98 protein-coding genes (2 of these 98 only partly in view) are annotated in these 115343 nt (G+C 31.7%); 56 read left to right on the top strand and 42 right to left on the bottom strand.

The genetic code is table 11. The features are described 5' to 3' along the window. The 4 genes from VCM48_RS01715 to VCM48_RS01700 form a co-directional block, all read right to left on the bottom strand. Positions 1-226, bottom strand: partial view of an SCO family protein gene (locus VCM48_RS01715; RefSeq protein ID WP_440066546.1) — the 5' portion only. Its footprint begins 494 nt before the window's first position; the window shows 226 of its 720 coding nt (coding positions 1-226); it begins with the start codon at positions 224-226; the stop codon falls past the left edge of the window. Then, a complete protein-coding gene (locus tag VCM48_RS01710) occupies positions 223-999 on the bottom strand; it encodes a formylglycine-generating enzyme family protein (protein ID WP_482271387.1) in 777 nt (258 codons plus the stop codon). The genes VCM48_RS01715 and VCM48_RS01710 overlap by 4 nt, the downstream gene beginning before the upstream one ends. 30 nt (positions 1000-1029) lie before the next feature. Beyond that, complete coding sequence (gene nirK / locus VCM48_RS01705; protein WP_274639799.1) at positions 1030-2484, bottom strand: copper-containing nitrite reductase; 1455 nt, start codon at positions 2482-2484, stop codon at positions 1030-1032. A 143-nt stretch (positions 2485-2627) separates the two neighbouring features. Further along, on the bottom strand, positions 2628-4058 hold the full coding sequence (locus tag VCM48_RS01700) for a pyridoxal phosphate-dependent decarboxylase family protein (RefSeq protein ID WP_482271386.1): 1431 nt from the start codon (positions 4056-4058) through the stop codon (positions 2628-2630). A 138-nt stretch (positions 4059-4196) separates the two neighbouring features. Here VCM48_RS01700 and VCM48_RS01695 point away from each other — a divergent pair, with 138 nt between their 5' ends. Together VCM48_RS01695 and VCM48_RS01690 are read left to right on the top strand one after the other, a co-directional pair. Beyond that, positions 4197-5837, top strand: coding sequence for an OstA-like protein (locus VCM48_RS01695; protein ID WP_482271385.1), 1641 nt, complete (start codon positions 4197-4199; stop codon positions 5835-5837). A 5-nt stretch (positions 5838-5842) separates the two neighbouring features. After that, positions 5843-7021 (top strand): aspartate aminotransferase family protein, encoded by a 1179-nt coding sequence (locus VCM48_RS01690; protein ID WP_482271384.1) that lies wholly within the window; start codon positions 5843-5845, stop codon positions 7019-7021. Between the two features lie 11 nt (positions 7022-7032). Here VCM48_RS01690 and VCM48_RS01685 read toward each other — a convergent pair whose 3' ends face one another. Continuing rightward, complete coding sequence (locus tag VCM48_RS01685) at positions 7033-7857, bottom strand: class I SAM-dependent methyltransferase (RefSeq protein ID WP_482271383.1); 825 nt, start codon at positions 7855-7857, stop codon at positions 7033-7035. A gap of 371 nt (positions 7858-8228) precedes the next feature. Between VCM48_RS01685 and VCM48_RS01680 the strand changes: the two genes are divergently transcribed. Both VCM48_RS01680 and VCM48_RS01675 read left to right on the top strand, forming a co-directional pair. Beyond that, complete coding sequence (locus tag VCM48_RS01680) at positions 8229-10655, top strand: PAAR domain-containing protein (RefSeq protein WP_482271382.1); 2427 nt, start codon at positions 8229-8231, stop codon at positions 10653-10655. Beyond that, positions 10615-11661: a hypothetical protein gene (locus VCM48_RS01675; protein WP_482271381.1), complete on the top strand. Its 1047-nt coding sequence runs from the start codon at positions 10615-10617 to the stop codon at positions 11659-11661. The genes VCM48_RS01680 and VCM48_RS01675 overlap by 41 nt, the downstream gene beginning before the upstream one ends. Before the next feature lie 796 nt (positions 11662-12457). Here VCM48_RS01675 and VCM48_RS01670 read toward each other — a convergent pair. Continuing rightward, positions 12458-13369, bottom strand: coding sequence for a helix-turn-helix domain-containing protein (locus VCM48_RS01670; protein ID WP_482271380.1), 912 nt, complete (start codon positions 13367-13369; stop codon positions 12458-12460). 6 nt (positions 13370-13375) lie between these two features. Further along, the gene (locus VCM48_RS01665; protein ID WP_482271379.1) at positions 13376-14278 is read right to left on the bottom strand and encodes an oxidoreductase; all 903 of its coding nucleotides are present in this window, start codon (positions 14276-14278) and stop codon (positions 13376-13378) included. 916 nt (positions 14279-15194) lie between these two features. On the opposite strand from VCM48_RS01665, the gene thrA reads away from it, so the two are divergent. The 4 genes from thrA to thrC are packed head-to-tail and all read left to right on the top strand — an operon-like array spanning position 15195 to position 20486. After that, positions 15195-17636, top strand: a complete 2442-nt coding sequence (gene thrA / locus VCM48_RS01660; protein WP_482271378.1) for a bifunctional aspartate kinase/homoserine dehydrogenase I — start codon at positions 15195-15197, stop codon at positions 17634-17636. A 3-nt stretch (positions 17637-17639) separates the two neighbouring features. Next, complete coding sequence (locus tag VCM48_RS01655) at positions 17640-18269, top strand: class I SAM-dependent methyltransferase (protein ID WP_482271377.1); 630 nt, start codon at positions 17640-17642, stop codon at positions 18267-18269. Further along, positions 18266-19195, top strand: coding sequence for a homoserine kinase (locus tag VCM48_RS01650; RefSeq protein ID WP_482271376.1), 930 nt, complete (start codon positions 18266-18268; stop codon positions 19193-19195). The genes VCM48_RS01655 and VCM48_RS01650 overlap by 4 nt, the downstream gene beginning before the upstream one ends. Positions 19196-19205: 10 nt before the next feature. After that, complete coding sequence (gene thrC, locus VCM48_RS01645) at positions 19206-20486, top strand: threonine synthase (RefSeq protein ID WP_482271375.1); 1281 nt, start codon at positions 19206-19208, stop codon at positions 20484-20486. Between the two features lie 50 nt (positions 20487-20536). On the opposite strand, the gene VCM48_RS01640 is transcribed toward thrC, so the two are convergent. The 3 genes from VCM48_RS01640 to VCM48_RS01630 form a co-directional block, all read right to left on the bottom strand. After that, entirely contained in the window at positions 20537-21661 is a 1125-nt protein-coding gene (locus tag VCM48_RS01640; protein ID WP_482271374.1) for an alpha/beta hydrolase-fold protein, read from the bottom strand. A gap of 85 nt (positions 21662-21746) precedes the next feature. Continuing rightward, positions 21747-25304, bottom strand: a complete 3558-nt coding sequence (locus tag VCM48_RS01635) for an ABC transporter permease/M1 family aminopeptidase (RefSeq protein WP_482271373.1) — start codon at positions 25302-25304, stop codon at positions 21747-21749. A 3-nt stretch (positions 25305-25307) separates the two neighbouring features. Continuing rightward, on the bottom strand, positions 25308-26189 hold the full coding sequence (locus VCM48_RS01630; RefSeq protein WP_482271372.1) for an ABC transporter ATP-binding protein: 882 nt from the start codon (positions 26187-26189) through the stop codon (positions 25308-25310). A gap of 206 nt (positions 26190-26395) precedes the next feature. On the opposite strand from VCM48_RS01630, the gene VCM48_RS01625 reads away from it, so the two are divergent. The 5 genes from VCM48_RS01625 to VCM48_RS01605 all read left to right on the top strand — a co-directional run bounded on the left by VCM48_RS01625 (position 26396) and on the right by VCM48_RS01605 (position 33569). After that, positions 26396-27526, top strand: coding sequence for a sensor histidine kinase (locus VCM48_RS01625; RefSeq protein ID WP_482271371.1), 1131 nt, complete (start codon positions 26396-26398; stop codon positions 27524-27526). Then, a complete protein-coding gene (locus VCM48_RS01620; protein ID WP_482271370.1) occupies positions 27519-28220 on the top strand; it encodes a LytR/AlgR family response regulator transcription factor in 702 nt (233 codons plus the stop codon). The genes VCM48_RS01625 and VCM48_RS01620 overlap by 8 nt, the downstream gene beginning before the upstream one ends. Positions 28221-28286: 66 nt before the next feature. Beyond that, entirely contained in the window at positions 28287-30059 is a 1773-nt protein-coding gene (locus tag VCM48_RS01615; RefSeq protein ID WP_482271369.1) for an AMP-dependent synthetase/ligase, read from the top strand. Positions 30060-30131: 72 nt separating this feature from the next. Beyond that, on the top strand, positions 30132-31904 hold the full coding sequence (locus VCM48_RS01610; protein WP_482271368.1) for an AMP-dependent synthetase/ligase: 1773 nt from the start codon (positions 30132-30134) through the stop codon (positions 31902-31904). 42 nt (positions 31905-31946) lie between these two features. Continuing rightward, a complete protein-coding gene (locus VCM48_RS01605; protein WP_482271367.1) occupies positions 31947-33569 on the top strand; it encodes an RluA family pseudouridine synthase in 1623 nt (540 codons plus the stop codon). An 83-nt stretch (positions 33570-33652) separates the two neighbouring features. Here the strand turns inward: VCM48_RS01605 and VCM48_RS01600 are convergent, their stop codons facing one another. Beyond that, entirely contained in the window at positions 33653-34948 is a 1296-nt protein-coding gene (locus VCM48_RS01600) for an MFS transporter (RefSeq protein ID WP_099214508.1), read from the bottom strand. A gap of 68 nt (positions 34949-35016) precedes the next feature. After that, on the bottom strand, positions 35017-35826 hold the full coding sequence (locus VCM48_RS01595) for a M48 family metallopeptidase (RefSeq protein ID WP_482271366.1): 810 nt from the start codon (positions 35824-35826) through the stop codon (positions 35017-35019). Between the two features lie 132 nt (positions 35827-35958). Between VCM48_RS01595 and VCM48_RS01590 the strand changes: the two genes are divergently transcribed. From VCM48_RS01590 to VCM48_RS01565, 6 genes are all read left to right on the top strand, one after another. Next, positions 35959-36831 carry an alpha/beta hydrolase gene (locus VCM48_RS01590; protein WP_482271365.1) on the top strand — a complete coding sequence of 291 codons (873 nt, stop codon included), beginning with the start codon at positions 35959-35961 and terminating at the stop codon, positions 36829-36831. After that, complete coding sequence (gene msrB, locus VCM48_RS01585) at positions 36828-37295, top strand: peptide-methionine (R)-S-oxide reductase MsrB (RefSeq protein ID WP_482271364.1); 468 nt, start codon at positions 36828-36830, stop codon at positions 37293-37295. The genes VCM48_RS01590 and msrB overlap by 4 nt, the downstream gene beginning before the upstream one ends. 53 nt (positions 37296-37348) lie before the next feature. Beyond that, on the top strand, positions 37349-37903 hold the full coding sequence (locus VCM48_RS01580) for a DUF1572 family protein (RefSeq protein WP_124588475.1): 555 nt from the start codon (positions 37349-37351) through the stop codon (positions 37901-37903). A gap of 171 nt (positions 37904-38074) precedes the next feature. Continuing rightward, entirely contained in the window at positions 38075-39403 is a 1329-nt protein-coding gene (gene ffh / locus VCM48_RS01575) for a signal recognition particle protein (protein ID WP_274639775.1), read from the top strand. A 77-nt stretch (positions 39404-39480) separates the two neighbouring features. Next, positions 39481-40365, top strand: a complete 885-nt coding sequence (folD, locus tag VCM48_RS01570; protein WP_099214514.1) for a bifunctional methylenetetrahydrofolate dehydrogenase/methenyltetrahydrofolate cyclohydrolase FolD — start codon at positions 39481-39483, stop codon at positions 40363-40365. A gap of 162 nt (positions 40366-40527) precedes the next feature. Continuing rightward, positions 40528-41157, top strand: coding sequence for a cation efflux transmembrane domain-containing protein (locus VCM48_RS01565; protein ID WP_482271363.1), 630 nt, complete (start codon positions 40528-40530; stop codon positions 41155-41157). A 168-nt stretch (positions 41158-41325) separates the two neighbouring features. Here the strand turns inward: VCM48_RS01565 and pepE are convergent, their stop codons facing one another. After that, positions 41326-42033: a dipeptidase PepE gene (pepE, locus tag VCM48_RS01560; protein WP_482271362.1), complete on the bottom strand. Its 708-nt coding sequence runs from the start codon at positions 42031-42033 to the stop codon at positions 41326-41328. Between the two features lie 213 nt (positions 42034-42246). On the opposite strand from pepE, the gene VCM48_RS01555 reads away from it, so the two are divergent. From VCM48_RS01555 to VCM48_RS01525, 7 genes are all read left to right on the top strand, one after another. Beyond that, positions 42247-42777, top strand: coding sequence for a hypothetical protein (locus tag VCM48_RS01555; protein ID WP_482271361.1), 531 nt, complete (start codon positions 42247-42249; stop codon positions 42775-42777). 217 nt (positions 42778-42994) lie between these two features. Then, on the top strand, positions 42995-43687 hold the full coding sequence (locus VCM48_RS01550) for a carboxypeptidase-like regulatory domain-containing protein (protein WP_482271360.1): 693 nt from the start codon (positions 42995-42997) through the stop codon (positions 43685-43687). Between the two features lie 4 nt (positions 43688-43691). Next, a complete protein-coding gene (locus VCM48_RS01545; protein WP_482271359.1) occupies positions 43692-44507 on the top strand; it encodes a carboxypeptidase-like regulatory domain-containing protein in 816 nt (271 codons plus the stop codon). A gap of 4 nt (positions 44508-44511) precedes the next feature. Beyond that, complete coding sequence (locus VCM48_RS01540; RefSeq protein ID WP_274639767.1) at positions 44512-45312, top strand: carboxypeptidase-like regulatory domain-containing protein; 801 nt, start codon at positions 44512-44514, stop codon at positions 45310-45312. 91 nt (positions 45313-45403) lie between these two features. Continuing rightward, positions 45404-46201, top strand: a complete 798-nt coding sequence (locus VCM48_RS01535; RefSeq protein WP_482271358.1) for a carboxypeptidase-like regulatory domain-containing protein — start codon at positions 45404-45406, stop codon at positions 46199-46201. 30 nt (positions 46202-46231) lie between these two features. Next, positions 46232-46726 (top strand): DUF6702 family protein, encoded by a 495-nt coding sequence (locus VCM48_RS01530; protein WP_482271357.1) that lies wholly within the window; start codon positions 46232-46234, stop codon positions 46724-46726. 71 nt (positions 46727-46797) lie between these two features. After that, complete coding sequence (locus tag VCM48_RS01525) at positions 46798-49026, top strand: M1 family metallopeptidase (protein ID WP_482271356.1); 2229 nt, start codon at positions 46798-46800, stop codon at positions 49024-49026. A 73-nt stretch (positions 49027-49099) separates the two neighbouring features. Here VCM48_RS01525 and VCM48_RS01520 read toward each other — a convergent pair whose 3' ends face one another. Next, positions 49100-49534 (bottom strand): hypothetical protein, encoded by a 435-nt coding sequence (locus tag VCM48_RS01520; protein ID WP_099214525.1) that lies wholly within the window; start codon positions 49532-49534, stop codon positions 49100-49102. Positions 49535-49930: 396 nt separating this feature from the next. On the opposite strand from VCM48_RS01520, the gene VCM48_RS01515 reads away from it, so the two are divergent. Beyond that, positions 49931-51526 (top strand): helix-turn-helix domain-containing protein, encoded by a 1596-nt coding sequence (locus VCM48_RS01515; protein WP_482271355.1) that lies wholly within the window; start codon positions 49931-49933, stop codon positions 51524-51526. Positions 51527-51539: 13 nt separating this feature from the next. Here the strand turns inward: VCM48_RS01515 and VCM48_RS01510 are convergent, their stop codons facing one another. Next, positions 51540-51746: a hypothetical protein gene (locus VCM48_RS01510; protein WP_482271354.1), complete on the bottom strand. Its 207-nt coding sequence runs from the start codon at positions 51744-51746 to the stop codon at positions 51540-51542. A 280-nt stretch (positions 51747-52026) separates the two neighbouring features. Here VCM48_RS01510 and VCM48_RS01505 point away from each other — a divergent pair, with 280 nt between their 5' ends. Genes VCM48_RS01505 through VCM48_RS01495 form a run of 3 tightly spaced genes read left to right on the top strand, consistent with a single transcriptional unit; the run spans position 52027 to position 52601 of the window. After that, a complete protein-coding gene (locus VCM48_RS01505; RefSeq protein WP_164723413.1) occupies positions 52027-52197 on the top strand; it encodes a hypothetical protein in 171 nt (56 codons plus the stop codon). A gap of 26 nt (positions 52198-52223) precedes the next feature. After that, positions 52224-52394, top strand: a complete 171-nt coding sequence (locus tag VCM48_RS01500; RefSeq protein ID WP_274639761.1) for a hypothetical protein — start codon at positions 52224-52226, stop codon at positions 52392-52394. A 27-nt stretch (positions 52395-52421) separates the two neighbouring features. Beyond that, positions 52422-52601: a hypothetical protein gene (locus VCM48_RS01495; protein ID WP_124588444.1), complete on the top strand. Its 180-nt coding sequence runs from the start codon at positions 52422-52424 to the stop codon at positions 52599-52601. Positions 52602-52662: 61 nt separating this feature from the next. Here the strand turns inward: VCM48_RS01495 and lon are convergent, their stop codons facing one another. Further along, on the bottom strand, positions 52663-55119 hold the full coding sequence (lon, locus tag VCM48_RS01490) for an endopeptidase La (protein ID WP_274639760.1): 2457 nt from the start codon (positions 55117-55119) through the stop codon (positions 52663-52665). A 230-nt stretch (positions 55120-55349) separates the two neighbouring features. Between lon and VCM48_RS01485 the strand changes: the two genes are divergently transcribed. The 3 genes from VCM48_RS01485 to VCM48_RS01475 are packed head-to-tail and all read left to right on the top strand — an operon-like array spanning position 55350 to position 57068. Beyond that, the gene (locus VCM48_RS01485; protein WP_482271353.1) at positions 55350-56036 is read left to right on the top strand and encodes a tetratricopeptide repeat protein; all 687 of its coding nucleotides are present in this window, start codon (positions 55350-55352) and stop codon (positions 56034-56036) included. Next, a complete protein-coding gene (locus VCM48_RS01480; protein WP_482271352.1) occupies positions 56036-56581 on the top strand; it encodes a YfiT family bacillithiol transferase in 546 nt (181 codons plus the stop codon). The genes VCM48_RS01485 and VCM48_RS01480 overlap by 1 nt, the downstream gene beginning before the upstream one ends. Then, positions 56574-57068 (top strand): hypothetical protein, encoded by a 495-nt coding sequence (locus VCM48_RS01475; RefSeq protein ID WP_482271351.1) that lies wholly within the window; start codon positions 56574-56576, stop codon positions 57066-57068. Before VCM48_RS01480 ends, VCM48_RS01475 begins: the two co-directional genes overlap by 8 nt. A 2-nt stretch (positions 57069-57070) precedes the next feature. On the opposite strand, the gene VCM48_RS01470 is transcribed toward VCM48_RS01475, so the two are convergent. From VCM48_RS01470 to pheT, 3 genes are all read right to left on the bottom strand, one after another. After that, complete coding sequence (locus tag VCM48_RS01470; protein ID WP_482271350.1) at positions 57071-57685, bottom strand: LysE family translocator; 615 nt, start codon at positions 57683-57685, stop codon at positions 57071-57073. A gap of 3 nt (positions 57686-57688) precedes the next feature. Next, entirely contained in the window at positions 57689-58723 is a 1035-nt protein-coding gene (locus VCM48_RS01465) for a quinone-dependent dihydroorotate dehydrogenase (protein WP_482271349.1), read from the bottom strand. 64 nt (positions 58724-58787) lie between these two features. Further along, the gene (pheT, locus tag VCM48_RS01460; RefSeq protein WP_482271348.1) at positions 58788-61214 is read right to left on the bottom strand and encodes a phenylalanine--tRNA ligase subunit beta; all 2427 of its coding nucleotides are present in this window, start codon (positions 61212-61214) and stop codon (positions 58788-58790) included. A gap of 172 nt (positions 61215-61386) precedes the next feature. Between pheT and VCM48_RS01455 the strand changes: the two genes are divergently transcribed. Then, entirely contained in the window at positions 61387-63957 is a 2571-nt protein-coding gene (locus tag VCM48_RS01455; protein ID WP_482271347.1) for an endonuclease, read from the top strand. 70 nt (positions 63958-64027) lie between these two features. On the opposite strand, the gene VCM48_RS01450 is transcribed toward VCM48_RS01455, so the two are convergent. Then, positions 64028-64321 carry a hypothetical protein gene (locus VCM48_RS01450; protein ID WP_047789548.1) on the bottom strand — a complete coding sequence of 98 codons (294 nt, stop codon included), beginning with the start codon at positions 64319-64321 and terminating at the stop codon, positions 64028-64030. Between the two features lie 103 nt (positions 64322-64424). Here VCM48_RS01450 and VCM48_RS01445 point away from each other — a divergent pair, with 103 nt between their 5' ends. The 6 genes from VCM48_RS01445 (at position 64425) to VCM48_RS01420 (ending at position 69987) form a co-directional block, all read left to right on the top strand. Next, positions 64425-65051: an NUDIX hydrolase gene (locus VCM48_RS01445; RefSeq protein WP_121146719.1), complete on the top strand. Its 627-nt coding sequence runs from the start codon at positions 64425-64427 to the stop codon at positions 65049-65051. A 60-nt stretch (positions 65052-65111) separates the two neighbouring features. Beyond that, complete coding sequence (locus VCM48_RS01440) at positions 65112-65948, top strand: lysophospholipid acyltransferase family protein (protein ID WP_047789545.1); 837 nt, start codon at positions 65112-65114, stop codon at positions 65946-65948. Positions 65949-65973: 25 nt separating this feature from the next. Further along, positions 65974-67062, top strand: a complete 1089-nt coding sequence (locus VCM48_RS01435) for a M42 family metallopeptidase (RefSeq protein ID WP_274639748.1) — start codon at positions 65974-65976, stop codon at positions 67060-67062. A gap of 57 nt (positions 67063-67119) precedes the next feature. After that, positions 67120-67668: an NUDIX hydrolase gene (locus VCM48_RS01430; protein WP_482271346.1), complete on the top strand. Its 549-nt coding sequence runs from the start codon at positions 67120-67122 to the stop codon at positions 67666-67668. A gap of 18 nt (positions 67669-67686) precedes the next feature. Continuing rightward, entirely contained in the window at positions 67687-68307 is a 621-nt protein-coding gene (locus VCM48_RS01425) for a hypothetical protein (RefSeq protein ID WP_482271345.1), read from the top strand. Positions 68308-68376: 69 nt separating this feature from the next. Further along, the gene (locus tag VCM48_RS01420) at positions 68377-69987 is read left to right on the top strand and encodes a class I SAM-dependent methyltransferase (protein ID WP_482271344.1); all 1611 of its coding nucleotides are present in this window, start codon (positions 68377-68379) and stop codon (positions 69985-69987) included. Between the two features lie 3 nt (positions 69988-69990). On the opposite strand, the gene VCM48_RS01415 is transcribed toward VCM48_RS01420, so the two are convergent. From VCM48_RS01415 to VCM48_RS01395, 5 genes are all read right to left on the bottom strand, one after another. Further along, positions 69991-70341, bottom strand: a complete 351-nt coding sequence (locus tag VCM48_RS01415) for a DUF6624 domain-containing protein (RefSeq protein ID WP_482271343.1) — start codon at positions 70339-70341, stop codon at positions 69991-69993. Next, complete coding sequence (locus VCM48_RS01410) at positions 70331-70663, bottom strand: hypothetical protein (protein ID WP_482271342.1); 333 nt, start codon at positions 70661-70663, stop codon at positions 70331-70333. The genes VCM48_RS01415 and VCM48_RS01410 overlap by 11 nt, the downstream gene beginning before the upstream one ends. Then, a complete protein-coding gene (locus VCM48_RS01405; protein ID WP_482271341.1) occupies positions 70653-73154 on the bottom strand; it encodes a PIG-L family deacetylase in 2502 nt (833 codons plus the stop codon). Before VCM48_RS01405 ends, VCM48_RS01410 begins: the two co-directional genes overlap by 11 nt. Positions 73155-73303: 149 nt before the next feature. Further along, the gene (locus VCM48_RS01400) at positions 73304-74152 is read right to left on the bottom strand and encodes a hypothetical protein (RefSeq protein ID WP_482271340.1); all 849 of its coding nucleotides are present in this window, start codon (positions 74150-74152) and stop codon (positions 73304-73306) included. Positions 74153-74187: 35 nt separating this feature from the next. Further along, positions 74188-75615: an ATP-dependent DNA helicase gene (locus tag VCM48_RS01395; RefSeq protein WP_482271339.1), complete on the bottom strand. Its 1428-nt coding sequence runs from the start codon at positions 75613-75615 to the stop codon at positions 74188-74190. Positions 75616-75718: 103 nt separating this feature from the next. On the opposite strand from VCM48_RS01395, the gene VCM48_RS01390 reads away from it, so the two are divergent. Genes VCM48_RS01390 through VCM48_RS01380 form a run of 3 tightly spaced genes read left to right on the top strand, consistent with a single transcriptional unit; the run spans position 75719 to position 77815 of the window. Then, complete coding sequence (locus VCM48_RS01390) at positions 75719-76453, top strand: hypothetical protein (RefSeq protein WP_274639739.1); 735 nt, start codon at positions 75719-75721, stop codon at positions 76451-76453. Further along, the gene (locus tag VCM48_RS01385; RefSeq protein WP_482271338.1) at positions 76428-77258 is read left to right on the top strand and encodes a DUF3822 family protein; all 831 of its coding nucleotides are present in this window, start codon (positions 76428-76430) and stop codon (positions 77256-77258) included. Before VCM48_RS01390 ends, VCM48_RS01385 begins: the two co-directional genes overlap by 26 nt. Then, a complete protein-coding gene (locus tag VCM48_RS01380; RefSeq protein WP_274639737.1) occupies positions 77258-77815 on the top strand; it encodes an RsmD family RNA methyltransferase in 558 nt (185 codons plus the stop codon). The genes VCM48_RS01385 and VCM48_RS01380 overlap by 1 nt, the downstream gene beginning before the upstream one ends. A 71-nt stretch (positions 77816-77886) precedes the next feature. Here VCM48_RS01380 and VCM48_RS01375 read toward each other — a convergent pair whose 3' ends face one another. Then, entirely contained in the window at positions 77887-78726 is an 840-nt protein-coding gene (locus tag VCM48_RS01375; protein WP_440121415.1) for a hypothetical protein, read from the bottom strand. Between the two features lie 222 nt (positions 78727-78948). Next, a complete protein-coding gene (locus VCM48_RS01370) occupies positions 78949-81771 on the bottom strand; it encodes a PKD domain-containing protein (protein ID WP_482271337.1) in 2823 nt (940 codons plus the stop codon). A gap of 242 nt (positions 81772-82013) precedes the next feature. Between VCM48_RS01370 and VCM48_RS01365 the strand changes: the two genes are divergently transcribed. After that, positions 82014-84137, top strand: coding sequence for a hybrid sensor histidine kinase/response regulator transcription factor (locus VCM48_RS01365; RefSeq protein ID WP_482271336.1), 2124 nt, complete (start codon positions 82014-82016; stop codon positions 84135-84137). Between the two features lie 25 nt (positions 84138-84162). Here VCM48_RS01365 and VCM48_RS01360 read toward each other — a convergent pair whose 3' ends face one another. Then, positions 84163-85785: an ABC-F family ATP-binding cassette domain-containing protein gene (locus tag VCM48_RS01360; RefSeq protein WP_274639733.1), complete on the bottom strand. Its 1623-nt coding sequence runs from the start codon at positions 85783-85785 to the stop codon at positions 84163-84165. 177 nt (positions 85786-85962) lie between these two features. On the opposite strand from VCM48_RS01360, the gene VCM48_RS01355 reads away from it, so the two are divergent. Both VCM48_RS01355 and VCM48_RS01350 read left to right on the top strand, forming a co-directional pair. Next, on the top strand, positions 85963-87321 hold the full coding sequence (locus tag VCM48_RS01355; RefSeq protein ID WP_482271335.1) for a TlpA family protein disulfide reductase: 1359 nt from the start codon (positions 85963-85965) through the stop codon (positions 87319-87321). A gap of 125 nt (positions 87322-87446) precedes the next feature. Next, a complete protein-coding gene (locus VCM48_RS01350) occupies positions 87447-89240 on the top strand; it encodes a DEAD/DEAH box helicase (RefSeq protein WP_482271334.1) in 1794 nt (597 codons plus the stop codon). A gap of 67 nt (positions 89241-89307) precedes the next feature. Here VCM48_RS01350 and VCM48_RS01345 read toward each other — a convergent pair whose 3' ends face one another. From VCM48_RS01345 to VCM48_RS01300, 10 genes are all read right to left on the bottom strand, one after another. Beyond that, entirely contained in the window at positions 89308-89841 is a 534-nt protein-coding gene (locus tag VCM48_RS01345) for a GNAT family N-acetyltransferase (RefSeq protein ID WP_482271333.1), read from the bottom strand. 18 nt (positions 89842-89859) lie between these two features. After that, positions 89860-90690 (bottom strand): prohibitin family protein, encoded by an 831-nt coding sequence (locus VCM48_RS01340; RefSeq protein ID WP_482271332.1) that lies wholly within the window; start codon positions 90688-90690, stop codon positions 89860-89862. Between the two features lie 36 nt (positions 90691-90726). Continuing rightward, entirely contained in the window at positions 90727-91629 is a 903-nt protein-coding gene (locus VCM48_RS01335; RefSeq protein ID WP_482271331.1) for a cation diffusion facilitator family transporter, read from the bottom strand. 87 nt (positions 91630-91716) lie between these two features. After that, positions 91717-92910: an efflux RND transporter periplasmic adaptor subunit gene (locus VCM48_RS01330; RefSeq protein ID WP_482271330.1), complete on the bottom strand. Its 1194-nt coding sequence runs from the start codon at positions 92908-92910 to the stop codon at positions 91717-91719. Between the two features lie 10 nt (positions 92911-92920). After that, positions 92921-97231 carry a CusA/CzcA family heavy metal efflux RND transporter gene (locus VCM48_RS01325; RefSeq protein WP_482271329.1) on the bottom strand — a complete coding sequence of 1437 codons (4311 nt, stop codon included), beginning with the start codon at positions 97229-97231 and terminating at the stop codon, positions 92921-92923. Positions 97232-97352: 121 nt separating this feature from the next. Further along, complete coding sequence (locus VCM48_RS01320) at positions 97353-97691, bottom strand: hypothetical protein (RefSeq protein ID WP_482271328.1); 339 nt, start codon at positions 97689-97691, stop codon at positions 97353-97355. A 33-nt stretch (positions 97692-97724) separates the two neighbouring features. Next, on the bottom strand, positions 97725-98123 hold the full coding sequence (locus tag VCM48_RS01315; RefSeq protein WP_099214563.1) for an acyl-CoA thioesterase: 399 nt from the start codon (positions 98121-98123) through the stop codon (positions 97725-97727). A gap of 5 nt (positions 98124-98128) precedes the next feature. Beyond that, positions 98129-98308, bottom strand: coding sequence for a CPXCG motif-containing cysteine-rich protein (locus tag VCM48_RS01310; protein ID WP_047790511.1), 180 nt, complete (start codon positions 98306-98308; stop codon positions 98129-98131). 24 nt (positions 98309-98332) lie between these two features. Next, positions 98333-98524 carry a hypothetical protein gene (locus VCM48_RS01305; protein ID WP_482271327.1) on the bottom strand — a complete coding sequence of 64 codons (192 nt, stop codon included), beginning with the start codon at positions 98522-98524 and terminating at the stop codon, positions 98333-98335. 5 nt (positions 98525-98529) lie between these two features. After that, positions 98530-100548 (bottom strand): VWA domain-containing protein, encoded by a 2019-nt coding sequence (locus VCM48_RS01300; protein ID WP_482271326.1) that lies wholly within the window; start codon positions 100546-100548, stop codon positions 98530-98532. A 129-nt stretch (positions 100549-100677) separates the two neighbouring features. Between VCM48_RS01300 and VCM48_RS01295 the strand changes: the two genes are divergently transcribed. After that, a complete protein-coding gene (locus VCM48_RS01295) occupies positions 100678-101016 on the top strand; it encodes a hypothetical protein (RefSeq protein WP_253680696.1) in 339 nt (112 codons plus the stop codon). Here VCM48_RS01295 and VCM48_RS01290 read toward each other — a convergent pair. After that, the gene (locus tag VCM48_RS01290; RefSeq protein ID WP_125067730.1) at positions 101006-101419 is read right to left on the bottom strand and encodes a group III truncated hemoglobin; all 414 of its coding nucleotides are present in this window, start codon (positions 101417-101419) and stop codon (positions 101006-101008) included. The two genes, VCM48_RS01295 and VCM48_RS01290, sit on opposite strands and share 11 nt — an antisense overlap. A 71-nt stretch (positions 101420-101490) precedes the next feature. On the opposite strand from VCM48_RS01290, the gene VCM48_RS01285 reads away from it, so the two are divergent. From VCM48_RS01285 to VCM48_RS01275, 3 genes are all read left to right on the top strand, one after another. After that, positions 101491-102087 (top strand): Crp/Fnr family transcriptional regulator, encoded by a 597-nt coding sequence (locus VCM48_RS01285; protein WP_482271325.1) that lies wholly within the window; start codon positions 101491-101493, stop codon positions 102085-102087. Between the two features lie 305 nt (positions 102088-102392). Beyond that, positions 102393-104144, top strand: a complete 1752-nt coding sequence (locus VCM48_RS01280; RefSeq protein WP_482271324.1) for a hypothetical protein — start codon at positions 102393-102395, stop codon at positions 104142-104144. A gap of 162 nt (positions 104145-104306) precedes the next feature. Next, complete coding sequence (locus VCM48_RS01275) at positions 104307-105362, top strand: hypothetical protein (protein WP_482271323.1); 1056 nt, start codon at positions 104307-104309, stop codon at positions 105360-105362. A 95-nt stretch (positions 105363-105457) separates the two neighbouring features. Here the strand turns inward: VCM48_RS01275 and VCM48_RS01270 are convergent, their stop codons facing one another. Beyond that, the gene (locus VCM48_RS01270; protein WP_482271322.1) at positions 105458-106057 is read right to left on the bottom strand and encodes a hypothetical protein; all 600 of its coding nucleotides are present in this window, start codon (positions 106055-106057) and stop codon (positions 105458-105460) included. 182 nt (positions 106058-106239) lie between these two features. Between VCM48_RS01270 and purB the strand changes: the two genes are divergently transcribed. From purB to VCM48_RS01245, 5 genes are all read left to right on the top strand, one after another. Beyond that, on the top strand, positions 106240-107583 hold the full coding sequence (purB, locus tag VCM48_RS01265) for an adenylosuccinate lyase (RefSeq protein WP_482271321.1): 1344 nt from the start codon (positions 106240-106242) through the stop codon (positions 107581-107583). Further along, positions 107583-107999 carry a hypothetical protein gene (locus VCM48_RS01260; protein WP_274641399.1) on the top strand — a complete coding sequence of 139 codons (417 nt, stop codon included), beginning with the start codon at positions 107583-107585 and terminating at the stop codon, positions 107997-107999. Before purB ends, VCM48_RS01260 begins: the two co-directional genes overlap by 1 nt. A gap of 3 nt (positions 108000-108002) precedes the next feature. Continuing rightward, positions 108003-108782, top strand: coding sequence for a TerC family protein (locus VCM48_RS01255; RefSeq protein WP_440121390.1), 780 nt, complete (start codon positions 108003-108005; stop codon positions 108780-108782). A gap of 76 nt (positions 108783-108858) precedes the next feature. Continuing rightward, positions 108859-109182 (top strand): hypothetical protein, encoded by a 324-nt coding sequence (locus tag VCM48_RS01250; protein WP_482271320.1) that lies wholly within the window; start codon positions 108859-108861, stop codon positions 109180-109182. A 51-nt stretch (positions 109183-109233) separates the two neighbouring features. After that, complete coding sequence (locus VCM48_RS01245) at positions 109234-111495, top strand: TonB-dependent receptor (RefSeq protein ID WP_482271319.1); 2262 nt, start codon at positions 109234-109236, stop codon at positions 111493-111495. Positions 111496-111564: 69 nt separating this feature from the next. On the opposite strand, the gene msrA is transcribed toward VCM48_RS01245, so the two are convergent. Further along, positions 111565-112224 carry a peptide-methionine (S)-S-oxide reductase MsrA gene (gene msrA, locus VCM48_RS01240; protein ID WP_482271318.1) on the bottom strand — a complete coding sequence of 220 codons (660 nt, stop codon included), beginning with the start codon at positions 112222-112224 and terminating at the stop codon, positions 111565-111567. A gap of 144 nt (positions 112225-112368) precedes the next feature. Between msrA and dnaX the strand changes: the two genes are divergently transcribed. Then, complete coding sequence (gene dnaX / locus VCM48_RS01235) at positions 112369-114069, top strand: DNA polymerase III subunit gamma/tau (RefSeq protein WP_482271317.1); 1701 nt, start codon at positions 112369-112371, stop codon at positions 114067-114069. Here the strand turns inward: dnaX and VCM48_RS01230 are convergent. Next, on the bottom strand, positions 114058-115343 hold the 3' portion of the coding sequence (locus VCM48_RS01230) for a cation:proton antiporter (RefSeq protein WP_482271316.1). Its footprint extends 538 nt past the window's final position; only the last 1286 of its 1824 coding nucleotides appear in the window; the start codon falls outside the window, past its right edge — the gene reads right to left on this strand; the stop codon is at positions 114058-114060. The genes dnaX and VCM48_RS01230 overlap by 12 nt on opposite strands.

Below are 115343 nucleotides of genomic sequence, written 5' to 3'. Positions count from 1 at the left end.
AAATATCAGTGGCTAAAGCTATTTCTTTAGCCTCTTTTTGATCTTTTTGTGTTAAATCCATTTTACAAACTGGACAAACTCCTTCTTCAGTATACGTTTTATCTCCCTCACATAACATTGGGCATTCATATACTGTTGCTAAACTCATATTATTCTTTTCTTTTTTACATGAACTCAATAAAGTAATTGAGAAAAGAAGTATCGTTATATATTTTACTACTTTCATTGTGCTGTATCTTTATTTTTTACACATCTAAAACCCAAGTTTCGCATTGTGTATTTAGCTTTTAAGCTTCCACGAGTAGCATAACGCATAAAAGCTGCATAATTCATTAAATCTGTCGATCCTATTGCTGCACTTCCGCAAAACAAATTACTATCGTTATCAACGTCTTTTCTAGACTCTCCCGATACCAATACTGAATTAAAATTGGAAGTCCATTCCCAAACCAACCCGTGCATATCATAAACTCCCCAATAATTCTTAAATGTTGACCCTATAACATTATCGAAAGTTCTTGGTTTTTCATACCATCCTAAAATGTATTCATTATACATTTTTAAAGTTCTTGCATCGGGTAATTTCTGATTAGCCATTCCCACATATTCCCATTCATCCACAGTAGGTAATCTTTTTCCTTTACTTTCACAGTAACATTTAGCTGCAAACCATGAAACATTGGTTACCGGTGATTTTAAACTAAGCTTCTCTCCTATTTCTGTATCACTTTTCCAATTAATAAGATAACTTTTATCAGCAAACAGCTTAATTACTTTAGATTTTCTCCACTTCGGATTTTCTTTTACAAACTGTAAAAAATCTTCATTAGTTACAGGGTACACATCCATTAAAAAATCTTGAATCATAACTCTTGCTGAATCTCTACCGTACAAAGGAATATAACTTCCTCCTTTAATAGGAACCATTTTAGATTGACAATTCATATGGGAAATGCCTAAGAAAAATATACAAATTGTCAATCTTAAAATAGTTTTCATTTCTTTTAATTTTAAAGTTTAACTACGTTTTTAGTGGGCACTTTTTACTTCCATTACAGTATTTACACTAACATTGGTTTTATTATTGCCCCATGAGTTGTAAACATAAGTCAGTACATCTGCCACTTCTTGATCATTCAACGCTTGTTTAGTCATTACACTATTATATTTTTGACCATTTACGGTTATTTCTCCTGTTTTACCATGTAAAACAATATCGATAGCCCTCTTAACATCATCATTTAAGTAATCTGATTTTGCTAAAGGAGGAAATGCATTTGGAATTCCTTCTCCATTCGCTTGGTGACAAGCAAAACATGTTTTTGTATAAATTTGTTTACCATCAGCTATTTTTTGTGCTAATGATTTTTCTTGCTTAGAAGCAACAGCCTTTTCTTCTTTACCATTTGGCATTTCTTGAATTGTACCTCCTTCTGGGTTATAAATACCTTCTTGTTTTACTCCTGAATAAATCTTTTTACTCTCTTCTCCTTTTACCTTTAACATTCCTAAAGCACCTTTGTTAAAAGCTCTAAAAATAGCGTGATCTACTAAAATAAAAGTACCAGGAACGTCTACTTTAAAATCAACAATTGCTGCCCCACCTGCTGGTATTGAAGTTGTTTGAACATTTTTATTAATTACATCTCCTCCTTCTATATGCACATTGTCAAAAATTTCACCAATAACATGGAAAGATGATGTTAAATTAGGACCTCCATTACCTACAAATAAGCGTACTGTTTCTCCAACATTAGCAGTAATTGCATTATCTCCCGTTAAGGCTCCTACACTTCCATTAAACACTACATAATCCGCATCTTCGTCTACTGCTTTTCTCATATCAAAAGCTTGTAAACCCGGTTCTCCATTTTCTCCTTTTGTATAGAAGTCTCCTTGCATAATGTAATATTCCTTATCAACCTTTGGTAAACCTCCTTCTGGCTCTACTAAAATTAGTCCATACATTCCGTTAGCAATATGCATTCCCACAGGCGCAGTAGCACAGTGATATACATATAATCCAGGGTTTAATGTTTTAAATGAAAATGTTTTTTCATGACCTGGAGCTACAAATGATGACGTTGCTCCCCCACCTGGTCCAGTAACTGCATGTAAATCGATATTATGAGGTAACCTATTATCTGGATGATTTGATAGTGTAAACTCTACTTCATCTCCTACTCTAGTTCTTATAAAGCTTCCTGGAACAGAACCTCCAAACGTCCAATAAACATATTCTACACCATCAGTCATCGTCCCTTCTTTTTCAAGGATTTCCATATTAACCAGTAACTTTTTTGCGGATCTATTACCAACAGGCGCTGGAACATGAGGAGGAGCTGTTAATTCTGCTTCTATCGTTCCTTTAACTGCTATATCTGAAGCGCTCTTCATAGCTATACTTTCAGACTTTTCATTTTTACAACTAGCCATTAAAAACATAGCTGCTAAAATCATTGAAATTGTTTTCACTTGTTTCATCTCTCTTCTATTGATGTAGTTATTAATAATTTTACATAAAAGACTTTTTTATCTTTTATATAAGCAAAACTACTAAGAGAAAGGCTTTTGAAATATGACTTTTGTCATAAAAACAAAAAAAGGAGCTTTAAGCTCCTTTTAATTTATTTTTCTTTTAAAATTTCTTCTCCAAACTGATGACACAACTCTAGAGTTTCTTTAATATCGTCCATCGTTGTTTTTGGATTTATTAAACACATTCTCAATACTACTTGCTTATTTAAAATAGTAGTTACTAAAAATGCTTCTCTAGATTCCATTATCTTTTGAGAAATTTTCTGATTTAATTCATCAATCTCTTTTTCTGATAAGTTTAACCCGATAGGATTATATCTAAAATTAATTACTGCCAACGTAGCTGGTGAAATAATTTCCCAATTTCTACTTTTTCGTAACATTTTCTCTACATCATCTGCCAATTGGATATTGTAAGTAACAGCTTCTTTGAAAGCATCTAATCCATAGGTTTTGATGGACATATAAAATTTCAATGCTCTAAAACGTCTTGTTAATTGAATTCCATAATCGTAAAAGTTAATTTCAGATTCATTCCCTTCTATATCTCTTAAATATTCAGGTTTTTCACTAAAAGTACCACTTAACCAAGAAGCATCTTTTACTAATAAGCATCCTATTTCATAAGGTTGATAAAACCATTTATGCGGATCTACAGTAAGAGAGTCAGCTCTTTCAATTCCTCGTAAAGCTTTTGCTCCTTTTTCAGCTAAAATAGCCGCTCCACCATAAGCTCCGTCAATATGGAACCATAAATCTTCTTCTTCACATATATCTGCTATTTCGTCTAAAGGATCTACAGTACCTGTATTTGTTGTTCCTGCTGAAGCGATGTAACAAAATGGTTGTAACCCTTCTAATCGGTCTTTTGCTATAGCGTTCTTTAGTTTGTTAATACTAATTCTAAACTCTAAATCTGTAGGTAAAATTCGAATTTGTTCCTTTTTAAACCCTAAAACACGAATTGCTTTAATATTTGAAGAGTGTGCTTGATCAGACAAATAAATCACTGCTTTAGAAAAATCATCACCACATTTTAAGCGCCTAGCGGTAACTAGAGCTGTTAAGTTTGCCATAGAACCACCACTAGTAAAAATTCCTCCTCCTTTTTCAACAGGAAAATTATACATTTTTAGTAACCAATTCATCGTTACAATTTCTAACTCAGCTGCTGCTGGAGAAACCATCCATCCACCAGAAAAAATATTGAATCCAGTAGCCAAACTATCTGCCATAGTACTAATAAAGTTACTAGGTCCAGGTACAAATGAATAAGCTTTAGGGTGAGAAATAACCGTACTGTTTGGTATCACATTGTCCATCACAAAATCTAACACCTTTTCAGCAGACATTCCTTTATTTGGGGCTTCTTGTAAGAAAATACTATCCATTTCTTTTCTAGAAGCACTAGCCACAGGCTTTTTTTGCTCTAAAGTAGCCCAATGTTCTGCAATTATATCTACAATTTTATATCCGTAAGACTTCATCTCTTCTTTTGATAAATCAAAATGAGCGCTCATATCTTTATAATTTTTTAATTTGTTACAAAATTAACCATTTACTAAATGACAGCCTTTTATTTATCTTGATAATTTTATTTCTTTATTAAGATTTTGGCATATTCTTTTCATTATTTTTGTGCATTAAATCGTATTATTTTGAAAAAACTATTTCTACTAATTTTTATATTATTCTCTGTTGTAAGTTTTTCTCAAACAAAAAAAATCAAAATACTTTCTACCGAATTAAGTACCGCTGATGAAAGTAAGTACCCTGGAGCTACTATACTGATAGGAAAAGTTAAAATGTCACATGAAGGAGCTACTCTAGACTGTAAAAGAGCACTACTTTACAAAGACAAAAACTTATTTAAAGCTATTGGTGAAGTTATTATTGAACAAGGAGATAGTATTATTCAATACAGTGATTTTGCCACTTATAATGGGAATACAAAAAAGGCCAAATCTTGGGGAAATGTAGAAATAAACGATAAAGAAATGACGCTAAAAACAGACACGCTTCATTTTGATAGAATCAATCAAGTATTATACTACCCTAATGGAGGAACTATCCGCGATACAAAAAACACTCTGAAAAGTGTAAAAGGAACTTATCTATTAAGAGAAAAAAAGTTTACAGCAAAATCTAAAGTAACAGTTGTAAATCCTGATAACCATTTAGAATCTGACCATTTAGATTATTATACCAATACAAACTTGGCTTATTTATACGGACCAAGTACCATTACCAACTTAAAGGATAGTACTAAAGTGTATTCCGAAAGAGGTTTTTACGATACTAACACGGATGTTTCATACTTCGTAAAACGAGCAAAATTGTTTTTAAAAGAGCGAACTGTTTCTGCCGATAGTTTGTACTATGACAAGCGTAACGGTTTTGCTTCTGCAACCAACAATATTAAAGTGGTAGATACTGTGCAAAATATGGTAGCTAAAGGAAATTATGCTGAACTATACGAGCACAAAGACTCCTTGTTTATTATTGATAGAGCTGTTGCTATTTCAGTATTAGAAAAGGACTCTATGTATGTAGCTGGAGACAAAATTTTACTAACAGGAAAACCTGAAAAACGTATTGCTCGTATTTTTAATAATGTAAAAATATTTAAGTCTGACTTACAAGGTAAATGCGACTCTATTCACACCAGTCAAGAAACAGGATTGACAAGGATGTTTAACAGACCTATTTTATGGTCTAATAACAGTCAAATAACGGGAGATAGCATTCAACTACTTACTCATAAAGAAAGTAATAAGCTAGATTCATTAAAGGTGTTACAAAATGCATTTATGATTCAACAGGACTCCATTCATAAAGATAATTTTAATCAAATTAAAGGAAGAAACATTTATGGTAAGTTTGAAGATGATGACTTACGAACTATGATGGTTAAGGGAAATGCTGAGTCTTTATATTATAACAATAATGAAGATACTCATAAATTAGAAACTATTACCAAGGAAATTGCGAGTGATATTGAGTTTATTTTAGAAGACGGAGAGATTGTTCAGACTACATATTTTAAGAAGTCTGAAGGAAAAACATACCCTCCTTCCGAATTTCCTTCAGAAGAGAAAAAATTTAAAGGTTTCTTATGGCGTGGTGACGAGCAACCAAAAACAGTAGAAGACATCTTTATAAAAGACTCTACTTCTACTATTCCTCAAAAAAGAAAAAAACAACCTGATGTTGTTAAAGAAGCTAGGGAACAGTTTATTAATGAAACTTCAAAAAAGGAAGAAAAACAAAAAAAGCCTAACCTTAAAAAGTTAAAATAATTCCTGTGAAAGACGATTTTTTAAAATACCAAGGCCAAACCACTCCTCACCCATTAGCTATTGAAATTACACATGCGAAAGGGAGTTATATTTATGATAGCAACGGAAAACCTATGTTAGACTTTGTAGCTGGAGTTTCTGCAAATAGTTTAGGTCATAGTCACCCAAAGATTAACGAAGCCATAAAAAATCAGTTAGAGCAATATACACATGTAATGGTGTATGGTGAGTTTATTCAAAAGCCACAGTTAGAATTGTGCAAAGCTTTAGCAGCTACCTTACCTCCTAGCCTATCGTCTGTTTATCTAGTGAATTCTGGTACCGAAGCTACAGAAGGTGCTTTAAAATTAGCCAAACGTTTTACGGGAAGAAGTGAAATTGTTGCGGCTAAAAATGCTTATCACGGAAATACCCAAGGAGCAATGAGTGTTTGTGGTGCAGAACAACAAAATAGAGCTTTTCGCCCGTTAATTCCAGGAAGTAAATTTATTGAGTATAACAACGAATTAGATTTAGAAAAAATTACTTCTAACACAGCAGGAGTCATTTTAGAAACCATTCAAGGAGGAGCTGGTTTTATTGAGCCTAAAAACGATTACTTAACAAAAGTTAAACGACGATGTGAAGAAGTTGGAGCCTTATTAATTTTAGATGAAATCCAGTCAGGTATTGGACGTACAGGAACATTTTGGGGGTTCGAAAATTACAATGTTACTCCTGATATTATTATCACTGGTAAAGGTTTAGGTGGCGGAATGCCAATCGGAGCTTTTATTGCTTCTTTTGAAGTAATGAATTGCTTAAAAGAACACCCGAAATTAGGACATATTACTACGTTTGGTGGACATCCAGTAATTGCAAGTGCTGGTTTAGCAACGGTACAAGAGATTACTTCCTCTAACTTAATGGAAGAAAGTTTACGAAAAGAGGTTTTAATTCGTAACAAGTTTAAAAATCACCCAAAAGTTAAAGATATTAGAGGTAAAGGGTTGATGCTTGCTGTATTAGTAGATACTCCTGAAGAAGCTTCGCAAGTTATTTTAAATTGTTTAGATAAAGGATTGATTTTATTCTGGCTACTTTTTGAAGGAAGAGCCATTCGTATTACGCCTCCACTAACTATTTCTGACGAAGAAATAGAAAAAGGATGTGATCTTATTTTAAATGAGTTAGATAAGCTGTAATCTATAGAATATTATTTCTTATAAACACCACTTTCCAAAATTAAAGAACCATTTTTAAAATGCTCTAATAAATTCAATAACTTAGGTTTAGTGGTCTCACCCATAAGAACATTAAGTCCAATTTTTGGTGGTCCGAATTCTTTTATTTTACTGAGCATTCCTTCAAAAAATTCTATTCCTGCTTGCGTTTGATCTTTAGAGGATACTTTCGTAAGGCCTAGTTTTGTTACTATATCATTCATTTCACTGTTTTTGAATAAAAAGCTATGATCTTCGGAAGTTGCCCATGGCATTGGATACTTAACTCTTTCATCATTATTTTTTAGAATGTCATAGTATAGAAAAAAGCCATTAGGTTTCAACACACGATTTATTTCCGAATAAAATTTTTGCTTATTAGGTACGTTCATTTGAACATGCTGTGTCCAAACCACATCAAATGATTCATTTTCGAACGGAAGTGCTGTTGCGTCTCCTTGGAAGAAACTTGTTTTAGACTCAAGTTTTACAAGCTGAGATAGCTTTTCAGCCGTCCTAATGTATTCCTTACTAAGATCTATACCTGAGGTAGTACAATTATATCTCTCAGCTAACATTCTACAAGGACCTCCTAGCCCACATCCAATATCTAAAACTGATTTATTATTAAGGTCTATAGATTCTGCCAACTCTTTTGAAACAGCTGCACCACGCACGTGGAATTCATCAACTCCAGCTATATCTTCTCGTGTAATATTTTTAAGGTCTTTTCCCATTTCTGATAGACGCTGTAAAATATCTTCATACAAGCTTTCTTTAAGATAATGCTGTTCAATTGTTTTGTTTAAGTGATTCATCATTATGAGTTTTAATTATTATTACTAACGTTTCTACCATTTTGTTACAGGGAAAAATTAGATTTTTTCGAAGTAAGGTTGTTATAATATAAATGTAGGGATAATTCATATAATCAACTAATTAAGTTACATACTATCTTCAACTTGTTACTTTTTGAAGAAAGAATAATTCACACTCCTCTACATTCAATATTTCTAATAAAGAAATCGAAAAAACTAGCATCTTTATCTTCTATAAATTAAATAAACTTTTAAATTAAAATTTTTACTTTTTTATTATCCCTACAAATAGTCTCACTCAAAAACGAGTCGTAAAACACTGGTAATTAATACTTTTTTATTATTTTAGTTTGCAAAAAAATAAAAAAGCTATGTCTAAAAAACCAGTTGCAACTCTAGGTAGTAATCATCAATGTCCAATGTATAGTGGGTCTACACCTCATGTTGGAGGGCCTGTTACTAAAGGAGAACAAAATATTTTAATTAACGGTAAACCTGTGGCAACTATTGGTAGCATGTGCACATGTAATGCAGGTATAGACACTATAGTCACAGGAAACCCAAGTATTCTTGCCAATGGTAAACCTATAGTCTGCATAGGTGATATGACTGCACATGGAGGAACTATTACTGCTGGAGAGAGTAATGTTCTTGTTAGTAGTAGCTCACCGCAATCAACTGTAGTAATGCCTATTGATCAAATTCCATTTCCTGATATTAGTTTTAAAGACAGAATTGGTGCTGCTTTTACTGGTAATACAAAAATGCTCAAACAAGCTGAAGCCAATCAACAAAAAATAAAAGAACTTGCTGAGCAACAAGAAACAGAAGAAAAAAAGTTTCCAAAACTACAAGGTGAAATTATTTTTATAAATGGTTATTTAAGTGATATTGTAACAAACAGTGAGTCACATTGGAATGCTATGATGGACTTAAACCCTGATAAACCTGGTTGGTTTACTCTAAGAGGAGAAAACACAAACGAAAAAAATCGTATTGACCATGACGATTATTATACCACTGAACAGCATGAAAAAGACCTGAACAAAAGTAAAGTTCGAAAAATAGTTGAAGAAAAACTTAGAAACCCTAGTACTTTAATTTTTAAAACTCCCGAAAGTAAGTATTATGGTTACTGGAATGATATCGCTAATGACTACAAAGCTACAGAAACCTATGCTAAATATTTTAATGCAGAAGGTAGAGTACATTACATAAACGGTTCACATGGGTTAGGTAGTAGCGGAGCACATAGAGTTGATCACGGTATTGCCTTGGGATATGAATGGGCTCGTTATAATTGGAAGCTCATAAAAAAAGAAAAAGTTGATGCAAAAAAAGAAGAATCTCCTCAAATAGAAAGTTATTCACCACATTATAAACCCGTAACTATTGTTGGTCATAGTCAAGGTGCGTGTATGGCAGCAGGTGTAAAACTAGGTATTATTAAATATGCTAACGAAATGGGATGGAAAAAAGTAGCCATAAATACTATTTTCTTGGGAGTACATCAACCTAAAGGATTATATGGGAAAAACTACGATAGTCTTATTAAGAAAAAAACACAAGAGTACATGGTTTACAAAAATGCTGTACTTAGAGGAGAAAATGAAGATAGCGGACATAAATTTTTAAGTGCTATTTCTGAATTATATAGTCCTAAATATAAAAAGGTTTTTAACAAACGAGGTTTATTTGAACATGTAAAAGCTATTTGTTACGATTGGAACGCTTATAAAAGTAGAGCTGTACAATTTACTTTTCCAAACGACAGAGGTGATTTAGTAACTATAGATGGTGATATACCAGAAATAAAAAGTGCCTGTCATCCTAAAAGGGATAAAACGTTATTTAGTGCTGAATATTTTCATAAACAAGATAGTATTCCTTCGTATTACCAAACACAACAAAATAAAAAAATCATTGATTTATCTATGTATGGAGCTGAAAGCGGATATGTAGTTGTTCCTCCTTATGTGGCTGAAGAACGTTACGATTACGATGCTTTAGAAAAATTAGACTCCCCCACTGTAAATCAACAAATGCATGGTGTACATTGGAAGGGCTATAGTAGAGTGGCCATACGTTGGGGAGTAGCTATGAATGCCTTTAAACTAGCTAAATCAAACTACCAAAAGTATACTAACCATAAGTTTGTCGCAGATGCTGTTGGTGATCTTTTAATTGGAACCTATACATTTATAGAAAACAATCATAAAAAAATAGCGTTATATAAAAAACTAATTGCTAGTTATAAAAATAAAACGATCAAAACTAACCTTATAAATTTATTTGAAGGACATTTTAAAACTTCTATTAAGATACCTAAACACCTAACTCGTAAATGGAGCTATTCTAGCAACGAAAAGTATGCTATCATTCTATACAATTTAGCCTATGTAACTTATCAAAATATGCTACTACAATACGCTCCCTTACAAAGTGCTGATTTATATGCTCACTTTGCTCCTGTAGGACATGTTTTACATACAAAATTATTACAAGATAAAAGTGGTAGTTTTAATGACCAGTACGGTAATACTTCTATATTTGAACGTATAAAAAATGCTGGAAAAGATAAATTCTATAGAATGAAATATAAAGTAGAACTTGGAAAAGAGTTAACAGATGAAGAAAAACGAAAACAAGAAAAAAAGAAAGTTGAAGAACTAAAAGATAAACTTATTGATTCTTCTATTGCTGACACAGAATATATAAATAATGTTATCAAAGCATACGTACACAAAAAGAAAAGTTATGAATCTAAGTTATATGATGAAAGTAAAAATAAAAATTAGTGCTATTTGTTTGCTTTTGTTAACTAGTTCTAGTTGTAATTATTTAAAAAAGAAAAAAGCTATACAAAAAATGGAAAAAGAATATACAGAATATCAAGATTTACATAAGCATCAAGGAACAGAAAATTATGATGTAATTACGTTGTTTAATGAGCACTCTGTAATTGAAGAGAAATTAGCTGAACAAAAACAACTATTTTTATCTGTAATAGGTAAAGAAAATGAAAAGTCTAAAAGAATAAAAGTAGATTTTTTCGGAAACCTATTAGGCATAGGTTTATCTTCTGAAACACTTATAGATGGTACTATGTCTGGGTATAAAACATATGGAAATTGGCTCATTAATAATGACACTACTTTAAATAAATATATAGACCCTTTTTTAAATAAAGAAATTAAAGATCCTTTAGATTATAATTTCAAAAATGTAGAAAAAAGAGAATGGTTACAAAAGTTCAAAGAACTATATTTAGATGCCTCGTATGTACATATTGACTCATATGATTATTATTTTAAAATCAAAGAAAAGTGGTATTTAATTCAAACTTATAAAAAAACAAAAGAGTTAAATATTGATATAAAAAAACAATACCCTTCCAAAATAACCCCTGAAGAAGTACGTATGGTGAAAATTCCTGAGGTCTTTGATAACTTATTAGAAAACAAAACCCTACAATTAGCAGAATATGTAGAAATGGACAAACAAAAAAGTAGTGGTTTAAACCCTATTAGTTTTTCATCTGGTTATTACATGTTCGAATTACATTTACCACAAGGTGACATCTTAAAATTTAGACGTTATGGTGCCATGGGGTTTAATGCTGATATGAATATATATCAAATACCTAAAGAATTAGGTGGTAGCGACGAAGTTTTTTTTATAGAACAATTACCAAGACAAACTTATCCTGATAAATCCTTTGCTGGTTTTTATGCCATACGACCTAAAAATTACAAAGAATTACCTGAGTATAAATCATATTCCGAAAAAGAGAAAAAAAATTAACATGAATAAAAAAAGTGATAATTTTGGTTGTACACATGTTATATATGGTATTGTTTTCTTTGATATCATTGCTATAATTATATGGCATGAAAAATATATCTCTGGTAAATGTAGTTTTTGTACAGGCTTAGGTGAGTTTATTATTTTGTTATTGTATTTAGGAGTAGCTTCGACTATCGGAGCTTTTCTATCACTGCCTTTTCATTACATCTATCACTACATTAAAAAGAAAAAAGAAAAAAGAAAAAACAAAATAATTAATGTTGACTTCATAAATTCTACTAAAAAACTCAAAGTTTTGTTGTTGACATTAAGTATGAAATTTATTCAATACTTTTTTATCATATGTCCATTACATTTTAAATTTACTTTGTTTTTCAAATTGGTTACGTGATTGTATAAGGAAAGTTGCGTGTTTGCGTGCGAGGATTTTCCGAAGGAAAATCAGAAGCTAGCAAACGAGCAACTAACTTTGGTTTAGCTAAAACTAGCAATTTTTTTTATACGGTGTTGCCATTAGTTTTTTTATTCCGCTTTTGAGTAAACAAAATCCGATTGAGTTTTATTTCCGCAACTTGCTAAAGTCAGAGTTATTATTCCGAAAAATATGTAATTCAAAACCTTGATTTTCATTTAATTTCTGCGTTTTTTAAATTAATGGCAACGGTCCAGTATAAGAATAGTAGCCGACTGCGTGGCACTTTCCTGTCAAATTACAAGAAAGTTGAAGCGGGCTACAACCCTTTAATTTACTAATGTATCGGCTATTATTTTTATACAATGTTGTGTGCAGTTTTCAATTCATTGTTGTTCTAAATTGAGTTGGTGTAATCCCCATTTTCTTCTTGAACAAACGACTAAAATACGGTGGGTGCTCAAAACCCAATTGATAAGCTACTTCAGCAACGGTTGCATTACTATTTAACAATAGAAACTTTGCCTTTCTTATTAGTTGAAAATGAATGTGTTCTTGTGCATTTTTTCCTGTCTCTTTTTTCAGCAAGTCACTTAGGTAGCTTGCAGATAAATTCAGATGATTCGAGAAATACTGCACAGATGGAAGTCCTTTTTTCTGGATATCATGATTGTTAAAATAGTCTTTTAATAACTTTTCAAATTTTCCGAGTAAGTCATTATTTGCTGAGTTACGAGTTAAGAACTGTCTATTGTAATACCTTTTAATATAACTCAGTAGAAGGTCGATATTCGATAAGATGACTTCCCTACTGAATTGATCAATATTATTATCGTACTCTTCTTCGATTTTATCTAAAATTTCTATTAGGCTATTTTGTTCTTTTTCAGAAAGGTGTAAAGCCTCATTCGTCTGATAGTCAAAAAATCCATAAGAAGTAATCTTATCTGCCAATGGATGATTTTCTAAAAAATCAGGATGAAAATATATTGCCCACCCCGCTAAACCTCCTTTTTTATTTTCCTGTTCAATTTCGAATGCCTGTCCCGGAGCAATGCCAAGTAAACATCCTTCATCAAAGTCTAAAACACTTCTTCCATATTTGACTTTGCTTATTGATTTGGTTTTTATAGTGATACCATATAGTTCATTAACTATTTTTACCTTAGACATCGCTTCTTGAGTTGATACTTCTGACAGGTTTACAACTCCTACCAAAGGATGCTTAGGCTTGCTCAAACCCATTGCATGCATCAACTGAGAAATTGATTTGATATATATGATTGAATCCATATTGCTTTAAATTCCTTGAATTAATTCCTCACTCAATTGCCAGAGTTTTTTATTGTTTTTTTCATCTAATGCTTTTTCATATATTTCGTCAAGAACTGGATACCCTCTCAAATTTCTCCATCCTCCAGGACCATAAAATTCCCCTCCTTTCACATCTAAATCTGTGGCGGCTCTTAATTGAGGAAGAATGCCCATTTCTAATTTTTGAGCTACCAGAAAATTAAGAATAACTCCTTGTAATCCCATTTCATCTTGTAAGTTAGTTTTTGTATACCCTGGATGTGCTAATACTGCGATGGTTGAGCTTCCTTTTTCTTCCAATCTTTTTTGCAATTCAAGTCCAAACATCATATTTGCTAATTTGCTTTGACCGTAGGATGCCGACTTTTTATATGAGTTTTTCCATTGTAAATCATCATAATAAATATCCGCTTCTTTCAGATCTGCTGCTTGGCTGGTTGTAATAACAATCCTAGAATTGGGCGTTTGTTCCAAAATAGGAAGTAGTTCATTTGTAAGAAAGAAGTGTCCGAGGTGGTTAGTGCCAAATTGTAATTCAAAACCTTGTTTAGTTTCCTGACGTTTGGGAGGCATCATCACACCTGCATTATTCATCAGAACATCGAGTTTTTTAAATTTATTTTTGAATTCGGCAACAAACTTTCTAATGTTTGGAATATCTGCCAAATCCAAATTCATCAATTCCAAATCAGCATTTGGAATTTCTCTTTTGACTTCATTTAATGCTTGCTGACCTTTTGTTTGATTGCGTGCAGTCATAATGACTTTTGCTCCTTTTCGAGCAAGTTCTTTTGCCGAACCCAATCCCAAACCACTATTGGCCCCAGTTATTAAGATTGTTTTGCCTGCTTGATAAGGTATGTTTTCTGTGTTCCAATGTGTACTCATTTTAAATTATTTTAAGTTTAACAATGGAACAAAGGTATTTATAGATAGAGCCTTCTATCTTATACTTTTTAGTGGTTCTCTTATACTTTTCCCGTTTAATTGCTCACAACTTGTTTATATAGATGTAAAATACATCGTTATACACCTGTTTTGGTAGGTTTATAGTTATATTTTATGTTTGTTTATACTCTTACGAACTTACTAATAATAATTTAATTTCCTTACGGAATACCATAAGCTCAACTATTTAGATACTAAAAGTAGTTTTACTTGTTATTAACGATCTCTGATACCTTATTTAGAAAATCAAAAACCAAGTTGACACACTTTATTGAATACTTCCGTTATTGAGTCGCTGATATCACGGCATGCTTCGAAGACACCACGGCACGGGTCGTTGATATTACGGCGCGCTCCGAAGACACCACGGCACAGGTCGCTGATACTACGGCATGCTCCGAAGACACCACGGCATGGGTCGCTGATATTACGGCGCGCTCCGAAGACACCACGGCACGGGTCGCTGATATCACGGCATGGGTCGCTGATATCACGGCATGCTCTGAAAACACTACGGCACAGGTAAGCTGATGTAATTCTTCTTATTTTTTTAGCAAAAAGATTGTGTTATGTGTACTATCCAAATATTTTTTTTACAAAAAACAACAACTTTTCTTGTTTTTTAGAACATAATTTATACATTTGGCTTAATGTTTAACAACAAAAGACATATCATTTCTATTCCAGCTGTAACTACGGCTTCTTTTGTTGGCACAACAACTACAATTACTACTACAACCCTTTAGGGGTTATTTCTATACATATCATCATTCCGTATATATTTATTTTTTCAAAAGACTTGAAAACAGATAAATAGCTTAAAAAATCTTATTTTTAATTTATTATTCATTTTAAAATGAACGTTTTAAAATTTGGTGGTTCCTCAGTAGCCAACTCTCAAAACATAGAAAAAGTAGTAGAAATTATTGCCAATGCTTCAATAAACAACCAACTCATTGTAGTGGTTTCTGCTTTTGGTAAAACAACAAATAAACTCATTGCATCGGCAGAACAAGCTGCTCAAAACAATGTTAATTATCTTGAAAACTTCAAAGAAGTAGAACAATTACACTTTGAAGTAATTCATAAGTTAGTACCTAAAAATCAGCAAGAAGAAGTTAAAACTCATATTACTTCACTGTTTAAACAACTAAAAACCTTGTTAGAAGGTTGCTTTTTATTAAATGAAATTACTCCTAAAACATTAGCGACCATTAGTGGTTTTGGAGAGTTATTATCTTCATATATCATTGCTAGTATAGCTAGTAAAGAACTCGATGTAGTATATAAAGACAGTAGAGAGTTGATTAGTACTTCTAATGATTTTGATAAAGCACAAGTTGATTTTCAATTAACTAACGCTAATTGTAAAGCCTATTTTTCAACTAATAAGCACCAAGTAATGCTTTTACCAGGATTTATTGCTCGTACAAAAGAAGGAAAGTCAACTACTTTAGGACGTGGTGGTTCTGATTACTCTGCGGCTATTTATGCTGCTGCTGTAAGTGCAGATGAATTACAAATATGGACAGATGTTAATGGTATGTACACTGCAAATCCGCATATGGTAAAGCAGGCATTTCCTATTCCACATATTTCGTATCAAGAAGCGATGGAATTGTCACATTTTGGGGCAAAGGTTATCTACCCTCCTACGATTCAACCAGTATTGGAAAAGGAAATTCCTATTCGAATAAAAAATACTTTTGATTCTGAAAATGTTGGAACACTCATTTCAAAAATTACCGAAAACGGAAAACCAGTAAAAGGAATTTCTCATATCGAGAATATTACCTTACTAACTTTAGAAGGAAGTGGCATGGTAGGCGTTTCTGGCATTTCTAAACGTTTGTTCGAAACCTTATCGACACATAATATCAATGTGGTACTAATCACGCAAGCTTCTTCTGAGCACTCTATTTGTGTGGGTATTTATGATGAAGATGCCGAAAAAGCAGCCTTAAAAATTAACGAAGCTTTTGCTTTTGAAATAGAGCGTCATAAAATAGACCCGATTAGTATAGAACAAGGGTTAGCAATTATTGCTTTGGTGGGGGATAAAATGAGAAATCACCAAGGTTTGAGCGGACAAATGTTCAGTTCTTTAGGCAAAAACAACGTAAACATTCGTGCCATTGCCCAAGGGGCTTCAGAAAAAAACATTTCTGCTGTTATCAATAGTTCAGATGCCAAAAAAGCATTGAATACGCTACACGAACAGTTTTTTGAAGAAAAAATAAAACAATTAAACTTGTTTGTTACGGGTGTAGGAAATGTAGGTGAACGCTTTTTAGCGCAAATCCATCAGCAGAAAAAGTACTTAAAAGAACAGTTAAAACTGAATGTACGTGTTGTAGGGATTTCCAATTCTAAACAAATGATTTTTGATGAAGGTGGTATCAGCTTAAAATCATGGAAAGAACAATTACAAAACGGAAAAGCGAGTTCTTTAGAGCTTTTTTTCCAAAGAACAAAAGCGTTAAACCTTCGTAATTCAGTTTTTATTGATAATACAGCCAATCAAAAAGTTTCTGAAATATACGAACACTATTTAGCCAATAATATTGGGGTGGTTACTTGTAATAAAATAGCCTGTGCTTCTGAACTAGATAATTATAAAAAGTTAAAACACATCTCAAGAAAGTACAGCGTACCATTTTTATTTGAAACCAATGTGGGGGCTGGTTTGCCTATTATTGATACGCTTAAAAACTTAATTGCTTCTGGTGATCGAGTGCATAAAATACAAGCGGTGTTATCGGGTTCTTTAAACTTTGTTTTCAATAATTTTAATGAAAGTATTTCTTTTCATGATGTCGTACAACAAGCACAAGAACAAGGGTACACGGAACCAGATCCTAAAATTGATTTAAGTGGTGTAGATGTGGCTCGAAAAATATTAATTCTTGCACGTGAAAGTGGTTATGAATTAGAACTTTCAGACATCGAAAACAATGCATTTTTACCTGAAAAGAGTTTAGAAACTACGAATAATCAAGATTTTTATGCTTCATTAATTGAATTTGAGAGCCATTTTCAACAAATATATAAAGAAGCTGCCCACAAAAATTGTCGTTTAAAATATGTTGCTGAATTCAATGATGGAAAAGCAAGTGTTGGTCTACAACATATTCCATTTGATCATCCTTTTTATAATTTAGAAGGTAGTGACAATATTGTGTTATTTTTTACAGATAGATATCCTGTAAATCCATTACAAATAAAAGGAGCTGGTGCAGGTGCTGAAGTAACTGCTTCAGGGATTTTTGCTGACGTGATACGAATTGGAAATCAATAATCGATGGAAAAACGTTATCAAAATATCATACAAATCTACAATACCGTAGCTCAAGAGTATCAAGATAAATTTGCTAATGATACAGTATATAATCACAGTTATGACTTACTTCTAAAACATATGGAACCAATTCATAAAAATGTGTTGGATGTAGCTTGTGGTTTTGGAAAGATTACCCACTATCTTTTAAACCACAATCCTAAACTTTCTGTGTTAGGAGTTGATGCTGCTGAAAACATGGTGTCTTTGGCAAAACAACACAATCCAAATGCTTCCTTTAAAGTGATGGATTGTAGAGAAATTAACAGTTTACATCAAGGTTTTGATGTCATTATCTTCGGATTTTGTTTTCCATATTTAACGAAAGAGGATGTTTTAAAACTTATAAAAGATGCTGCTACTATGTTACCTCCAAACGGATTACTGTACATCAGTACCATGATTGGAAATTACGAAAAAGACTCTCGCGTAACTTCAAGTTCAGATGGAAAAAATTCGATGTTTATCCATTATCATGAACCAACATATTTGATTGAAGCTTTAGAAGCACAAGAATTCAAAATTTTAGAAAATTACACCAAACTATATCAAGAAGGTGGTGATACCGACTTGTTTTTAATTGCAAAAAAATGAACTATATAAAAATATTTTCACCTGCAACCGTTGCCAATGTTTCCTGCGGATTTGATGCTTTAGGTTTAGCACTCGAAACGGTTGGAGATACTATGACTTTTTCCAAAACGGATACAAAAGGTGTCAAAATAACCAAAATAACAGGAGCTGATTTACCTCTTGATACACAAATAAATGCTGCGGGAGTGGTTGCATTAGCTATGCTAGAAAAACAACCTGTTGATTTTGGTATCGATATTACTATTCACAAAGGATATACTCCTGGAAGTGGTTTAGGAAGTAGTGCAGCCAGTGCTGCAGGGGCTGCTTTTGGTGTAAATCAGTTGTTAGGAGACATCTTCTCCCCTCTTGAATTGACTCAATTTGCTATGTTAGGAGAAGAAGCTACTTGCGGAACACCTATTGCAGATAATGTTTCTGCAGCTATTTATGGTGGATTCACATTGGTACGCAGTTACGAACCATTGAGTATTGTAAAAATCCCTGTTCCTGCAGATTTAAGAGTAGTTGCTATTCACCCACAAGTGGAAGTAAAAACCAAAGATGCTAGAGAAGTATTGCCAAAAGAGGTTCCTTTAAAAGACGCAGTTACCCAATGGGCGAATGTTGGTGGTTTAATTAGTGGATTACATACCAATGATTATCAATTAATCTCAGATTCCCTAACCGATATTATTGTAGAACCTGCTAGAAAAATACTAATTCCTCATTTTGATTTAGTGAAAAAGGAGGCTTTAAAAGCTGGTGCTTTAGGAGCAGGAATTTCAGGTTCAGGTCCAACTATTTTTGCTTTATGTAAAGGCGATGCAACTGCTGAGAATGTTTATAAAACCATTCAAAATACATATCAAGACAAACAAATTGATTTTAACATGATTCTTTCAAAAATCAATACAGAAGGAATCAAAATTTTAGAACAACACTAAATACGAAATTATGAACTATTATAGTCTCAATCATACATCACCCAAAGTTAGCTTTGAAGAAGCTGTAGTAAACGGATTAGCTCCAGATAGAGGGCTCTATTTTCCAGAAAACATCACTCCATTACCTAAAGAGTTTATTAATAATATTGGAGAATATTCTAATGAAGAAATTGCTTACGAAGCCATTCAGCAATTTGTAGGAAATGAAATTCCAAAGGAAATCATACAAGAAATCATTAAAGAAACCATCAACTTTGAGTTTCCTGTAGTACCGATTGAAGAAAATATTGGTACGCTAGAATTATTTCATGGACCAACCATGGCTTTTAAAGATGTAGGTGCTCGTTTTATGGCTCGTTGTTTAGGTTATTTTAATCGTGATAAAGATCAACAAGTTACAGTTTTAGTGGCAACTTCAGGAGATACAGGAGGTGCTGTTGCTAATGGATTTTTAGGGGTAAAAGGTGTAGATGTGGTTATACTATACCCTAGCGGAAAAGTAAGTGATATTCAAGAAAAGCAATTAACAACCTTAGGACAAAATATTAAAGCTTTAGAAGTAAATGGTGTTTTTGACGATTGTCAAGACATGGTTAAGACTGCTTTTTTAGATGCAGAAATTAATCGTACGCTAACCTCAGCAAATTCCATAAATGTTGCTCGTTGGTTACCTCAAATGTTTTATTTCTTCTTTGCCTATAAGCAAGTTTATAAAAAACATAAAGAAGTAGTTTTTTCGGTTCCAAGTGGAAACTTTGGAAACATTTGTGCAGGTATTATGGCACAAAAATTAGGATTGCCTATTAAACATTTTGTAGCTGCTACCAATGTAAACGATACCGTTCCTAATTACTTACAAAGTGGAGATTATCAACCAAAACCATCTATAGCAACCATATCTAATGCGATGGATGTTGGGAATCCAAGTAATTTTATCAGAATTCAAGAATTATTCAATAACGATTTAGCGCTTTTAAAAGCTGCATTTTCTTCTTTTTCTTTTTCTGATGATGAAACTCGTGAAGCCATGAAAAAAATCTATCAAAATTCAAATTATATCGCAGATCCACATGGAGCTGTTGGGTATTTAGGATTGAAAAAGTATGATTTACTGAATGCCTATGGAATTTTCTTAGAAACAGCCCATCCTGTTAAGTTTTTAGATGTTGTGGAAGATGTTTTAAATGTAGATATTGAAATTCCACCACAAATAGCATCTGTAATAGATCGACAAAAGAGAGCTACAAAAATTAGTTCCTATCAAGAATTGAAAGATTTTTTAAATGTTTAACGCAAAAAAATGCCTCATATTTGAGGCATTTTAAATTTTATAAGGTTCATTTACAATTTACTCTTTGCTTTTTGTAAGCCTTCTTTCATAACTTCTTCAAATTGAGAGTTTGGATAGTCATTTATACCTCTTTCAAAATACTTACTAGCATTTTTATAGTCTTTATATTTTAAATAAAACTGCCCTAGTCTGTTTTGCCAATACGCACTTTTATATCTATTTGTTTCTAAAACATCTTTAAACTCTTCCATAAAAAAACTAAAGTATTTAAAATTATCACGTTTCCATGCTAACCAAATCAATGCGTTTTTCGTGCTATTATCTATTTTTCCGTCACCTCCAAAACGTTTAGCTCTTTCTTTGAAATAAGATTTTAGGTAAGGGATTCCTCCTGCTTTTTCATAGGCTTCAATACTTTCAAACACCAATGAATCGTAATTATGATAATAATACATGATTCCCTTGTACATAGCTAGATGAGGCATTGTTTCATGTACCTCATCATTAAATAACTCATACTTCCAAAGTAAATTTTTAGGGTTGTGCTTTTTTAATACTCTATTAAACTCTTCCGTAGATTCTATATAATATATATCTCTTTTAGAATTTGCTATATATAAATACACATCACCATCCGATTTAAAATTTTCAACTAGCTTTTCAGAAGCATAGCCTCCATCCGTTATAATTGCTCCTTGAAATACATTATTTTCTTCTAAAATTAGTTTGCTTATATAATATGCTGCAGCTTCCCAACCATAAATAACACGTTCGTTTGTAGTTCTAAATTTATCATCTATAAATTTGATTACTTCGTCTTTTAAAAAAGAGGTAAATTTTTTATTTTCACTACTGAAAAGAGTTCTTCTTAAGGGGTTTTCATTTTTTATTCCTACAACAATCATTTCAGGAATTGCTCCTGGAGTTCTCAATGATTTCTGAATAGCTACACCATTAGTAAAAAACCACTGACCATCTAAAATATACAAAACAGGATATGCTCCTTTTGAAGTAGTATAACTATCGGGTAAATAAACCTGAATCTCTCTATCCTGATTTAAAATAGTTGATTTAATAGTATAATTAATTCCTATGGTTACCTTGCTTTCTGGTATTTGAGAAAATGAATAAAAGGTGCAAACTAGCGTGAATAATAGCGTAATATGTTTAGTCATTTGGTTAAAGTTTAAACTCAAATGTAAAAATATGATTGTCATATAATTAACATTTGAGTCTTTTTTATAAATACTTTAACTAAAATTAATATTCTATCACATTATCTACTAAATTTTCATCATTTCTAGTTCCATAAGGGTCTATAGCTATATAATTAGGCTTTTCTTTTACTATAAACCTAACTTCAGTAAGTTCTTTGTTTACTTGTTTAGATTTATAGTACAGCATAGTATTATCATCTTTTACAAGTGATGGATGGATTGTAAAAGCTCCTATTTTAATTGGTTCATTAATCCCTATTTCTTTTATATCTCCATCTTCCATCGTTTCAACTCGTTTTGCTTTTATAGTTGCAGTAACCTCATAAGTACCATTGGGTAGTTTTTTGTACGTACTTTTTTCTACAGCCAAATCATAGGTTATTACCTTTTTAAACCAATCATCTATCAAATGATGATTTTCTTTAGGCGTTTCCTTATATAATTCATCTAATAATTCAATGGTATGTGCTTTCGGAGAGTTTTCAAATCGGTATCGATCTGTGATAGTTTTTAATACTCTATTTACTTGCTGCTCCCCTATTAAATCTCTCAATGCCATGAATACTGTGTATGCTTTTCCATATGATATATAGCCTTCATCCTGTACTTTATAAATTGGTGGTTCTTGAGTTCCGCCAAAAGCTCTTCCGAAGAAATAACGTCTTCTTGCTGCTTCTGCCAATTCATATAGAGCGCTTTTTCCATACATTTTTTCCATTACTACAGCTTCAGTATACTTTGCCAAACCTTCTACAAATAAAGAACCTCCTGCAACAGGTTTGGCTGTTAATGTATGTCCCCACCATTGATGTGCTACTTCATGAATTGTTCTTTTTGAAACTAAATTAAATGTATTTTCTTCACGAACATCTGATAAATACAAACGGTCTTCCACCATGCTAATAACTCCTGGATGCGCATACCCTCCGAATGACCAATGTGAAGGTATTTCTGCTATACGAACATGATTAAAGTTATAAGAACCAAAGTTTTCTTGACAATACGCTAAGGTTTCTTTGATACTCTCTTCTATTTCATCAATATTAAAATTATGATTTGAATGATAATATTGCTCAATAGAAATACCTTCATACTTTGCTTTTTTAACTTGATATTTCCCCGAAAAATAGGCTACCATGGGCAATATTTTCTCTTGAGATTTATAATGGTAATAATTTCTATTATTTTTTGACCAAGTCTTAATCAAATCTCCAGAGCTTATAGCTATTTGATCTTTACTTGTGGACACAATAGTTTCAAACTGTACTTTTTCAATTTTAATATCTTCAAGAGCTATATGAGCATCTGAATTATCTTCTTCTATTCTCTCAGGTAATCCTCTTTTTTTACGCTCAATTCTGTCTGCTATTTCATATCCAGAAGCATATCCAATAATAGGTTCAAAATTTCTGTATGTTATATACGTTCCGTCATAAACAATACTTTTATCTTCCTCATATCCTTTTAGCTCTTTTTCAATAGCAAAGGTATATGCTACTGAATCATTTGGTTGGAGTTTTTCTTTAAATTCAAATACATACGCTCCGTGTATTGTATCTTTCGTAGTCAAAAGAGCTTTTTCTATACGAATATGCTTCACAGGGATTCGTTCGGTTATTAACAGTTTAGATATAGCTTCGTTACTTGTATTTTTTAAAATGTAATTTGCTTTTACAGTATATTTTCTTTCCTCTGGAAAAATAGCTACTTCCGTTTTTTGTGAGGTTGGATACGGCTTTTCTAACACTTGATATTGCTTATACTTACGTTCATAATTCTCGCTAAAACGTAAATAATCCTTTTCAGTTTGATAATCAACAACGATGTTTGTATTGTAAAACACCAAGCTTGCCATACCAATAGTTAGGGAAAGAAAAGTTAAAAACAATACCTTTTCACTTAAGTTGTATCCTTGTTTTAGTTGCTTTACTTTATAGGAAAAGCCTTTTACCATTCCTCTGTTCCATATCTTAAAAGCTAATAAGATTAATAGTACCCCTATACTTAACCAATACAAACCTAAATGATTAAATAACTTAGCATTATTGGCATAAGCATTCATACCATCAAAAGTTACTCTAGGCATAAAACCTATACTTGTTAAAGGGTGTTCTAATCCTAAAAGGTTAGCTTTCATACTAACTATGACAAACAGACCGAAAGCTCCCATTCCTATATATTTACTCTTAGTAATACTATTTATAAATATGGCTAGCATAGCATAAATAACCAATTGTAAACCATAATAATAAAACACAGATGTGTACATACTGAAATCAATATTAGTAAAACCTAAGCTTACTTGAAAAACTATACACATAAGCACTCCTGATGCTAGTAATAAGATTGGTAGTAATGATAGACTGATAAACTTAGCAGCAAAATACACCCAGTTTTTTACAGGGGTAGCGCCCATTATTAGATTAAAATTTACACTATGTTCTCTCCATACAATCTCTGAGCCGTTAAAGATTAGTAGTATCAATCCAAAAAGAGTTAGCGGACTTGTTATCAGTTCGATTAATTGATTTGTAAGTGGATAAACACTCACTCCGTATTCACCTCCTTCAACAACAGTTGCATACAACTCTGAAAAAACAATAATCAACCACATACCAACTATTACTAGAAAAGGTAAGCTTTTAAATACACTCTTTAATTCTAATCGTATTAGAGATAGTAATGATTTTATTTGTGCCATTACTCCGTATGTTCCGTCGATAGGTTTGTATGATATGAGCTGTTTTTTCTCATTTCTAATTCCTTTTTCTTTTTTAACTTTTTTTGTAGTCATTCTAAAAGAAAAAACTTTATACGTTAGTAACAATACTCCTGTAGAAAATGCTATCCAAAGCATTCTATTCAATAAAAATAATCCAGAAAAAGAAAGCAATTGTGTGTTTTTTTGATATGCAGTCCAGTATTGAGTCTGTTCAAAAAAAGCAGCTATACCAAAAGAATCTGCTATTGCGGCTACCGACATCATTTCTGGCGACGCTGGAACAGATTGTGCTAATAATGGTGAGTTTAAGAAAATAGAACTCACAAAATACAGCATATAAATAAATACTGCACTTGCATAAGTGGCAATACTATTTTTAGTAAGGGTACTAACTGAAAATATTAAAGAAGTACATATAAAAATATTAGGCAATACTAAATACAACCAAGGTTGTAGGTAGTTCAACGCATTAAAGCTTCCTAGTCTTTCAGCATCTAAATTAGAAAAATGATTCCCGAAAATATAGCCAATTACAAAAGGTGTAAAAGCAACAACACTAAAAATAAAAGTACCTAAAAAACGACTCCAAAAATAATTGCTCTTTTTTATGGATGAACTGTAGATTAAGCTTTCCATGTTATGCTGTTTATCTCTTATAACAGCTGTTACCGCAAAAAACATGGTTATAAAAACACTACCTAAAGTAAAAAGACCTGTATGAAAGTAAACTTGATAAACAGCATTAAAATTAACTCCTGTAGGAGCATGCCCTTGACTTCCTGTAAAATACCCTAAACCTAAAAATAAGACTGCAAATATGGGGAAAGCTCGTTGTTTTAACTGATAGTAAATTTCAAATTGTAATAATTTCTTAAACATAGATTAGGCTTTTTTATGGTGAAACAATGTAGCGAAGTAGTAGTCTTCTAAGTTCGGAGTGATTCTTTCAAACCCATTAGACAGTGAAGCTTCAGAGAAGACTCTTATTTGTGTTTCTCCTGACACTAATTTGGTTGAAATAACCTCGTACATCTTTTTGTAGTGCTCGAGGTCATTTTTAGCTATAATTTTAGTCCAAATATTATGTTGAATACTTGCAACTAATTCTTTTGGATTACCTTGAGAAATGATTTGACCTTCCGATAAAATTGCCATTTGTGTACATAAATTCCTAACATCCTCAACTATGTGAGTAGATAAAATAACAATTACGTTCTCTCCTATTTCACTTAAAAGATTTAAAAAGCGGTTACTCTCTTCAGGATCTAATCCCGCTGTTGGTTCATCTACAATAATTAGTTTTGGGTTGGCTAATAAGGCTTGAGCAATTCCAAAACGTTGTCGCATTCCTCCAGAAAATGTATGTACCGTTTTTTTTCTGTGTTGGTAAAGGTTTACTTGCTGTAATAAAGAAGTTACTTGCTTTTTTCGTGCTGAGTTATTAGTAATTCCTTTCAGAATAGCTAAATGATCTAACAATTTTTCTGCTGATATTTTAGGATACACTCCAAACTCTTGAGGAAGATATCCTAAGTGTTTTCTTATCTCCTCTGGTTTATTAATAATATCATAATTATTAAACACAATTTCTCCAGATGAAGGTTCTTGTAAAGAAGCGATAGTACGCATTAAAGAAGATTTACCAGCTCCGTTAGCGCCTAATAAACCAAACATTCCGTTAGATATTTTTAAGTTTATTCCATTTAATGCTTTAACTCCGTTAGGATATGTTTTGGTAAGGTTGGTTATAGTTAATGTATTCATATAAGATTCGTTTTTGTTTGCAACAAATCTCTAACCTCTTATCTTTCTTATAAATTAAAAATGATGTACCCTATTCTTTTCGGCACACACCATATTCTTTTAATAGCTAACTTATGTTTGACTAAAAAAACTATTCATTCATCTAAAAAACAATAGTGTTTGTCAATATAATTGTGAGAACAGTTTTACATGAGTAATTTTGAGGTATGATAGATTTTTTAAAGAAATACAAAGCTTTTTTTATTGGGCTTCTAATTATAATTCCATTATTCACTCTATTAGATTATCTCAATTATCTGAATATACCAGATGATCAACCTGTTGAGGTTATTGTAATTACTTTTTTTTGGGCACTGGTTATTGCCTTACCCATACATAATTATCAATACTTAAAAAAGAAAAAGAAAGCTGTAATTGGTATTGCTGCTCTTTTTGTACTGCTTTTTATTACAGTACTCATCGATTCTTTTATGAAACTTCCAGATAATCCTATCACTTTCTTTTTACTAATCATCTTTTGGTGTGGACTAGCCTATTTTTTAATACCTGATTTTATAAAAAAATACTGGAAATTTATAACACTTCTATATACACCGTTACTATTATACTTTTTATACCTACGATTATTTTCTGGTGACTTAGAAGCTTATTTAAAAGTAAAGCAAGAAACTCCTTTCTATATTTTCTTCGTTCCCATTCCTATCTTCTTTTTTCTTTGGGTTTTTGAGCAATGGAAATGGGTACAGGAGCTAAAAAAAGAAAAATCTAAAACAGAACTATCACTCTTAAAAACACAAATAAATCCGCATTTTTTCTTCAATACTCTAAATAACCTGTATGCCTTAACGGTAAAGAGTTCACCGCAAGCGCCAGAAGTTATCTTAAAGCTATCTGATATGATGCGCTACACAATTTATGATGGAGAAAAAGAAACTGTAAAAGTTTCAGAAGAAATAGCATACTTAAATAATTACATTGAGCTACATAAAATCCGTTACAAAAAGTCTGTTGAAATTACCTTTAATCATAGCATAGATACTAATTTAAATATTCCACCATTATTATACATTATCTTACTTGAAAATGCTTTTAAACATGGTATAGAGTCACTAGCGGAAAACGCTTTTATTCATATCAACTTATATGATAATGATGATTCTATTTACTTTGAAATAGAAAACAATTTTGATTCTAATGAAATAACTAATTCTAAAGGAATTGGGCTGCAAAACTTAAAGCGAAGATTATCTTTGTTATACAATCAAGAACACGAATTAATCATTAATTCTACAAACAACATTTACAAAACACTTTTAAAAATACCGAAGCATGCTTAAATATATAATTATTGATGATGAGCCTTTAGCACATGAAATCATAACGGAGTTTTGTAGCATGCTACCTCATGTTCAATTAGAAAAAAGTTGCTATAATGCTATGGAAGCTATGCTGTTTTTAAATGAACATAGAGTTGATTTTATGTTTTTAGACATCAACATGCCTAAATTAAAAGGATTGGATTTTTTAAAGACGCTGTCCAATCCACCAAAAACCATTATTACTACCGCCTACAAAGAATATGCTCTTGAAGGCTTTGAATTAAATGTTGTGGATTATCTTTTAAAACCTTTTAGTTTTGATAGACTAGTAAAAGCTGTCAATAAAGTATCAGATACAATACCTACCAAAACAATCCACAAAGAAAGCATAGAGCCAAGTCAAGTCAATACACGACTTTTTATCAAAGGAGATAAAAAACATCATCAGATTGATTTAAATGATTTGTTGTTTATAGAAGCTTATGGAAACTATACTAAACTATTTTTAGCAGATGAAATGATTGTAAGCCATGAAAAAATTTCTCATTACGAATCTCTGTTAAACCCTATTCAATTTTTAAGAGTACATAAATCATTCATTGTTGCTGTAGATAAAATAAAGTTTATAGAAGGTAACCGTATTATAATTCATGAGCATAAGGTTCCTATTGGTCAAACCTATAAAAGCAGTGTTAGCAAACTTTACAACTAACATCAATTTTATTTTTCGTTTATCTCTTTTATTTTCATAGATTTATGCATCAACAAAACCATTTAAATGCATATATCTTCAAAAGTTACACGTCTTTTTGATTTTCCATATCACCAACTAGAAAACTATCCACAACAACATTGTTTAGTTTCAAAAGAAAACAATAAATGGAAAAATATCTCTACTCAAAAATATATTGAAGACGCCAATACCATAAGTATAGCTTTACTAAACCTTGGTGTTAGACCTGGAGATAAAATCGCAGTAATTACTTCTGTAAATCAACCCAAATGGCATTTGTTAGATATAGGAGTTATGCAAATAGGAGCTGTAAATGTGCCTTTATATCCCACTTTTTCTGAAAAAGATTATGCATATATCTTAAATCATTCCGATAGTATTTATTGTTTTGTTTCAGATAATGAGTTATACCAAAAAGTAATAAAAGTTCAAGAACAAACTCAACTTAATAAGGTGTTTACTTTTGAAGAACTAGAGGCAGACTATGGATGGAGTTCTTTCCTAAGCCTTGGTAAAGATGAAGCCCATCAAACAACAGTGAATGAATTAAAGAAAGCGGTGGAACCATCTGATTTAGCTACTATTATCTATACTTCGGGCACAACAGGAACTCCAAAAGGAGTTATGCTTTCACATAATAACATTGTTAGTAACGTTTTTGCTGTTGGAAAAAGACTGGATTTACAAGGAAATAAAAAAAGAGTAATTAGCTACTTACCTATTTGTCACATTTTTGAGCGTGCAGCATCTTATTATTGTCAATATATGGGCTTTGAAATTCATTTTGCTGAAAGTATTGATAAAGTTGGAGAAAATTTACGAGAGATTCGTCCTCATTTTATGGCAGTTGTTCCTAGATTATTAGAAAAAGTTTTTGATAAGATAGTTGATAAAGGAAGTAATTTAAAAGGTATAAAAAAACGGCTGTTTTTCTGGGCATTGCAACTAGGAGAACAGTATAAACCATACAAAGAAAATGGTTGGTGGTATGAGTTTAAACTCTCTATAGCCCGTAAACTTATTTTCTCAAAATGGAAAGAAGCTTTAGGCGGACAATTAGAATTTATGTTAGCGGGAAGCGCTCCTACACAAGCTAGACTTGTTAGAGTATTTACAGCTGCAGGAATTCCTGTTTTTGAAGGCTATGGACTTACCGAAACCTCTCCTGCTATCTCTGTAACCGATATGCGAAATAATGGCTTTAAAATTGGAACGGTTGGGAAGATTATTGAAAACGTAAGTGTAAAAATAGCTGACGATGGAGAAATCTTAGTAAAAGGTCCCAATGTAATGATGGGATATTATAAAGATTTAGAAAAAACTAACGAATCAATTATAAATGACTATTTCCATACAGGAGATATTGGAGAACTAGATAATGAAGGTTTTTTAAAAATTACAGATAGAAAAAAAGAAATCTTCAAAACTTCTGGAGGTAAATATATTGCTCCTGCTATACTAGAAGGTGAATTAAAAAAATCACGTTTTATAGAACAAGTAATGGTTATTGGTGAAGGAGAAAAAATGCCTGCAGCATTAATCCAAGTTGCTTCAGAATTTGTTCAAGAATGGGCTAAAAGACATGATTATACTATTACAAACATTACTACAGACGAAAAACTCATCAAACGAATTCAAAAAGAAATTGACTTTTGTAACCAAAAATTTGGAAAATGGGAACAAATAAAACGCTTTGAAATAACCGCTGATGAATGGACAACAAATTCGGGGCATTTAACTCCGACATTAAAAATGAGACGAAAAATTATCTTAGAAAAATACAATAATCTCTACCTAAAAATATATAATCCTCAATAAATCAACCAGTAAACTACAACTTGTGCAATCGGGGTATTTTTCATACTTTGCAAAGCCCAAAAATTTGAACATATGTCGATTGAAATTACGCGTCTTTTTGACTTTCCTTATTATCAACAAGAAAAGTATAATTTAAAAAAAGCATTTATCACTAAATACAATGGTGAATGGCAATCTATATCAACAAACGAATATATAGACAAAGCCAATGCTATAAGTAGAGGTTTATTACGACTAGGAGTACAACCTAACGATAAAATTGCTGTAATTTCTACCAACAATAGAACTGAATGGAATATTTGTGATATTGGAATATTACAAACTGGAGCTCAAAATGTTCCTATTTATCCTACTATTTCTAAAGAAGACTACGAATATATTTTAAACCACTCTGAAGCTACTTACTGTTTTGTTTCTGATGATACAATTTTAGAAAAACTAAATCAAATAAAAGCTAATACAAAACTTAAAGAAGTTTTTACTTTTGACGATATTAAAGGAGAAAAAAGCTGGCAAGAAGTTTTAGCCTTAGGTGAAGATAATAGCAATCAGAATGAAGTTGAAGAACGTAAAGATGCTATTAAGACAGATGATTTAGCAACTTTAATTTATACTTCAGGAACAACAGGTCGTCCTAAAGGAGTTATGCTAAGTCATAAAAATGTAGTTTCAAATGTACTAAGTAGTGAAAAACGTGTTCCTTTAGAATATGGCCAAGGTAGAGCTTTAAGTTTCTTACCTGTTTGCCACATCTTTGAACGTATGATTTTGTATTTATATCAATACTGTGGTATTTCTATCTACTTTGCAGAGGCTATTGATAAATTGAGTGAAAACGCTCAAGAAATCAAACCAAATGTTATGACTGCTGTTCCAAGATTGTATGAAAAAATCTACGATAAGATTTATGCCAAGGGAGCTGACTTAACTGGAATTAAAAAGAAATTGTTCTTTTGGGCTATAGAATTAGGTTTACAATATGAACCTTATGGAGCTAACGGATGGTGGTATGAAAAGAAACTAAGCATTGCTAAAAAACTTATTTTCTCTAAATGGCAAGCTGCCTTAGGTGGAGAGTTAAAAATAATGGTTTCTGGTTCTGCTGCATTGCAACCACGTTTAACTAGAGTATTTACTGCTGCTGGAATGCCAGTAATGGAAGGTTACGGTCTTACTGAAACTTCTCCTGTAATTGCTGTAAACGATATGCGTGATGGAGGTTTTAGATTAGGAACTGTAGGTAGATTAATTGATGGTGTTGAGGTTAAAATAGCCGATAATGGAGAAATCCTAGTAAAAGGACCAAACGTAATGCAAGGATATTACAAAGATCCAGAAAAAACTGCTGAAGCATTACAAAACGGATATTTCCATACAGGTGATAAAGGTGAATTAAGTGAAGATGGTTTCTTAAAAATAACTGGACGTACTAAAGAAATGTTTAAAACCTCAGGTGGTAAGTATATTATTCCGCCATTGTTAGAAGGTCAATTAAAACAATCTCGTTTTATTGAGCAAGTAATGGTTATTGGTGAAGGTGAAAAAATGGCTGCTGCTTTTATTCAACCAAACTTTGAGTTTGTGCGTGAATGGGCACAAAGACATAACGTTACTGTAGGAGATAATAAAGACTTGGTAAACAACCCTAAAGTAATAGAACGTATTCAAGAAGAAGTTGACTATGCCAATACAAAGTTTGGTAAATGGGAAACTATTAAAAAGTTTGAATTAACCGAAGAAGAATGGTCTATTGACGGAGGACAGCTTACCCCTACCATGAAAATGAAACGAAATATTATCAAAGAAATGTATAAAGACTTATACGACAAGATTTATAGAGATTAATTGTTTAAAGTGTTGTGAGAGCAACACTTTTTCTTTTTTAATATGAGTAAAATTATTTCTTTTTCTTCGGATGTTTCAACTATTGAATTACCTAAAAAGTTCGATTATCCATACAATTATTCACCTCATACTCTAGCCCAAATAGCAACAGAGGAATTACAAGAATATTTAACGAGTCAAACTGATTTTTCGCACAACTTCGGAATCAAAAAACCTGAGGATGCAAAAGCTCTTGGAAAAATGTTTGGAGTCTTAGTTGTACAACAACAAGATGGAAGTTTAGGGTATTTAGCTGCTTTTTCAGGAAAACTTGCTGAAAGTACACAACACAAACATTTTGTACCTCCAATATTTGATGTGTTAGATGCAAATGAATTTTATATTGAAACAGAAGAACAGCTTAATGAATTAACTCATAAAATAGTAAGCTTAGAAAACGCTTCTGATTTTATTGAAATAAAAAAAGCATATCAAGAAACACAACAACTACACGAAAAGCTTTTAGCTAAAGAACAGTCTAAAATTAAACAACGTAGAAAACTTAGAAAAGAATTAAGTAAACAAAACAACCAGTTAAATATTAACGAAGAGTTTTACTTACGTGAATATGAAGTTTATTTATTTGATAAAATAGCTCCTTTAAAAAAAGCGTACGATACAAAACAATACCAAATAGAACAATTAAAAAAGCAACGAGCAAACCTTTCAGCCTGGGCTCAACAAGAGATATTTAAAAAGTATACTTTTCTTAGCTATCGAGGAGAAACCAAAAACTTATTAGATATTTTTACTGACTCCACGCAAAATATTCCTGCTGGCGCTGGTGATTGTTGCGCTCCTAAATTACTTCAATATGCATACAAACATCAACTAAAACCTATTTGTATGGCCGAGTTTTGGTGGGGTAAGCCTTTGCAAACCTCTGTAAGAAAACATCAAAACTACTACCCTGCTTGTACTGGTAAATGCAAACCTATTTTAACACACATGTTACAAGGAGTAACTGTAGAAGAAAATCCATTAGTTGCTCAACTAAAAGAAGAAAAAGAAATTACAATTATTCATGAGGATTCAGATTTGTTAGTAATTAACAAACCACATGAGTTATTATCAGTTGCTGGTAAAGAAATTAAAGATTCTGTTTTTAGTCGTATTCAAAAATTATATCCAAAAGCTACAGGCCCGTTAGTTGTACATCGTTTAGATATGTCAACCTCAGGAATACTATTAATAGCAAAAAATGAAGACACTTATAAAGCTTTACAGGCACAATTCATTAATAAAACTGTACAAAAACGTTATGTAGCTTTATTAAATGGTGTTTTAAAAGAGAAAAAAGGGATTATTGAGTTACCACTTAGAGTAGACCTAAATGATCGTCCTAAACAGCTTGTTTGCTATAGACATGGAAAAAAAGCTCTGACTCAATGGGAAACTATAGAAACTCTAGACAATAAAACCAAAGTCTACTTTTATCCTGTAACAGGACGTACACATCAGTTACGTGTACATGCAGCTCATCATTTAGGTTTAAACACAGCTATTGTTGGAGATGATTTGTATGGAGAAAAATTCGACAGATTATATCTCCATGCAGAAAAAATTACGTTTGTACACCCTACTTCAAAAGAACAAGTAAGCTTTATTGCTCCTGCACCTTTTTAATCGCAGGGCGATAGCCAAAAAACTCCTTAAACTTATTTTAAAATAGTTTTAAGTATTATTTGTGTAGCTAATATTACACAATTTTATACTACATATTTTGTCTTTTTAAGTGTGCTTAAAATAATAAACGAAGCTAAAAAGAAAATAGCTAAACACAACACACTCCACTGCATAGAACCTGTAATTGCATTTAATGCTCCATATACAGCTGTTCCTAAAACAATGGCTATTTTTTCGGTAACATCATAAAAACTAAAATACGTAGCATGATCTTCTGTTTCTGGTAATAATTTTGAATACGTAGAACGTGTTAAGGTTTGAATAGCTCCTTGTACCAACCCTAATAAACCTCCTAACCCATAAAAATAGATATCAACATACTCTTGAGATTTATCTAAAGAAAAAGCACAAAAACAAACTAACATCCACACTGCAATCGTTACTTTTAAAGCGGTAATATTTCCCCATTTTTCTGAAAACCTTGAAAATAAAACAGCTCCTAAAATTGCAACAATTTGTACCAATAAAATAGTAATAATTAAACTCGTAGAAGACAGCCCTAATTCTGATGAACCAAAAATAGCTGCCATTAAAATAATAGTTTGTACACTAATACTCAATAAGAAGAAAGAAATTAAAAAGCGTTTTAAGGTTGGGTAGTTTAATAGCTCTTTAATTACTATTTGTAACTCTCTGTACCCTTTCCATATATAATCTTTTTCAGGTTTCTTGTTGTATACATTACCTGGTAAACGTTTAAAGGTAACTTGAGCAAATCCTAACCACCATAAACCTACCATAACAAAGGAAATTCTAGACGCCATTCCTGCACTTATACCTAAAGTTTCAGGAAACATAATCATAGCTAAATTTATTAGTAGCAAAATAACAGAACCAATATACCCATATACAAAACCTTTGGCACTCGCTCTATCTTGCTGTTCTGGATGAGCTACCTCTGGTAAATAAGCATTATAAAACACCAAACTTGCCCAAAAGCCTATACTTGCTAAAACAGTAAATAAGATTCCAATCCACACAGTGTCTATTCCATCAAAAAAGTACAAACTCATTACCGATAATGATCCTAGTGTACAGAAAAACTTCATAAACTTTTTCTTACTTCCTGTATAATCTGCAATACCTGATAAAATTGGAGAAATAAAAGCTACTACTAAAAAAGAAAACGATAAAGCATAGCTATATAAACTATCTGGATGCTCCCAATCCATACCCAAAAAGCTTACAATTTTACCTTCAGTTACCCCGCTGTAATACAACGGAAAAACAGCTGTGCTAATTACTAATGAATATACTGAGTTGGCCCAATCATAAAATGCCCATCCATTAATTAACTTCTTATCTCCTATTTTATACATATAAATTCTAATAAAAAAAACCGCTCATTTAACATGAACGGTTTGCAATATACTATAATTTATCAATCTTATTTACTCGTAGGCACGTTGTATTTTGCCGCTAATTTTTTAGCCTCTGGTAAAAAGTTTCTTAAAGTCTGAATACGCGTTTGGTTAGATGGGTGTGTACTCATAAACTCTGGTGGAGCTCCTCCTCCTGAGCGTTCACTCATTCGTACCCATACTTCAGCTGCTTCTTCTCCTTTATACCCTGCCATAATCATAAAAACCAACCCTAATTTATCAGCTTCTGTTTCATGTTGTCTACTAAATGGTAACATTACCCCTACTTGAGTTCCTAAACCATAGGCCATATTCCACATTTCAGCTTTTTCACTGTTTTGAGTACCTAGAGCTAAAGCAACACCTCCTAATTGTTGTAACTGACCTGTAGACATACGCTCTTGTCCGTGTTTTGCAAATGCGTGAGCTACTTCATGTCCCATCACCGCTGCAATACCATCTTCATTAGCACAAATTGGTAGAATTCCTGTATAAAAAACTACTTTTCCACCAGGTAAACACCATGCATTTACAGTTTTATCTTCAACTAAATTAAATTCCCACTTATAAGCATCAGCTTCTGCTTTCATACCATTAGCTCGCATAAAACGATCTACAGCTGTAGAAATATTCTTTCCTACACGTCTAATCTCATTCGTTTTAGCAGTATTAGTAGATAGTTTATTCTCTTCTAAAAACCCCTTGTATTGTGCAAAACTTGCTGGTAATATTTGAGCATCATTCACAAAATTTAATCTTTTTCTTCCCGTAATTGGCACAGTGCTACACTCTACTAAAAAAGCGGCTAAAAATGTTAGGGCTATAATTTTTTTCATTGTTTAATAGTTTAAAGTTCTATGTTCTTGGTTGTATCTTTTATGACACGAAATTAACTTATTTGTCACAAACTTGATAATATATTATGTCTTTAAAGCTACAAATTCTATCTTTATCTTAAAAACCAATTCATGAATTTTACGCATTCAAAAACAGCTATACCTAGTATTAAAATTCCTAAACCTGTAATATTTTCAGCTAAAGCTTTGCAGTTTATATCTGTAAGTAAAGCTGCTAAATTTGGGGCTAGGCTTTTTACGACTCCTGTTAACTTCCCTATTCCTAAAAGGGAAAAAGTAATGTTAGAGAGTGCACAAAAGAAAACAATAAATGTGCCATCTATTTCAAGAGATGTTCAAGTACTATCGTATGGTTACTCTACTAAAAAAGTATTATGGGTACATGGTTGGGCAGGAAGAAGTACTCAATTATATATGATTGCTGATAAGTTACTAGAAAAAGGCTACATGGTTATTTCATTTGACGGACCAGCTCATGGAAAATCTACAGGAAAAACTACTGAAATGCCTGAATTTTTAGAAACAATTACTGAAATCAATAAACAATTTGGACCATTTGAAGCTGCTATAGGACACTCTTTCGGTGGTGTATGCTTGTATAATGCCTTTTCAGAAGGTTTTACTGTAAACAAATTGGTTACTGTAGGAGCGGCTGATAAAATATCAGATGTTATTTTAAACTTTACTAAAAACTTACAAGTAAAACCTATTATAGCTCATAAAATGAAGCGCTTGTTTGATAAAAAATGGCAACGAGATATTGATACTCACTCTTCAAGTGTAAAAACTAAAAGTGTAAAAATACCTACTCTAGTAGTCCATGACTCATTTGATGGTGATGTTGATGTAAGTTGTGCTATAGCAATACGTCAAAACTTACAGAATGGAAAACTTTTAATTACTGAAGGCTTAGGACACACCAGAATTCTTCGTAACCCGAAAGTAGCTTCCAAAATTGTTGATTTTATAATTAAAGAACCATGAAAAAATTAGTTGTTTTATTCCTTTTAGCGATAACAGTTAGTACTACTGTAAATGCTCAAAACAAGAAAAAATACCTTGTAAATAAAACCAATAGTGAGTGGAAACAGTTGCTAACGCCAAAACAGTATTATGTGCTTAGGGAGGCGGGTACAGAACGTCCAAACTCAAGTCCTTTAAATTTTAACAAGAAAGAAGGAACCTATGTATGTGCAGCCTGTAAAACCCCGCTATATAAATCTGAAAACAAATATGATTCAGGTAGTGGATGGCCTTCTTTTGATAGAGCTATTAAGGGAAATGTGGAACTTGACACAGATTATAAACTAGGCTATGCTAGAACAGAGTTAAAATGTAATACTTGTGGCGGACATTTAGGGCATTCTTTTAATGATGGACCTAAAAAAACTACTGGTAAACGCCACTGTATTAATGGAGTTGCTTTAGAGTTTATTCCTAAAAAATAAAATTGTAAATTAAGGCTGGTTTTAACCAGTCTTTTTTTATTAAAAAATATGCCATGCAAAACTCCTATTTAGAAAGTATCAAAAAACAAATAACCTACTATAAAAGTTTAGGCGATAAAACTTTTAATCAACTTACCCAAGAAGAACTATTTTACCAATATAATCAAGAAAGTAACTCTATTGCTGTAATAGCTAAACATATTGCGGGTAATATGCTATCACGTTGGACCAACTTTTTTACTGAAGATGGAGAAAAATCGTGGAGAAATAGAGATGATGAATTTGTAAATACCTTTTCAACCAAAGAAGAAATGATTACCTATTGGGAAAAAGGATGGAATTGCTTTTTAAACACTATTAATTCTTTAAAAGAAACCGATTTAGAAAAAATCATCTACATAAGAAACCAAGGACATACTGTAATCGAAGCAATTAATCGTCAAATTTGTCACTACCCATACCATATTGGTCAAATTGTATTTTTAGGAAAAATGTTACAAAACGAAAAATGGGAATCCTTATCCATTCCTAAAAATGCTTCAAAAAACTTCAATCAAGAAAAATTTAGTCAAGAAAAAAGTCGCAAACATTTTACTGATGATTTATAGCATTTACTCCTATTCACACCAATAGAAAAACTAAAAAAATAGACTGTTGTTCTTACAAATCATAAAAAAACACACACTATTATACTATTAAGTAGAAAAAATCTGTAAACAAATTGCTAAAAACTAACAACTAATAACTAAATTTGTGCCTCTAAAAAATGAAGCCGATACATGTTTAATAATTTAAGCGAAAAGTTAGATAAAGCGTTACACACGCTGAAAGGACACGGAAAAATTACTGAAGTTAACGTTGCGGAAACTCTAAAAGAAGTTCGTAGAGCTTTATTAGATGCCGATGTTAACTTTAAAATAGCAAAGAATTTTACCAAAACAGTAAAAGAAAAAGCCTTAGGTCAAGACGTATTAACAACGTTAAACCCTGGGCAATTAATGGTAAAATTGGTTAAGGATGAATTAACCGAGTTAATGGGGGGTGATACTGTTGGTATAAACCTAGGAGGTTCACCTACTGTAATTTTAATGTCTGGTTTACAAGGTTCAGGTAAAACAACCTTTTCTGGTAAATTAGCTAACTATCTTAAAACTAAGAAAACTAAACAAGTTTTATTAGTAGGATGTGATGTATACCGTCCTGCCGCAATTAACCAGTTACGTGTTGTTGGAGAGCAAATTGGAGTTGAGGTATATGCAGAAGAAGGAAATCAAAATCCGGTAGAAATTTCTCAAAATGCTATTAAGCATGCAAAAGCAAACGGTAAAAATGTGGTAATTATCGATACCGCGGGTCGTTTAGCTGTTGATGAAGAAATGATGACCGAAATTTCTAATATCCATAAAGCAGTAAAACCACAAGAAACTTTATTTGTGGTAGACTCTATGACAGGGCAAGATGCTGTAAACACAGCTAAAGCCTTTAACGATGTATTAAATTTTGACGGAGTTATTTTAACCAAGTTAGATGGTGATACACGTGGAGGTGCTGCAATATCTATTAAATCGGTAGTAAATAAGCCAATTAAGTTTATTGGTACGGGTGAAAAAATGGATGCTATTGATGTATTCCACCCAAGTCGTATGGCTGATCGTATTTTAGGAATGGGAGACGTTGTTTCGTTAGTAGAACGTGCCCAAGAACAATACGATGAAGAAGAAGCTAGAAAATTACAAAAGAAGATTGCTAAAAATCAGTTTGGTTTTGATGATTTCTTAAATCAAATCAATCAAATCAAAAAGATGGGTAGCATGAAAGACTTAGTAGGTATGATTCCTGGTGCTGGTAAAGCCTTAAAAGATGTTGATATTGACGACGATGCTTTTAAAGGAATTGAAGCCATTATACACTCTATGACTCCTGAAGAAAGAAGTACTCCTTCTGTTATTAATGCGAGTCGTAAAAAACGAATTGCTAAAGGATCCGGAACTTCGGTGCAAGAAGTTAACCAGTTAATGAAGCAATTTAATCAAATGAGCAAAATGATGAAGATGATGCAAGGTGGTGGCGGAAGAAAAATGATGCAAATGATGAAAGGCATGAGATAATATTAAAAAGAGAGAAGTTTTGTCGACTTCTCTTTTTTCTTTTTTAGATTAACAATAACACACAACAACACACACAAATGATTTTACTAGACGGTAAAAAAACATCAGCAGACATTAAAGAAGAAATTGCTTTAGAAGTAGCAGCATTAAAAGCTAACGATAAAAAAACACCACATTTAGCAGCTGTTATCGTTGGTAATGATGGCGCAAGTTTAACCTATGTAAATGCAAAAGTAAAAGCGTGCGAACGCGTAGGGTTTGAATCTACTTTGATTCGTCTTCCTGAAGAAACTACTGAAGAAGAATTATTAAACGAAATTGCTATTTTAAATATAGATAATGATATTGATGGTTTTATAGTACAACTACCTCTACCCGATCATATTGACGAACAAAAGGTATTAATGGCTGTAAATCCTGATAAAGATGTAGACGGTTTCCACCCTATGAATGTAGGAAAAATGGCGTTAAATTTACCAACATACATTTCTGCAACTCCTTTTGGAATTTTAGAATTGTTAGATCGTTATAATATTGAAACCTCTGGTAAAGATGTAGTAGTTATTGGTCGTAGCCATATAGTAGGTAGCCCAATGAGTATTTTACTATCACAAAAAAGAAAAGTAGGAAACGCAACAGTTACTCTAACACATAGTAGAACCAAAAACTTAAAAGAGGTTACTAAAAGAGCAGATATTATTATAGCTGCTATTGGTATTCCTGAATTTTTAAAAGGTGATATGGTAAAAGACGATGTAGTAATTATAGATGTAGGTATTACACGAGTTGCCGACCCTTCTAAGAAAAGAGGTTTTAGATTGGTAGGTGATGTTGCTTTTAATGAGGTAAAAGAAAAGGCATCTCACATTACGCCTGTACCAGGCGGTGTAGGACCGATGACAATTGCAATGCTATTAAAAAACACCTTATTAGCTTGTGAACGTAGACAAGAAGAAGATTAAAAACACACATTATATATAATACAAAAGACTGCCTTTAAAAGCAGTCTTTTTTTGTTGTAATATCAGTTAAAAGCACTTGTTAACCATATTTAACTATCTTTTTGTTATATTGTTTAGTGTCAAGTTGTAAAAGTCTTGAGAAACAGAATAAAATAGATTTTAATGGCAGATAACAAAAAACTATATAAAATAGCATTTGGACTTGCAATATTTACAATAATCTATAACATTGCAGAAGGAATTATCTCAACTTACTTAGGGTTTGAAGATGAAAGTCTTGCTCTTTTTGGTTTTGGATCAGATAGTTTCATAGAGGTTATTTCAGGACTTGGAATTGCCCATATGATAGTAAGAATTCAAAAAAATCCTAATAGTAAACGTGATGATTTTGAGCGAACGGCTTTAAGAATTACTGGAATTGCTTTTTATATATTGGTTTTTGGACTTGTAGTAACCAGTATTTATAATATCTGGACAGGACATAAACCACTTACAACTTTTTGGGGTGTTGTGATTTCTATAATTTCTATCCTAATAATGTGGATATTGGTTGTTTGGAAAAGAAAGGTTGGTAATCAACTTAATTCCGCACCAATTTTAGCCGATGCAAATTGTACAATGGTCTGTGTTTATATGTCTATAATTTTACTTGTGAGTAGCGGAGTTTATGAATTGTTTAGTATTCCTTATATAGACAGTATTGGAACACTTGGACTTTCATACTTTGCCTTTAAAGAAGGAAGAGAATGCTTTGAAAAAGCTAAAAGCGATAAAAACTGCTGTTGCGATTAGATAAAAAATCAACGTGCAATAAATATAAAACTACTACTCTCCTCCTTTCTAATACCATCTAACTAAACAACAAAATAATTATTTAAACAAAAAAATCTATAACACTACAAGTAACTCCAAACTGTTGTTTGGAGTTTTCTTTTATAAGTTATTCTCTGTAAAATCGTATTAAAAATACTGGTTAACCTCAGTATTTGTATCTAACTCTACTGGTTCTTTTCCTTGTTTAAATAAACGTGCAGTATAACTTCCTCTTAACGTAATAGTTGCTCCGTTAACCTCTAACCAACTACCTTCACGTAGTCCTAACACAGGAGTTTCGTTAAATATATGATACTCTTTAATACGCGTTTCTCGTGTTTCGCCCATGTGGGTAGAGTCTGGATTAGGATCTAAATAATGTGCATTGATATTAAACGGAATAAACCCTAAGGTTTTAAAACTCGGTGGATATACGATAGGCATATCGTTCGTATTCATCATAGTTACCCCACAAATATTACTTCCTGCACTGGTACCTAAATACGGAGTTCCGTTTTCAACTGCCGTTGTTAAATCTGGTAGTATATCATTTTTATATAATTGGTTTACCAGTTCAAACGTATTACCTCCACCTGTAAAAATTGCTTCAGCTTTTAAAACAGCATCCTTCGGGTTATCAAACTCATGTATTCCAACCACTTCTTTATCAATTGTAGCAAAAGCTTTGCGAGCTACAGAAGTGTATTCATCATATGTTTTTCCGCTTGCGCGTGCATACGGAATAAATAGTATGGTAGTTGCTTCTTTAAAAAAGTTTTTTAAGGTGGGTAAAATATATTCTAGGTACCCACTACCATGAACGGTAGATGTACTTGCTACAATTAGTTTTTTCATTTTTTATTTTTATTAAAAGTTTAATAATTCACCTTTTGTTTGTGCTAAACGTATGTTTTACAATCTACTATAAACACTACGTTCTACAAGTATTTATGGCGAAAATATACAGTTAAAAATAAACCGTAAAATTATTTGATAAATAAAGTAGGGTTATTCAAGTCCTAGTTGTTTTTGTAGGTGTTATTTTATAAATCAAAAGCATATAAAACTATGAAAAAATTATTTTTCCTTTTTACAATTACATTTTTATTCTCTTGTTCAGATTCCATTGAAATACCTATAAATGAAAACGCTTCAATAAAGCCTGAAGGTACTTGGAATTTAACTAGCTTAACTTCTGAGTATACAACTAAAGTTACTTCGCGTGTTTTATCTTATGAGAGTAAATCTAATATACATGGAGAGGACTATAACTTTTCGTTTAACTTTTTACAAAACTCTAATAAGTATACAACCAAAGGAGCTGTAAAAATAGTAACTAAAACAAAGATTAATGACAAGGTAGAAACTACAAACCATAATGCAACTGCTATACAAGGTTTAAGTGCTGGTAAATGGGAAGTGAAAGGAAATGAACTAATATTTAAAAACGGTAATAGTAATGTAATACAATCAAAATTTACTATTGAGTCGTTTTCTAAAAACAGAATGGTTTTAAAACAAGATTTATCTGAAAACAAGGTAGAAAACAATGATGTTATTGCAATAACAGGAACTGCTACTATTGTGTTAGAAAGATAACATTTTATACTTTTTATTAAATGCCGTAAGACCGTTTGAAAGTTATTGTTCAAACGGTCTTTTTTCTTTGTTTAACAAAAATTTACCATGTTCTTAAAACATTTTTAAGACTGCTTGGTGGTTTATTTGTGATATGAGAAAATTGTTACTTGTTCTTTTTATTTGTTTTTCTTGTGTTGCTATCTCGCAAAACACACCTAAAATTATTACCGGTACTGTGTTTATAGATAGTATTGCTACACAAGATGTGCATATTATTAATAAAAAAATGGCCATTGGTGCGGTATCTAATGAAAATGGACGTTTTGAAATTTTAGCTGCAGAAAATAATACCTTATTAATTTCTCACCTTAACCTAGAGTATAAAGAGGTTACTATTACTAAAGAGCATATAAAGGCTAAAAACATTGTAATTTTTGTTGATAGTAAAACACACATGTTAGATGAGGTAGTGCTAGAAAGACAAAAAAGTATTTTAGAAATTGATAACGATATTCTTACCAATGCTCCTATTGTTAATGCAAAAACCCTAAAACTCCCCTATGCTAATGTTATACAACCAAAAGATGAAAAAACAGTAAAAATTCAATCGGGAGTAGCAATTAGTTTAACTGGCCTTATTAATGCTTTAAATGGAAAAAACAAGCTAAAAAAACAATTAAAAAAGGCAACTATTGAAGATAAAAATATTGAAAAAATTAGAAAGCACTTTACCGATGGCTTTTTTGTACAACAACTAAAAATAAAGAAAGAAAACATTAATCAGTTTTTGCAAGCGTGCATTTCAAAAGGAATTATAAACCTATATAATAAAGATAAAGTTTTAGAACTTACCGCTGTTTTAATTGAAAATAGTAAAACCTCTCCTTACCTATTAGAAAATGAAAATATAAGAGTTACCAAAAAATAATTGCATGATTAAACAACTACCCATCACACTTTTACTTCTTATCACATTAGGTGCTACTGCCCAGAAAAAAAGAAAGTTCTTATACGGGGTTTTAAATGATGAACTTGGTGTTATACCCAATGCTCATATTATCAACCTAAATACCCAACAAGGTACATTTAGTACCGATTTAGGTAAGTTTAGAATATTGGCAAAGCCAAACGATACCTTACAGGTTTCGTTTGTAGGATACGAAACTAAAAAAGTTAAGGTTACGAGTCTTCATTTTGGAATGGAAGAAAACGAAATTAAACTGATTAAAGTTCCTTTTGAATTAGATGAAGTGGAAGTAAAAAAACACAACTTAATAGGTTCACTTGCTATTGATGTTAAACAAACTCCTAAAGATATTGGTATGGAAAAAGCTAAAAAGGCTATTGATTTTTCTATGATTAATTTTCAAGACCCTATTATTATGCCTATTGATGAGATTGATAAAATGGGGGTTCCTAATATGAGAAAAGTAACTGACCCTACTGCTAAATTTGCTGGTGTTGGTACAGGATTTAGTTCTGGTCTTGATAAATACTCACAAGAGCTAAAAAGAACCCGAAAAACAATAAAATTTAAAGAAAGCTTTCCTAAAATGCTACTCTCAGAATTTGGAGAACATTTCTTTTATAAAGAACTTAACATACCTAAAGATAAGTATCTTCATTTTTTAGAATATTGTAATCCCTTAGGTATAGAAAAATTATATAAAGAAAAACAACTCTTAAAAGTGATTGCTATCTTACAACAAGAAAGTAAGAGCTATTTAAAAGTAATTAGTAATAACTAAACACATGAAAAATATACTCCCTTCAATTATTTGTCTGTTTTTTATAGTTAAAGCTACAGCGCAAGAAAGAAGAAAATTCTTTTACGCTACCATACAAGATGAAGTAAGTGCCGTTTCTAGCGCACATGTTATTAACCTAAACACTAAACAAGGAACCTTTACTAATAATAATGGTGAGTTTAGGATTTTAGCCAAAGTAAATGATACCTTACAAATTTCGTTTGTGGGCTATAAAACCAAAAACTTTGTAGTAAACATAAATAACTTCGGAATACAAGAAAGTTACATACAACTAAAAAAAGTACCTATTGAACTGGATGAAGTAGCAATAAAAAAACATAATTTACTCGGATATATTTCTTCTGACTCAAAACATATAAAATCTGAAAAAGAAATAAATGCTGAAACATTAAAGCTACCCTTTGCCGGTTCTAGAATACTTACTCCTGCTGAAAGAAGGCTCTATACCGGAATGGGAGGACGTCCCATGAAACTTGAAGGCCTAGGGTTTGTTTTATCTACAGATTATATTATTAATTCAATATCAGGAAGACTGAGAAAACTAAAAAACAATAAAGCCATTGAAGACAGAGAAAAAAGAATAGAAAATATACGTAACAACTACCATATAGTTATTGAGCATGAAATAAAAATACTAAAAGAGGATATTGACAGGTTCATCTACTTTGCCGAATCTGCCAATGACTTCAATACTCTTTATTTAAATAATGAAGTAGCAATGATTACATTTTTACAGCAAAAATCAGAAGAATTTAAAAAGCTAAATCCTAAAAAATACAATTAAAACACCTCTTCCCTATTTGGTTATTTAAGTTACGCTTTCTTAAAATATTTTGTACCTTTAGGTGTATACTAATCTAACCTTATAAAGTACCATGAAAAAAGTTCTAATAACCTTATTGTTTTTATCTCAATTAGTATTCTCTCAAGAAGAACGAAAAACACTTTTTGGAATTGTTTATGATGAAAACGGTGTGTTAGAAAATGCTCATATTGTTAACTTTTCAACAAACCAAGCAACATTTTCTAATGATAAAGGAGAATACAGACTTTTTGCCAGACCTACCGACTCTATAAGGTATAGTAGTATAGGTTATAAAACTATTTATGAAAAGCTTACCAAAGCAGATTTTAACACCTACAGAAAAAGAACTACCCTTGAAAAACAAGATTATGAACTAGATGAAGTTTTACTTAGAAACAACGAACTTTCAGGAGAGTTAGTTAAAGACCTTAAAAAAGTAAAACGTGATAAAAACTTAGAAATAGCAAGTAAAGCTACCGACTTTTCTAATGTTAACTATACTAATTATCACTCAGACGATTATATAAGCAAACATGTAAAGCCTAATGAGGTTAGAGTAGATCCTACTAAAGCTTTTGAAGGAATGGGTACTACCAATACATTTCCAGTAAAAGACTCAGAAAAACTATGGAAACTTCGTAAAGAATTAGCTTTTAAAGAAAGTATGCCTACAAAATTACTTAATGAATTAGGTGAAGACTTCTTTTTTGGTGAGCTTAAAATTCCTGTAGATAAATATTATCACTTTTTAGAATATTGTAATCCGTTAGGCATAGAAAAACTCTACCAAAACCGTGAAGTGTTAAAAGTGATTAAAATTTTTAGAAAAGAGCATACAGAATACCTTAAAATTATTGGAAAACACTAATTTGGCGCAATAATTGATTTTTAATCAACCATGAAGAAAGTTATCATCCTTTTATTAGTACTTCCATTACTACTATCATTTACCTTACACAAATACTATGTTGCGTTAACTGAAATTGAATACAGAGAAGATACTCAAAGTGTACAAATGATTATGAATGTTTTTATGGATGATATTGAACTTGCCATAAACAAAGATTATAACACCAATCTTAAAATTGCTACTAAAAATGAATTATCGTCTATTAATGAATATTACTATAAATACTTAAAAGCTCACTTTAAAATATTTATTAATAATGAAGAAAAAGCCTATAATTTTATAGGTAAAGAATATGATGGTAACATTGTTTACTTTTATTTAGAAATTGAAAATGTTTCACTCCCAAAAACAATAAAAGTAGAAAACGATATTTTAGTAGATCACTTCCCTGATCAACAAAACCTTATTAAAGCAACTGTTAAAAAAGAACGTAAAAGTTTGTTTTTATCGAGTGATAATGATAAAGGTTTGTTAAATTTTTAATAAACCTTCTTTTTTAGTAATAAGATTTCATTAACTTTCCGCTTATTTATTCAAAAACTAATAAGCATATAATGAGAAAATATTCTACGCTATTATTCTCGGCACTCTTTGTATCAGCTTCTTTATTTGCCCAAGAAGTTCCTAAAAAAGAACGCCAGCAAGGTCATACCGACCAAAACAAATTTCGACAATTAAAAGATGTATTAGCAACTCCTAACGATCAACGTACAGCATCAGGAGCGCCAGGTCATGCATACACGCAACAAAAAGTTGACTATGTAATGAGCTTACGTTTAGATGAAGCTACAGATAGATTATATGGAGACGAAGATATTACCTACCACAATAACTCTAAAGACCATTTAGAGTATTTATGGTTACAGTTAGATCAAAATATGAGAGCTCCAGATTCTAAATCGCCTTTAGCAGAATCTAAAGGAGCTAATGGTTTTCAAACTCCTGATAAGTTTGTGAGTGAAAACATGGACAAGCCAAAAGCATTCGGTTTTAATATTGAAGCTGTAAAATATGCTGACGGTAGAGATTTACCTCATACTATTAACCGTACTATGATGCGTATAAACTTACCTAAACCATTGGCACCAGGTGAAGTTTTTAAATTTAGAATTAAGTGGAACTACTTAATCAACAACTCTGTTGAAGATGGAGGTCGTTCTGGTTTTGAATCTTTCCCTGACGGAAATAAAAACTACACCATTGCTCAGTTTTTCCCAAGACTATGTGTTTATAATAATGTTGAAGGATGGCAAAACATGCAATTCTGGGGTCGTAGTGAATGGGCTTTAGAATTTGGTGATTACGATGTAAAAATTACAGTTCCTGCTGATCATATTTTAGAGGCTACAGGTGAATTACAAAACGAAAAAGAAGTCTTAACAAAAGAACAACGCAAGCGTTTTGAAAAAGCTAGAAAATCGTATAAAAACCCTGTATTTATTGTAACGCAGGCTGAAGCTGAAGCAAACGAGAAAGAAGGAACTACAAAAACTAAGACTTGGCATTTTAGAGCTAACCAAGTACGTGACTTTGCTTTTGCTTCGTCAAGAAAATATATTTGGGATGCAATGGCAGTAAACATCAACGGAAAAGATGTGATGGCTATTTCATTATATCCAAAAGAAGGAAATCCTTTATGGGAAGAGCATTCAACTCGTGTTGTTGCTAATACTTTAGAAGAGTATTCTAAAATGACTTTTGATTATCCATATTCTAAAGCTATTTCTGTACACGCAAAACGTCAAGGAATGGAATATCCAATGATTTGTTTTAACTATGGACGTCCAAATCCTGATGGAACGTATTCTGATAGAGTTAAAAACGGAATGATTGGAGTAATTACTCATGAGGTTGGTCATAACTTCTTCCCTATGATTGTAAATTCTGATGAGCGTCAGTGGACTTGGATGGATGAAGGGTTAAACTCTTTTGTAGAAATTTTAGCTGAATTAGATTACGATCCAAACTTTAATACTGGTAATTTACCTAAAGATATTGTTCGTTACATGAGTTTAGATCAGAATAAGTTAAGTCCAATTATGTCTCAAGGTGATTATGTACATAATTTTGGACCTAATGCTTATACTAAACCAGCAGCAGGTTTATATATGTTACGTCAAACAATTATGGGACCTGAATTATTCGACTACGCTTTTAGAACATACTCTAAAAGATGGATGTTTAAGCACCCTACTCCTGCTGATTTCTTTAGAACAATGGAAGATGCTTCTGGTATGGACTTAGATTGGTTCTGGAGAGGTTGGTTCTATACAACTGATTATACGGATATTGGAATTAAAGAGGTTAAGCCTTTATATTTAACCAATAAACCAAATGAAAAAACTAAGAAGTTACAACAACAATATCCTTCTTACTTTGCTCAATTAGGTAAATTAGTATACTTAACTACTGACAAAGAAAACGCTGATAAATCTGAAGTAGAAGCATACATCAAAGGGTTACCTTCTGATAAAAAAGCTAGCTTAAAAGATATTCCTAACTATATGTATCAAGTAGAGTTTGAAAAACCAGGAGGTTTAGTAATGCCTATTATTGTGGAGTTAACATATGCTGATGGTACTAAAAAACGTGAAACCTTCCCTGCTCAAATATGGAAGAAAGATGAACGTAAAGTATTCAGAGTATTTACTTCTTCACAAGAAATTAAAAGCATTGTTGTAGATCCTGATTTAGAAACTGCTGATATTGATACCTCAAACAACAGCTGGCCTAAACAAACAACAAACAAATTTGATGCTTTTAAAAACAAAGCAAAAAATTAATAAGGTTACAAAAACCTAGTCATAAAAAAAAGCAGCCTTAAAGGCTGCTTTTTTTAACTTATCATCTTAATTATTATTTACTAAATAACTTATTTACTTCTTCATAAGTAAGTAATTTAGAAACTGTCATAATATCTGGATCTCTGCTTACATATTGTTGAATTTGTAACATAACAACTCCATCAACCTTTGTATATTTTAACCAAATTACATCCCCGTTTGCTTTAATTTTATAAGGATCTCTTGGGTTTTCTTCAAAACCTTTTACGATTATTTGATGTAGTTTTTCTACATCATTATCTAAGTTTTTAAAAGAAAAATGAACATACTCGTGAATAGGATCGTTAATATTCTTATAATAAAAGTTATAAGCTTCGTTTCCTATTTTCTCTAAATAAACATACTCTATCTTTCCTACTATTTCAGTTTTAGTAGTTTCAATAAATTCAATTTGAGAATACGAAGCTACAGAGAATAAAAGACCTGTTAATAAAAGTAGTTTTTTCATAAAATTTAAGGGTTTAAATTTGATATTGTTTTTTAAGTTTTTAAATATAACTAAAACAACAACGTTTTTTACCTATAAAAAGTATTTTATCTTTTTAATTATCATCTAAGTTCTTTTCTTTTATCTGAACATTATTTACTATGGTAGCCTGTGTATAGACTAATAACACTCTATAAATCATTAAAAAAGAACAAAACAAGCAGCTTATTAATAGCTCAAAATATTTAAATATTTTTTATTTTGCAGTTCCTATTAATTCTTTAACTCCTCTAAAAAATCATGTTAAAACAAATTTCGTTTCTCTTCTTAGTATTTTTTACTTGTTTTGTTTCCTTCTCTCAAACAACAAAGAAGTATAGCGAGAGTGATTTAAAAGATTTTAAAAAAAAGTTTTACTTGAATAGAGAAATTGGCGTTGATAGCTCTCTATATTATATGAATAAGCTTTTACAAAGTGATAATGTTGCTTACAAGACTTTTGGATATGCTGCTACAGAATATTTAAAAGTAAGAGAAAAACAGCCTATAAACATTCCTTTTAAAGATAGTATAAATAAGTATCTACCCAAGATAGCCAAAACTAATAAAAACTTCTCTCTACTCTTTGACATCCATATATTATTAGGTAATTCTGATAAAAGAAAAAAGTTAATTAAATCTGCTTTACAAAATTATATAGCAGCTGAAAACTACGCTTTTTTAGCTAAAGATATTGAGCGAACTATTAAAATTAAAGGTAATATAGCGCTCATTTACCAAGATATGGGAGAGTTGGACAAAGCTCTTAATAAAGCAAAAGAAACTCTTGAACTTATAGAAATAAATAAAGACGCTCTTTCTAATAAATACTATAGTAGTAAGTATAAAAGAATGTTTAATGTTGCCGCTATTTATGCTACCTTATATAAAAATGATAAAAAGAAACAACAATATGCAGATTCTTCATTACATTACTATAATTCCATACTAAAAACAAAAGAGTTCAATCTTAACAGCTATTACACTGGTAAAGTTTATTATGGCAAAGGGACTATCTATACTTTAAAAGAAGAATACTCTAAAGCCAGTTCTTTCCTTGAGAAAAGCTTAGAATTATTTGAAAAAAGCAAATCACAATCATACTTGTATAAAGGTTATTATAATAATGCCTATAATTATTATATGTCTAATAATCTAAACAAAGCAAAAGAGAACTTTCTAAAGGTTTTAAAAATAAAAAAAGACACAATTCTAGATTACAATTATTTACACACACATTATTACCTTTCTAAAATTCACTCTAAGCAAAATAAAATAGACTCTGCTAAATATCATTTAAACACTTTTATTATTGATTATGAAAAACTTACTTCAAGAAAAAAACAGCAAATCAATGGAGCCTACAAGATAGATCTTGATAAAAAAATAAAAGAGTTAAAAGAATTAAAAGAATACATTGCTAACAAAAGTTTTTATTACAGAACAATTTTTATAATACTAATCCTTACTCTATTAATTATTAGTTTCCTAGTTTTTAAAAATTCTAAAGAAAAAAGAAAAGCTAATGAAAAATTAGATGAATTATTAGCTAAAATCTCAAAAAAAGAAAACTTAAATGAAAAATCTTTTTCATCATCTAATACCGTAAAAATAAAAGATGAACAACATCAACAAATTATTAACGGTTTATTAAAAATAGAGGAGAAAAAATACTTTTTAAAAGAAGAGTTTAACCTGTATAATGCGGCAAAAAAAATAGGTACTAATACTACCTACCTATCAAAAATCATTAAAGATTATAAAAAAATGAGTTTTAATGATTATACAAATGAGTTACGAATTAATTATATTATTGGAGTATTAAGTAATGACAAGAAAGTGAGATCTTATACAACTCAAGCCATTGGAGAAATAGCTGGATACAAGAACTCTAAGTCCTTTACTCGAATTTTTAAAAAACATATAGGTATAACTCCTTATCAATTTATAGAAAAAATTAATAAAGAGTTATAGTGTTGTAATTATTTTAAATACTAAAAACTTTGTACTCATAGCATTTATCTTTACTGTCCTCTCCAGGAGGTGGAGGTAAACAATCTTCTTCTCCATCTGTATCAGGTCCACCAAATACTTCTGTGTTTGGTTTTGCAATTGGGTCTCCTGCAAATATTTTAAATTTTTCTTCTGATGTTAATTCATACTTCATTAACGACTCAATAGATAAGCATTTCATAAGTTTTAATTTTTCTGTTTAGGTAAAGTTACTTTTTTTATCAGTTCTTTTTCACTTACACATACATCACTCCAAAACAAAACAACAAACAACTCATAAACAAATACTTAAACACTTTTTTATAGTGCTATTTTTTTAAAATAGTACCTACTTTTTTCTTAAATAGTCACTTAATATGCTTCTTTTCCTCTCCTAATCTCCCAATATTTGTGATACATAATTCTTAAATGCGGAACCTGAAAAGCATATAATAGAGTAAGGAAAATTAAATTAATTAACCATGTTAAAATCAATTTCAAGCTTAGGAAATGTTTTGAATAAGTCAGAACAAAGAGAAGTTAATGGAGGTCAAATTGTATGTCCTAGAGGAACTTATTTAAAATGTGACTGGATAAGATGCTGGTGTGAGCCAGAATATACTGAAAAACCTTTTGAAGATTTTGATCATTAAAAACAAATAACTAAAACTAATCAATCATGTTAAAATCAATTGCAAACTTAGGAAACGTTTTGAACAAATCAGAACAAAGAGAAATCAATGGAGGCCAAATAACTTGCCCTAGAGGTCAAGTATTAAGGTGTAACTGGTTAGGTTGCTGGTGTGAGTTTGAGTATGCTGAAGAACCTCTTGAAGACTTTGATCATTAAAAAGTTAATACCTAAAATCTATTAATTATGTTAAACTCAATTTCAAAATTAGGAAATGTTTTGAATAAATCAGAACAAAGAGAAATCAATGGAGGAGCTATAAAATGCCCGCCACATACAAGATATGTATGTTTAGGTGTAGCTCCATTAGTGTCTTGTTGGTGTCAGCCATTTGCACTTCCAGGTGACGAAATAGCTACTATGTAATCAAGTAACTTGTTAAAATTAAAAAGCCACTTATATCTTAATAAGTGGCTTTTTTTATAAACTATACAAGTTTCTTAGCATTCTTAACTTTTTGTTTGGTAAGTGCAATATCAATTACCTCACTCATATCGGTTACATAATGGAATGTTAATCCTTTTAAGTAACTTTCTTTTATCTCTTCTATATCTTTTTTATTATCAGCACACAAAATAATTTCTTTGATGTTAGCTCGTTTTGCAGCCAATATTTTTTCTTTAATACCTCCAACTGGAAGTACTTTTCCACGTAACGTAATTTCACCTGTCATAGCTAATTTATTTTTCACTTTACGTTGCGTAAATAAAGATACTAAAGAAGTTAGCATAGTAATACCAGCACTCGGTCCATCTTTTGGAGTTGCTCCTTCTGGTACGTGAATGTGTACATCATACTTATCTAATACTTCAGGGTTTATTCCAAACTCCTCCGCATTAGATTTAATATACTTCATTGCAATTGTTGAAGATTCTTTCATTACCGTACCTAAGTTACCCGTAATTGAAAGGTTACCTTTTCCTTTAGAAAGAATAGATTCAATAAATAAAATATCTCCTCCAACACTTGTCCAAGCCAATCCAGTAACTACTCCTGCCACATCATTACTTTCATATTTATCACGTTCTAAACGTGCAGGTCCTAAAATAGTTTCTATATCTTCATTTGTTAAAGCAACATTATACTCCTCCTCCATTGCTATAGATTTTGCAGCGAAACGAACTACTTTTGCTACTTGTTTCTCTAAACCACGAACTCCAGATTCTCTTGTATATCCTTCTACTATTTTCTCAATTTGCTTTTTACCTACTGTTAAATGCTCTTTAGATAATCCGTGCTCTTTTAATTGCTTAGGAAATAAGTATTTTTTTGCTATTTCTACTTTTTCTTCAATAGTATAGCCTGTAACATTAATAATTTCCATACGATCTCTCAATGCCCACGGAATTTGATTAATGTTATTAGCTGTAGCAATAAATAATACCTTAGAAAGGTCGTACCCTACTTCTAAATAATTATCATAAAACGATGTATTTTGCTCTGGATCTAAAACTTCTAACATAGCAGAAGAAGGATCTCCTTGATGACTTTGACTTAACTTATCAATTTCATCTAATACAAACACTGGGTTTGAAGTCCCTGCCTTTTTAATATTTTGAATTAAACGACCTGGCATCGCTCCTATATAAGTTTTACGGTGTCCACGAATTTCAGCTTCATCACGTAAACCACCTAAAGACATACGTACATATTTACGTCCTAGTGCTTCAGCAACCGATTTACCAAGCGATGTTTTACCAACTCCTGGAGGTCCATATAAACAGATAATAGGCGATTTCATATCACCTCGTAACTTAAGAACAGCCAAATGTTCTATAATACGTTCTTTTACTTTCTCTAATCCGAAATGATCTCTATCTAAGATTTTTTCAGCTCTTTTTAAGTCAAATTTATCTTTTGAATACTCTCCCCAAGGTAACTCCAACATTAACTCTAAATAGTTACGTTGAACACCATATTCGGCCATTTGAGGATTCATACGTCTTAAACGGTTTAACTCTTTTTCAAAAGTTTCTCCAACCTCTTTATTCCATTTCTTTGACTTTGCCTTAGCACGCATTTCATCTAGCTCTTGCTCATGAGAAACACCACCTAACTCATCTTGAATGGTTTTTAATTGTTGGTTTAAATAATATTCACGTTGTTGCTTATCTAAATCAGAACGTGTTTTAGACTGAATATCATTACGCAACTGTAGTTTTTGAAGCTCTTTATCTAAGTTTTTTAACGTTAGTAGCGCACGCTCTTTTAAATTGTCTTTTTCCAACAACACTTGTTTTTGCGATACGCTTAACTCCATATTTGATGAAATAAAATTCACCAAAAATGAACTTGATTGAATATTTTTTATCGCAAACGACGCCTCTGAAGGTAACATAGGGTTTTCTTTAATAACCTCTAATGCTAAATCTTTAATTGATTCAATAATAGCATCAAACTCTTTTTGATCATCAATTTCTCGCTCATCAACTGCTTCTTTTACTTTAGCCTTTAAATAAGGTTCTTCTTGTATAACTTCTTCAATCTCGAAACGTTTTTTACCTTGAATGATTACAGTTGTATTACCATCAGGCATTTTTAACACACGTAATATTTGTGCAACCACACCTGTTTGATAAATATCATCTATTCCTGGATCTTCTACTTCACTATCTTTTTGCGCTACTACTCCTACAACCTTATCTCCCTTGTTAGCATCTTTAATTAACTGAATAGACTTATCTCTACCTGCAGTAATTGGAATTACAACTCCTGGAAATAAAACTGTATTACGTAATGGAAGAATTGGTAACTCTTCTGGAATACTTTCTCTATTTATTAACTCTTCATCTTCTGGTGTTAGTAATGGAATTAACTCCGAATCTTCATTAAAAACATCTTGAAGCGACAAATTGTCTAAATGTAATATTTTTGATTTACTCATATCTTATTTATTCTGTCATAGTGGCACTTTTCATCTTTTTATTGAAAGAAAACCACTTTTTAAAAACCTTAATCAACTGATAAACAAAAGAATACAAAACACCTTATGTCTATCGCACCAAGTATAATTCAATTCCTATGCCAACGAAAGTTATAAATAACTTAATTTGTAACTTATTTTATTTTGAGTCGTCTCATTAGTATAATATTTCAACAAAAACTAACCAAAAAATGAAATTTAAATTTTTAATTCTTTCACTTACCTTATTACTAATTAGCTGTAGTTCTAAAACAAACTCTCCAGAGTTTATAGAAAAAGTAACCGGGCGATATTATTTTAATGCTGATGAAATTATAGAAGTTACTTTTAATGAAGATAATAATTTACTTATAAAATGGCGTAATCAAGATTTAGAACCTTTAAAAGTAAACGATTCTTCTTTTTACGTTAGAGAGTTAAATGAAAAGTTAATTTTTAACACCTCTGAGAACAAAATAGAGTTAGCAGAAAAAAGAGAACATGATGGTGAAAAATATGTTTTTAAAAAGTTAAAAAAAGGAGAAAAAACACCTAGTGAGTATTTAACAGAAGGTAACTTTGAAGCTGCTTTAAAAGGTTATAAAGCTATTAAAGAAAAAGATAGTTTAAATCCTGTAATTAGAGAGAGAAACTTAAACAGATTGGGTTATCAATATCTTAGAAAAGATGAGTTTGAAAATGCTATTAATGTTTTTAAAATAAATATTGAATTATACCCTAATAGCTCTAATACCTATGATAGTACTGCTGATGCTTATACTAAAATGAAAGATACTATAAAAGCTATTGAATACTATAAAAAAGCACTAGCTATCAATCCTGAAAATAGTAGTTCTAAACGAAATTTAGAAAAACTAACTTCAAAAAAAGAAGAGTAATGGAAAAGTTAAAATATCCTATTGGTAAACCTGAAATTCCAAATAACATTTCTTCTAAAAATATTGCTAAATGGATTGAAACTATAGAAGACTTTCCAAAAAGACTGAATAAGTTAGTTTCTGATTTATCCGAAGAACAATTAGATACTCCGTACAGAGAAGAAGGTTGGACAATTAGGCAAGTGATACATCACTGTGCTGATAGTCATCATAATTCTTATACTCGCTTTAAATGGGCTTTAACAGAAGATAAACCAGTTATTAAAACTTATTTTGAAGATCGTTGGGCTGAATTATTTGATTCCAAAACTGCTCCTATTCAACTTTCGTTAGATACTCTAAAGGCATTACATGCCAAATGGGTTTACTTCATGAAAGGTTTAACTGAAGAAGACTTAAACAAATCGTTTATCCATCCTGACGGAAATGAAGAAGTTGGCTTAAAAGAAAATATTGGAATTTATGCTTGGCATTGTAACCATCACTATGCGCATATTGAACAATTATTAATCAGGAAGAATTGGCTACAAATAAACAATGTTTAAAGAGAAACTTTTACATACTATCACTTCTTTTATTGAAGAAATAGGTATTGGTATCATTTATCAAAAACTTGATGAGCCTTGCTTTTTACCTGGATTAAAATTATATAAAGGGAATATTTTAGTGGATAAAAACAAGTTACAATATCCTGGTGATTTATTACATGAAGCTGGGCATATAGCTACCACTTTACCTGAACAAAGACTTCTTATTGGTACTCCTGAAATGCCTGAAAATTGGCCCAGTGATGGCGACGAAATAGCCACTGTTATATGGTCATATGCTGCTTTGCATAAACTGAATTTAGCTCCAGAAATTGTTTTTCATGAAAACGGCTATAAAAACCAATCCAAATGGCTTATAGAACAATTTGAAAACAAAAATTACATAGGTTTACCTTTACTAGAATGGATGGGACTTTGTCATCAAAATAGCAAAGAAGATTCTTCTCACTTGACTTTTCCGAACATGATAAAATGGCTTCGTTAACCTTACAGTAAAATCAACAGAGCAATACCTACAAACACTACAATTTGTGCCCACTTTAAGTATATTCCTACTTTATTATGCTGTTTAATATAATCAGAAATTTTTCCTGCCAAAATAGCAATGGAAGAAAATATTAAGAAAGATGTCAAAATGAATAATCCTCCTAGTACATAAAACTGGAGTACGTTTGACAAGCTGTCAGAAAACAAAAACTGTGGGAAAAACGCCAAAAAGAAAATTGTAACCTTGGGGTTTAGCACATTCATCCAAAAACCTGTTTTGAATAATTGTAGTGTTGATTTTTTCTCAACATTTTCAGTTGAAAAAGCAATATTAGCATCACTTTTATACACTTGAAAAGCTAAGTACAGTAAATACCCTGCTCCAAATAACTTGATAATGAAAAATAAGTTCGGGTTTTGTTTTATGATTTCTGATACTCCAAAAGCCACCAAAGTTGTATGAATTATACATCCTGTCATTAAACCAGCAACCGTAGCTAATCCATATTTTTTACCATTAACAATACTTTGTGTTAACACAAAAATATTATCAGGTCCAGGTGAAATAGCTAAGGTAGCGGTAGCAAAAACAAAAGAAATAAGGGTTTCTAGCATAAATTAACTTTCAGCTAAAATAGCTTTATTGATTCTTTTTACCAAGCTTGGTCCTTCATAAATGAATCCTGTATAAATTTGTACTAGATCTGCACCTGCATTTAGCTTATCTAAAGCATCTTTTTCAGAATGGATACCTCCTACTCCAATAATAGGAAATGCTTTATTAGAATTATCCGTTAAGTATTGAATCACTCTTGTGCTTCTATCTTTAACCGGTTGTCCACTCACCCCTCCATTACCTATTTCTTGTAAGCGTTCTTTAGATGCTTTTAAATTATCTCTATTTACTGAAGTATTCGACGCTATCACTCCATCAATTTTAGTTTCAGCAACCAACTCAATAATTTCATCAAGCTGTTGGTTGTTCAAGTCTGGAGCAATCTTTAATAGAATTGGTTTTTGTACTGTTTCAGCGTTGTTTAACTTTTGAACTTCAGTAATTAGTTCCTTTAAGTAATCAGCATCTTCAAGTTTTGCATGACTAGATACATTTGGACAACTAACATTTAGTACAAAATAGTCTACATACGGATGTAATCCTTTAAAACAGGCTACATAGTCTTCAGTATAATTTTCAGGAGCTGTATTCGTATTCTTACCAATATTTCCTCCAATAATTATTTTTCCTTTATTCTTTTTTAATTGTTCAATTGCTGCTTCTAAACCTTCATTATTAAAACCCATTCGGTTTATGATTCCTTTATCATTTTTTAAACGAAATAAGCGTTTTTTCGGATTTCCTGCTTGACCTTTTGGTGTTACGGTACCTATTTCAACAAAACCAAACCCAAAATTAGCCAGCTCATTGTACAACACTGCATTCTTATCAAACCCAGCCGCTAACCCTACAGGGTTTTTAAAAGTTAAACCAAATAAGTTACGCTCTAATTTTTTATCGTTTACTTGATATATTCCTCTAAAAATAGATGGCACTCCTGGTATCTTCGATAAAAACTTTACCAATGAAAATGTAAAATGATGAATCTTTTCAGGATCAAAAAGAAAAAAAATTGGACGAATAAGTAATTTGTACATCAGTTTATTTTAGTTTGTCTTGTTTGTTAAATATAAAAAAAGCTCCAAAAATGGAGCTTCTGAATTATCGTAATACAGCATCTAAACTCTTTTCGAATGTTTGCTGTAGCTTCTGCATTATTTTATCTATCTGTTTATCTGCCAATGTTTTGTTTTCATCTTGTAAAACAAAACTTACTGCATACGATTTTTTACCCTCTGGTAATTTATCTCCTTCGTATACATCAAACAAATCTACTTCTTTTAAAAGCTTTCTTTCTGATTGAAATGCTAAGTTATAAATTTCTTTGAATTCAACTTTATTATCCAATAACAAGGCTAAATCACGCTTTACAGCTGGAAATTTAGGTAAATCAGCTACTTTTATTTTTTTCTTACCAACTAAACCTAAAATGTTTTGCCAGTTAAAATCAGCAAATAATACTTCTTGTTTAATTGAAAATTCTTTTAAAATTGTTCTTTTAACAACTCCTAACTCTACTAATTTAGTTTTCCCTAAGCTTAACGTAATTCCTTCAGAAAACACATCTGATTTTGTTGGAGTAGTCTTTAATTTATCAATTCCTAAACGACTTAATAAAGCTGTTACAACTCCTTTAACATAGAAGAAGTCTGATGCTTGTGAAGCAACTTTCCAGCTATCTTGTGTTCTATTTCCTGTAACAAACAATGTTAAATGCTTGTCTTCTTGGTATCCACTTTCATATTTATGATATGTCTTACCGAACTCATAAAACTTTAATGAATTATTCTTTCTATTGATATTGTAAGCAACTGACTCTAAACCACTAAATAGTAACGACTGACGCATTACTTTTAAATCATTACTCAATGGATTAAGCATTTCAACATTAAAGTCAGCGTTTAAGTTATCAGATAACTCAATATAATCAGCTTTCGTTAACGAATTAGCCATAGTTTCATTAAAACCTATCGACGTTAACTGGTCAGCTACAATGTTTTCAATCTTAACATTTTTATCACTATCAAAAGAAATTGATGTGTTTAGTTTATGAGAAAACTCTATGTTATTATACCCATAAACACGTAAAATCTCTTCTATAATATCCGACTCACGTTGTACATCTACTCTATAAGAAGGTACCACTAACCCTAAACCTGCCTCAGTAACACTATTTATTTTAATATCTAGTGAAGCTAAAATCTTTTTTATAGTTTCTTTCGGTATTTCTTGACCTATTAATTTATATGCATTATCAAACGATAAGAATACCTCAAAATCTTCCACCTTTACTGGGTAAAAATCTAAAATATCAGAAGACATTTTTCCTCCTGCATATTCTTCAATTAATAAAGCAGCACGCTTTAAAGCATATTTTGTCGTATTAATATCAATTCCTCTTTCGAAACGGAAAGAAGCATCCGTATTTAATCCGTGACGTTTTGCTGTTTTTCTAACCGATACTGGATTGAAGTAAGCACTTTCTAAGAAAATAGAAGTTGTATGTTCTGTTACACCTGATTTTGCTCCTCCAAACACACCTCCAATACATAACGGATTATCATCCGCATCACAAATCATAATATCTTCAGAAGATAACTCTCTTTCTACATCATCTAAAGTAGTAAATTTTGTTCCTTCCTCTAAAGTTTTTACTACTACTTTGCCTCCTCTAATTTTAGAAGCATCAAAAGCATGTAATGGCTGTCCTAATTCGTGTAATACGTAATTTGTAATATCTACGATATTATTCTTAGGAGTCAACCCAATTGCTTTTAACCTATTTTGAATCCACTCTGGTGATTCTTTTACTTCTACATCAGTAATGGTTATACCACAATAACGAGGAGCTAAATCTTTATCTTCAATTTCGATATCGATTTTGTGAGTACGCTCATCAACATGAAAATCTGATACTGATGGAGAAATTAATTCAATATTAGTTCCTTGCTGAATTAATCCAGCTCTTAAATCACGTGCAACACCGTAATGGCTCATTGCATCCGCACGGTTTGGTGTTAAACCTATTTCAAAAACGTGGTCTGTTTCAATATTAAAAACTTCTGAACAAGGAGTACCTGGTACTAAGCTTTCATCTAAAACCATAATTCCGTCATGACTTTGTCCTAAACCTAATTCATCTTCAGCACAAATCATTCCGTGACTCTCTTCTCCTCTAATCTTTCCTTTTTTGATTTTAAAGCCTTCTCCTTTTTCATCATACAACATGGTACCAACAGTAGCCACAGGTACTTTTTGACCTGCTGCAACATTTGGTGCACCACATACAATTTGCACAGGGTTACCATCTCCTAAATCAACAGTAGTAACTTTTAACTTATCTGCATTTGAATGCTTTTCACAAGTTTTAACTTCACCTACGACAACTCCTTTAAGGCTTCCTTTAATACTCTCTACAGTTTCTATTCCTTCAACTTCAAGACCTAAATCAGTCAATAACTCACCTGTTTTCTCAGCCTCCCAGTCTGTTTGTAAAAATTGTTGTAACCAATTGTATGATATCTTCATAATCAATCTCTAATTTTAGCGTGCAAATTTACGCAAAATAAAGGAAAAACTATAAACTAGTTATCTACAAAAGATATACGATTGATTATTAACCTTTTGGTAACATTGGAAAATTATATTTTTTATTGATTTGTAACGAGTTAACAAAATTTTAACATTTCAAGAAAATATTATGAAACATAAACTACTCTTCTTTTTTTTGATAGTATCTCTATCAGTTTTTTCACAGATTCCATCATACTATAATGATGTAAATTTAAATTTATCGGGTTCTGCTCTAAAAAATGAACTAGCAACAAAAATTATTAATACACATACCACTAACTTATCATATACTCCTGGTGTGTGGAACGCTTTAAAACAAACCGATTTAGATCCTAACGATCCTAGTAAAGTTTTATTAATTTACGGATATAGTGACACTGACGGTAATTATGTTACTGACAGAACTAGAGACAAGGATGCTAACGGTGGTACTGCTGGTACACAATGGAACAGAGAACACGTATATGCTAAATCATTAGGAAACCCTAATTTAGGAACTTCTGGTCCTGGAGCAGATGCGCATCATTTAAGAGCTGCTGATATTTCTTTCAACTCTCAAAGAAGTAGCAAAAAATTTGCGGATGGTTCTGGTAATGCTGGTAGTGTTTCTGGTGGCTGGTACCCTGGTGATGAATGGAAAGGTGATGTTGCCCGTATGATGATGTATATGTATTTACGTTACGGTAATCAATGTTTACCTACTGGTGTTGGTACAGGAGCTACTATGACTTCAGACTCTAACATGCTTGCTTTATTTATTCAATGGAATGTAGACGATCCTGTATCTGACTTTGAAAAACAACGTAATCCTATTTTAGAAGGAATTCAAGGAAATCGTAATCCTTTTATTGACAACCCTGCTTTTGCTACTGAAATTTGGGGAGGCCCTCAAGCTGAAGATTTATTTGGAGGAGGTAGTGGTTCTGACACCCAAGCTCCTACTGCTCCTACTAACTTATCTGCTTCTAACATTACTGAAACTACAGTTGATTTAACTTGGTCAGCTTCTGCAGATAATATTGGTGTTTCAGGATATGATGTATATAATGGAGCTGCTAAAATAGCCACAACCTCTTCAACTTCTTATACTGTTATAAATTTAACAGCAGCTACTAATTATACTTTTTCTGTAAAAGCCAAAGATGCAGCAGGTAATGAATCTACTTCTAGCAATTCAGTTTCTGTAACAACTAATACTAGTTCAGGTGGAGGAAACGGAACAGCAACAGATTTATTAATTTCTGAATATGTAGAAGGTTCTTCAAACAATAAAGCTATTGAAATTGCTAATTTTACTGGAGCTACTGTAAACTTATCTGGATATTCATTAAAAAAAGCTGCTAATGGTGGCGGGTGGACTAATACTTTAACTTTAAGTGGCCAATTAACAAATGGAAATGTTTATGTAATCGCTAATAGTAGTGCTTCTAGCACAATACTTAACAAAGCAGACAGAACAGATACAGGTGTAATTTCTTTTAACGGAAACGACGCTGTTGGTTTATTTAAAGGAAGTACCCTTATCGATTTAATTGGAGATCCTAATAGCTCTTCTACATTTGCGCAAGACAAAACAATGCAAAGAAAATCTTCTGTTACATCTCCTAACAGTTCTTATACAACTTCTGAATGGGATATCTTAGCTAAAGATACATTTAGCGGCTTGGGAAACCACAACATTAATGGCGGATCTACTACTCCAGACACTACTGCTCCATCAACCCCTACTAACGTTGCTGCTTCTATCATAACACAAACTTCTGTTAACCTAAGTTGGACAGCATCAACAGATGATACTGGTGTTACAGGATATGAAGTATATCAAGGAAACACAAAAATAACAACTGTTACTGCAACAAGCTATTCTGTAAGTGGGTTAACAGCTTCAACAAGCTATACATTTTCTGTAAAAGCAAAAGATGCTGCTAATAATATTTCTTCAGCTAGTAATACAGTAAATGTAACAACTTTAGCAAACACAGTTTCTTACTGTAGCACTAAAGGGAATAACGTAAATTATGAATGGATTGACAATGTTGCTATCGGAGGAATTTCAAATACTACTGGCGCTAATAGTGGATATGCAGACTTTACGTCTTTAACTGGTAATTTACCTTACGGAAGTAACACTATAGTTGTGAGTGCAGGTTTTTCTAGCTCTTCTTATACTGAATATTGGAAAGTTTGGATTGACTTCAACCAAAACGGAACTTTTGAATCTTCTGAAGAAGTTGTTAGTGGCTCTTCATCTAGCTCTGGTAATTTATCATATAATTTTTCTGTACCTACCTCTGCTTTAGCAGGCGCTACAAGAATGCGTGTATCAATGAAATGGAATGCAGCTCCTTCACCTTGTGAAACTTTTTCTTATGGTGAAGTTGAAGATTATACGGTAAACATAGGTGCTAGCGCAAAAGGATTAGGAGACAGTAATATTACTATTGATGGAAAGTTAGGAAATGAAGCTTCTATCTTTGATGCTAGTGTTTTACCAAACCCTAGTGTAGATTTTGTAAAAATTAAATTAGCAGATGACAGAAATGCTACTTTTAAAGTTACAACCTTAACAGGTCAACAAGTTTTAACAGGAAAGGTTACTCATAACAATCTTAACATTTCAAGCTTAAATAACGGAATTTATATTCTTGAAGTAAACGACGGTCAAAAATCATTTACTAAAAAGATTATCAAAAAATAGTTTATAGCTATAGAACACAAAAAGAGCTTCCAAAATTGGAAGCTCTTTGTTTTTTATACGATTTAAAAGACTAAACTTCAATTGTAGTTTTTGATTCTTTTGAAGAAAACACATAAGTATATAACCACATAAGAGTAAATGTCGGTACAACATCTAACCCAGGCATAGCTTCTTCAATAAAAGCAATGGCTCCTGCTACTTTACCTTTATTTCCTTTATACATTTTTGTCATTATATACGCAGATGCTGGTGCCCAAACAATATCAGACAATTCTCCAAGCCCAGGTATTAAATAAGATACATACCCAATAGCGTCAAACAATAAACTTAATGCTAGTTTTTGGTACTTTTTTTCTTTATTCATTTAGTATTAAATTAATTCCACACTTAACAAATCAAAATTCAAGCCAAAATTTATAACTTTTATCTTGTAAATTGATAAGTTTGTCCTAAAATACTAAAAACGAATGACTTTTTCTGATTTTATCAATCAAATAGAAAGATTGCAGCAAAAGCAACTGGGTGGTTTAACATCTCAATTTAAATTAGCTCCAAAGTTAAGAACACGTTTTTCAGAAGAATTAATACAAAGTAAAAACCCTAGAAAAGCAGCTGTTTTAGCGTTATTTTATCCTGACAATAATAACCAAACACGTTTTTTACTTACTGAAAGAGCCAGCTATAATGGAGCGCATTCATCACAAATAAGTTTTCCTGGAGGTAAGTTTGACAAAGAGGATAATAACCTAAAAACAACAGCTTTACGTGAAACTTTTGAAGAAGTTGGTGTACACTATAAATCTATTGAAATAATACGACAAACTTCAGACGCCTATATTCCTCCTAGTAATTTTTTAGTAGCTCCATTTATAGGTATTTCAGAAAAAACACCTCATTTCACTCCAAACGAAGAAGTTGCAGAAATTATTGAAGTTTTATTAGCTGATTTATTAGACGATTCAAACTTAACTTCAGTAGAAATGGAAACCTCATACATGAAAAATATTGAGGTACCATGCTTTAAATTAAACGATTACATTGTGTGGGGTGCAACTGCCATGATGCTTTCAGAAATTAAAGATTTATTTAAATAGTTTTTTTTATGGTTTTCTTTTGTAATTTAGCATTTACACTAATAAAACCTGATTATAAAAATGCCTTTATTTAAAAGGAATCCTTTTGGACATATATTGTTCATTAAAAGATTTTTAATACAAGTTCTCGGAGTTATTTCTCACGGACGTTACCGTAAGTTTAATGACCTACAAATAGAGGGAATGGATGTTTTAAGAAGTCTCCCCGACCAAAAAGTACTATTTATTTCTAACCATCAAACTTACTTTGCCGATGTAGCAGCTATGTTTCACGTATTTAATGCTGCTTTGAAAGGTAGAGACGACAATATTAGAAACGTAGGATATTTATGGAAACCTAAATTAAACATTTATTATGTTGCTGCAGGTGAAACCATGCGTTCTGGGTTACTTCCTAAAATTTTTGCTTATGTAGGTTCTGTTTCTGTTGAAAGAACTTGGAGAAGCGCTGGTAAAGATGTAAACAGACAAGTAAAAATGTCTGACATTTCTAATATAGGAAAAGCATTAGATGATGGTTGGGTAATTACCTTTCCACAAGGTACAACTACCCCTTTTAAGCCTATTCGCCGTGGTACAGCTCATATTATTAAAACCTACAAACCTATTGTAGTTCCTATAGTAATTGACGGGTTTAGACGTTCTTTTGACAAAAAAGGGTTGATGATAAAAAAACGTAACGTACTACAATCTATGGTTATTAAAGAGCCTTTAGAAATTGATTACGAAAATGAAGATGTAGCTAGCATTGTTGAGAAAATTGAATATGCTATAGAGCAACATCCATCTTTTTTAAAGGTGTTAACACCTAAACAGCTTCAAGAACAAGAAGAATTCATTGAAAAAAGACGTTTTTGGGGAGCTGATAAACCTAAAGAAAAAGAAAAGAAAGATTAATAACATTAAAATTAACGTTTAAGTTATGGCTGATAAATCTATTTTAAATAAAAAGTCGATAGACTTCTTAGAAAAATATTTAAATAATGCTGCTCCTACTGGATACGAATGGGAAGGGCAAAAAATATGGATGGACTATTTAAAACCTTATGTTGACGAGTTCATTACAGACACTTATGGTTCTGCTGTAGGAGTTATAAATCCTGATGCTAAATATAAAGTAGTTATTGAAGGACATGCTGATGAAATTTCTTGGTATGTAAATTATATTTCTGATGACGGGTTAATTTATGTAATCCGTAACGGAGGTAGCGACCACCAAATTGCTCCTAGTAAAATTGTAAACATTCACACAAAAAATGGAATTGTAAAAGGTGTTTTCGGATGGCCAGCAATTCATACACGTAATAAAGCAAAAGAAGAAGCTCCTAAACCTGATAATATTTTTATTGATTTAGGATGCGCTACTAAAGAAGAAGTAGAAAAACTAGGTGTGCATGTTGGTTGTGTTATTACATATCCAGATGAATTCCATATTTTGAATGGAAATAAGTTTGTTTGTCGTGCATTAGACAACCGTATGGGTGGGTTTATGATTGCTGAAGTAGCTCGTTTACTACACGAAAACAAGAAAAAATTACCTTTCGGACTGTATATTACAAACTCAGTTCAAGAAGAAATTGGTTTACGTGGTGCACAAATGATTACTGAAACCATTAAACCTAATGTTGCTATTGTTACCGATGTAACTCATGACACTACTACACCTATGATTGACAAGAAGAAAGAAGGTCATTTAGAGTTAGGTAAAGGTCCTGTAGTAGCCTATGCTCCTGCTGTGCAACAAAAATTAAGAGATTTAATTATTGATACTGCCGAAGCTAACAAAATTCCTTTCCAACGCTCTGCCTTATCAAGAGCTACAGGAACTGATACTGATGCATTTGCATATAGCAATGGCGGTGTTGCTTCTGCTTTAATCTCTTTACCATTACGTTACATGCACACTACCGTTGAAATGGTACACCGTGAAGATGTTGAAAACGTAATTAAAATGATTTACGAAAGTTTATTAAAAATTGAAGACGGAGAAAACTTCTCTTATTTCAAATAATAAAAATAATTAAACGTCATTACTTCCCTGTAATGACGTTTTTTTTACCAACCTCTTATGGATGAATTAATAGATATTGTTGACGAAAACGGAAACTACACAGGAAAAACCTGCTTAAAATCCGAAGCTCACAAAAATGGCTACTTCCACCCTACTATTCATATTTGGTTATATACTCCAGATCAACAAATACTACTTCAAAAAAGAGCATTAACAAAAAAAGTGTTTCCTGGTTTATGGGATATTTCTGTAGCAGGACATATAGCCGCTGGTGAAGACATTAAAATTGCTGCTATCAGAGAAATTAAAGAAGAAATAAGTTTTGATATTCTTTCTGAACACTTGCATAAAATAGGTACACGAAAGCACATGGTAAATCATCCTAATGGAATTATCGATAATGAGTTTCATCATGTATTTATTGCAGAATTAACTGTTTCTGTTGAAGATTTAACTCTTCAAAAAGAAGAAGTTGCCGAACTTAAGTTATTTCCTTTAGAAACAATTCTACATACCAAAAACTACAAAAACGTACTACTTCCCCAATATCAAGACTATTATTCGTTTGTACATAGCCAAATTGTAAAAAAACTTAGTATATTATAGTATCTAATTTCATTTAAGATGAAACAGTTACTATTCTTTTTATTTGTTTGTATACTTCAATCCTGTGTCTCTAAACAATATTTAAAAAAGCATAGTTTTTCAAGTGATATTAAGAGCTTGATAAAAGAGACATATGTAATAGAAAACGATCAAAAAAAGTTAATTCAAACAAAAAAACTATATTTTACTAAAAACGGACGTGTAAAATCATCAAAAACCACTGATAACCTAGGCAATATTATCGAACAAACCGAAAAACGTCTTTGGTTTGAAAAACGCTCTTATCCAAATAAACTTCCTTATTACTGTAAAACACGCTGGAAACCAAAACAACGAGAGCGCATCAGTTGTTACACCCAAAAACAGTATAAGCAAAATGAAGTCATTGCTTATTATACTCAAAAAGGATTAATTGATAAGATAGTAGATAATTTCTCTACGTTTTATACACATCAATACCAATACACAGATGGTCAACTTTCAAAAATTGTGGTTACTGATAAAGACAACAATCTTGTAAATACAATCAAGTTTGAATGTCTCTCTAAAGACTACAAAGGAAACTGCCTTAAACAAAAGAAAGAGTCTACAAGTTCAGATATTATAAATATTATATCTTTTACATTCACCTATCAATAGTCTTACTTAAAATTAGATAGAGTACGTTTAAACTTAAATAGCTATATTTAAGACAAATAATCTCTCTATATGTTAACAAAACAAGAAAAATCTGCATTAAGAAGTAGGTTGTTTCGTCACTTAGACGGAATTGTAACTTGTCCTGCAGCCTACACTTTACATGAAAAAGGAATTACAGAATATTTGTTAGATAAAAAATCAGTTAGTTTAACTGAAATCACCAATCATTTCAAAGCTAATGATGGCTACTTAAATGTTGCCTTAAGAACACTCTGCTCACAAGGTTGGCTAACACAACATGTAGACAATACTCAAAATAAAGTTCAGTTTGAAGTAAATAAAGCTTCTACTATTGCTTTTTCTTATTTTCACTTATATAAAGAAGCTTTTTCATTGTTGAAGTTTTCTGAAAATTATAGCGCCAGAAAATTTGAAATTGAACCTTTTATAAAGCTAGAAAACCTATATAAAAACTTTACAAACAATTTCGGAATTGAACCTCCATCAACTTCCGAAGAAAAAGAAATCATAGCGCAAATTCTTACACATATTGAAGGAATTATTGTTGGACCAACAATAGTTTTATTAGGAATGAGTGGTATGTTTCATAAATACTTTATGCAAACAAAATTTAGCGCTGATGAATTTCATAAAGACGCTGATAATTTTAGTCGACTACTTGATTTATTAACTAATTTAGGTTGGTTTTCCAAAACAAATGACTCGTATGAATTTACTGATGAAGGCTTATTTTTTGCAAGAAGAGCAAGTGCTTACGGAGTTACAGTATCCTATATCCCTACTCTTAGAAAATTAGACAAACTTATATTTGGAAACCCAGATATTTTTATAACTTCTGACATAGGTAATGACGAAATTCATGTAGATAGAGAAATGAACGTTTGGGGAAGTGGTGGCGCACACTCAACCTATTTCAAGGTGATTGATGAAATCATCATCAATCTATTTAACAAACCTATTAATGAGCAACCTAAAGGAATTTTAGATGTTGGTTGTGGTAATGGTGCTTTTTTAAAACATTTATTTAACGTAATTGAACATCAAACCAAAAGAGGTACAATGCTAGAGGATTATCCACTTTTACTTATTGGTGTCGATTATAACGAAGCTGCATTAAAAATTACTCGTAAAAATCTGGTACAAGCCGATATTTGGGCGAAAGTGATTTGGGGAGATATCGGTAACCCAAAAGCACTATCAAAAGATTTACAAGATAAATATGGCATTAATCTTTCTGATTTATTGAATGTCCGCACCTTTTTAGATCACAACAGAATTTGGCAAGAACCTACTCCTAACGATAATTTAACTATTACCAATTCAACTGGAGCTTATGCTTACAGAGGAAAACGTTTAAACAATAACCTTGTGGTAGAATCATTAAAACAACATTTCAACAAATGGAAACCCTTTATCAGTAAATTTGGGCTGTTATTAATTGAACTACATACCTCAAAACCAGAATCGGTTGCTAAAAACTTAGGAAAAACAGCTGCAACTGCCTACGACGCAACACATGGCTATTCCGACCAATATATTATTGAACTTGATGAGTATATGAACACTATGGAAGCTATTGGATTGACCTACGATAAAAATACGTTTAAAAAATTTCCAAATTCGGAATTGGCAACAGTTTCTATTAATCTTTTTAAGTAAAACCTAATTCTCTAATTCATACAGTTTAGGTTCGGTTATATTAACTTTTGAAAAGACTTCTTTATTTATTTCAAAGTGCATTTTAGACATTTCGTTTAAATACACTTCAAGAGCTTTCATACCTATTTCGTTTCTACGCTTATTTACGTTTATACTATCTATTAATGGTTTTGGATATGCTTGACAAACTTTCCAATTATACAACACTTGAGTTCCGTAAACTTGCTTTTCTCCCATATTCAATTGTACTCTATCTAGCAAATAGGCATAGTTTTCAGGGCTAGCATTCATATTCTCTACCTCTATTTTCATCTTCTTTAAAACTTCTTCTTGAAATTCTGGTTTAGAATCCAAATGTTGTACTACAAAGCCAAAAATTTCTGGAACCTTCTTCTCCTGCTATATCAAAACCTACAAAACCATACTCTTTAAAAATTTCTAAAACTTTCTTATGAGTTATAGCAAAAACACTGTCTTTAAATGACTTCCATTCTTCTTTAGTTAATTCTTTGTGTTTTCCAGAAGGAATCCCAGCTGCAACTTGGTCTATTTCAACCATACTTGCTAGTTCATCAACCAACTCCTGGTTATATTTTTTTTTGACAGGATTCTCATTTTTGGTTTTACAACCAACTAATATTACCAACACTAAAGCTGTAATAAATTTAATTCTCATCAGTTTTATTTTCTTTAACTGACAATAAATTAGCAAAAAGCTTATAAGCTCCTGAAACTCCTGCCGGCAGCTCTCTAAAAAAACTTAACCCTGTGTAAATATAGTTTCCTTTTCCATATTTCGCTACAAGTAAACTTCCATCTTTAGCTGACTCTCCTTTATCATGCATTGATAAAATAGGCGTGTATTCTTTACTCCATTTGTTTGGAAAGTATAGTCCACGTTCTTGTACCCATCCATCAAAATCAGCTTCCGTGATTTTGTTTGGGTAATTTAAAATAGAATGTTCTTTAGCTAAGAATGTTACGTTTGCATTTTCATCGGTAACTCTATCACGAGACAACTGTAAATTGTAAGGAGCTTGTACATCTACTCTTCTGTTTGTATTGTATTGTACAATTACATTTCCTCCATTTTTCACATACTCTAACAAATATTTTTGTTTAAACTGTAACTCTTTTATAGTGTTGTATGCTCTAATACCAATAACAACTGCATCAAATTGCTCTAAATTGCCATTAATCTCATTTACATTCAATTCTGTTACTTTGTAACCAATTTGCTGCAAGCTTTCTGGAATTGCATCTCCAGAACCTTGTATATACCCAATTCTTGTACCATTTTTTTTAATATTCATGCGTACAACTTTAGCTTGTGATGGTAATAATACTGACTGTTTAGGGATATGATTGTAATTGATTTCTATCAATTCTTTATCATAATTTTTTCCTTCAACTTTTGCTATAGCTTTTAATACTCCTTCTGATTCTTTCTGTGTTGGAGTGACCATAAAGTCAATCAATTGAATATCTCCTTTTTGAGCTATGGAGAACTTTACTTCTTTTGGTGTAACTTCCCATCCTTTAGGTGCATTCAGCTCTACAATTCCGCTAGTATTTTTTGCTCCTGAACGAACTTCTACAGTTACTTTTTGAGATTTTTCTGAAGAAAAAACTAATACTTTATTCAATAATTTTGTTGTTACTTTAGGTAACACCTCAAATGGCTCATAAATTTCTCCTTTATCTCTTTTTGAATAACGATATACTACTGGCTTTATAAAAGAAATAGACTCATTTTCTATCATTAGATCGAATTGTACTTGAATTGGCCTTGGTGTTTCTGGTTTCCCTCTTAATTGTTGATTTTCTACCGTATACATTCCTAAACTCCATGGTTTTTGCAGCCAATACGGTGATGAATACGTTATCTCAGGTATTGAAATAGTTTCTGTAAACGTTTTCTTTTCGTTATTCGCTAAATCTAAGTCTTTTACTATTTTTTTATTCTCTGGAAGTATTTTTACGGAAGATAACTCCATTGAAACTCCACTTCTATTTAGCACTTCAAAATCAATATTCACTGAACTATTTGGTGTTGAACTAGAACTTTCTGCCGAAGCTTCTAAATATAAACCAGCACAAGCTTCGATAATTTCTTTTAATTCTTTGGTTTTAATAGTTTTCCAATGCTCATCTTTTAATTCTTGAACTTTTTGATACGCTTTTAATAAATCTGAAAGGTGTTTTGACGGATTTACAAAATCAAAATTTTGTTCAACATCATATAAAATATCTCCTATCTCTCCCCCACCTTCTACTCTATTCCATGTTGTATTTATTCCTGAAAAAATATCTTTTTTATCTTTAGGGAAATCTCCTTTTAAGAACTCTACATATTCAGTTTGAGTCCCTCTAGTAGTTAATCTACCAAAACCTTGGCATAAATGCTGACTACTTGCAATTGCTGCCAATTCATTATTAGATAATCCTTTCAAAGGGTAATAAGTTCCTATATCAAAGCTTAACATTTTACTTTTGTCTGCTTTTGCAAACTTTTCTTGACTACCATAAAACCACCAAGAAGTATTAAAAAATAACCTGTTTGGTTTCCATGTATTGGTATATTGTAATTGCTCTGGATATTTTGTTTTATCATTAGCCAAATCAAAAGCTTCCACACTTAACATTGCCGAAGAAGTATGATGTCCGTGGGTTGTACCTGGTGTTCTATGATTAAAACGATTAATGATTACATCCGGCTTGAAAGTACGTATTACCCAAACTACATCGGCTAATACTTTATTCTTATCCCAAATTTTTAACGTTTCATCAGGGTGTTTTGAATACCCAAAATCATTAGCTCTAGAAAAACGTTGTTCTCCTCCATCTACACCTCTTGCTGCTAATAATTCCTGTGTACGAATAACTCCTAATAGTTCTCGCATTTCAGGACCTATTAAATTTTGCCCTCCGTCTCCACGTGTTAATGACAAATATCCTGTTCTTGCCTTTTCATGATTAGATAAATAAGCAATTAAACGTGTATTTTCATCATCTGGATGTGCAGCGATGTATAATGCTGAACCCAGAAAGTTTAATTTTTGAACTTTCTCGTAAATTTGGTTTGAAGTAAGTTTTTGTGGTTTTTGTGCATTTATTGTTAATGAAATCAATAAAAAAGACAGTAATAAAAGTACTTTTTTGTGCATTTTTAATAGTTTGAGTAATACACAAATGTAACTTTTTTAACTAAAGTATGAAGTACATTAACAAAATGCTAACATTTAAAAAAAGATAAACCGAGAATTCTACAGAATTCTCGGTTTATCTTTTTTTAACATTATTAATATTCTCTTTTTTACTCCCAATGTAAACCTAATACAAATGTTACATCTTCACCTCCTATGTTATAAGTATTAGCAGTAAAAGAAAGTTCTTTAGGTTTTATATCACGATATTCAGCTAAAGAAATACTTTTCTTTACTAACTCTGTTTTTGGCTTACTTCTTTTTGTATTTTGACCACTAAAAGTCAAAGAAAACGATTTATTAGGAATTCCATCATGATATACTTTTGTCTCATACATAACATTTACAAGATTTTGAGATTGGTCTTCCCAATCAATCCATACCACTTCTCTAAACCTAGAAAGAGAACTATTATTTGTATCGTCTTCTTTTGATAGATATACAAAATTCTCATTATTATTCTCATCTAATTCAGAAATAGAAAAACTCGCTCTTAAGGAAAGAAGTGAGTCATTATAACCATAATAAAAATCATCCAAAATACGATAACCAACTCCATTTAAAATAACATAAGTAACGTATACTTTTGAGTGTTCTTTTTCTATAATTTCAAAGTTTTTACTTACAACTATTCTTTTCTCGCCATTAACATAAAAAGTTCCCTTTACATTTTTAGTACCAAAATCTTTAAACGTTTTTGTTATTGAATTATCATAACCTTCAACAATCTCATCATCGAACACCCATTCAACACCACTTATATAAACCTCTTTTTCGGAAGATTCTTGAGTTACCCTAAAAGTAATTTCTTCAAACTGTGTTTTTTTACCTATAATTTCTATATAAAACTTCGGATCATCTATATCTATTTCTTCATCATTCGAAGAGGAACAAGCAGTTAATAAAACAGAAATTAATAAAAAGAAAGCAATTTTTGTTTTTGTAAAATATATTTTCATAGTTTTAAATTTTAAATTGACGCGAATATAGTTTTTTAATCTAAAAAATACTCGTCTTTAAACCCTATTAAGTACAATTTTTCTTGGGCACGAGTAACAGCTGTATATAACCAACGTAAATATTCTACTGATGCACCGTCTGGTAAGTATGGTTGCTCTATAAAAACCGTTTTCCATTGTCCCCCTTGTGATTTATGACAAGTCATTGCGTATGAAAATTTCACCTGAAGTGCGTTGAAATACTTATTTTTCTTCACTCCCATAAATTGCTTGTATTTAGATTTTTCATGCGCAAAATCTTCCTTTACAGCTTCATACAAACGGTTTGACTCTTCATACGTTAATGATGGACTTTCACTTGTAAGAGTATCTAAGAGTAAAACAGTTTCAAAAGGTTTCATATCAGGATAATCAATCATGCGAACTTCCACTTCGGCAAACTTAAACCCGTATAATTCTTTAATTGAATTGATACGCATTACTTCACAAATATCACCATTTGCTATAAATCCTGCCGAAGAAGAGTCTTTTAACCAGTAGTAGTTATTTTTCACTACCATCACGTAATCTCCCGTAGAAATTTCATTTTCTTGTCCACGAATTTTAGTTCTAATTTGTTGATTGTATTGATTAGCCCTCTTATTTGAACGCACAATAATAGCTGTATCCTCTACACCTATTTCACCATCATAAGCTGTAGTTATAGCGTCTTGAATATCGTAACCATCTTGTAGACGAATAATGTCGGGGTAATTTAAATCAAACTGAAAATGTGTTGAATCGTTCTGAATTAACAAACGTAAATCAGTTGCATTTGCCAAAATTCCAGAACCTTCTTCTTGTCGCACAACTTCATCTAACTCAATTTCTGTAACTTCTTTGTTAAACTCGAAAGAGAGTTTATCGGCCTCCAAAGCTGGACTCATCGTCAATTTTACTGGTGGTAGCTGCGCAGTATCACCAATAAAAATAATTTTACAATTTTTTCCTGAGTATACATACGATATTAAATCATCCAATAAAGAACCATTTTCAAATAATTTAGCGTTCTGTTTTTCATCAGAAATCATAGAAGCTTCATCAACAATGAAAAGGGTATCGGTATGCTTATTGGGTTGCATTACAAAGTTTACTGCACCACTACTTTGTTTTTTAGGAAAGTATATTTTTTTATGAATAGTAAATGCTTGTCGATTAGAATATCCTGAAATTACTTTTGCTGCACGCCCTGTAGGTGCTAGTAAAACTGCTTTTTGTCCTATCTTCCATAAATTATGAACAACAGTACTTATTATGGTTGTTTTTCCTGTTCCTGCATACCCTTTTAACAAAAATAAAGCGCGATTATCATCCGAAAAAATAAAGTCTGTTAATACATCTAATAACTCATTTTGCTTTTCTGTAGGTGTGTATGGGAACTTTTGTAGTATTTCTTTATAAAATTTCGAAGCAGTTTGTATCATATATCAAATAATATTCAAAGATAAGTCTATTTATAAATTAATTATTTTCATCATTGAAAAAAAATTGTAGATTTGCGAATATCATACATTAAAAATTAAAAAAATGAGTTTATTATTAATGATTTTAGCAGCTGTTGTAGTTGCAGTTCTTTTAGCATTACTTGTTGTTAAGTTTGTTCCTCTAAAAATGAGATGGTTAGTCTCAATATTATTATTAGGAGCAACTGTCTTTTTAGTATATAAAATTTATAATGGTGTTATGGAGCCTATCAATTTTAACAAAGACAAGAGAGTACGTTATGCTAAGGTTATTAAGAATTTAAAGTTGATTCGAGACGCTGAAGTAAAATATAAAGAAGTTTACGGAACATATACTAACAATAAAGACACTTTACTTACCTTTATTAAGAACGGTCAATTAGCTATTACCGAAACTAAAAACGTTGAGAAAACAATTGAATTAGGTGGTGGTATTACTAAAGACATATCTGTTAAAGTTATTGATACTGTAGGATACGAACCTGTTTTAAAATATTTTGAAGGTAAAGAGTATGCTACTATGTTTGATGTTCCTGGTACAACAGAGCAATTTGAATTAGCTACTGGTAGAGTTGAAAAAGTTGCTGGTTTAGAAGTCCCTGTTTTTGAAGCTAAAGTTTCTAAGAAGCCTATTTTAACAGGAATGAATCCTTCTTTAATAAAACAAGAATTAGAAGCTATTGAGACAGACCAAATTAAAGGTGAATTTGTTTCTGTTGGTTCTTTAACTGAAGTAACTGTAGGTGGTAACTGGCCTCCTTATTACGATAAAGGTGAAGCAATTGCAAAAAAAGAGTAAAAAAAATAGCGCTTTTGCGCAGCATAAAAGTCTATCCATCCAATTTAGTTTGGATGGATTTTCTTTTTGTATTTTAAACTCAGAGACTAAAGAACCTCTTCTTTTTACTGAGTATACATTTTCTAGTACTACTCCTTCTCCTGAACTTTTACTAGAAAGAATTATTCGTGTTTTTGACACTGACAAAGATTTACAACAAGATTTTACATCTGTTTTTGCTATTCATCAAAATAATTTGGCGACGTTAGTTCCTAATAAGCTTTTTGATAGAAATAACTTAGCTCCTTATTTAAAATATGATGTAAAAACACTAAAAACAGATTTTATTACTTATGATTTACATAATGTTATAGCTGCTAATACGGTTTATATACCTTATGTAAACATTAACAATTATCTTTTTCAAAACTTTGGTGAATTTGAGTATAAACACCATTCAACAGTTTTAATTGATAAACTACTTACTTATTCTGAAAACGACTCTGAAGAACAGTTTTTTGTACATGTTTCTTCTTCTCATTTAGATATTGTCGTTTGCAAAGAAGGTAAACTATTGTTTTACAACTCATTTTCTTACAATACAAAAGAAGATTTTATCTATTATATTCTTTTTACTGCTGAACAGTTACAAATGGATCCTAACACCTTTCAGTTAACTTTTATTGGTGATATTGAAAAAGAATCAGATACATACTCTATTACTTACACATATGTTCGAAATATTCATTTTATGAATCCTGTAAATAGCTTTTTTGCAGATAGTGAAGACTTTTCGAACCATTCTAATTTTATACTTATAGCCTAATGCGAATTATTTCTGGAAAATATAAAAGTAAAAGAATTACAGCTCCTAAAAACTTACCTGTACGTCCTACAACTGATATGGCAAAGGAGTCTTTATTTAATATTTTAAATAACTTCTATTACTTTGAAAACATTTCAGTATTAGATTTATTTGCAGGAACTGGAAATATCAGTTACGAATTTGCTTCTAGAGGTACAGAAACTATATATGCTGTTGATGCTCATTTTGCTTGTATAAAGTTTATTAATCAAACTTCAAAGGAGTTAGATATGAATATTACTAGCTACAAAAGTGACGTATATAAGTTTTTAGAAAAAACACCTCTTAAAACAGATGTTATTTTTGCTGACCCTCCTTACGACTTTGAAGAAAGTCAGTTTTTAAAAATTGCTGATATTATTTTTGATCGCGGTTTATTAAATGAAGATGGTCTTTTAATTATTGAACACTCTAAACATACAGACTTATCTCAACACCCTTTTTATAGCTATGAAAAACGTTACGGGGGTAATGTTTTTAGCTTTTTTGAAATCGTTGAGAATGACGAAGAAGAATAAAATATTATATAAAAAGGGAGCTAATTAGCTCCCTTTTTTATTACTCTATTACTTAAATACATACCGCATTATTATAAAACTGTATTAAGTTTTAATTGCTCTTCATACATTTTTCTTGTTTTATCATCCATTTGAGATACATTATCGTATGCTACTGGCTCTGTTAATTTACTTTCAGAAGAATCAAGAATTTTATAGCTTGTTTTTTCATTAAAGTATTCTATTACTCCTGTTGCATACTTAATATTCCAAACACTGGTTAGTGCATAAATCTTTCCTGGCTTTAGAGTGTATTCATCTTCTATAGACTGGCTCCAAATTCTAGTTATTGAATTTTCATACTTCTGAGTAAATGAGTCCTCTATTTTTGACTTAAATCCTGCAGAAACTTCAGCACTTCCTCCTGCTGGATCATCTTTTCCTCCAATCCAGCCTCCAATTTTTCCATTTATGCTAAACTCAGAGCTTTCGCTATGTGATTTTGAAAAAGAAGACGATTGTGAAAAAGCTGTTTGAAATGTTGTTTTAATAGTCCTTTTTACAGTTTCATTAAAATTTCTTAAATCAAAAAAGTAATACACTCTCACATTCTCTTCTTCTATTTTTTCTCTTGTTGGTTTTAATTCAACCTTTTGTAAAAAGTGTCCTTTATCACTGCTCCAATTCACATAAAAATCATCTGTCATATTGTAAATAGTACCTGGTTCTATAATTACAGGAAGCCCTATACCTTCTTTTTTCCAAACTCTAACTTTAACCGTTGGATAAGAATCATCTCTAAGCTCTCCTATATTTCCCTCATTTATATCAATCTCCATTCCTGGGATTGTACCTAAATATGGTTTTCCATCTGTAGTTTTATAGAACCCTACTCTAATGTTTGCTCCTGTTAATACATTTTTAAATCTCATTTTTTCTCTTTTTAAGTTATGTGTTAATTGATTAAATTTTATACTAGGTGTTACCAAAAAGAAATTGATAAAACTTCATTTTACAAATATTAACAATATCATCATCAATATTGTGTCAACCATACTCACCATTATATCAAATAGGTTATATAACTAAAAAACACCTTATTTAAATAAGGTGTTTTTTGTTTCACTAGTTATTTTATAACTACTTTATGATAATTAATAGATAATATAAACCCAACCTTTTAAGTTTCTTGAATTTTCTTCTATTGTAAGCATATAAAAATAGACTCCTGCAGGTAATTTTTTCCCTTGGTTTTTACTTATACCATTCCAATCGTTTTGATAATTATAAGAATGATAAACTCTGTTTCCCCATCTATTATAGATTTCTAATTTATTGTTTGGGTAGTTATGTAAACCTTCTACCACAAATACATCATTTACTCCATCTCCATTAGGAGAAAATCCATTATATACTGACAATTCTGATGAGTCACATACATCACCTATTCCATTATTATCCAAATCCTTTTGATCAGGGTTTAACATTCTTGGACAATTATCATTTATATTTAATACTCCATCACCATCTATATCATTATCACATACATCTGCTATCGAGTCATTATCTAAATCATCTGATATAAAAGTTACAACAGCTTCTTCAGAACTCGACAAACCATTGGAGTCAATAACTGTTAGAGTAACCGTATAGTCTGTTAAGTTAGGACAGTTAAAATTTGTTTGACTTAAGCTCATACTTGCTATTCCAGATGCATCATAAGATCCATCATCTATATCTTCATGATTAATAATTGCATTTCCATTAGTGTCTAGGCTAACTACAATATCTTTTGTTATAGCCATTGGCGGGGTAACATCTTCTACGGTTATATTGGCTATACATGTATTAGTATTTCCGTTGGTATCTTCAACAGTTAAGGCTACCGTATTAATTCCCACATTAGTAGAATCAAAAGTTGTTTTGTCTATACTTATTGAAGCCACTCCACAAGTATCATTACTACCATTATCAATATCATCAGCTGTAATAGTTACAGTTCCTGAAGCATTTAACGATACAGTGATATCTTGACAAATTGCCTCGGGTGGTGTTACATCTTCTACGGTTACTGTTGCTACGCAACTATTGGTATTTCCGTTGGTATCTTCAACAGTTAATGTTACTGTATTTATGCCTACACTACTACAATCAAAAGTTGTTTTATCTAAACTCATTGAAGCTATTCCACAAGAATCAATACTACCATTATCAATATCAGCTGCTGTAATAGTTACAATTCCTGAAGCATCTAACGGTACTGTGATATCTTGACAAATTGCCTCGGGTGGTGTTACATCTTCTACGGTTACTGTTGCTACGCAACTATTGATGTTTCCGTTGGTATCTTCAACTGTTAAGGTTACTATATTTATGCCTACACTACTACAATCAAAAGTTGTTTTGTCTAAACTCATTGAAGCTATCCCACAAGAATCAATACTTCCGTTATCAATATCAGCAGTGGTTATTGTTACATTTCCTGAAGCATCTAACTGTACTGTAATATCTTGGCACATTACCGTAGGTAGGGTAATATCTTCTACGGTTACTATAGCTGTAGCTGTGTTACTATTACCACTTGTGTCTGTTACTGTTAATGTTAGCGTATTATCCCCAACATCTGAGCAATAAAAAGAAGTCTTATCTAAACTAATGGAGGACACCTCACAATTATCATAAGAGCCATTATCTATATCAGCAGCAGTTATCGTTGCAACCCCTGAAGCATCTAACGATACTGTTATATTCTGGATTAAGACCGTAGGTGCTATAGTTTCTGTAGTGTTTATATATGCTTTTTTAATAATTGTTTTACTACATCCGTCAATATCAGTAACTGTTAAACTCACATCAAAAACACCTGCTGTTGTATATGTATGTTTAGGGCTTGTTGCATTACTCGTATTACCATCTCCAAAATCCCAAAACCAATCGGATGATGGACCATAAAAAACAGTATTATCAGTAAAATTAACTGTTAAAGGTGCACAGCCAGTTGTTATATCTGAAGAAAAATCAGGAGTGAGACCTATAACTTGTATAAAATTTGTTTTAGTTTCTGTTCTTGTAAATCCTGTTATAGCAGTTTTTATAGTTAAACTTACATTATATACTCCTACTGATTCGTAGGTATGGATAGGGTTTTGTTCGATAGAAGTATTACCATCTCCAAAATTCCATAGCCATTCTCCCACTGTATCATTTCCTTCTATTGTAGATTCATCTGTAAAGTTTACCGTAAAAGGTCCACAACCCAAAGTATCATCTACACCAAATTGTGCTTTTGGAATTACTATTTTTATTAAACCTGTTGCTTTGTCAACACACCCATTGATGGTATCTTTTACTGTAAGGTTTACCGTGTAATCTCCTGCAGCAGTATATGTATGTATTGGGTTTTGCGCCGTAGAAGTATATCCATTACCAAACTCCCAAAACCATCTATCTGGCAACGTTGATTGATCTGTAAAGAATACAGTATGTGGTGTTGCTTGCCCTCTTGTAGGGTTAGCAGTAAACCTAGCTTTTGGTCGTTGTACATTAAAGGATTTTGTTATTGAATTTGTTTCTCCAATGACATCTGTTACTTTTAATGATATTGTAAAATTACCTAAGTCAGCGTAACTATGAGTTGGGTTTTGTTTGGTAGAAGTTGTACCATCGCCAAAATCCCATTCCCAACTTACAATAGCTCCATTAGGAGACGAAGAATTGTCTGTAAAAGTAACTACATTACCAATACAATATCCTCCTGAAATTGTAAAATCAGCTGCGGGAGGTACAAAATAGGTGCTTTTTTTGGTACTTATACTTTCATATAAATAATTATGTTTTAAAAGTTTTGATGCATTATTTGCTTTTGTAGTGTTAGTAAGCTTAAAATCAAAAAACGAAATACTTTTTTCTTTGTTTAGAGACTTTGCTAAACCTAAATAACTAAATAATAAAAATATGTATAGTAATTTTAATTTCATATTCTACTTTCTTTCTGTTGAAGCTCTAAAAATAAATTGATAATAAAAGTTTCGATTACGGCTCAAAAAAGAATCGACCTAACAAGGCTCACTAACCGAATTGCAAACATAAATTTTCTCTAAGTCAATATTACTTCAATTACACTCACTATTGTGTCAAACATCCTAAAACACTGGTAACAAATCATAAAAAAGATGTTGTTTATGGATAGATTAATATATTTGACCTTTTAATTATTCTAATGGGGGAAATAGCTAAACTTTATAATAACATAACTAATATTGGCGTAACAGATAAACTTTCTAAGTTAGAAATGAAGAGGGGTCGTTTACTTAATATCTTTATTTCTAATTGGTTTTTAATTGAACTTATTTTAATCACAGAAGACACTCTGAAAAAAGGAATTTATTCACTTCCTATTTTAATACATATGGGTAGTATAACAGGGTTGTTGGTTACCTTATTTTTACAATACAAACGTAAATTTATGGTAGCACGTATTTTATTTTTCTCGTTAATTCTGTACAGTAATTTTATGTTCTGTAATTTTGCTGAAAGAGGTGGTTATATTGAATACTTTTACATTGTTGTACCTGTATTTCTATTACTTTTTACCAATAACAAATACTTACTTTATAGTGTTTTTATTATTTCTTACTTACTTTTTGTTATTCCAATACATATTTTTCCTATTTATCCAGAAGGTACATTTGGTTCTCCTGTACTTATTTTAATTCAATTCATTATTTTCTTTTTTTTAGTACAGTACTTTAAAAATGCCAATATTAAAAGTGAGGAAACTCTGGAGAACCAACGAAAACAGCTGGAAGAACTAAATGAATTTCAATCTCAATTTTTCATCAATGTTTCTCATGAAATCAGAACTCCTCTTACCTTAATTAAAGGAGAAATAGACCAATTAGAACTTTTAAAAGGATCCGCATACGAAAAAGAAGGTTTTGAGATTAAAAACCGCCTAAACAAACAGGTTAATAAAATTAAAAACATAGTTGACGATGTGCTTGATTTAGCTAAAATGAAAGAAGCTAATTTTAAAATATCACCTACTCCCTACTTAATAAATAAGTTAATTGATAAACTCTATACCTCTTTTGAACCTTTATGCAACCAAAAAGAAATTGTTTTCACTGTTAAAAAAGAAAAAAATGAGTGCTGGGTATCATCTGACATTATTTTTTTAGAAAGAGCGTTAAATAACATTATTCTTAATGCTATTAAATACACTCCTAAAAAAGGAAACATTACAGTTTCTTTAAACAAGCTAAACGAACAAATTATTATCTCTATCAAAGACTCTGGTATAGGAATTTCTGAAAAAAATATTAAACTCATTTACAACCGTTTTTATCAAGTAAAAAATGATATCAATAAAGCTGGAGGTAGCGGTATAGGCTTAGCTTTTAGCAAAGAAATTATTGAGCTACATCAAGGAAGCTTAACTGTAAAAAGTGAATTGGGTAAAGGCAGCACATTTATAATCTCTTTACCAGAAACAACTAAAATTTACAAAGAAATACAACATGAAAAAACCTCAAAAAAGAATGCACATAAAAGTACTTTAATTTCTAAAGACAAAATTAAACAACCTAAATCAGGTCACTATAGAATTCTTATTGTTGATGATAATTTTGAAATGCGAGCTTATTTAAAGAGGATTCTAAGCAATTACACTTGTTTTGAAGCTGAAAACGGAAAAGAAGCGTTAGACTTTCTTTCTAAAGAAAAAATTGACTTTGTTATTACCGATTATATGATGCCTGTAATGAATGGTTTAGCTTTGATAGAAAAAATTAAGGCAAAGAAAATAAATGTTCCTATTTTAATGCTTACAGCCCGTACTGACACTAAAAGTAAATTAGAAGTTCTGCGATTAGGTATTGATGATTATTTAAATAAACCTTTTGAAAAAGAAGAGTTACTTATTCGAATACAAAATGCCTTAAACAATAGCATAAACCGAACAACCTTTATTAAAGAGAATACTATTAAAAAGGAAGAATTGAGCGAAGGTGATTTGTGGATAAAAAAAGTAGAAGAATTTATTAACAAGCAATGCTCTGATCCAAACATGACACAAGAAGATATTGCTCAACATTTCAACACTTCAAGAAGTTCTTTAAATAGAAAAATTAAAGCAGCTACTGGGTTAACCCCTAATCAATTTATTACAGAAATTAAATTACAAAAAGCTCGAAGTATTGTAGAACAAAACCCTTCTGTATTATTAAAAACATTAGCCTTGGAAGTAGGCTACCTACATTCAACACATTTTTCTAAAATATATAAACAACGTTTTGGAGTACTTCCTTTAAATAAAAGCACAATAAAAAAGGGAGCTAATTAGCTCCCTTTTTTTATATCTTATAATTTTAAGAGTACATCTTCTCTCTTAATTCTTTTACTTTGGGATCATCTAAATACTCATCAAAAGTAGCGTATTTATCAATAATACCCTTAGGTGTAATTTCTATAACTCTGTTCGCTACTGTTTGTGCAAACTCGTGGTCATGCGTAGTAAACAATACAGTTCCTTTAAAGTTAATTAAAGAGTTATTCAATGCTTGAATAGATTCTAAGTCTAAGTGGTTAGTTGGCTCATCTAACATTAAAATGTTAGCCCTAGTCATCATCATACGAGATAACATACAACGTACTTTCTCTCCTCCTGATAATACATTACTTTTCTTTAGAGCTTCTTCTCCAGAAAAAATCATTTTCCCTAAGAAACCTCTTAAAAACACTTCCTCTCTTTCCTCTTCAGTTTGCGCGTATTGACGTAACCAATCTACTAAATTCAATTCTCCGTTTTGAAAGTAAGCAGAGTTATCTGCTGGCAAGTATGACTGTGTAGTAGTTACACCCCAGCTGTATTTACCTGAATCAGCTTCTTCATTGCCTGAAATTACTTGATAAAAAGCTGTAGTTGCTTTAGAATTTTTAGAAATAACAGCAACTTTATCTCCTCTATTTAAGTTAAGATCTACTTTAGAGAATAATAATTCGCCTTCTGCGTCTTTTTTAGAAAGACCTTCTACATTTAAAATTTGATCTCCTGCCTCTCTATCTCTTTCAAAAATAATTGCTGGATAACGACGTGAAGATGGTTTAATTTCATCTACGTTTAATTTCTCTATCATTTTCTTACGAGAAGTCGCTTGTTTAGATTTTGCAACGTTTGCAGAGAAACGACGAATAAACTCCTCTAGTTCTTTCTTTTTATCTTCTGCCTTTTTATTTTGTTGTGCTCTTTGTTTAGCTGCTAATTGAGATGATTCATACCAAAATGTATAGTTTCCTGAGTAATGATTAATCTTCCCAAAATCAATATCAGAAATATGTGTACAAACAGCATCTAAAAAGTGACGGTCGTGAGATACTACAATTACTGTATTATCATAATTTGCTAAGAAATTCTCTAACCAAGCAATGGTTTCGAAATCCAAGTCGTTGGTAGGCTCATCCATAATTAATACATCAGGATTACCAAATAACGCTTGTGCTAATAATACACGTACTTTTTTCTTCGAGTCTAACTCTGATAGTAATGTATAATGATCTTCTTCTTTAATACCTAAATTAGATAATAAACTTGCAGCAGAAGCATCGGCATTCCAACCATCCATTTCTTCAAAACGAACTTGTAATTCTCCTATTTTCTCTGCATTTTCATCAGAATAATCCGCATACAAAGCATCTATTTCTGACTTTATTTTATGTAGTTCTTTATTTCCCATTAACACAGCTTCTAAGGCAGTATACTCGTCAAAAGCATAGTGGTCCTGTGTTAATACAGACATTCTTTTTCCTGGTTCTAAATGAACTTGACCAGAAGTAGGTTCTTGTTTTCCTGATAAAATCTTTAAAAATGTAGACTTCCCTGCTCCATTTGCTCCAATAATTCCGTAGCAATTTCCTTGCGTAAACTTAGTGTTTACTTCATCAAACAAAACACGTTTTCCAAACTGAACTGATAAATTAGAAACTGATAACATGTATATTTTTTTTAATTCCGTGCAAAAGTATAAAAACTAAAGACTATAAAAGAATTTGCATGAAAGTTTTTAACATCTTACTTTTGGCTCGTTTTAATTCTTTTTAACAACGAATTAACAGCCTAATATTAAAGAGTTATCTATTTTTGGACTCTAATATTTAGGGTAATTTAAATCATGATTAAGTATTTTATACCTCTCATATTAATTGTATTTATTGGATGTAATGAGTCTAATAAGAAAAAGCCTACCTATTTTGGGGGTAAAATCATCAATCCTAAATGTGACTTCGTTGTTTTATCTGATAATTACGACTTTAACGATACTATTCCTCTTAGTAAGAATAATACATTCTTAGGAAGCTACGATAAATTTAAAGAAGGACTATACATTTTTCATCATGGTAATGAACTTCAGTATGTGTACATGCAACCTTCTGATAGTTTATTAATTAGATTAAATACTTGGGATTTTGATGAATCACTTGTTTTTAGTGGTGTTAATGCTGAACGAAATAACTTATTAATTGAAGCTTTCTTGCAGTACGAGCAAGATTATAAAAACACTTCAAAATATCTTTCTTTACCCAAAGAAGAATTTTTAGCTAAAATAGATTCAATGAAATCTATTAAAAAAGCAATTTTTGAAAACTATAAAGCTCGTAGTAATGATGCTTCTGGTTTTATGGATATTTTTAATATTTCTTTAAACTTTCCTTTATATGCGAAACTTGAAGAGTATGCTATCCTAAATTTAAAGGAAAAAACATCTGAAAAAATTAATAGTTCTTATTTTGAGTATCGTAAGAATGCTCCAACAAACAAAGACTCTTTAATGTTTTATGGTCCATATTACAGATTTATTATTGAGAAAATACAAAATGATGCTTATCTTAAGAGTAATGGTGTAAAATCAGAAAATTTCACTCAAGATTTACTACACTCTATTGATGAAAATATAGCGCTTGAAACAGTAAAAAACAAAATGTTATACAATGCTGTTATTCGTAACTTTTATGAAGAACCTAGTAGCGAAATGAAAAGCGAAGCTTTTTTTACTTTCTTCAAGCTAAATACTAATAACGAGCATAAAAAGAATGTTCAACGTTTAATTAATGACTTAAAAATATTAACTAAAGGAGAGCGATTACCTTCTTTCAAATTAATTGCAGCTGATGGTGAACTGAAAGACTTTAAGAGTATTTCTAAAGATAAAAACACCGTTGTTTTATTAAAAAATTACCAATACGCTTCGGACGATTGGGTATCTTCCCGTTTCAACTACTTAGTTAAAAAAAATCCAGACGTTAATTTTATACTAGTTAACTTATGTGACTCCTCTAAAAGGTTTACTAAGAATGTAGATGTTAAGTATCAATACACTATACCTAGTGAGAGTGCTGTATGTGACTTTACTACCAGTAAGTTTCCTCGTATGATTTTAGTTGACAAAAACGGAATTATTCAAAATGGTTATACTAGTTTATCTGCTAAAGATATAAATCTAGAAATCAGTAATTTACAAAAAATTAAATAGTTAACCTCTATTCATTTTATTTAGTGTACTTTTGCACCGTCCAAAAAAAATCGTACTAAACGATTTAATTAATATTAATTATAGAATTCGCGGAGGGGCATCTGTGGGTTCTCTAAAAACACAGTATGTCAACATTTTTAGATTTAGGTTTGCAAGAACCTATCAATAAGGCGTTAACCGATCTAGGTTATGAAAAGCCAACAGTAATTCAAGAAAAAGCAATTCCACAAATAATTTCTTCTACCGAAGATTTAAAAGCATTTGCACAAACTGGTACAGGTAAAACTGCTGCCTTTAGTTTGCCTATTATTGAACTTGCTGATCAAACAAGCACACACACACAAGCAATCATTTTATCTCCTACTCGTGAACTAGCAGTACAAATAGGAAAAAACATTGAAGATTTTTCAAAGTATTTACCAAACTTAAAAGTAGCTACTGTTTATGGTGGAGCTAACATTGAAGAGCAGATAAGAAAACTTAAAAAAGGTGTTCAAATAGTTGTAGGTACTCCTGGTAGAACTGTAGACTTAATTAAAAGAAGAGCTTTAAAACTAGGTAATGTACAATGGTTAGTTCTTGATGAGGCTGATGAAATGCTTAACATGGGCTTTAAAGATGAATTAGACCAAGTTTTAGAAGCTACTCCAAACACTAAGCAAACATTATTGTTTTCTGCTACTTTTCCTAGAGAAGTAGAAGATATTGCAAAAAACTATATGACAAACCCTGTAGAAGTTACTTCAGGGCAAAAGAATCAAGGTTCTGATAATGTTAGTCATGAGTATTATTTAGTAAACGAAAAAACTCGTTACCCTGCTTTAAAAAGAGTTGCTGATTTAAATCCTCATATTTACGGAATTGTTTTCTGTAGAACACGTAGAGAAACACAAGAAGTAGCCAACAATCTTATTAGAGATGGCTATAATGCTGATTCTTTACACGGTGATTTATCGCAAGCTCAACGTGACTCTGTAATGGAGAAATTTCGTAAAAAGAATATTCAAATATTAGTAGCTACTGATGTTGCTGCTCGTGGTTTAGATGTTAACAACTTAACACACGTTATCAATCATAAATTACCAGATCAAATTGAAAACTACAACCACCGTAGTGGTAGAACTGGTAGGGCTGGTAATAAAGGAATTTCTATTGCTTTAGTAAGCAAAAAAGAACAAGGAAGATTACGTCCTATTGAGCGAATTATAAAAAAGAAATTCGAACAAACACCTATTCCTTCAGGCAAAGAAATATGTCAAAATCAATTATTTCATTTAATTGATAAGGTTCATAATACTGAAGTAAATACAGATCAAATTGAAGGTTTTTTACCTAGTATTTATGAAAAGTTAGAAGATTTAAGTAGAGAAGAGTTAATTCAAAAGTTTGTTTCTTTAGAATTCAATACATTTTTATCATACTATGAAAATGCTCCTGACTTAAATAATTTATCTTCAAGAGAAAACTCTAGAGGACGTTCTTCTAGTGAAAACATGACTCGTTTCTTTATTAACTTAGGTAGAAAAGATCGTTTAAACCCAGCAAAACTAATTGGTTTAATCAACGACCAAAATATTGGTGATAAAATAGAGATTGGTGCTATAGACATCTTGGATACTTTTTCTTTCTTTGAAATCGATAAAAACTTCGAAAAAGAAACTTTAGATGCTTTTGCTGCTAACGACCCTGATTTTAATGGAAGATCAGTAAATATAGAAATTACTAAAAACGACCGTAGCGGTGGTGGAAGAAAACCACGCAGAAGTGGCGGTGGTGGATTCAATGGTAAAAGACGTAGAAGCGATAAGCCTTCTGACAACAAAAAAGGTTTTGGTAGAAGACGTAGTGAAAATAGTTCTTCTAGAAGAGGAGATAACAAGCCTGCTGCTGGTTTCGGAAGAAAACGTAGAAGAGGTTAAATCAGCCTTAGTCATAATAAAAAAAGCAGCTCAATTGAGCTGCTTTTTTATATAATATAAATTATAATTAGTCATTCTTTAATTTACTGTATACTTCTAAGTCTGTAAAAAGATTCCCTGTTAGTAGCTCCCCTTCTCTTTCAACTCCTTCTAACTTAAAACCTAATCTTTTAGGTATATTTTTACTTGGTATATTTCCTATTGCACATTTAATTTGAATTCTATTCATTTGTAATTCGGTAAAAGCTAAGTTACATATCTCTTTTACTGATTTCGTCATTATACCTTTACCTTGTTCCTCCTCAGAAAGCCAATACCCTACTTCTGTTTTCTTATTTAAAGCATCAGTATCTTTTAAACCTATCAATCCTATAAACTTATCTTGCCTTCTTATCGTAAACGTATATTCTAACTTATCCTCAGAAACACCTACAACTGAATTTACAAAACCTTCAGTATCTTTTAACTCTTTTGTGTATTCTACAAAAGGCAACCATTTACCTAAATATTCTCTTTCTTTATTAATTGTTTTGAAAATATCAGTAGCATCCTTTAGCTCTAGTTTTCTTAACTCTATATCAGAGCCCACTTTTAAAACCATTACTTTCTTCTAGACTATTTATTGATTTCCTAATATAATTGGCATTCCGCTTTTTCCAGAACCTATAATAACCACTTTACTATTGTTAGAGTTTGCTAATCTATTGGTAGCTTCAATACCTTTATCTTGCAAAATTTTATCTGTTAATGAAGCACTTAAAATTCTATTTGCATCAGCTTTACCTTTTGCTTCAATAATTTGTTTTTCTGCTTCTTTTTGAGCCGTAACTAATCTAAACTCATATTCTAACGACTCTTGCTCTTGCTTTAACTTACGTTCAATTGCTTCTTTAATAGTTGATGGTAACGTTACATCTCTTACTAAAATTTCATTTAACTGAACATATTGCTTTTCTAATATCTTCTTTGTTTCTATAAATATTTCATCTTGAATAGCATCCCTTTTACTTGAATACAATTGTTCAGGTGTATAACGGCCTACTACACTACGCGCTGCTGAACGAATTGCTGGCTGAATTACACGTTGTAAATAGTTTTCACCTAGTGTTTGATGTAAGTTTCCTAAATCTGTATAAACTGGTTGATACCAAGCAGATGCATCTATTTGAATTTCTAATCCGTTAGATGACAATACTTTCATTTTTTCAAAAAGCTCTTGTTGTCTTACCTCATATACATGTACTTTATTCCAAGGAGCAACCACATGAAAACCTTCTCCTAATGGTGGTTCGTCTGTAACAACTCCTCCTCCAAACGTTTTATACAACACACCTGCTTCTCCTGAATTAATTGTTACAGTTGATTTTGCTATAAAAATTATTAAAACTACAACTACTGGAATTAACAATCCGAACTTTGGAAACTTTAACTCTACTTGATTTCTTGTCATTTTTTTTATGTTTTATACTCAAATGTACAATTAAATTTATGAACCGCAGTTTTCATAATCGCATTCTTGTGATGCAAACTCAAGTTCAAGAGTAATATGTTCTAAGTGAAATTCATCATGCAAAACTCGCTTAACTTCTTGCTTTATTTGATGATTTTTTTCCCAAGATAATTCGCTGTTTTTTATTACTAAATGAGCTGTAAACACGTTATACTGCCCGTCCATCGTCCATAAGTGACAATCGTGAATATTCTCTATCTCTTCCATAGAAACTATTCTTTGTTGAACTTCTTCTACAGAAACATTTTCAGGAGTTCCTTGCAATATAACCCTAAGACTCTCTTTAATGTTTTTATACACATTATACAGCACAAAACCAGCAATAGCAATAGATAAAACTGGATCTAAAACCGGAACGTTCCAAAACTGCATTACAATACTTGCTAGTAGTACTACTACCCAACCTAACACGTCTTCTAATAAATGTAATGAAACTACTCGCTCGTTAATTGAGGTTCCTTTTTTTAATTTTAATACGGCAGCACCATTTACTATAATTCCTAAAACAGCCAACCACATCATTCCTTTAGCATCTGCATTTTCTGGATTAACAATTCTTGGAATCGCCTCTTTTATTATAAATACCGAACCAATAACTAATACTATTGAATTAATTACAGCTCCTAAAAGAGAGAACCTTTTATACCCGTATGAATATTTTTTATTTGCTTTTTTTGTCGACTTTTTTTGAAAATACCAAGACAATCCTAAGCTTAAACTATCTCCTAAATCATGCAAAGCATCAGACATAATGGCTAAACTATTCGTGTAAAAGCCTCCTATAAATTCAATAATTGTAAATGCGAGATTAAGAAAAAAAGCTACAGCTATATTTCCTGTAGAACTTCCATGTGAATGATGATGATGGTTGTGTCCCATGTTTTTATTAATTGACTTTAAATGTATAAAAAAGATGCATTAAAACTAAACAAGCGATTATCTAATCTATAATCGCTTGTTTTTTTATTAATGAGCATGACCTTCCATTCCGCCTGACATTTGTAATAACTTTCCTTTTAAAAAGTGTGCTCCTTTAGTTACGATAATTACATTGTAATTATTCTCTTGAATTGTTTTGATTTCGACAAATCCATTATCAGAACCTCCAACAGTTACCTCAACAGGCATAAATTCATCTACTGACTTTTTAATAAAAATAAAATGCTCTCCTTCATTTTCTATTACTGCTTCTTCAGGTACTGCATACACTTCCTCTCCTCCTAACAAAATCTGAGCATTGATAAACATTCCTGCTTTTAATCGGTTTTGCTCATCCTCAAAGTGTCCATGTACATTTACTGTTTTCGTTTGATCGTCTACTTTCTGACTAATCAATTTTATATATCCTCTGTAGGCTACATCTATTCCAGATGGTTGAAACTCGAACTCATCTCCCTTTTTTATTTTTGTTATATCCGTTCCAAAAACATTTAACTCCGCATGCATATGATCATTATCTATTATTTCCATCATCTCCGAGTTAGCTGCTAAAAACATTCCTTTATTCAAGTTATTCTCTACAACATAACCAGAAATCGGAGCCTTTACATACACATATTGCTGAATTCCTTTAGTTGCAACTGTAGTAGGTGATAATCCTGCCATCTTTAATTGTGCTGCATAGCTATTCGCTAAACTTTTTGCAGATCGATAACTTCCTTCAGCTATTTGAAACGATTTTTTTGAGGTAATATCATTTTCTAACAGCATTTTCTTTCTTTCATAATCTGCCTTAGTTACTTTTAGCTTATTCACTGCTTCAAGGTAAGCATATTGTAACTCTATAAAGTTAGGATGCTGTAATACTGCTACTGTTTGTCCTTTTTTCACTTTATCACCAGGTAACAAATCTGTTTTATAAACAAACGCTTCTAAAGGTGCATATATAGTAGCTTTACTTTGTGGTGGTACCTCTATTGTTCCTGTTACTGCTACTTTTTCTCTAATCTTTCTCTTTTCGATTACAGATGTCTCTATTTTAGCTGTTACAACCTGTTGTTGAGTTAAATGAATTCCATTTTCATCATGCTCTTCTCCTTCCTTTAAATTCTGAGTTATTTTTTCTTCTGTTGCATGATCATGATCTGAATGATTTTCTTTTTTTTCCTTACAACTAACAACAAAAATGATAGTTACTAATATTATTACTAATTTTTTCATGTGTATATTTTTATTCTTTTATATAAAATTCGTAGGCAATTACAGTTTGATTAAAATTATTAACCAAGGATAAATAGTTTTGCATTACCTGAAAATAAGCGGTAAAACTCTGGTTATATTGATATGCATCAATCTCTCCTACCTTATAAGCTAATGCTAGTTTTTTTATAAACTTCTGCGCTTGTGTAACTGTTGAATGAATACTTACCAACTCTTCATTTAAATAAGTAAGCTGTTCTTGTAAGCTTTTATAATTATTCTGAATTACCATAGCCCTGTTATTATTTTCATAAGCTATTTCTTCTTGTATAATTTTTTGCTCTTTAATTTTTGCATTATTAGACCAAAACGAAAGCGGAATATTTACCCCTACATTAAAACCTGTATAGCTGTTCTCGCTTCCTGTTTTTCTGTTAATTATACCCGCTGTTAGTGCAGGAAAATAAGTTGATTTTGCTACAGACACACCTTTAGCAGCTACCTTATTTTGTTGTTCTAAACGCTGAATAAAATCATTTGACAACGAGTCTTTTTGAATTAAAAACTCCTTTTTTTGAGGTAGTTTTTCAAAGGGCTCTATCAAATAATCAATTTGTAATAACTGCTTTAATTCATTTTCTACCTGAATAAAGTTCTTATATGTTTTGTTTTTTTGTGACTGTACTCCTAACGACTGTAATGAGGTTAAATCATTTTCTAATCCTCCTATTTCTCCAGAGGCATGTAACTTATTAGCTATATCTTTTATTTGATTTGTACTAAGCTGTTGCTCTTCCATTAACGATAACAATCCATACAAATAATTCCATTGCTGGTACAAGCTTCTAGCCTTTCTTACTGTTTCTTTCTTAGATATATTGTTATTAATAGTTGCTAAGTTATTTTTCTCTTTAGCTAACTTCTTTTTTTGAATATGTGTTAAAATAGAACCGAAATTCTGATTAACAGACCATTCTTTTTCTGAAATACCATTAGCAACACCAACATCTTGATATTGAACCGTTGTCGGATTCAATTCAATCGCTTTATCTATTCCTGCTTTCGATTTTTCAATAGCTAAGGTTGATTTTTTCATCAACACCGATTTATTCAAAGCTAATTCAATAACTTGTTGTTCCGTTAACTTTTGAGCTACTTCTTGTGCTTGAACTCCAAAAACACCAAGAGTAAATACCACCATAGTTACTATGCCTTTTTTCACTTTTAAGTTGACTTTCTTTTCAAAAAGCATATACAGCACAGGTAAAATAAGTAAGGTTAATAGAGTTGCAGACATCAGTCCTCCAATTACTACGGTAGCTAAAGGTTTTTGTACTTCTGCTCCTGCTGATGATGATAATGCCATTGGTAAAAAGCCTAACGAAGCCACTGCTGCTGTCATAATTACAGGACGTAAACGTACAGATGTTCCTTTTTTTACAATCTCTGTAAGGTCTGATATTCCATTAGCCTTTAAACGATTAAACTCAGCAATTAAAACGATTCCGTTTAACACCGCTACACCAAATAAGGCTATAAAACCTACTCCTGCTGAAATTGAAAAAGGCATCCCTCTTAACCATAAGGCAAAAATTCCACCAATAGCAGACATAGGTATGGCAGTAAATATCAATACACTTTGTTTAATCGATTTAAAAGTAAAATACAGTAACAAAAAGATGAGTAATAAAGCTACTGGTACTGCAATACCCAACCTTGCACGAGCCTCTTCTAAGTTTTTAAAAGTTCCTCCATAAGTAATATAGTATCCTGGGTCGAATGCTATTTTATCTGAGACCTTACCTTTTAGTTCTTTAACAATACTAGCTACATCACGTTCTCTTACATTAAAACCAACTGTTATTCTACGTTTAGCATCATCTCTTTGAATTTGATTTGGACCCGTTTTAAAATCTACAGATGCTACTGCTGTTAACGGAATTTGTGCCCCCGTTGCAGTTGTAATGTATAGTTTACGAATATCTTCAATGCTAGCTCTTCTATTTTTTGCTAAACGCACTACCAAATCGTAACGTTTCTCACCTTCATATACTGATCCTGCACTTTGACCTGCAAAAGCTGCATTAACAGTAGTATTTACATCAGCAATATTGAGTCCATAATACGCTAACTGACTTCTGTTATAATCAATTACAATTTGTTGCAATCCAGTCATTTTTTCAACATACACATCCTCTGCCCCTTCTACATCTGGAATAATTCTACTTAATTGATTGGCATATTTTACCAATTTATTCAGGTCTTCTCCATAAATTTTAAGTACTACATCTTGCCTAGCACCTGTCATCAACTCATTAAATCGCATTTGAATAGGCTGTTGAAAACCGAAAGAAACACCTAGCATGTTTTCATCTAACAATTGTTGCATTTTTTCTGTTAGTTCATTCTTTGTGCTAGCTTTTGTCCATTCATCTTTTTCTTTTAAAATAATAATGATGTCTGAAGCCTCTATTGGCATTGGATCTGTTGGAATTTCCGAAGAACCTATTCTACTTACAATTTGCTCTATTTCGTCTGGAAACTCTTTCATTAACAGTGCTGATGCTTGATTTGAAACATCTATGGTGTACGACAGTGAACTTCCTGTTGATACAATAGCTTGCACTGCTAAATCCCCTTCATCTAAAGAAGGAATAAACTCTGATCCCATTTTAGAAAAAGTTACTAAACTGAGTATAAAAATAGCTACTGAACCTATCACAACTTTTACTTTATGAGTTAGCACAAAGTTGAGTATTGGAGTATATACATTTTGTAATGTTGTGATGATTTTATCTGAAATGTTCTTCTTGTTGTTGATTGTTTTCTTTAAAAACAACGAACTCATCATAGGTACATAGGTAAGTGATAATAAAAAGGCTCCTAAAATTGCAAAACTTACGGTTAATGCCATAGGCTTAAACATTTTTCCTTCAATACCTACTAAGGCAAGAATTGGTAAGTACACTATAAGAATAATAATTTCTCCAAATGCTGCACTTGTTCTTATTTTTGAAGCCGATTCATACACTTCATCATCCATTTGATCTTGGGTTAACTGCGTTCCTGATTTTTTTAACCCCAAATGATGTAATGTTGCCTCTACTATAATTACCGAACCATCTACGATAATACCAAAATCAATAGCTCCTAAACTCATTAAGTTTCCAGAAACACCAAACACCTTCATTAAACTAATAGCAAACAACATTGCTAAAGGTATAACCGACGCTACAATTAACCCCGCTCGTAAATTCCCTAGCAATAACACCAAAATAAAGATGACAATTAAAGCTCCTTCAACAAGGTTGGTTGATACCGTTTTTATGGCTTTATCTACTAATTTAGTTCTATCTAAAAAGGGTTTTATGGCAACTCCTTCTGGCAAACTTTTTTCTATTTGTGTAATTCTTTCTTTTACATTTTCAATCACCTTTGAAGAATTGGCTCCTTTTAACATCATAACAATAGCACCTACCACTTCTCCATCGGTATTTCTTGTCATTGCACCATATCGTACCGCATGTCCTAACTGAACTTTCCCTATATCTTTCATCAAGATAGGGGTTCCATTTACATTGTTTTTTATGACAATATTCTGGATGTCTTCTGGAGTTTTTATCAATCCTTCACTTCTAATAAAGTACGCTTTCGGGTTTTTATCTATATATGCCCCTCCTGTATTTTGATTGTTTTTAGATAGTGCCTCAAAAACCTCATTTATACTAACATTTAACGATTGCAAGCGTTCTGGTTCAATAGCTACTTCGTATTGCTTTAAAAAGCCTCCAAAGCTACTTACATCTGCAACTCCTTCAATTCCTAAAAGTTGACGACGTACAATCCAGTCTTGAATAGAGCGTAACTCCATTGCATCATACTGCTTTTCATATCCTTTTTTAGCGTATAGTGTGTATTGATAAATTTCACCCAATCCTGTGGTTACAGGCGCCATTTCAGGTGTTCCTACTCCTTCAGGAATTTGATTTTTGGCTTCTATCAATCGTTCACTAATTTGTTGACGTGCCCAATAAATATCGGTACTCTCTTTAAAAACGATTGTAACGACGCTTAATCCAAATCGAGAGAAGGAACGAATCTCTTCGATATCTGGAATGTTTGACATGGTGATTTCTATAGGAAACGTAACTAAACGTTCAATATCTTGGGCTGATTGTGAGGGTGCAGATGTTATTATTTGCACCTGATTATTGGTAATATCTGGTACTGCATCAATAGGTAATTGTTTTAGAGAATAGATTCCCCAGCCTATTAATGCGACAACCAATGCTCCAATAATCAATTTATTTTTAATTGAAAATTTTATAATGTTATCTAACATTTTGTATTGATTTAATTCTATTGTAACATAATTTCTACCGGTTATTATTAAATAATCGGTACAACAGTTTGTAGTTCTTGCTTACACAAGAGCTACCGCTGTTTTTAATAATAAAATAGAATTAAGACTTGGGTGGCTGGAAAATAGCCGATAGGTATGAGTTATAATATGTGTTTTGATAAAAGTTAATACTATTTCTTATTTCTAAAAAAATAGGAATATCAAAACTATAATCAATCGGAATAAAATCTGCTGTAACAGTAATTACGTTACAATGATGGTGATGTTCTTTGCTTTTTTCTTCTTCAGTATCATGTTGATGATGCTCATCTTGATGATCTTCATTTAACTCATCGTGATGCACCTCTGATTCAGCTACAAAAACCACAGCATCAGTATGTGCCTGTATAGGAGGCACAACTAATAATAAGGTTAATAATATGATGATACTGTTTTTCACGAATACCGTTTAGGGTTACAAAATTATAAAAATTTATGAATCTTCATTATCCAATCTATCTTTAACGTACTCAATTTTTGTTTTACCATGTGCAAAAGGCTTCCCTTCTTCGTCTAAACTTACCATGATAATTTTATCAATTGCAATAATTGTTTTTCGGGTTATTTTGTTACGAACCTCACAGCTTAAGGTAATAGACGTTGTACCAAACTTTACTACATCAATTCCTATTTCTACAATGTCTCCTTGCTTTGCTGAACTAACAAAATTTATTTCAGACATAAACTTGGTTACTGTTTTTGGAATTTCTAACTGAATAATAGCATATAACGCTACTTCCTCATCAATCCATTGTAATAATCGTCCTCCGAAAAGTGTTCCGTTAGGATTTAAATCTTCTGGTTTTACCCATTTACGTGTGTGAAATCTCATCGTATTTATTGTTCTATATTTTTAGCTTCAAAAGCTACTAAATCGTTATTTACAAAGGTAAAAGTTATTTGTATAGGATTACAACATACCTCACAATCTTCTACATAGGTTTCAGATGTACTAGCATCCAACAACATGGAAATTTCTTCCCAACAATGCGGACATTGAAAAAAGTGTTCATACATCATATTTTATTATAATTTTACCAATTATTTTTTATTAACTGGTTCTGTAACTGGCGGACCTAATTCACAAGGATATTCAACAGTTGTTGTAATATAGTTTCCACTTCCATCAGGTCTATCATAGGTAAACTCACACATTTCTTCTTCATCTGAACAACCGCTAAAAACTAGACAAACAGTACTCAAAAGCAGTACTTTTATTAACTTTTTATTCATTTTTTTTATATTTTACCATAATATTTTCTAACAAACCACTCTATTGACAATAAAACTATAATCAATAATAACAACCATTTCCAATCAACTAAACTTTGTTTTTTGGTAATAGACTTTTGAGTGGTATAAAAAGATGCATCTTCTTGTATCTTTTTTAGTAAATCGTCAACTTTATCTGCATAAACTATAGCTCCGTCTGTTTTTAACGCTAGCTGTTCTAATTTCTTAAAATTAGCATTGGTAAACTGCTCTTCTATCTGATAATCTTCAATTTTAAACCTACCCGAGCTACTTATATTTTGGTTCTTTACTGTTACTGTATATGAATACTCTCCTGAAGCCAATCCTTCAACAGCAACTTGATACGAGTTATTAAATAAAGAAAACGGAATGCTCTTTTTAGCCTTTGTTTCTAAATTAGTTACTGTTAACTCTAAAGATGCTCTGCTATCAAATTGGTAGTTTTTATCAACATAAAAAGCACTTATGGTTATAGGTTCATTGGCTGCGTACAAACGTTGCGCTTTTACATCTAAACGTCTTCTCTTTTTAGTGGATGCTAAATACTGAACTAAGTTTCCTACAAACGTATCAAAACTTTCAAAGCTTTTCTCTTTTAAATAACTGGCGGCTCTCCATTTCCAAATACCCTCACCAAATAGTACTGCATACTTTTTATCATTCTCTTCAAAGGTTGATAATAACGGTTGAGTGGTTTCTACCCCTGCATACTTCTGATACAACAAGCTTTGAGATTCTTTTTTAGTCTGTACTTCTCCAAACTTGTCTTTTAGTGGCGGAAATTGACCAAAACCTATATCCTCTTGATAAAAAGTTAGAAAATCTGGATTGTAAATAGCTGTGTATTCCTCTTTTTGATTGATAACTCTTTTTTGAACTCCTAAACCTTGACTATTCAAAAAGTTCCAATCTGTTTTAGTTCCTGAAACCAGTAAAAAGTTAGATTGTATTTTTTCTAAAGTGGTTTTAAAGTAGCTGTTAGGTTGATACAAAACAAAAAACTGATACGCATCTAAGTTTATATTCTTATCCTGTATCAAAGCAATGTCTACTTTGCGTTGTTTATTGCTCTCTATCGCTTTTTTTAGCGCTCCTAAATCTGGATGTAAAAAAGAACTGAGTAATAAAACTTTGGTTTGCTCATCTAAAACTTCAACTGAAAAGCTTTTATAATTGTTCTTCGTGTTTTTTTCATTCGCTATACTACTTATCGACGCTGTATAATAGTGTACTCCTTTCGTATTAGACACTAAGTTAGCTGTAACAGTTTGCACAGGATTTTCTGGCGAGAAACGCACTCTTTTTGAGAAAACTCTGCTCCCGTTTTTTACGATTGAAAAAGTAGTATTCACCGTTTCTTTTCCCTCATAATACAACAATGCTTCTACAGGAAACTTGTTCTTTACATAGCTGTACTTATTCACATTCAACTGCGAAATTTGAATGTCTTGATACTTAATAGTATCACCAATAACTACAGGAAATACTTTATGCTTTGTTGATGAAAACTCATAATCATTTCCTTGGGTTTGATTTCCATCGGTTATTAAAATAGTAGCTGCATTCTTATCTTTATTCAACTCATTAACAGCTTCAACTGCTTTTGAAATATCTGTTTGTGTTTCAGCAAACGATAAACTATCCAACACCTTAATATCATTCCCAAAAGAAAAATACTGTACATCAAATTTATCTTGAAGTTCTTTGTTACTTTCTACTTTTGATATTAATTCTTGTACCTTTTTTTCTTCTTTAAAAAATTGAGTGGATAACGAATTGTCTGCCAATACAGATAATACAGGTTTTATGTTTTCCGTTTCAAGAGTTGTTATCTTCGGATTAATCAATAGCAACCCAATTAAAAAGAGACTTAGTGCCTTTAAGCTAAAAAGTAAGATGTGTACTTTAGGAGTGCTATTTACCTTATAGAAATATTGAAAAAAAGCAATGGTTACGCTTATTAATACGGCTAATACAATGTAAATTATAGTTATTGACTCCACTCAGCTTATTTTAGTATGTGAAGATAAAAATATCTAACAAATAAAAAGACCTTTTCTTCTTTTTCATTTATGACTTCAATCATAAAAAACTAGTTATCAATTACATAATTTTACTAAAAACTATTATTTATGGTAACTACTGAAAACTTAACCGCTGAAAAAACACTTCAAAAAACAAATAGTATGGGAATTACGGCTTACATCAATAAAAAAATTGCTGAAGGAGAACGAAATAGCATTGGTGTATCTATTATATTAATTACTGTAGGCTCAATGATAGCCTCTATAACAGCTGCTTTAGCCGTAAACGGTGATGTTAATTTATTTGCCCTAATTTTTGCTTGTGTAACAGCTATGGGAGCTAATGCTGCTGCCATAAGTCAACGCCCTTTTAAAATAATTGCATGGGCATTTATTATCAATATACTCGGTAATATTTCGTTGATTTTTTATCTACTTATGTCGTAGTTGTAGGCTTCGGCTTTGCTTCAAACATTCTAAAAAAGAGCATAGAAGCTATGTTTCGTGCTCTTTCTTTAGCTTCATGCGCTTTTGTTCCGTCAAAAAGTTCATCAACCGTTTCAAACCACAATTGCAACCAGCGTCCAAAGTGTTCCTGATAAATAGAATACTCAAAATCCCTATCTACATCTTTGTGTGCTTTCATTGGGTTTCCTTTAAACTTTCTAACAAAAAACAAATTCGTTTCCCAAAAATCGGTGAGCTTTTGTAAATGAGGTTCCCAAGTTTCTTCTGGGATTGTTTTCAAAAATATAGGTCCTATAAAATCATCCTTTCTAATTTTATCATTATAAAAGGTTGATACTAATTTATACACATCTTCCCTATTTTCTATGTCTCTTTTATCCATTTACAAATCGTTGTTGAAATACGCTACAAAAGTATATCTTTATGCAATTGCAATTTATGACTTAAATCATAATGATTCCAGAAGAACTCTTATTAAAATATACCGCTGAAACGAAACGTTATCAAAAAGACGAAATTATTTTTTCTGAAAAGCAAACTGCACACTACTACTACCAAATAGTAAGCGGAGTGGTTAAAATGAATAATTTTAATGATGATGGTAAAGAGTTTATTCAAGGAGTATTTTATAAAAACCAAAGTTTTGGTGAACCTCCTTTGTTTATCGATGTAAAATATCCTGCCAATGCAGTGGCTATTTCTGATAGTACGATTTTAGCTTTGTCTAAAAACAACCTGTTTAAATTACTGCAAGACAATCCTGAAATTCACTTAAAAATTACCCAAAGTTTAGCAAAACGTTTGTATTACAAAGCCATTATTGCTTCTGAAATATCTAGCCAAGAACCTGCCCACAGAGTACTCCGCTTTATTGATTATTTAAAAGACGATGTATATAAAATTGAAGGAAAGTACTCGTTTAAAGTAGCCTATACACGTCAGCAAATAGCCGATATTTTAGGTTTACGAGTGGAAACGGTTATTCGGGTCATAAAATCCTTAGAAAAAAAGGGAGACGTAAAAATTAGCAAACGAAAGGTATATCGTTAAAGCTTTCTTTAAAGTGACCATTTAATAAAATGTGTTACAAACCATAAAAATTAATAGACTTATGGAATTCCGTAAGAATTTGTATATCTCTTGTAGTAAGTTCGCTATAATAGTATAACTAATTAACAAATAACGATAACTCGTTAATAACTTTACCTTTAGATAAAGTATCAGTTTTATTATATTTGAAAACGTATAAAAATTGCTAAACTTTACGATATCCCACGCTTTTGCCGGGATAAAAGAACTAAAGTTTGATATATAACGAGTTGTAGGCAATTTTGACCAACCAAAACCTATAAAATTTGAGAATTGAAAAAATAGCTATCGAGAATGTAAAAGGGATTGACAATCACGAATACGAATACATTCTAGCACCAAACAAACCAATTTTTTTTGTCGCACCAAATGGATTTGGAAAATCTTCATTTGGAATCGCATTTGATTCTCTAACACCTTCAAAAATTGACCTTCATAAAAACCATCTTCATCGGAATAAAGAAGATAATCTTCCTAAAATTAAAATAGCCTGTAATGACCAAGGAAACAAGGTAGAGTTGGTTGCTGATAAAACTAAAAACGAAATTAATCAACAATTTGATGTTTTTGTAATCAATAGCAATTTAGTTGCTAAAGCCAAACTAGCTAATATCAATGGGAACAGAATAGCAAAACCGTCATTAGAAATTAAAAAGACTGTTTTAATAAATACTATTCCTCAAGAAAAACTTTTTGAATACGACCCAAGAGCAGAAAAAGACAAATTCGCACCAATTCAAAAACTACCTAAAAATATCACAGAGATTTTTTCTAATCATTCTGTCCTGGAAGACATAGCATCTAAAGTCGATTTCTCAAAACTAAGTCAGGTTAGAAAATCTAAATTACTTGATGAACTTAAACAAGAAATATTATCTCAAGAAGGTACAACCAAAAGTATAAAGGATTACATAACCAACAACATACTTGATAACATTGAACTGACTGAAATTACTGAGACTTGCGATATTTTAGATAGTTATGATTTACAATGTATCTCAGACAAAGTTGACCAGCTAACTTCCACTTTACAGATAATAAGCGTTTACCAAAGACTAGGTAATGACTTCAAAAAAGCTGTCAAATACCTCGAATATTTAAACGACAAAAAAGAATATGAAGAAGTAATCGCATCAATAAATTCTACAAGATTTAGAATAAGACCATCTATCGAAAATAGAAAAATGGTAATTGAATGGCCAAAAGCATATAATATATCAAATGGACAAAGAGATATCCTAACATTTATAACCCTACTTGTTAAAGCAAGAAAAACATTTAAGAAAGAAAATTGCATTTTAGTAATCGATGAAATATTTGATTATTTGGATGATGCCAATCTTATTTCGTTTCAATACTATATTTCTCAATTCATAGAGGAAATGTCATCGGAGAAGAATTTGTTTCCAATTATAATGACACACCTTGACCCAAAATTTTTTAATCATTTCTGTTTCAATGACAAAAAGATGCAGGTTTGTTATTTACAAAAAGTAAACACTAAAACCAGCAAGGAAATATTGAAAATAATATACAAAAGAGAGGAACCTGATATACAATCGGAACTTGACAAACATTATTTTCACTACCACACAGATAAGTCTTCTGATTTATCTACTCAATTTGACAATCACAAACTGAATAAAGATTGGGGAAATTGTGTAGCTTTTCAAAACAAGGTTTCAAGAGAATTAAGGCGATACTTATTTGAAAGCACACCATATGACCCACTTGCAGTTTGCATAGCATTGCGAATTCAAATTGAAAAATTAGCTTACGAAAAGCTCAAAGAAGCGAATAATCAAAATGAGTTCTTACAGATTAACGGAACAAGAAATAAGCTAAATTTTTGTGTTTCGAGAGGACGAAAAATTCCGGAAGTTTATTATTTGTTGGGTATAATCTATAATACTTCATTACATTTAAAACAAGGACAGGACATCAGAGTTCCCTTATCAATAAAACTGGATAATATTAACATTAAACGGATGATTGAAAGTGTATTCATCCCGAAATAAAAAACTGCCTACAACAATGGCTATAAGTAATTGCTTGTTCTCGCCTACTTTGGAAATTCCGCAGGAATTTCCAACTTGGTGTGTACTTGCAAAGTTAAGTGCTAACCCACGCAACTACTCATAGCCGAGACCGTTAGGCAAAATTAAATCGAAACTAAAAAAATGGCTTTAATTGATTCACTCAGAAATAATCTATCCAGAAAACAAAGCGATTTGACTAAGCTTTTGACAGATAAAGCCAAAGAGCAAAAAAAAATATCCAATACGACAACTAAAATTAATAGAGCGAGTGAAGCTGTTAATCGGAGTAAATCAACTAGTACAATTCAATCTAAACTAAGAGAGATAACTAGATATGAAAAAGACCTTGCTAATTCTTACAAGAAAATAGCGGATATAGAAACTAAGATTGGAAAAAAGAATAAAGAAATTCAAGACGCTCAAACTAAAGTTGACAAGGAATTGGCTTCTATTGATAAAAAAAGAAAAGCTGAAGCAGATAAATTAAGAAGAGAACAAGAACAAAACCTTAGGAATATTGGTTCAACACTTCAACATCATAATAATTTACATACCGAAACACAATATCAAATTGAAGAATTAAAAAATATTCCTGAAAAAATTGTTGTCCTATTTCTTGCATCAAATCCAATTGACCTACAACAATTAAGGTTAGACGAAGAAGCTAGAGCTATATCTGAAATGATACGGAAATCTAAGCATCGAGATTCTGTTAAATTTGAAACCTGTTGGGCAGTTCAACCAATAGACTTATTACAAGCTATTAATGAGTACAAACCATCAATAATTCACTTTAGCGGACACGGATCTGATAATGATGAAATCATTTTTCAAACTAATGATGGTAGAACTAAAATAGTTAGCAAAGAGGCAATTGTACAAACAATTATGGCTTCATCAGACGGAATTAGATTAGTCTTTTTCAATACTTGTTATTCTAAAAATCAAGCCGAAGCGGTATCTGAATATGTTGAAGCAACAATTGGAATGAATACTTCAATCGGAGACGAAGCTGCAAGAATATTTTCATCTCAATTTTATTCTTCCATCAGTTTTGGTTTATCTGTCAAAAAATCTTTCGAACAAGCTAAAGCACTTCTTATGCTAGAAGATATCAGCGAGGAAGAAACACCTGAATTATTTATTAAAGAAGGAATTAATTCTGAGGATTTAATAATTGTAAAACCGAAAAAATAACTATTGCGAACACCGTATAAAATTAATTGCTTGTTCTTGTCTACTTACGAAGTTAAACACAAACCCACGCAACAACTCATACACGAGACCGCTAGTTACAATTCGTTTACAAAAATCTCTACACACTTTATTGTATTTACATATCTGAGAAGAAAACTCGCTAATATTGTGGCACGGGTCGCTGATACTACGGCACGCTCCGTTAACATCACGGCACGGGTCGCTGATACTACGGCATGCTCCGTTAACACCACGGCATGGGTCGCTGATACTAAGGCATGCTCCTTTAACTCCACGGCATGGGTCGCTGATACTACGGCACGCTCCGTTAACACCACGGCATGCTCCGTTGATACCACGGCATGGGTCGCTGATATTACGGCATGCTCCGTTAACACCACGGCATGGGTCGCTGATACTACGGCATGCTCCGTTAACACCACGGCATGGGTCGCTGATATCACGGCATGCTCCGTTAACACCACGGCATGGGTCGCTGATGTCACGGCACGGGTTGCTGATACTACGGCACGCTCCGTTAACATCACGGCACGGGTCGCTGATACTACGGCACGCTCCGTTAACATCACAGCATGGGTCGCTGATACTACGGCACCCTTCGTTGACACCACGGCACGGGTCGCTGATACTACGGCATGCTCCGTTGACACCACGGCATGGGTCGCTGATATCAAGGCACACTCCGTTAACACCACGGCACGGGTCGCTGATATTACGGCATGGGTCGCTAATACTACGACATACTTCTTTGTCCCTAAATAAGATTGCTTTTATTTAGTACTAAAATTCCTGTAGTTTATCTCTAAAAAAAGGGAAGTATTTTCTATTTTTGTGCCTTTCAACACAACAACAAAACATGAACTTAACAGAATTAAACGCCATCTCTCCTATTGATGGTAGATACCGTAACAAAGTAGCAAGCTTAGCGAACTATTTTTCAGAAGAAGCTTTAATAAAATATCGTGTAAAGGTAGAAATTGAATATTTCATTGCTTTATGTGAAATTCCATTACCTCAGTTAGCCGATTTCAACAAAGAGTTATACGCTGATTTACGTAAAATTTACGAAGATTTTTCTGCTGAAGATGCGCTAAAAATCAAAGAAATTGAAAACGTTACCAATCACGATGTAAAAGCTGTTGAGTACTTTATTAAAGAAAAGTTTGACGCTTTAAGCTTACAGAAATATAAAGAATTTATCCACTTCGGATTAACATCTCAAGATATTAACAACACTGCTATTCCATTATCTATAAAAGATGCTATGGAAGAAGTATACTACCCTACTTTAGATACTTTAGTTTGCAAATTAGCTGATTTATCTGAAGAATGGGAAAACGTACCAATGTTAGCAAGGACTCACGGACAACCAGCCTCTCCTACTCGTTTAGGAAAAGAGTTTTTTGTATTTGTAGAGCGTATTAACAATCAGGTTATTCACATACAACATACACCACATGCTGCGAAGTTTGGTGGAGCTACAGGTAATTACAATGCACACAAAGTAGCGTATCCGGATATCGACTGGAAAAACTTCGGTACTCATTTCGTTGAAGAAGTGTTAGGTTTACACCACTCCTTCCCTACTACGCAAATTGAGCACTACGATCACATGGCTGCTTTATACGACGGATTAAAACGTGTAAATACAATTTTAATTGATTTAGATCGCGATGTTTGGACGTACGTTTCTAACGACTACTTCAAACAAAAAATTAAGAAAGGTGAAGTAGGTTCATCTGCAATGCCACATAAAGTAAATCCTATTGATTTTGAAAACTCTGAAGGAAACTTAGGTATTGCCAATGCTATTTTTGAGCATTTATCTGCTAAGTTACCAGTTTCAAGATTACAACGTGATTTAACTGATAGTACTGTATTACGTAACGTTGGAGTTCCTTTTGGACATACGTTAATTGGTTTTGCTTCTACCTTAAAAGGATTGAACAAGTTATTATTAAACGAAGCTAAATTTGCTGAAGATTTAGAAAATAACTGGGCAGTAGTTGCTGAGGCTATTCAAACTATTTTACGTCGTGAAGCATATCCTAATCCATACGAAGCATTAAAAGGATTAACGCGTACCAACGAAAAAATCAACAAAGATTCTATCGCTAATTTTATTGATACTTTAGAAGTTTCTGATGCGATTAAGAATGAATTAAAACAAATTACACCATCTAATTACACAGGTATATAATGAGATATTTACTTACTTTTTTAGTTTTATTTTTAGCTATTTCGTGTGCTCCAGAAAAAAAAGGAGATCCTACACGTTTTGTTCACGGAACGTTTGAAATTCCTGCTGGTGATAACTACGGAAAAACAACTATTGTAAGAAAAGACAGCTTACAAATAGAAGAATACACTAAAAAAGTAAGTATTTCAACTGACAGTTTAGTTACTGAAAAAGAAATAAAACATATAGATACACTCTACATCAAATGGAAAAATAATTTTGCATACACTTTGCAAATGAAAAGTCCGAAAACTGATTTAGATAAAGATCCTATATTTGTTCAAATAACTAAAGTAACTGACAGTTCTTATAGTTTTACCGCAAAAATTGGCTATTCTAACTTTAAGCAAAAAGGAACTGTATATAAAGTAAAATAAACTATGGAAATTTTCTTACAACCTGATACGTGGGGTGCACTTGTAACCTTAACGTTTTTAGAAATTGTATTAGGTATTGACAACATTATTTTTATTTCAATAGCTGCAAATAAGCTACCTGAAAATCAACAAAAAAAAGCGACTAATATTGGGCTATTCTTAGCTATGATACTTCGTATTGCTTTACTTTTTGGTATTTCATTGCTTATTGCTATGAATTCTCCTTTTTTTAATATCGATTTATCTTGGTTTAATGCAGGAGTTACCGGTCAAGCATTAATTTTATTTGCTGGTGGTATATTCCTTTTATATAAGAGTACTAAAGAAATTCACCATAAAGTAGAAGGACATCTTGAAGACGAAACTGATGGTAAACCTAAAAAAGGCTATACATTAACACAAGCTATTATACAAATTACGTTAATTAACATCGTTTTCTCTTTTGATTCTATTTTAACGGCCGTAGGAATGACCAATGGTATTGAAGGAGCTATGATAATTATGATTACTTCAGTAGTCTTGTCTATGGTTATTATGATGTTATTTGCAAACCCTGTAGGGAAGTTTGTTAGTAAGCACCCAACGATTCAAATGTTAGGCTTGTCTTTCTTAATCTTAATTGGGTTTATGCTGATTGCTGAAGGTGCTCACTTATCTCACGCTACTCTTTTTGGAGAAGAAATAGGTAGTATACCTAAAGCCTATTTATACTTTGCTATTACTTTTTCTTTAGTAGTAGAAATGTTAAACATGAAAATGCGAGGCAACTCAAAAAAGCATTAAGAGATATTAAAACTATAAAAAAATAAAACCTAATAGTAAATTTCTATTAGGTTTTATTTTTTTACTTTTGTCTACCGTGATTAAGCTCAAAAAACATATTGCGCTATTAAGTATCTTAATTCTACTATTACCTACAGTAGTTTTAACGATACACTTATTTGAAAATCATGAGCATACTGTTTGTACATCTACTAGCGAGCATCACTTTCATGCGGAAGAACTAGATTGTTCTTTAGCACATTATCATTTAAACACATTTACGTATCAAACAGCTGAGAACTTTTCAGTTGTACCACAACACTTTTACAAATTAGATTACGAGGCGCAACCTCAGTTAATCTCTTATGTATATACTGATAAAAAATCTTCAAGAGCACCACCATATTTTACTGTATCATAACATTGTTATAAAAACTAACAAAACACATCGTTAACAGTAAAATTCATTTTAATGAAGAAATTAATAAACTTCCTATTATTTATAGGAGTATCTGCTATATATGCACAAAACAGTTTATCAGGAAAAATTACAGACACTGATAATCAACCACTTTTAGGAGTAGAAGTATACTCAGAACAATTACATAAAGGAACGGTAACCAACGAAAATGGTACCTACAACATACAAAACATCCCTAACGGAAAAGTTACCTTTAACTTTACTTTTTTAGGGTTTAAAACTGTTTCAAAAGAATTTGATTTTAATAATGAAAACATCTCTTTTGATCTGCACTTAGAAGAGTCTATTTTTAAAATAGATGAAGTTATTATTTCAACTCCTTTTAATAAGTTACAATCAGAAAATGTAATGAAAGTTGAACGTCTTTCTGCTAGAGCTCTTCAAAAAACAGGAGCTACAACATTGGCTGAAGGAATTACAAACATTGCAGGGGTATCTCAAGTTTCTACAGGAACGTCTATTGGTAAACCTGTTATTAGAGGTTTAAGCGGAAATAGAGTTTTAGTATACACACAAGGTATTCGATTAGAAAACCAACAGTTTGGTGGAGAACACGGTTTGGGTATTAACGATGCTGGTGTTGCTGGTGTAGAAGTTATTAAAGGTCCTGCTTCTCTTTTATACGGTTCTGATGCTTTAGGTGGTGTTTTATATATTCAACCAGAAAAATTTGCTCCAGAGAATACTACTAAACTTAATGTGAATCAGCGTTACTTTAGTAATACTTTAGGTACAAATACTTCGGTTGGCTTAACATCTTCTTTAAAAAACTGGCAATTCTTAGCTAGAGGAACTTATGCGCAACACGCAGATTACAAAACACCTGATTATAGAGTAACCAATACACGTTTTAAGGAAAAAGATTTAAAATTAGGTGTAGGATTTCATGAGAAAAACTTTTCTTCTGAGTTACGCTATAACTTCAACAATTCTAAGTTAGGACTAACAGAAGGAATTGGAGAACAAACGAAAGAAACGCATTTTGAAACTCCTTATCAAGATATTGACAATCATATTATAAGCTTACACAATCATATTTTCTTTAAAAACTCAAAATTAGACATCGATTTAGGGTATACTATTAATAACCGTAAAGAGTTTGAAGAACATGAGGAGCATGAAGAAGAAGAAACTGAAGAAGAGCACGAAGAGCATGAAGAAGGTGAAGCTGCTTTAGATATGAAGTTAAAAACGTTTAGTTATAACACTAAATATCACCTTCCTAAGTTTGGTAAATTTGAAGTTTTAGTGGGTGCACAAGGTTTACACCAAACCAATACTAACTTTGGTGAAGAATTGTTAATTCCTAATGCTACTGTAAACGATTTTGGTGTATTTACTACAGCCAACTTTGAAGTAAATGATAATACTTCTTTACAAGCTGGTATTCGATATGACAATAGAGCTATAACTACCGAAAGACATGAAGTAGCTCATGAAGATGAAATACATATTTTTGAAGCTATAGATAAATCTTTTAATAGTTTTACTGCTTCTTTTGGTGCAAAAACCAAGCTTTTTAATGCTCTTACAACTCGTTTAAATATTGCTAGCGGATTTAGAGCTCCAAACCTTGCTGAATTAACTTCTAACGGAGTACATCACGGTACAAATCGTTTTGAAATTGGTAACAACAACCTAGTTAACGAGAAGAATTTACAATTTGATCTTTCTTTAGATTATAACACTGAACACTTTGAGTTATTTGCCAATGGTTTTTATAATAAATTAAACGATTACATCTACTTATCTCCTACTGGTGAAATTGAAGATGATGCTCCTGTGTATTCTTACTCTCAAGAAGATGCAAAATTGTATGGAGGTGAGTTTGGTTTCCACTTACACCCTCACCCTCTTGATTGGCTACATTTAGAAAGTAGTTTTGAAACGGTAATTGGTAAACAAGATAATGGAAACTATTTACCACTAATTCCAGCAAATACCTTAAAAAACACACTAAGAACTGAGTTTTCTAATGAAAAATGGTTACCAAACGGATATGCTTCTGTAAGTTTACATTCATTTTTTAAGCAAGATAATGTGAGTGAGTTTGAAACAGCAACACCTGCATATAACTTAGTAAACTTGGGTATTGGAGGTGATATTATTATTAGTAAATACACTTTTACTACATCTTTAACCATAAATAATCTTCTTGATAAGAAGTACATAAATCACTTATCTAGATTAAAGCCTGATAATATTTTTAACCCTGGTAGAAATATTGTTTTAGGAATAAACTTTACTTTATAAAATAAATAACTCCCCAGTAACGCTGTTGCTGGGGAGCTTTTTATATAAACAAACTTTAACTTAATAAAGTTACCCGTCTTTTCTTTTTTTAAGCAATTCCGGAAACTTGCGTTTAAACCGATTTAATCGAGGAATTGATACTTTTTGCACATATGGATTCTCTGGGTGCAAACGTTCATAGTTTTGATGATACTCTTCCGCAGGATAAAACCTCTCCATCTTTTTAACCTCCGTAACTATTTTCCCTTGATAAACATCTTCATTTAATCTTTTAATAGTACTTTCTATTATCTGCTTTTCTTCTTGTGTTTTATAAAACGCTATTGACCTATATTGTGAACCATAATCTGGATGTTGCCCGTTTTTAGTAGTTGGATTATGCGAACCAAAAAATACAGTAACTAATGTTTGAAAACTAACTTTTTTCGGGTTGTAATATACTGCTACCGATTCTGCATGTCCTGTACGACCTGTTCCAATTGTTTTATAGGTTGGATTTTTAGTGTGCCCTCCTGCATATCCTGATACTGCTTCCTCTACTCCATTCACACTTTCAAAAATTGCTTCTACACACCAAAAACAACCACTTGCAAAGTAAGCTACTTTTGTTTCTGAGGTTATTTGTATTGATACCTCTTTTAGTTTTTCTTCCTTTTTTTGTGAGAAACTTAATAATGTTACCCCTAAAACAATAGCCGTAAACACTGCTACTCCTTTGAATATCTTCATATAATTAGTATTATTTATATGTTAGTTGGTCGTACAAAGAATACATTTTTTACAATTGTTTACAACTTTAATATTTCCTTAAGAATTTTGTTTGCGTGTTGCCACTGTGTTTTCTATTTTTGTTCAAGTAAACAGTAGATTTTAATGGAACATTTTATAGTATCGGCACGTAAATATCGTCCTCAAAATTTTGAGGATGTGGTAGGGCAACAAGCCATTACTAATACGTTAGAAAATGCTATTCAAAACAACCATTTAGCTCAGGCTTTATTGTTTACAGGACCTCGTGGAGTTGGTAAAACATCTTGTGCTCGTATCTTGGCTAAACGTATTAACCAAGAAGATGCAACTACAGACGATGAAGATTTTGCTTTTAATATTTTTGAATTAGATGCGGCTTCTAACAACTCTGTTGATGATATTCGTAACTTAACTGATCAAGTTCGTATACCTCCTCAAACAGGAAAATACAAAGTGTATATCATTGATGAGGTTCACATGCTTTCTCAAGCTGCTTTCAACGCTTTTTTAAAGACGTTAGAAGAACCACCAGCACACGCTATTTTTATTTTAGCGACTACAGAAAAACATAAAATTATACCAACGATATTATCTCGTTGTCAAATTTTTGATTTTAAACGTATTGGTGTTTTAGATGCTAAAGAGTATTTAAAAACAATTTGTGCTAAAGAGAATATTACTGCTGAAGATGATGCACTTCATGTAATTGCTCAAAAAGCTGACGGTGCAATGCGTGACGCCCTTTCTATTTTTGATAGGGTTGTAAGTTTCTCTGGAAACAACCTAACTCGCGAAGCTGTTACCCAAAACTTAAATGTGTTAGACTACGATGTGTATTTTAACATTACCGATTTATTACTTGGAAATAAAATTCCAGAAGTTTTAATGGCTTTTAATGATGTATTAGGAAAAGGTTTTGAGGGACATCATTTTATAAACGGTTTAGCTTCTCACTTTAGAGATTTGTTAGTTGCAAAAGATCAAGCTACTATTGCTTTGTTAGAGGTTGGTGATAACACTAAGAAAAAATACTTAGAACAGGCTTCTAAAGCTAGTATGCAGTTTTTACTCCCAGCTATAGATAAGGCTAATGATTGCGACTTGAAATATCGAGGAAGTAAAAACCAACGATTATTGGTAGAACTTACTTTAATGCAAATTGCCTCTATCACTTTTGATGGAGCAAAAAAAAAATCTAGCAACTACATAATTCCTGCTACTTTTTTTACCTCTTTATCTCCTTCAGTTAAAAAGACTGGGGTGAAACCTGCTGTTGCTAAAAGTCCTAAAAAAACTGAAACAGCTCCAGTAACAACTACAGTTACAAAAGAGGCTCCTGCTAAACCTGTTTTAAAGAATATTAAGCGTCGTACTTCTGCATTATCTTTAAAAAGTTTACATCAAAAGAAAGAAGTTAAAAGTACTATAGATGTAGAAGAAAACTACGACAATCATCCAAGAACTCCTTTCACTCAAGATGAGTTAAAAGATGCTTGGAAAAAATACTATTTCCAACTACAAAATTTTGGAGAACGAAGTATAGCTGCCATTTTAGCTTCTGATGAACCTAAGTTACAAGAGGATTTTACTATTATTTTTTCATTACCTAATGACTTAATGAAGTCTCAACTTGAAAAAGGTAAGCCTAAACTATTACGCTTTTTACGTGAAAAGTTAAATAACTATGGTATTCAAATTAATGTTATTGTAAATGAAACTGTAGAAAAAAAGTTTGCCTATACTCCTCAAGAGAAATATGACAAACTCAAAGAAAAAAATCCGTTAATTGAAAAGTTAAAGAATACTTTCGGGTTAGATGTTTAAATTCTTCCCTACATAAACTAACTTCCAATCTTCAATTTTCTTAACGTTTTTCTCAAATTCTGAAATTAATAAAATTTCATTCTTTTGACTCTTAACAAAAATTGGTATTGATTTTTGATCTCGGTTAATTTCTTCAATTTTCCTCTTATAATCATCAATAGAATTGACTACTGTTTCATGAATTTCAGGGAATTCTCTTACAGCTTCCATTAAATTAATATAGTCGTCTTCTATTGTAAATAAATGATCTTCATCTTCATAATCCTTCGTAATAACTTCTTGTGAAGTTGCTAAACGATAAGCCCCTTGCTCACCAAAAATCGATGAAAAGTTTGAGATTACAAATTTGTTAATTGAATCACTTCCTGTCATTGCTATTAAATATCCTACATCATTTAATTCAATATTATCTGTTAACTCATCATCGTAAATATTTACTTCAATTGATTCTAATCCTTCTTCTTTAGCTTTTTCTACATTTTCAATATTAGAATCAATTAATACTACTCTTCTTTTATTCTCTTTTAAGTACTTCGCAATCATCCTTGCTAAATCTGAAGCTCCAACAATCATAATTGCATTAGAACGCTCTAAAAACACTCCTACTAGCTTAGAAAACAATCTTGCTGTGGTTGCATTTAGTAAAACAGTTCCTAAAACTACCATAAATACCAAAGGGGTTATATACTCAGCACCATCAATTCCTTGCTTTAGCAGTTTACTTCCAAATAAAGAAGCAATACCTGCCGCAACAATACCTCTTGGTCCTACCCAACTAATAAACAGTTTTTCGTTTGTTTTTAAGTTTGATTTTGATGTACTTAAAAATACTGCTAATGGACGTATTACAAACACTATTAAAGCAAATAAAAGCAGTGTTTTCCACTCATATAATAGCGTTAGTTCTTTATAATCAATATTTGCTGATAGTAAAATAAATAATATTGAGATTAATAAAACACTTAATGATTCTTTAAAGTATAATATCTCTTTTAAATTCTTAAGTTTACTATTCCCCAGTACCATTCCCATAACCACAACTGCTAGTAATCCTGATTCATGAGCAAATAATTCAGACTCTACAAACACTAATAAAACAGTAGATAAGGAAACTACATTTAATAAGTAATGTGGCACCCATTTTTTATTGATTACAAATATTAAAGCATGCGCGAAAGTGAATCCGAAAGTGGTTCCAAAAAGGATTATTTTTAAGAATTCTAATAATGCAGTTCCTGTAAAACCTGCACCACCTCCTACACTTATAAATTCAA

The organism is Tenacibaculum sp. DPLXC6 (genome assembly GCF_056815515.1).
Note: the sequence above shows the minus strand (reverse complement) of the source record. Positions and strands in the feature narration are given on the sequence as shown.

Bases quoted from the DNA above. Each gene is read 5' to 3' on its own strand.
- VCM48_RS01260 (WP_274641399.1), top strand. From the start codon at position 107,583: ATGAGATATTTACTTACTTTTTTAGTTTTATTTTTAGCTATTTCGTGT.
- VCM48_RS01295 (WP_253680696.1), top strand. From the start codon at position 100,678: ATGGTAACTACTGAAAACTTAACCGCTGAAAAAACACTTCAAAAAACA.
- VCM48_RS01710 (WP_482271387.1), bottom strand. From the start codon at position 999: ATGAAAACTATTTTAAGATTGACAATTTGTATATTTTTCTTAGGCATT.
- VCM48_RS01420 (WP_482271344.1), top strand. From the start codon at position 68,377: ATGTTAACAAAACAAGAAAAATCTGCATTAAGAAGTAGGTTGTTTCGT.
- VCM48_RS01290 (WP_125067730.1), bottom strand. From the start codon at position 101,419: ATGGATAAAAGAGACATAGAAAATAGGGAAGATGTGTATAAATTAGTA.
- VCM48_RS01445 (WP_121146719.1), top strand. From the start codon at position 64,425: ATGACTTTTTCTGATTTTATCAATCAAATAGAAAGATTGCAGCAAAAG.
- VCM48_RS01425 (WP_482271345.1), top strand. From the start codon at position 67,687: ATGAAACAGTTACTATTCTTTTTATTTGTTTGTATACTTCAATCCTGT.
- VCM48_RS01625 (WP_482271371.1), top strand. From the start codon at position 26,396: ATGATAGATTTTTTAAAGAAATACAAAGCTTTTTTTATTGGGCTTCTA.
- VCM48_RS01665 (WP_482271379.1), bottom strand. From the start codon at position 14,278: ATGAGTACACATTGGAACACAGAAAACATACCTTATCAAGCAGGCAAA.
- VCM48_RS01615 (WP_482271369.1), top strand. From the start codon at position 28,287: ATGCATATATCTTCAAAAGTTACACGTCTTTTTGATTTTCCATATCAC.
- VCM48_RS01535 (WP_482271358.1), top strand. From the start codon at position 45,404: ATGAAAAAAGTTCTAATAACCTTATTGTTTTTATCTCAATTAGTATTC.
- VCM48_RS01345 (WP_482271333.1), bottom strand. From the start codon at position 89,841: ATGGTTTTAAAAGTGGGCTCTGATATAGAGTTAAGAAAACTAGAGCTA.
- VCM48_RS01525 (WP_482271356.1), top strand. From the start codon at position 46,798: ATGAGAAAATATTCTACGCTATTATTCTCGGCACTCTTTGTATCAGCT.
- VCM48_RS01510 (WP_482271354.1), bottom strand. From the start codon at position 51,746: ATGAAATGCTTATCTATTGAGTCGTTAATGAAGTATGAATTAACATCA.
- VCM48_RS01655 (WP_482271377.1), top strand. From the start codon at position 17,640: ATGGAAAAACGTTATCAAAATATCATACAAATCTACAATACCGTAGCT.
- VCM48_RS01580 (WP_124588475.1), top strand. From the start codon at position 37,349: ATGCAAAACTCCTATTTAGAAAGTATCAAAAAACAAATAACCTACTAT.
- VCM48_RS01530 (WP_482271357.1), top strand. From the start codon at position 46,232: ATGAAGAAAGTTATCATCCTTTTATTAGTACTTCCATTACTACTATCA.
- VCM48_RS01305 (WP_482271327.1), bottom strand. From the start codon at position 98,524: ATGAATAAAAAGTTAATAAAAGTACTGCTTTTGAGTACTGTTTGTCTA.
- VCM48_RS01340 (WP_482271332.1), bottom strand. From the start codon at position 90,690: ATGACAAGAAATCAAGTAGAGTTAAAGTTTCCAAAGTTCGGATTGTTA.
- VCM48_RS01620 (WP_482271370.1), top strand. From the start codon at position 27,519: ATGCTTAAATATATAATTATTGATGATGAGCCTTTAGCACATGAAATC.
- VCM48_RS01355 (WP_482271335.1), top strand. From the start codon at position 85,963: ATGATTAAGTATTTTATACCTCTCATATTAATTGTATTTATTGGATGT.
- VCM48_RS01540 (WP_274639767.1), top strand. From the start codon at position 44,512: ATGAAAAATATACTCCCTTCAATTATTTGTCTGTTTTTTATAGTTAAA.
- VCM48_RS01285 (WP_482271325.1), top strand. From the start codon at position 101,491: ATGATTCCAGAAGAACTCTTATTAAAATATACCGCTGAAACGAAACGT.
- pepE (WP_482271362.1), bottom strand. From the start codon at position 42,033: ATGAAAAAACTAATTGTAGCAAGTACATCTACCGTTCATGGTAGTGGG.
- VCM48_RS01405 (WP_482271341.1), bottom strand. From the start codon at position 73,154: ATGCACAAAAAAGTACTTTTATTACTGTCTTTTTTATTGATTTCATTA.
- msrB (WP_482271364.1), top strand. From the start codon at position 36,828: ATGAAAAAATTAGTTGTTTTATTCCTTTTAGCGATAACAGTTAGTACT.
- VCM48_RS01245 (WP_482271319.1), top strand. From the start codon at position 109,234: ATGAAGAAATTAATAAACTTCCTATTATTTATAGGAGTATCTGCTATA.
- VCM48_RS01380 (WP_274639737.1), top strand. From the start codon at position 77,258: ATGCGAATTATTTCTGGAAAATATAAAAGTAAAAGAATTACAGCTCCT.
- thrC (WP_482271375.1), top strand. From the start codon at position 19,206: ATGAACTATTATAGTCTCAATCATACATCACCCAAAGTTAGCTTTGAA.
- VCM48_RS01685 (WP_482271383.1), bottom strand. From the start codon at position 7,857: ATGAATCACTTAAACAAAACAATTGAACAGCATTATCTTAAAGAAAGC.
- VCM48_RS01505 (WP_164723413.1), top strand. From the start codon at position 52,027: ATGTTAAAATCAATTTCAAGCTTAGGAAATGTTTTGAATAAGTCAGAA.
- msrA (WP_482271318.1), bottom strand. From the start codon at position 112,224: ATGAAGATATTCAAAGGAGTAGCAGTGTTTACGGCTATTGTTTTAGGG.
- VCM48_RS01545 (WP_482271359.1), top strand. From the start codon at position 43,692: ATGATTAAACAACTACCCATCACACTTTTACTTCTTATCACATTAGGT.
- lon (WP_274639760.1), bottom strand. From the start codon at position 55,119: ATGAGTAAATCAAAAATATTACATTTAGACAATTTGTCGCTTCAAGAT.
- VCM48_RS01370 (WP_482271337.1), bottom strand. From the start codon at position 81,771: ATGAAATTAAAATTACTATACATATTTTTATTATTTAGTTATTTAGGT.
- VCM48_RS01400 (WP_482271340.1), bottom strand. From the start codon at position 74,152: ATGAAAATATATTTTACAAAAACAAAAATTGCTTTCTTTTTATTAATT.
- dnaX (WP_482271317.1), top strand. From the start codon at position 112,369: ATGGAACATTTTATAGTATCGGCACGTAAATATCGTCCTCAAAATTTT.
- VCM48_RS01375 (WP_440121415.1), bottom strand. From the start codon at position 78,726: ATGAGATTTAAAAATGTATTAACAGGAGCAAACATTAGAGTAGGGTTC.
- VCM48_RS01565 (WP_482271363.1), top strand. From the start codon at position 40,528: ATGGCAGATAACAAAAAACTATATAAAATAGCATTTGGACTTGCAATA.
- VCM48_RS01275 (WP_482271323.1), top strand. From the start codon at position 104,307: ATGGCTTTAATTGATTCACTCAGAAATAATCTATCCAGAAAACAAAGC.
- folD (WP_099214514.1), top strand. From the start codon at position 39,481: ATGATTTTACTAGACGGTAAAAAAACATCAGCAGACATTAAAGAAGAA.
- VCM48_RS01350 (WP_482271334.1), top strand. From the start codon at position 87,447: ATGTCAACATTTTTAGATTTAGGTTTGCAAGAACCTATCAATAAGGCG.
- VCM48_RS01430 (WP_482271346.1), top strand. From the start codon at position 67,120: ATGGATGAATTAATAGATATTGTTGACGAAAACGGAAACTACACAGGA.
- VCM48_RS01450 (WP_047789548.1), bottom strand. From the start codon at position 64,321: ATGAATAAAGAAAAAAAGTACCAAAAACTAGCATTAAGTTTATTGTTT.
- VCM48_RS01680 (WP_482271382.1), top strand. From the start codon at position 8,229: ATGTCTAAAAAACCAGTTGCAACTCTAGGTAGTAATCATCAATGTCCA.
- nirK (WP_274639799.1), bottom strand. From the start codon at position 2,484: ATGAAACAAGTGAAAACAATTTCAATGATTTTAGCAGCTATGTTTTTA.
- VCM48_RS01600 (WP_099214508.1), bottom strand. From the start codon at position 34,948: ATGTATAAAATAGGAGATAAGAAGTTAATTAATGGATGGGCATTTTAT.
- VCM48_RS01410 (WP_482271342.1), bottom strand. From the start codon at position 70,663: ATGAGAATTAAATTTATTACAGCTTTAGTGTTGGTAATATTAGTTGGT.
- VCM48_RS01390 (WP_274639739.1), top strand. From the start codon at position 75,719: ATGAGTTTATTATTAATGATTTTAGCAGCTGTTGTAGTTGCAGTTCTT.
- VCM48_RS01610 (WP_482271368.1), top strand. From the start codon at position 30,132: ATGTCGATTGAAATTACGCGTCTTTTTGACTTTCCTTATTATCAACAA.
- VCM48_RS01670 (WP_482271380.1), bottom strand. From the start codon at position 13,369: ATGGATTCAATCATATATATCAAATCAATTTCTCAGTTGATGCATGCA.
- VCM48_RS01335 (WP_482271331.1), bottom strand. From the start codon at position 91,629: ATGGGACACAACCATCATCATCATTCACATGGAAGTTCTACAGGAAAT.
- VCM48_RS01255 (WP_440121390.1), top strand. From the start codon at position 108,003: ATGGAAATTTTCTTACAACCTGATACGTGGGGTGCACTTGTAACCTTA.
- VCM48_RS01440 (WP_047789545.1), top strand. From the start codon at position 65,112: ATGCCTTTATTTAAAAGGAATCCTTTTGGACATATATTGTTCATTAAA.
- VCM48_RS01650 (WP_482271376.1), top strand. From the start codon at position 18,266: ATGAACTATATAAAAATATTTTCACCTGCAACCGTTGCCAATGTTTCC.
- VCM48_RS01675 (WP_482271381.1), top strand. From the start codon at position 10,615: ATGAATCTAAGTTATATGATGAAAGTAAAAATAAAAATTAGTGCTATT.
- VCM48_RS01480 (WP_482271352.1), top strand. From the start codon at position 56,036: ATGGAAAAGTTAAAATATCCTATTGGTAAACCTGAAATTCCAAATAAC.
- VCM48_RS01330 (WP_482271330.1), bottom strand. From the start codon at position 92,910: ATGAAAAAATTAGTAATAATATTAGTAACTATCATTTTTGTTGTTAGT.
- VCM48_RS01500 (WP_274639761.1), top strand. From the start codon at position 52,224: ATGTTAAAATCAATTGCAAACTTAGGAAACGTTTTGAACAAATCAGAA.
- VCM48_RS01555 (WP_482271361.1), top strand. From the start codon at position 42,247: ATGAAAAAATTATTTTTCCTTTTTACAATTACATTTTTATTCTCTTGT.
- VCM48_RS01485 (WP_482271353.1), top strand. From the start codon at position 55,350: ATGAAATTTAAATTTTTAATTCTTTCACTTACCTTATTACTAATTAGC.
- VCM48_RS01470 (WP_482271350.1), bottom strand. From the start codon at position 57,685: ATGCTAGAAACCCTTATTTCTTTTGTTTTTGCTACCGCTACCTTAGCT.
- VCM48_RS01520 (WP_099214525.1), bottom strand. From the start codon at position 49,534: ATGAAAAAACTACTTTTATTAACAGGTCTTTTATTCTCTGTAGCTTCG.
- VCM48_RS01605 (WP_482271367.1), top strand. From the start codon at position 31,947: ATGAGTAAAATTATTTCTTTTTCTTCGGATGTTTCAACTATTGAATTA.
- VCM48_RS01495 (WP_124588444.1), top strand. From the start codon at position 52,422: ATGTTAAACTCAATTTCAAAATTAGGAAATGTTTTGAATAAATCAGAA.
- thrA (WP_482271378.1), top strand. From the start codon at position 15,195: ATGAACGTTTTAAAATTTGGTGGTTCCTCAGTAGCCAACTCTCAAAAC.
- VCM48_RS01365 (WP_482271336.1), top strand. From the start codon at position 82,014: ATGGGGGAAATAGCTAAACTTTATAATAACATAACTAATATTGGCGTA.
- VCM48_RS01595 (WP_482271366.1), bottom strand. From the start codon at position 35,826: ATGAAAAAAATTATAGCCCTAACATTTTTAGCCGCTTTTTTAGTAGAG.
- ffh (WP_274639775.1), top strand. From the start codon at position 38,075: ATGTTTAATAATTTAAGCGAAAAGTTAGATAAAGCGTTACACACGCTG.
- VCM48_RS01635 (WP_482271373.1), bottom strand. From the start codon at position 25,304: ATGTTTAAGAAATTATTACAATTTGAAATTTACTATCAGTTAAAACAA.
- VCM48_RS01630 (WP_482271372.1), bottom strand. From the start codon at position 26,189: ATGAATACATTAACTATAACCAACCTTACCAAAACATATCCTAACGGA.
- VCM48_RS01475 (WP_482271351.1), top strand. From the start codon at position 56,574: ATGTTTAAAGAGAAACTTTTACATACTATCACTTCTTTTATTGAAGAA.
- VCM48_RS01360 (WP_274639733.1), bottom strand. From the start codon at position 85,785: ATGTTATCAGTTTCTAATTTATCAGTTCAGTTTGGAAAACGTGTTTTG.
- VCM48_RS01465 (WP_482271349.1), bottom strand. From the start codon at position 58,723: ATGTACAAATTACTTATTCGTCCAATTTTTTTTCTTTTTGATCCTGAA.
- VCM48_RS01325 (WP_482271329.1), bottom strand. From the start codon at position 97,231: ATGTTAGATAACATTATAAAATTTTCAATTAAAAATAAATTGATTATT.
- VCM48_RS01590 (WP_482271365.1), top strand. From the start codon at position 35,959: ATGAATTTTACGCATTCAAAAACAGCTATACCTAGTATTAAAATTCCT.
- VCM48_RS01455 (WP_482271347.1), top strand. From the start codon at position 61,387: ATGAAACATAAACTACTCTTCTTTTTTTTGATAGTATCTCTATCAGTT.
- pheT (WP_482271348.1), bottom strand. From the start codon at position 61,214: ATGAAGATATCATACAATTGGTTACAACAATTTTTACAAACAGACTGG.
- VCM48_RS01700 (WP_482271386.1), bottom strand. From the start codon at position 4,058: ATGAGCGCTCATTTTGATTTATCAAAAGAAGAGATGAAGTCTTACGGA.
- VCM48_RS01640 (WP_482271374.1), bottom strand. From the start codon at position 21,661: ATGACTAAACATATTACGCTATTATTCACGCTAGTTTGCACCTTTTAT.
- VCM48_RS01395 (WP_482271339.1), bottom strand. From the start codon at position 75,615: ATGATACAAACTGCTTCGAAATTTTATAAAGAAATACTACAAAAGTTC.
- VCM48_RS01315 (WP_099214563.1), bottom strand. From the start codon at position 98,123: ATGAGATTTCACACACGTAAATGGGTAAAACCAGAAGATTTAAATCCT.
- VCM48_RS01310 (WP_047790511.1), bottom strand. From the start codon at position 98,308: ATGTATGAACACTTTTTTCAATGTCCGCATTGTTGGGAAGAAATTTCC.
- purB (WP_482271321.1), top strand. From the start codon at position 106,240: ATGAACTTAACAGAATTAAACGCCATCTCTCCTATTGATGGTAGATAC.
- VCM48_RS01435 (WP_274639748.1), top strand. From the start codon at position 65,974: ATGGCTGATAAATCTATTTTAAATAAAAAGTCGATAGACTTCTTAGAA.